Source organism: Pseudomonas sp. B21-047 (assembly GCF_024748775.1).
GTDB classification, from domain to species: Bacteria; Pseudomonadota; Gammaproteobacteria; order Pseudomonadales; family Pseudomonadaceae; genus Aquipseudomonas; species Aquipseudomonas capeferrum.
Window position 1 is genome coordinate 2,675,566 of sequence record NZ_CP087169.1, and the last position, 115,343, is coordinate 2,790,908.

64 protein-coding genes and 2 pseudogenes (2 of these 66 only partly in view) are annotated in these 115,343 nt (G+C 63.7%); 44 read left to right on the plus strand and 22 right to left on the minus strand.

Annotated features, from left to right (window positions below; translation table 11 throughout):
* Positions 1–508: the 5' portion of a glutamine synthetase family protein gene (locus LOY26_RS12195; protein WP_033697674.1), read on the minus strand. It extends 851 nt beyond the left edge of the window; 508 of the gene's 1,359 nt are visible here — the first part of the coding sequence; it begins with the start codon at positions 506–508; its stop codon lies off the left edge, out of view.
* Positions 509–658: 150 nt separating this feature from the next.
* On the opposite strand from LOY26_RS12195, the gene LOY26_RS12200 reads away from it, so the two are divergent.
* Positions 659–1,558: a helix-turn-helix domain-containing protein gene (locus LOY26_RS12200; protein ID WP_033697677.1), complete on the plus strand. Its 900-nt coding sequence runs from the start codon at positions 659–661 to the stop codon at positions 1,556–1,558.
* A 71-nt stretch (positions 1,559–1,629) separates the two neighbouring features.
* Positions 1,630–3,543, plus strand: coding sequence for an AAA family ATPase (locus LOY26_RS12205; protein ID WP_258714813.1), 1,914 nt, complete (start codon positions 1,630–1,632; stop codon positions 3,541–3,543).
* 36 nt (positions 3,544–3,579) lie between these two features.
* On the opposite strand, the gene LOY26_RS12210 is transcribed toward LOY26_RS12205, so the two are convergent.
* Positions 3,580–4,965, minus strand: coding sequence for an aldehyde dehydrogenase family protein (locus LOY26_RS12210; RefSeq protein WP_186658993.1), 1,386 nt, complete (start codon positions 4,963–4,965; stop codon positions 3,580–3,582).
* Positions 4,966–5,071: 106 nt separating this feature from the next.
* On the opposite strand from LOY26_RS12210, the gene ptrR reads away from it, so the two are divergent.
* Positions 5,072–5,938, plus strand: a complete 867-nt coding sequence (gene ptrR / locus LOY26_RS12215) for a putrescine utilization regulator PtrR (protein WP_186659256.1) — start codon at positions 5,072–5,074, stop codon at positions 5,936–5,938.
* A gap of 248 nt (positions 5,939–6,186) precedes the next feature.
* Here the strand turns inward: ptrR and LOY26_RS12220 are convergent, their stop codons facing one another.
* From LOY26_RS12220 to LOY26_RS12255, 8 genes are all read right to left on the minus strand, one after another.
* Positions 6,187–6,369: a PAAR domain-containing protein gene (locus tag LOY26_RS12220; protein WP_186658990.1), complete on the minus strand. Its 183-nt coding sequence runs from the start codon at positions 6,367–6,369 to the stop codon at positions 6,187–6,189.
* Positions 6,370–6,379: 10 nt separating this feature from the next.
* Positions 6,380–7,162, minus strand: a complete 783-nt coding sequence (locus tag LOY26_RS12225; RefSeq protein ID WP_258714814.1) for a DUF3396 domain-containing protein — start codon at positions 7,160–7,162, stop codon at positions 6,380–6,382.
* Between the two features lie 952 nt (positions 7,163–8,114).
* The gene (locus LOY26_RS12230; RefSeq protein ID WP_258714815.1) at positions 8,115–8,696 is read right to left on the minus strand and encodes a hypothetical protein; all 582 of its coding nucleotides are present in this window, start codon (positions 8,694–8,696) and stop codon (positions 8,115–8,117) included.
* A 217-nt stretch (positions 8,697–8,913) separates the two neighbouring features.
* Positions 8,914–10,887 carry an RHS repeat-associated core domain-containing protein gene (locus LOY26_RS12235; protein WP_258714816.1) on the minus strand — a complete coding sequence of 658 codons (1,974 nt, stop codon included), beginning with the start codon at positions 10,885–10,887 and terminating at the stop codon, positions 8,914–8,916.
* A complete protein-coding gene (locus LOY26_RS12240) occupies positions 10,793–11,302 on the minus strand; it encodes a hypothetical protein (protein WP_186661778.1) in 510 nt (169 codons plus the stop codon). The genes LOY26_RS12235 and LOY26_RS12240 overlap by 95 nt, the downstream gene beginning before the upstream one ends.
* Entirely contained in the window at positions 11,292–15,875 is a 4,584-nt protein-coding gene (locus LOY26_RS12245) for an RHS repeat-associated core domain-containing protein (RefSeq protein WP_186661775.1), read from the minus strand. Before LOY26_RS12245 ends, LOY26_RS12240 begins: the two co-directional genes overlap by 11 nt.
* 50 nt (positions 15,876–15,925) lie before the next feature.
* Positions 15,926–16,357 (minus strand): DUF1795 domain-containing protein, encoded by a 432-nt coding sequence (locus LOY26_RS12250; protein WP_258714817.1) that lies wholly within the window; start codon positions 16,355–16,357, stop codon positions 15,926–15,928.
* Between the two features lie 44 nt (positions 16,358–16,401).
* Positions 16,402–18,387: a type VI secretion system Vgr family protein gene (locus LOY26_RS12255; RefSeq protein WP_258714818.1), complete on the minus strand. Its 1,986-nt coding sequence runs from the start codon at positions 18,385–18,387 to the stop codon at positions 16,402–16,404.
* A 445-nt stretch (positions 18,388–18,832) separates the two neighbouring features.
* On the opposite strand from LOY26_RS12255, the gene LOY26_RS12260 reads away from it, so the two are divergent.
* The 3 genes from LOY26_RS12260 to LOY26_RS12270 all read left to right on the plus strand — a co-directional run bounded on the left by LOY26_RS12260 (position 18,833) and on the right by LOY26_RS12270 (position 20,799).
* Complete coding sequence (locus LOY26_RS12260; protein WP_186661617.1) at positions 18,833–19,276, plus strand: carboxypeptidase regulatory-like domain-containing protein; 444 nt, start codon at positions 18,833–18,835, stop codon at positions 19,274–19,276.
* A gap of 57 nt (positions 19,277–19,333) precedes the next feature.
* Complete coding sequence (locus LOY26_RS12265; protein WP_047583319.1) at positions 19,334–20,080, plus strand: phytanoyl-CoA dioxygenase family protein; 747 nt, start codon at positions 19,334–19,336, stop codon at positions 20,078–20,080.
* A 197-nt stretch (positions 20,081–20,277) separates the two neighbouring features.
* Positions 20,278–20,799: an acyloxyacyl hydrolase gene (locus tag LOY26_RS12270; protein WP_033697688.1), complete on the plus strand. Its 522-nt coding sequence runs from the start codon at positions 20,278–20,280 to the stop codon at positions 20,797–20,799.
* Between the two features lie 145 nt (positions 20,800–20,944).
* Here LOY26_RS12270 and LOY26_RS12275 read toward each other — a convergent pair whose 3' ends face one another.
* The 4 genes from LOY26_RS12275 to LOY26_RS12290 all read right to left on the minus strand — a co-directional run bounded on the left by LOY26_RS12275 (position 20,945) and on the right by LOY26_RS12290 (position 26,439).
* Positions 20,945–23,071: a TonB-dependent siderophore receptor gene (locus tag LOY26_RS12275; protein ID WP_186661619.1), complete on the minus strand. Its 2,127-nt coding sequence runs from the start codon at positions 23,069–23,071 to the stop codon at positions 20,945–20,947.
* Positions 23,072–23,244: 173 nt separating this feature from the next.
* Entirely contained in the window at positions 23,245–24,135 is an 891-nt protein-coding gene (locus LOY26_RS12280) for a universal stress protein (protein ID WP_186661621.1), read from the minus strand.
* A 55-nt stretch (positions 24,136–24,190) separates the two neighbouring features.
* A complete protein-coding gene (locus LOY26_RS12285) occupies positions 24,191–25,639 on the minus strand; it encodes an efflux transporter outer membrane subunit (RefSeq protein ID WP_186661623.1) in 1,449 nt (482 codons plus the stop codon).
* 17 nt (positions 25,640–25,656) lie between these two features.
* Positions 25,657–26,439, minus strand: a complete 783-nt coding sequence (locus LOY26_RS12290; protein WP_186664619.1) for a helix-turn-helix transcriptional regulator — start codon at positions 26,437–26,439, stop codon at positions 25,657–25,659.
* Positions 26,440–26,853: 414 nt separating this feature from the next.
* On the opposite strand from LOY26_RS12290, the gene LOY26_RS12295 reads away from it, so the two are divergent.
* The 5 genes from LOY26_RS12295 (at position 26,854) to LOY26_RS12315 (ending at position 70,210) form a co-directional block, all read left to right on the plus strand.
* Positions 26,854–33,213: a non-ribosomal peptide synthetase gene (locus LOY26_RS12295; protein ID WP_258714819.1), complete on the plus strand. Its 6,360-nt coding sequence runs from the start codon at positions 26,854–26,856 to the stop codon at positions 33,211–33,213.
* A 129-nt stretch (positions 33,214–33,342) separates the two neighbouring features.
* Positions 33,343–55,665 carry a non-ribosomal peptide synthase/polyketide synthase gene (locus LOY26_RS12300; RefSeq protein WP_258714820.1) on the plus strand — a complete coding sequence of 7,441 codons (22,323 nt, stop codon included), beginning with the start codon at positions 33,343–33,345 and terminating at the stop codon, positions 55,663–55,665.
* Positions 55,662–66,983 carry a non-ribosomal peptide synthetase gene (locus tag LOY26_RS12305; RefSeq protein WP_258714821.1) on the plus strand — a complete coding sequence of 3,774 codons (11,322 nt, stop codon included), beginning with the start codon at positions 55,662–55,664 and terminating at the stop codon, positions 66,981–66,983. The genes LOY26_RS12300 and LOY26_RS12305 overlap by 4 nt, the downstream gene beginning before the upstream one ends.
* Positions 66,984–67,046: 63 nt before the next feature.
* Positions 67,047–68,204, plus strand: a complete 1,158-nt coding sequence (gene macA, locus LOY26_RS12310) for a macrolide transporter subunit MacA (RefSeq protein WP_047583598.1) — start codon at positions 67,047–67,049, stop codon at positions 68,202–68,204.
* A gap of 2 nt (positions 68,205–68,206) precedes the next feature.
* On the plus strand, positions 68,207–70,210 hold the full coding sequence (locus LOY26_RS12315) for a MacB family efflux pump subunit (protein WP_408980763.1): 2,004 nt from the start codon (positions 68,207–68,209) through the stop codon (positions 70,208–70,210).
* A gap of 127 nt (positions 70,211–70,337) precedes the next feature.
* Here LOY26_RS12315 and LOY26_RS12320 read toward each other — a convergent pair whose 3' ends face one another.
* Positions 70,338–70,982, minus strand: a complete 645-nt coding sequence (locus LOY26_RS12320) for a helix-turn-helix transcriptional regulator (protein WP_186652962.1) — start codon at positions 70,980–70,982, stop codon at positions 70,338–70,340.
* A 219-nt stretch (positions 70,983–71,201) separates the two neighbouring features.
* Between LOY26_RS12320 and hisN the strand changes: the two genes are divergently transcribed.
* On the plus strand, positions 71,202–71,993 hold the full coding sequence (gene hisN / locus LOY26_RS12325; RefSeq protein ID WP_033697704.1) for a histidinol-phosphatase: 792 nt from the start codon (positions 71,202–71,204) through the stop codon (positions 71,991–71,993).
* Between the two features lie 148 nt (positions 71,994–72,141).
* Positions 72,142–72,873 carry a hypothetical protein gene (locus LOY26_RS12330; RefSeq protein WP_033697706.1) on the plus strand — a complete coding sequence of 244 codons (732 nt, stop codon included), beginning with the start codon at positions 72,142–72,144 and terminating at the stop codon, positions 72,871–72,873.
* Between the two features lie 11 nt (positions 72,874–72,884).
* On the opposite strand, the gene LOY26_RS12335 is transcribed toward LOY26_RS12330, so the two are convergent.
* Together LOY26_RS12335 and LOY26_RS12340 are read right to left on the minus strand one after the other, a co-directional pair.
* Positions 72,885–73,769 carry an alpha/beta hydrolase gene (locus LOY26_RS12335; RefSeq protein ID WP_186664587.1) on the minus strand — a complete coding sequence of 295 codons (885 nt, stop codon included), beginning with the start codon at positions 73,767–73,769 and terminating at the stop codon, positions 72,885–72,887.
* Between the two features lie 84 nt (positions 73,770–73,853).
* A complete protein-coding gene (locus LOY26_RS12340) occupies positions 73,854–74,816 on the minus strand; it encodes a LysR family transcriptional regulator (protein WP_047583596.1) in 963 nt (320 codons plus the stop codon).
* 355 nt (positions 74,817–75,171) lie between these two features.
* Between LOY26_RS12340 and LOY26_RS12345 the strand changes: the two genes are divergently transcribed.
* The 16 genes from LOY26_RS12345 to LOY26_RS12420 all read left to right on the plus strand — a co-directional run bounded on the left by LOY26_RS12345 (position 75,172) and on the right by LOY26_RS12420 (position 91,040).
* Positions 75,172–76,050: a glycine betaine/L-proline ABC transporter ATP-binding protein gene (locus tag LOY26_RS12345; RefSeq protein WP_271910504.1), complete on the plus strand. Its 879-nt coding sequence runs from the start codon at positions 75,172–75,174 to the stop codon at positions 76,048–76,050.
* A 19-nt stretch (positions 76,051–76,069) separates the two neighbouring features.
* Entirely contained in the window at positions 76,070–77,023 is a 954-nt protein-coding gene (gene proW, locus LOY26_RS12350; protein ID WP_186652967.1) for a glycine betaine/L-proline ABC transporter permease ProW, read from the plus strand.
* 58 nt (positions 77,024–77,081) lie between these two features.
* On the plus strand, positions 77,082–78,110 hold the full coding sequence (proX, locus tag LOY26_RS12355) for a glycine betaine/L-proline ABC transporter substrate-binding protein ProX (RefSeq protein ID WP_258714822.1): 1,029 nt from the start codon (positions 77,082–77,084) through the stop codon (positions 78,108–78,110).
* A 79-nt stretch (positions 78,111–78,189) separates the two neighbouring features.
* Entirely contained in the window at positions 78,190–79,236 is a 1,047-nt protein-coding gene (locus LOY26_RS12360) for a GlxA family transcriptional regulator (protein WP_258714823.1), read from the plus strand.
* A gap of 237 nt (positions 79,237–79,473) precedes the next feature.
* Positions 79,474–80,430 (plus strand): AraC family transcriptional regulator, encoded by a 957-nt coding sequence (locus LOY26_RS12365; protein WP_186652973.1) that lies wholly within the window; start codon positions 79,474–79,476, stop codon positions 80,428–80,430.
* A 101-nt stretch (positions 80,431–80,531) separates the two neighbouring features.
* Positions 80,532–81,890, plus strand: a complete 1,359-nt coding sequence (benA, locus tag LOY26_RS12370; RefSeq protein ID WP_047583601.1) for a benzoate 1,2-dioxygenase large subunit — start codon at positions 80,532–80,534, stop codon at positions 81,888–81,890.
* Positions 81,887–82,372: a benzoate 1,2-dioxygenase small subunit gene (gene benB, locus LOY26_RS12375; RefSeq protein WP_186652974.1), complete on the plus strand. Its 486-nt coding sequence runs from the start codon at positions 81,887–81,889 to the stop codon at positions 82,370–82,372. The genes benA and benB overlap by 4 nt, the downstream gene beginning before the upstream one ends.
* 70 nt (positions 82,373–82,442) lie before the next feature.
* Positions 82,443–83,456 carry a benzoate 1,2-dioxygenase electron transfer component BenC gene (gene benC, locus LOY26_RS12380; protein ID WP_033697720.1) on the plus strand — a complete coding sequence of 338 codons (1,014 nt, stop codon included), beginning with the start codon at positions 82,443–82,445 and terminating at the stop codon, positions 83,454–83,456.
* A gap of 55 nt (positions 83,457–83,511) precedes the next feature.
* On the plus strand, positions 83,512–84,273 hold the full coding sequence (locus LOY26_RS12385) for a 1,6-dihydroxycyclohexa-2,4-diene-1-carboxylate dehydrogenase (protein WP_033697722.1): 762 nt from the start codon (positions 83,512–83,514) through the stop codon (positions 84,271–84,273).
* Positions 84,274–84,329: 56 nt separating this feature from the next.
* The gene (locus LOY26_RS12390) at positions 84,330–85,658 is read left to right on the plus strand and encodes an aromatic acid/H+ symport family MFS transporter (protein WP_258714824.1); all 1,329 of its coding nucleotides are present in this window, start codon (positions 84,330–84,332) and stop codon (positions 85,656–85,658) included.
* A gap of 64 nt (positions 85,659–85,722) precedes the next feature.
* Positions 85,723–86,922: a benzoate/H(+) symporter BenE family transporter gene (locus tag LOY26_RS12395; protein ID WP_258714825.1), complete on the plus strand. Its 1,200-nt coding sequence runs from the start codon at positions 85,723–85,725 to the stop codon at positions 86,920–86,922.
* 53 nt (positions 86,923–86,975) lie between these two features.
* Positions 86,976–88,226 (plus strand): OprD family porin, encoded by a 1,251-nt coding sequence (locus LOY26_RS12400; protein ID WP_186664577.1) that lies wholly within the window; start codon positions 86,976–86,978, stop codon positions 88,224–88,226.
* 104 nt (positions 88,227–88,330) lie between these two features.
* Positions 88,331–89,407 carry a metal-dependent hydrolase gene (locus tag LOY26_RS12405; protein ID WP_186664575.1) on the plus strand — a complete coding sequence of 359 codons (1,077 nt, stop codon included), beginning with the start codon at positions 88,331–88,333 and terminating at the stop codon, positions 89,405–89,407.
* Between the two features lie 3 nt (positions 89,408–89,410).
* The gene (locus tag LOY26_RS12410; protein WP_258714826.1) at positions 89,411–90,103 is read left to right on the plus strand and encodes a conjugal transfer protein TraX; all 693 of its coding nucleotides are present in this window, start codon (positions 89,411–89,413) and stop codon (positions 90,101–90,103) included.
* A 190-nt stretch (positions 90,104–90,293) separates the two neighbouring features.
* Positions 90,294–90,506: a cold-shock protein gene (locus LOY26_RS12415; RefSeq protein ID WP_003179963.1), complete on the plus strand. Its 213-nt coding sequence runs from the start codon at positions 90,294–90,296 to the stop codon at positions 90,504–90,506.
* A 309-nt stretch (positions 90,507–90,815) separates the two neighbouring features.
* On the plus strand, positions 90,816–91,040 hold the full coding sequence (locus LOY26_RS12420) for a hypothetical protein (protein ID WP_186652983.1): 225 nt from the start codon (positions 90,816–90,818) through the stop codon (positions 91,038–91,040).
* A 54-nt stretch (positions 91,041–91,094) separates the two neighbouring features.
* Here LOY26_RS12420 and LOY26_RS12425 read toward each other — a convergent pair whose 3' ends face one another.
* Positions 91,095–92,105, minus strand: a complete 1,011-nt coding sequence (locus LOY26_RS12425; protein ID WP_258714827.1) for an aldo/keto reductase — start codon at positions 92,103–92,105, stop codon at positions 91,095–91,097.
* A 276-nt stretch (positions 92,106–92,381) separates the two neighbouring features.
* Between LOY26_RS12425 and LOY26_RS12430 the strand changes: the two genes are divergently transcribed.
* The 6 genes and pseudogenes from LOY26_RS12430 to LOY26_RS12455 all read left to right on the plus strand — a co-directional run bounded on the left by LOY26_RS12430 (position 92,382) and on the right by LOY26_RS12455 (position 99,257).
* Positions 92,382–94,562, plus strand: a complete 2,181-nt coding sequence (locus LOY26_RS12430; RefSeq protein WP_186664571.1) for a PQQ-dependent dehydrogenase, methanol/ethanol family — start codon at positions 92,382–92,384, stop codon at positions 94,560–94,562.
* 6 nt (positions 94,563–94,568) lie between these two features.
* Positions 94,569–96,002 carry an aldehyde dehydrogenase gene (gene aldA / locus LOY26_RS12435; RefSeq protein ID WP_258714828.1) on the plus strand — a complete coding sequence of 478 codons (1,434 nt, stop codon included), beginning with the start codon at positions 94,569–94,571 and terminating at the stop codon, positions 96,000–96,002.
* A 318-nt stretch (positions 96,003–96,320) separates the two neighbouring features.
* Positions 96,321–97,718 carry a PAAR domain-containing protein gene (locus LOY26_RS12440; RefSeq protein ID WP_258714829.1) on the plus strand — a complete coding sequence of 466 codons (1,398 nt, stop codon included), beginning with the start codon at positions 96,321–96,323 and terminating at the stop codon, positions 97,716–97,718.
* Entirely contained in the window at positions 97,711–98,109 is a 399-nt protein-coding gene (locus LOY26_RS12445; protein WP_186652991.1) for a hypothetical protein, read from the plus strand. The genes LOY26_RS12440 and LOY26_RS12445 overlap by 8 nt, the downstream gene beginning before the upstream one ends.
* A gap of 602 nt (positions 98,110–98,711) precedes the next feature.
* Positions 98,712–98,980: pseudogene (locus LOY26_RS12450) on the plus strand (hypothetical protein).
* A gap of 4 nt (positions 98,981–98,984) precedes the next feature.
* Positions 98,985–99,257 (plus strand): DUF3077 domain-containing protein, encoded by a 273-nt coding sequence (locus LOY26_RS12455; protein ID WP_186652996.1) that lies wholly within the window; start codon positions 98,985–98,987, stop codon positions 99,255–99,257.
* A 40-nt stretch (positions 99,258–99,297) separates the two neighbouring features.
* Here LOY26_RS12455 and LOY26_RS12460 read toward each other — a convergent pair whose 3' ends face one another.
* The 3 genes and pseudogenes from LOY26_RS12460 to LOY26_RS12470 all read right to left on the minus strand — a co-directional run bounded on the left by LOY26_RS12460 (position 99,298) and on the right by LOY26_RS12470 (position 104,344).
* Complete coding sequence (locus LOY26_RS12460) at positions 99,298–101,205, minus strand: sigma-54-dependent Fis family transcriptional regulator (RefSeq protein WP_258714830.1); 1,908 nt, start codon at positions 101,203–101,205, stop codon at positions 99,298–99,300.
* A 139-nt stretch (positions 101,206–101,344) separates the two neighbouring features.
* Positions 101,345–102,865 (minus strand): FAD-dependent oxidoreductase, encoded by a 1,521-nt coding sequence (locus LOY26_RS12465; RefSeq protein WP_258714831.1) that lies wholly within the window; start codon positions 102,863–102,865, stop codon positions 101,345–101,347.
* A 151-nt stretch (positions 102,866–103,016) separates the two neighbouring features.
* Positions 103,017–104,344 (minus strand): annotated as a pseudogene (locus tag LOY26_RS12470) (MFS transporter).
* Between the two features lie 163 nt (positions 104,345–104,507).
* Between LOY26_RS12470 and LOY26_RS12475 the strand changes: the two are divergent.
* From LOY26_RS12475 to asnB, 9 genes are all read left to right on the plus strand, one after another.
* On the plus strand, positions 104,508–105,605 hold the full coding sequence (locus LOY26_RS12475; protein WP_186664561.1) for a sugar diacid recognition domain-containing protein: 1,098 nt from the start codon (positions 104,508–104,510) through the stop codon (positions 105,603–105,605).
* Positions 105,606–105,717: 112 nt separating this feature from the next.
* Complete coding sequence (locus LOY26_RS12480) at positions 105,718–106,878, plus strand: glycerate kinase (RefSeq protein ID WP_186653006.1); 1,161 nt, start codon at positions 105,718–105,720, stop codon at positions 106,876–106,878.
* Positions 106,879–107,186: 308 nt separating this feature from the next.
* A complete protein-coding gene (locus LOY26_RS12485) occupies positions 107,187–108,398 on the plus strand; it encodes an AMP-binding protein (RefSeq protein ID WP_238338548.1) in 1,212 nt (403 codons plus the stop codon).
* Positions 108,395–110,110, plus strand: coding sequence for a prenyltransferase/squalene oxidase repeat-containing protein (locus tag LOY26_RS12490; protein ID WP_258714832.1), 1,716 nt, complete (start codon positions 108,395–108,397; stop codon positions 110,108–110,110). Before LOY26_RS12485 ends, LOY26_RS12490 begins: the two co-directional genes overlap by 4 nt.
* 9 nt (positions 110,111–110,119) lie before the next feature.
* The gene (locus tag LOY26_RS12495) at positions 110,120–110,527 is read left to right on the plus strand and encodes a hypothetical protein (protein WP_033697759.1); all 408 of its coding nucleotides are present in this window, start codon (positions 110,120–110,122) and stop codon (positions 110,525–110,527) included.
* Positions 110,524–110,808 carry an acyl carrier protein gene (locus LOY26_RS12500; protein ID WP_258714833.1) on the plus strand — a complete coding sequence of 95 codons (285 nt, stop codon included), beginning with the start codon at positions 110,524–110,526 and terminating at the stop codon, positions 110,806–110,808. The genes LOY26_RS12495 and LOY26_RS12500 overlap by 4 nt, the downstream gene beginning before the upstream one ends.
* Positions 110,805–111,800 (plus strand): AMP-binding protein, encoded by a 996-nt coding sequence (locus tag LOY26_RS12505; RefSeq protein WP_258714834.1) that lies wholly within the window; start codon positions 110,805–110,807, stop codon positions 111,798–111,800. The genes LOY26_RS12500 and LOY26_RS12505 overlap by 4 nt, the downstream gene beginning before the upstream one ends.
* Positions 111,787–113,172 carry an amidase gene (locus LOY26_RS12510; RefSeq protein ID WP_258714835.1) on the plus strand — a complete coding sequence of 462 codons (1,386 nt, stop codon included), beginning with the start codon at positions 111,787–111,789 and terminating at the stop codon, positions 113,170–113,172. Before LOY26_RS12505 ends, LOY26_RS12510 begins: the two co-directional genes overlap by 14 nt.
* 10 nt (positions 113,173–113,182) lie before the next feature.
* On the plus strand, positions 113,183–115,018 hold the full coding sequence (asnB, locus tag LOY26_RS12515; RefSeq protein ID WP_258714836.1) for an asparagine synthase (glutamine-hydrolyzing): 1,836 nt from the start codon (positions 113,183–113,185) through the stop codon (positions 115,016–115,018).
* A 2-nt stretch (positions 115,019–115,020) separates the two neighbouring features.
* Here asnB and LOY26_RS12520 read toward each other — a convergent pair whose 3' ends face one another.
* Positions 115,021–115,343, minus strand: the end of a protein-coding gene (locus LOY26_RS12520) for a LysR family transcriptional regulator (RefSeq protein ID WP_033697770.1). It continues 619 nt past the right edge of the window; 323 of the gene's 942 nt are visible here — the last part of the coding sequence; the start codon falls outside the window, past its right edge; its stop codon occupies positions 115,021–115,023.

The window sequence follows — 115,343 nt, forward strand, 5'->3', positions numbered from 1 at the left end:
GACCGCTTTCAGCGCGCCCGGAGCGGCCCAACGGTACCTGCAGTGGCAGGTCCGGGTCTTCGCAGCGCTTGGTCAGGTAGAACTCCATCTCCGGCGCGACGATCGGCTGCCAGCCTTGGTCGGCGTAAAGCTTGAGCACCTTCTTCAACACGTTGCGCGGTGACAGCTCGATGGGGTTGCCTTGCTTGTCGAAGGTGTCGTGAATGACGATCGCGGTCGGCTCGATCGCCCAGGGGATCTGGTACACCGCAGCCGGGTCAGGGCGGCAGATCATGTCGATGTCGGCGGCATCGAGCAGGCTGTAGTAGATGTCGTCGTCAACGTAGTCGCCGGTGACCGTCTGCAGCAGCACGCTTTCGGGTAGGCGCATGCCGCGCTCATGCAGAAACTTGGCGGTCGGCGCGATCTTGCCGCGGGCGATGCCGGTCAGGTCGCTGATCACGCATTCGACTTCGGTGATCCGGTGTTCTTTCAGCCAGGTGGACAGCTGATCGAAGGGGGCGTTCATACAGACCTCTTGGTTGGGTTTTTGTGTGCGCGGCGGGAGCCGGTGGCTTCCCAGGTGACGCGCTGGGGACTATCTTGGTCGCAGCCCCCAGGGCAATCTATCCACTTTCTCCGGCAATCAATGCACCAAAAGAGTGCAACAGGACGATGCGTGACAACGCCCAATGCCTTGCAGGTCCAGGCTTTCCACACCACCGATGTCACCGAGCAGGTGCGTGCCACCCCAGGCTGGCAACAGCAGTACCGGCAAATGTCGCCGGGGCACTTCAGCGGCGAACTGCGCTGCCTGGGGCTGGATGGCGTGGAGGTGTATGAAGAGCGTCTCAACACCCGTGTCGAGCAATTCTTCCGCCCCCCGAGCGGTTCGCTGGCGTTCTGCTTCGACCGTACGGAGAACAGCCTTTACCTGCTCAACGAGCAGAGCCGTAATATCTGGATCACCCCGGAAAACTACGAAGAGGTGGCGGTGGTGTTCGACCAGGCGTTCCTGGCCCGTCATGGTCTCGATACCCAGCGCCTGGACGGGCTGTTCATGGTGCCGTTGGGCAGTGGCCAGAACGCGTTGTTCGGCAGTTGGCTGAGCGCCACCCTGACCCGCCTGGGCCATGCCGATTGCCCGCTGCAGGGGCAGGCGCTGGCCGAGCAACTGCTGGAAGACTGCCTGTTCATTCTCGACAGTGCCTGCCAGCGCCTGGACGGTGGTGCGCTGGGCAGGCGAAGTGAAGCGCGCGAGATCATGCGCCGGGTCAGTGAGTGGGCGGCGGACTGCCCCGAAGAAACGCTCAATTTGATGGCGCTGGCCGACGTGGCCGGTGTTTCCCTGCGCCAGTTGCAACAGGCGTTCAAGGCGTTCACCGGTATGCCGCCGGCGCACTGGCTGCGCTTGCGCCGGCTCAACGGCGCGCGCCGAGACCTGCTGCGCCAGGCCGATGTCACGGTGGCCGAGGTGGCGATGCGCTGGTCGTTCTGGCACCTGGGGCGGTTTTCCGAAAGCTACCGGCAGTTGTTCCGCGAGTTGCCGAGTGAAACGCTGAAGCGGGGCAGGGGCTGAGGGCAACACTGAACCCAGCACACCCCTCGGAAAGTTGTTATCGTGCCGGGCTGTTCCCACCCGAGGTCCCGATGTTCTACCTGCCGTTGCCCAGTGACCTATCCGACCGTCTCGCCAGCGAACCTGCTGCCAGCGACTTTTTCTCAACTGCCAGTGTTGTGCAGGCGGCTGCAGTGCTGTTCGTGCAGAACCTGCCGCGCCAGCTGGCCACCGCAACGGCAGATGCGCAGGAACGGCGCTTTGCCGAAATCGTGCGCATCGCCAGCGAAGTCGAAACCGCCGCACCGGGCCGCTTTCAGGGCCAGGTGGCGCAGCACTTCGACCGCGAGGCGTTCGCCATGGGGCTGGGCATGCTGGGTGAGAATGGCATCGGCCTGCTGGCCAGCGAGGTCGAGTACGACAGCGACGCCTTGCTCGATGCCGAAGGCCAGTGGAATTTCCGCTTTGCCGACAGCTACCGGCAGCAGGTCACGCCGCTGCACCCGGTCTACCTGCCCTCATTGGCCAGTGACCTTTTGTTGAGTGATCAACAAAACCGCCTGCTGCGAGAGTTTCTCTCCGGCGTCGACGAGTCTGTTGCGGTGCAAGGTTTCGCCGGCACCGGCAAGACCTTCCTGATCCACCAGTTCGCCCGCTTGCTCGACCCCCAGCGCACGCTGCTGCTGGCCTTGACCGAGGGCCAACTGCGCGCATTGCAGGCACGCGTCAAGGATGCCCAGGCCTACACCGCGCTGACCTTTGGGCAGTTGGCAGACGAACTCCTCAACCGTGACCTCACCAGTAATGGTTGGCGCCTGCGCGACCCGTATCGCACCAAGCTGTCCTGGCGCCCGCAGGAAGCGCAGGTGGTGAAGTGGTTGAATATCCCCGATATCGGCCCGCTTGACGCCCGCGATGTCGTGGCCTTGTGTATCAAGGCCGTGCGCAGTTTTTGCCGAACCGGCGATGCCCAGTTGCAGTTGCACCATTTGCCCTGGGCTGGGCCCGGCACCTCGCCGCTGGACCAGGAAGTGCTGCTGGAGAAGGCGCGCTTGTACTGGCAGGAGCTGATCCGCCCATCAACGCGGGAAATCCAGCTGCCGGTGCGTGATTACCACCGGGTCAAACTGCTGTCGTTGACGCAGGACGTGATCGACAGCCGTTACACCCACATCATCGTCGACGAGGCCCACGAGCTTTCGGCGCCGATGCTCGCCGTGCTGGACCGCAGCCCGCAATCGGTCATCACCCTGGGCGACGAGCTGCAGAACCTCAACGGCCTGAGCCCGCACCATGGCGGCTTTATCCGTCAGCGCTACATCGACCATTCGCTGCGCGCCGGGCCGGCGATGGACAACGTGCTCAACCCGTTGATCCAGGCGCACCCGGCCAAGATACAGGCCGCTTTCAGTGGCAGTGCCGAACACTACACCCGGGTCAGCTTCTTCGACACCGTCACGGTGCCGGAACAGCCCACGGCGTTGATCGTCGATGATGAATGGGGGCTGTTTGGCTGGTTCCAGCGCCTCACTCACCAAGGCGTGCCCTTCGTGCTGCTGAAGAGCGCACGCAAGGATTTCGAGCTGTTCGTCGAGGACTGCATCGAGCTGTACCGGTTTGGCACCCGGCCGCGCCACCCCATGTTGTTCCGCTATGCCAGCTGGCAGGCGCTGGAGCAGGACAAGGGCGATGACAAGGCCTTCGTGGCGGTGGCCAACATGCTGCGCAAGGGCTATACGCCAGAGCATTTTGCCAAGGCCAAGAGCCGTTATCGCTGGGACAAGGCGCCCAAGCTGTTCCTGGGGCGGGTGAGCGACGTGAAGAACATGGAGTTCGCCCGGGTGATGGTGTCACCGGAGCTGATGGTCACGCCGGTGGTGGCGGGCAATCGCAACGAACGTGCACGGATGCTGGCGGGCCTGTATACCGCCTGTTCGCGGGCACGGCATGAGCTGATCGTGCCAGGTGGGATGCTGGACTGGGTGAAAGACCAGGTCAGGGATTGAAGTGATTGGGGCCGCAAGGCGGCCCCAATGCACCGGTCAGTTACGGTCCAGCCACACCGTTTGTGCGTTGGTGAACTCGCGTACACCAAAGTGCGACAGCTCACGGCCAAAACCACTCTTCTTCACGCCACCAAAGGCGACGCGTGGGTCGGATGCGCAGTAGCCGTTGATGAACACGCCACCGGTATCCAGTGCCGCGGTCATGCGTTCAGCCAGTGCATAGTCAGCCGTGTAGATAGTCGCGGCCAGGCCGAACTCGCTGTCGTTGGCCAATGCCACCGCATGGTCGGCATCTTGCGCCGTGATGATCGCGGCCACGGGCCCGAACAGCTCCTGCTTGAACGCGGTCATCTCAGGGGTGACGTTGGCAAACACGGTCGGTGCGTAGAAGTTGCCCACGCCGTCGACCTTGTTGCCACCCAGCAGCAGGGTAGCGCCTTCGGCAAGGGTCGCCTGGACCTGGCCATCGAGTTCGTCGCGCAGGTCATAGCGGGCCATCGGGCCGATGTAGGTGTCGTCTTCCAGCGGGTTGCCGACTTTCAGCGCGCGCGTCGCTTCAACGAACTTGCGGGTGAAGGCTTCAACGATGCTCTCTTCGACAATAAGGCGCTTGGCCGCGGCGCAGACCTGGCCGGTGTTCTGGTAGCGACCAATGACAGCCGCCTTGACTGCGGCATCCAGGTCGGCGTCGGCCAGCACGATGAACGGGTCGGACCCGCCCAGCTCCAGCACGCACTTCTTCAGCGCGGCCCCGGCTTGTGCACCAATCGCCATGCCAGCGCGCACGCTGCCGGTCAGGGTCACGGCGGCAATGCGTGGGTCGTTGATGGCGCGGGTGACACCGTCCGGCGTCACGTTCAGCACTTCGAAGACGCCCTCCGGCAGGCCGGCATCCTTGAACAGTTCACCCAACAGGTAAGCGCTGCCCATGACGTTCGGGGCATGCTTGAGCACGTAGGTGTTACCGGCGAGGATCGCCGGCACAGCGCCGCGCAGCACCTGCCAGACCGGGAAGTTCCACGGCATCACGGCCAGGATCGGCCCCAGCGGGCGGTACTCGATGCGGGCTTTCTCGATCTGCGTCGGCTCTGCTGCCAGCATGGCTGGGCCGTGCTCGGCATACCAGCGGCACAGCCCCACGCACTTGCTCACTTCGCCACGGGCCTGCGTGATCGGCTTGCCGATTTCACGGCTGATCATCTGCGCAAAGGCTTCGGCCTTGGCTTCGAGGGTGCTGGCCAGGGCAAGCAGGTACTCGCTGCGTTGACCCAGCGACACCAGCCGCCATTGCCCATAGCCCACCTTGGCACGTTGCAGCGCCGCTTCCAGTGCGGCGTCGGTATCGAAGGGGTAGGCGCCAATCTGCTCGCCGCTGTGCGGGTCGAGGGAGATGGCATGGGTCAGGCTGCTGATCGCGCTCATGGCGGACACTCTCGTTGTTGTTAATCAGTGACGCCAGACTAGTGGTGTAGGGTTTTAATGAAAACTGAATAATAATGAGCGAAACATTCACGTTTGGAGAATGACTGTGGACCTGGTGCAACTGGAGATCTTCAAGGCAGTGGCCGAGCAGGGCAGCATCAGCGCTGCCGCGCAGCATATCCATCGGGTGCCCTCGAACCTGACCACGCGCATCAAGCAGTTGGAAGAAGACCTGGGCGTAGAGCTGTTCATCCGCGAGAAAAGCCGCCTGCGCCTGTCGCCGGCGGGTTGGAACTTTCTCGAGTACACCCGGCGCATTCTCGACCTGGTGCACGAGGCGCGGTTGACCGTGGCGGGCGAGGACCCGCAGGGCACCTTTGCCCTGGGCTCGCTGGAAAGCACCGCGGCAGTGCGTATTCCTGCCTTGCTGGCGGCGTACAACCAGCGCTACCCCAAGGTCGACCTCGACCTCTCGACCGGGCCTTCCGGGACCATGCTCGAAGGGGTGTTGTCCGGGCGCCTGGTCGCGGCGTTCGTCGACGGGCCGCTGCTGCATCCAACCCTGGAGGGCATGCCGGTGTTCGAGGAAGAGATGATGGTCATCGCGCCCCTCAACCATGCACCGGTAACCCGTGCCCAGGACGTCAACGGCGAGAGCATCTACGCGTTTCGCGCCAACTGCTCGTACCGCCATCATTTCGAGAACTGGTTTGTGCAGGACCAGGCCGTGCCGGGCAAGATCCATGAGATGGAGTCTTATCACGGGATGCTGGCCTGCGTGAGCGCCGGGGCGGGGCTGGCCATGATGCCGCGCAGCATGCTCGACAACATGCCGGGTTGCAGCACGGTGAGCGCCTGGCCGATGTCGGAGGATTTTCGCTATTTGAAGACGTGGCTGGTGTGGCGGCGGGGCGCGGTTTCGCGGAGTTTGAGCATGTTCGTGAAGTTGCTGAAAGAGCGGCGCCTGAGTTGATGTTTCGGGTGCCATAACGAAGGGGGGTATAGCACACGCCGGGTTCAGGACGCTTGGGAGGCCTCGGGGGTGGGGCTTCGAGAAATACGAGGCCCGTCACGACCCAAAGGCACTCTACTTGGGTTTGATCGATTCAACGATGGACGCTGCCGTGGGAAGCGCTGGCGATCAGGCTGGCGCCACAGGCGGTTTTGCTACGCATTTGGTTAGTTCAGGGTAAGTGTCAAGGGCTTTGGTGGAGGTGATCGTTAAGATATTCTGACTGTCATTGATAATGAGCCACTTATGATCACTGCACCACAGTCAAGACGGTCACCCACGCAAGCAACTGGGCGGCTATTGATAGTGAAAAATTTCGTCCCGCTGCTGACCTTTGTGGGGCCGCAAAGTGGGCAAATGTGCAGGTGACCGACTAAAATTATACCAGGCATATTGGAAGGCTTATTCCCGATGGGGAGGACTGCTGTTGAGTAGGGTATCTAACATCAAACGCTCCTCTTCGATTTTATTCACTTCCGCGGCTGAGTAGCGATAGTACTGTCTTGGTGTCGTCGGCGCACTGCGGCCTGGAGGAAGATCGAAGCGGTGCATCCATAAGTTGCTCGTGCGAACATTAAAACGAATTTCACCTGCAATAGAGCCGTAATGCAAAGAGCCAATATTGGTGGTTCTAAGTGGTTCAATTATTTTATTTACTTTAACATAAAGCTCAGGAAGAGGGTCGATGTCCAGCTTTCCTAAAACAGGCCAGTGTCCAGCTTTAATTATGGTTGTGGATGTTTCTTGTGTAATTGTGATTCGAGTGTCATTGAGGAGTTCTGTTAATGGCTTTTCACTGGTAAGATTTTTGATCCAGTCACTATTGATGTAGGTGTACCAATTGAGCCCGGAGTAACCTGACCGCCAGTGTTCATTAGCGATGAGCAGGCTAAGATCCACGCCTCGATAGTTAGCCAAAATTTCGTACTCGGTATGCTGGTAATTTTGGTGCTCATGGCAGTTCTGAATGCCGAAGCCGGCAGAGCCGTGTAAAGGCTCTAAGAGGTTGCACAAAGATTTTATCAGTTTGTCAAACTCGTTTGTGTTTTCTCTTAGTGCGTCGACGGGCAAGTAGACTCTAATCGTACTCAATGCGTGGTGAATCTGTTCGAACCAGTCGGCCGGAGAGAGTGCTTGAAATAGGTAATCGCCTACGGCATTAAATCCTTTTTCAGATGACCACATGAATGATGCTGGTTCTGATGCGCTCTCAGAGGTAATGTAGGCTATACAGTTTTTTTTGGGTTTGATCGTTTAAGTTGTGTTGGGTTATGTTTTCGCTACCCATGTATCCCCAGTTAAGGTGTTCTTCATAAAGTTGGCAGTAGATTTTAAAGGCCTCTGCAATGGCCTGTCTCCTAGATGGCGTGTACGCCTTGCAAATAAAAAACAGCGACAATTCCTACCTTTATAACGGGCTGGCCATCGTGTGCATCATCCGCGTAGATAAGGTCACAGCGATGTTTTTCGAACGCGTTGAAGAATTCACTTTCAGTCATTGGATTTCTCCGGAAGGTCGTCCCAGCTGACATAGCTCTGCACGGTTGTGGACGGATAGCGTTGATAAGCGTTCCACTCTTCGATATTAACGCTTAACCTTTGGGAGGGCGTTGCAGAGGACGAGTCCTCTGCGGATGTTGCAAACGCGGGCGAAGTCGCGCCCGCTCCGAGTAGGCCTGCAATCATCTCTTTACTTGAAATATTAACGAATGGGGCGAAGCGGACAGATTGTCCTCCTGCGTGAGCAACTAATGCGCTACCTTCGGCAGTTGCTAATACCGGCGAAGCTGCTATTGTCATCATTACGCTCCCTACCGCGACAAATGGGACAGCAAGTGTAAGTTCAATCCCGGCAGTCGCTCGTTGTCTTTCCACGTATGAGTTATCTCTAGCTGTCGCACTCACCTGAGGGCCGGAAGCCGGTGATTGAAAGCCCAATAATCGCCGGGCTAGTGTGGTGTTTCAGAAATACAAATGAAAATTACCTACCCAGGGCCCGTGAGTAATTGAGACCATGCCGGCATAGTTTTTCGCAAACTTGTCGAAGCGTTTCACGATCAGACGGTCTCTGTCTAGCTACGGGCCATATCTCCCCTGGCTATTTTTATACGATAACCCTGCTAAATCGTGGAAGGTTTTACCGATTTTGTTGCTCTACTATGCCAGCGTAAAAAAAACTTTCCTCGTACGAATAGATTATTTTTTGCCTATTGACTATTAAGGCGATACTTGTTTCATCACTGGGGTAAAAAAAATCGCTCCATGATTTAACAAGTAGGTCTGCAGGTACAATGGCGCTCGCTTTTTTCCCCCAGAAGAAAAAAATGGACGAGGTATCTACTAGTTTGTTCTTGAAGAACAAAGACGATTCTTGGTGGTGATCAAAGTCTAGCTTTTTTTCTTCTGTCACAAAGCAAAATGATGAATTCATGTTCATTAAATGGTCAAATGGAAATATCACATTCCATAGGTTTTCAGACTCTTCCGCGCCAAGAAAAACGATTTGTCTTTTTTCTTTAAATGATAGTGAGCAATCCTTGGAGTTAAATCTCCATGCGATAGGGTACTTTTTCTCGTCCAGAATGACTGATTTTCTATTCATAAAATATATGCCCGGCGCCACCAGATTTTTTACCCATACTCCAGTCTTTCCATTTGACATGAGGGATATTATTCTCTGGTGCGTTTGCTGTGTGAGATTCATTGGGGTGGTGTTCATATCCTTTTTTGTACGGTGCTTCAGAATAAGTGGGGTGGTGATCTACTTTTCCTCTGGCATCTTTTAATAATTGGTCGGCAGTGGCTTTATCTTTTACTCTAAAATTGGATTTACCACCTTTCTGGATTGTTTCAGTTGCCTTTTTCCATTCGGAGCTGTCACGCTTAATAATAGGTAAATTAGTAGCATCACCAACTTCGTTGCCGGTTAGGCTACATTACATTAAGCCAAGCGGGTCGATCCAGCTTAGCGGGTTCGGCGCATACGCATATGTATTTAGCCCTCCCTCCACCCCAATCGGATCCGTCTGCGTAAATCGTCCAATATCTGGGTCATAGAACCTGAACATGTTGTAATGCAGTCCCGTTTCCCGGTCAAGATACTGGCCCTGAAACCGTAAATTCTGCTCTCGTGCATGCCGAGGGCTGCGCCACTCACCCCGTGGCTTTCCCCATATCGCATACTCGCTGCACCAGACTGTATCACCCTCGATATTTGTCAGCTGTTCGGGCAGGCCGCCTGGATTGGTCTGGAAGTAGAGTACTTCCTCGTTGTCTGGCTTTCCGTCTATTCTGGCCAGCGGCTCGTAGCTAGCCAAATTGGCATACACATACAAGCTGGCCAAACCGCTCTGCACCTCTTGCAACAAGCGCAGCCCTTGCCAGTGAAACAGTACGCGTCGGCGCGGCTCTGGATAGTCCTTCTGATAAACCTCCTTGCTGATTCGTCTACCCAACGGATCATAGGCAAACACCACTCGCTCACGCTCACCACTGCGGTACTGCTCCACGCAAACCAGCCGATGCTCAGCGTCGTACTCAAAGTACTGCACCCAGTTGCTGCCAATCCGCTTTTCGCACAACCGCCCAAACCGGTCATAGCGGTAGCGTTTGTCCTGATAGACCAGGACGCGGTTGTGCTTGATCAAGCCGTTGAGCTTGGGCCCGTCGAACAGGTTGCCGGCCTTGTCGTACTTGTAGTCTTCGACCTGCGTAGCTTGCCAATTGGGGCGCGACTGCTGGACGGTCTGCAATTGCTCGTTGAGGTCGTAGCCGTAGCGGTTGCGTCCTGAGTAACTCTTGCCGGTGTGGGGCAGGTCATGGAAGCGGCCGATGATTTGTTCGAGGTGCGCGGTGTTATCGTCGTACGCATTGGTCCCGCCTCGGCGCTGAGTCTGGGTCAGCACTTCGGCAACCAGGTTGTCGCTCGCGTCGTAGCAGTAGGCCTTGTCGAGCAGCGGCAGCACTTCCACAGGGGCATCGCGATAGTGGATAGCCTTGCTGGCCAGACGGCCGCAATTGTCGTATCGGGTGCGTGTGACCAGCTGTCCTTGGGTGCGTAGCACTTCGTCGTGCACCGCATCGCGCTCGAAGTCGCTGATGACCCGGCCGTTCAGGTTGATCTGGTGCAGGTGCCCGCTGCCGTAGTACAGGTGGTTGAGTTCACGCTGATCGGGCAGCACCAACGTCTGCAAGTTGCCCAGCTCGTCATAGCGATACTGCAGCAGGCCAGCACTGTTGGTTTCACTGAGCAGTTGCCCGGTAGCGTCATAGGTGTAATCGAGTTGCTGCTTCTCTCCCTGGTTATCCGTGAGGGTGATGGACAGCAGATTGTCGGCAGCGTCGTAGCGGTACTCGGTGGTGCCATCTTCAGTACGCTTGCTGACAAGACGGCCCAGTGCATCCCGCTCGAAGTCATGGCGGATGGCGGTCACTCGTGTTGGCGGAGCGTTGTCGGACAGTGGCGGCAGTTCTTCAGGGGAGGGGAGATGGGTAAGCCGCGTGATCTCATCCAGCACGTTGTAGGTATAGATGCGGTCACTGCCATCGAGATCCCGTTGCGCGACCAGCCGGTCCAGTTCGTCCCAGCCGAAGCGGTAGGACTCGTCGTTCTCGTTGATAAGCCGCAGCAGCCGGCCATAGGCGTCGTAGCGAAATTTCACGCTGTAGCCCATGGCATCAGTGCGTTCGATCAAGCGGCCGCTACGATCGTAGCGAAATTGCAGGGTTTTTTGTGCTGGGTCGATGTAGCGCGGCAGTTGGCCTGCGACATCAATCTCAGAGCGACCGAGGCGACCATCTGGGGCGTTCACTTTATTAAGTAGCGGAGGACTCCCAAAATTTAGCACCTTCTGCATCGGCCATTTTTTCCAGAAATTCTGATAAAGATTCCGCTGCTTTAGTCCATTCATGTCTGTGATCTAGAGGTGTGCAAACCAAAACCCCTCCATCTTTGGTGATTATTAATAACTCAGAATCACCATAGAAGCGACCAAGGACGATATCGGTTGTTAGTATTTCATTTCCTCGAATTTGCTGTTGCCTACTGGTTTCGCTGATAGCCTCCTTAGGTGTTAATAGTTCAAGCCCCCATTGTTCATATAAATTGTCTTTGAATAGCTCGGTTTTTTCACTAAGTCTCCACAGCGCCAGGAGCTCGCAGGGGAAGTTTTGATGGGGTTTAGGTAGCTCTTTTTCGTCGATCCCGCCCGTGAAAATGCAACTTAGAAGAAATGGGCATTTTTCCTTGTGATGATAGGCTGTTTGTGGTGTTGACCATTTGTTTTTGAGCTCATCAATTGTTGTGCTTATGGTTTTAAAATTCATTGTAATTTCGCCAGAATGTGTTGAAGAGTTCTTGGTGCGTTTTACGCTGTACGGGTACTAGGTTCCAGAAGGTATTGTCACCGCCATACTCCCTTGGTTTTATGTGGTGGATATCATATTCTCTCCATCCTCCTCGCGGTGTTGCATATCCTCGATCATACCAGTCTTTAATGAATGCACCACGTTCGGATGCTCCCCAGGGGACACGCGCGGCAGTGGGAATCTTACCACCAATCTGTGCAGGGAATGGTATGCTGCGGCCAGTTCTAGGGTCGATCACTTTTGGATAAATTCTAAGTGTGGCGCGTAGCCGTACGATTAAGTTTGATATCGAAAATCCAAATCTATTGCAAGAGAGACCTAGCGGATCTATCCAGCTTATTGGGTTTGGAGCGTATTTATAGAGATTTGGCCCGCCGAGCAGGCCTAGTGGATCTGTTTGTGTGAAGCTCCCAATGACAGGGTCGTAGAATCTGTAGGTGTTGTAGTGGAGCTTGATTTCACGGTCGAAGTATTGACCTTGGTAGCGTAAGTTCTGCTCTCTTGCTTGTTTTTCGGTGTTCCATTCGTCACGTGACGCACCCCATCCGCGAAAGTTGCTCCACCATACAATATCGCCGCTGTCGTTTGTGAGTTGTGTTGGCAGCCCTGCTTGATTGGTATGGAAGTGTGCGAACTCTTCGTTGCCATGCTTGCCGTCAATTCGAGTTATAGGTTCGTAGCTAATTGAACTGGCATAAATGTACAGACTGGCCAGGCCGTTCTGCACCTCTTGCAGCAAGCGCAACCCTTGCCAATGAAACAGTACCCGCCGTCGTGGTTCAGGATAGTCGCTCTGATAAACTTCCTTGCTGATCCGCCTTCCCAGTGGATCATAGTTGAACACAACACGTTCGCGTTCTCCGTAGCGGTATTGGTCTACGCAGACCAGGCGTTGGTCGGCGTCATATTCGAAATACTGTACCCAATTGCTACCAATACGCTTCTCGCACAGCCGACCAAACCTGTCGTAGCGATAGCGCTTGTCTTGATACACCAGCACGCGGTTATGCTTGATCAAACCGTTGAGCTTGGGTCCGTCGAACAGGTTACCAGCCTTGTCGTACTTGAAATCTTCAACTTGTGTGGTTTGCCAGTTGGGGCGTGATTGATAGACAGTCTGCAATTGCTCGTTGAGGTCGTAACCGTAGCGGTTGGTCCCCGAGTAGCTCTTGCCGGTGTGAGGCGAAGGATGGAAATGGCCAATGATCTGTTCGAGGTGGCCGGAGTCATCGCTCACACCGCTGTCAATGCCACGGCGCTGGGTCTGAGTCAGGACTTCCGCGACCAGGTTGTCATTGGTGTCGTAGCGGTAAGACTTCTCCAGTAACGGCAACACTTCCACAGGAGCATCGCGATAGTAAATGGCCTTGCTGCTCAGCCTGCCGCTCTGGTCATAGCGTGTGCGTGTGATCAGACTCCCCTGAGTGCGCAGCACTTCGTCGTGTAGCGTGTCGCGTTCGAAGTCGTTGATGACACGACCGTTCAGGTTGATCTGATGAAGATGCCCGCTGCCATAGTACAGGTAGTTCAGTTTTCGCTGATCAGGCAAAGTCAACGTCTGCAGGTTGCCCAGTTCGTCATAGCAATATTTCAGCAAGCCGGCGCTGTTGGTCTCGCTGAGCAGTTGCCCGGTAGCGTCATAGGTGTAATCGAGGTGCTGCTTCTCACCCTGGTTATTCGTAAAGGCGATGGATAGCAAATTGTCGGCGGCGTCGTAGTTGTAGTCCGTGATGCCGTCGTCGGTGTGCTTGCGCGTGAGGCGTCCGACGGGATCACGCTCGAAGACATGACGGATCGAGGCCGTTCGTGTCGGCGGTGCGTTATCGGACAGCGGTGGCTGTTCGTATGAAGAGGGAACATGAGTGAGACCCGTGAGATCATCCAGGACGCTGTATTCATAGGTGCGACCACTGCCATCCAGATCCTGTTGCGCGACCAGCCGGTCCAGTTCGTCCCAGCCGAAGCGGTAGGACTCGTCGTTCTCGTTGATAAGCCGCAGCAGCCGGCCATAGGCGTCGTAGCGGAAGTTCACGCTGTAGCCCATGGCATCGGTACGTTCGATCAAGCGGCCGCTTCGATCGTAGCGAAACTGCAGGGCCTTTTGCGCTGGATTGATATAGCGCGTGAGTTGCCCAGCGGCATCGACTTCGTAGCGATCAAGGCGACCATCTGGGCGTTCACTTTCTATCAGGTAGCCGCGGGCGTCATAGCGGAAATAGTGATGCTCGCCACGAGCGTTGATACTCTCGCGCAAGCGGCTGTGTAAGTCATAGTGGTAAAGGGTCTGGGCATTGCTGCAGTCGCGGAAGCTGGTCAACTGCCCGAGTGTGTTCCAGCTCAGGTGTTTGCGTTTTTCCAAGGCATCGGTGACGCAGGTAACGCGACCTTCCGGGCTGTATTGATAGTGTGTTTTGCGGCCCAGCGGGTCTTGTTCCCACAATAGGTTGCCATGAGTGTCGTAACCGTAACGCTGGACGCGTCCGGCGCCATCGGTGACCTGGACGGGCAGTGCCCAGTGGCGCAGGTACTTGACGTGCTCGCTGCGGTCCAGCGGGTCGCGGGTTTCAATCAAACGGCCGATATCGTCATAGCGGTAACGCCACTCACCCCCTTGTGGATCGACACGCTTGATCAGTTGGCCTGCGATGACCTCTGCTTGCCAGCAGTTACCCAGCGCGTCGATGTGCTTGTGGACTTCGTACAGTGGCCCCCAATAGTAATGATCCTGGCGCCCCAGATTGTCGGTTACCCGCGTTTCACCGAGTTCCAGGTCGTAGGCGAATTGGTACTCTTCGCCATCGCTGCCCCAGTGGCGGATCACGCGCCATTCATGGTCGGGTTGAGGTTCGAGCAGCGGCGGCATGCGGTACGGTGTCCCGTCAGCGCGCTTTGGTGTGGGGCGTATTTCAGGGATGGAAAACCGCGCCCATTCGTATTGGCGGACAGCACCGCTGGCCAGTTGATGACTGTTGAGATAGCCCTCGGGCGTGTAAGTGAAGCGGCGAACCCGTTGCCCCGTCGCATCCAATACCTCGTGCAATTGGCCGTTTTCGGTGTAGCGATAGCTGACCAGCAACTCGTCACGTTCAACAGCCGGTGTTCCACCGTTCTTCAGGAAGGCCCGCGATACTTGGCTGACACGCTGTGGATGCTGAGCGCCATAATGAAGCTGCACGAGCGTTTGGCCGTACTTGTCATAGAGGGCTTTCAGGCGCCCTTGCTCGTCGTACAGCATGTCTAGGCAATTGAGATTACGGTCGCCGAGCCTGGTCAGCCGTGAGCGTTTCGGATTCAACGGGTCGGTATCGAAGACCCGATAAAGACCTTCATTGATATCTTCGACAACGGTCTGGCCATCCTCCAGCTGGAAGAAGGCCAAGCCGTCCACGGCACTGACGAAGGCGTCACCAGCACTGAGGCGGCCTAGTTCCAGTCGGTTACCTTCGTTGTCGATGTAGATCCATAGCTCACCGCCCTGAGGGTGCGGGACACGAACCAACTCCACCTCGTAGGGCAAACTCCAGCCCATTCCGAGCAGGCCGTCATTGCGCAAGTCTCTGCTGTCGTAGTGACGCGCCCACTGGATACCCAGCAGACCTGGCAGATTGAAGTCGGTGTCTTCTGGGCCATCTTGCAATTTGCTTCCGCTGGCGACGGCAACCGGATTGCCAACTGTGCACCCTTTGCTACGCCCAAATTTCCGGGCGATGAGGATCCCCGCAATAATCCCCGTAAACATCGCAATCTTGCTCTTGCCATTGCGAATATCGCGCACCGTCGCCGTACCACCGCCAATACGGACATTGGGAGATACGTTTTCATTCACGTCTATTGTGGCGTCGCAGGTTGTCTTGTCCCCTGATCGCGCTGCTGGCTGACTGTTGATCAGCACCTTGTCGGAACCTTGTGCGATGAAGGTTTCCGGCATCGCCGGATGGCGACTACACGTGATCTTGTCCTCATGCTTGGGTTCTGACCCTGCAGCTGCCGGGGTGGTCACCGGTGGATTGAAGATGTCGCGTATCGCCATGCCCAGCCCCACGACTGGGAGCAGATAGGGCACGGCCGCCATGGCCATGGACCCAATGTTTTCGAGGATGGAGGGTTCCGCTTGTTCGTCTGCAGCGCCCCCTCCAGGTGGCTCTGTGATACCAGCCGCACGAGCGGCTGGTTTGCCATTGATGTGGACGTTGCCTGACCCACCTTCGATTTTTCCGTAAATTTGAGGCGGTGCCATGCTGTTGCCAAGCCAGTCGCAAAAGCTGGAAATGACGCCTCCGATAGTCTGGTCTTCGCCGACGGACAGGGTACTGATCGCGCCGACTGCTACGCCGGCGACGGCCGCAATGGCGAATCCGGCGGCACCGCCGGTGAATGCAGTGCCGACAACAGCCAGCCCGATGGCGGCGGACACAGCGGCAGTAGCGGCGGCATAGATCACCGCTTCGGCGACTGCACTGATGATTTCGGCTGCTAGCGATGGATGAAGAATTGCATCGCCCTCCCGGGCGGCTTGGACAATCTGGGCCATTGGCTTGAAGTTCCCGATTATTTGAAGAGTGGGTCTGGAGGGGAGATTGCTCAGGCGAATCGAAACTTCTGTTTGATAGCGCGCCAGTGGCCAATATCGTCGTCGCTCATCGGGCCAGCTTTGCTGTAGTTGAGTACCAGCATGCGTTGCTGCCCAGGTACGAGACAGGCTGCTTGCAGTTGGTAATTGGGCTTGTCACCGACCATGAACTGAATTGTCATCTCGCGGGCATCCACGGGGTGCTCAGCGCTTCCGAGGCGGGTGACTGTCGCAGGTGTGAGGGTCAGTTTCTTGGACTGCTTGCGCAGAATGATCAGTTGGTCATTCAGGGCCTCGTCCAATGTGGTGTTGTGGGCAACAGGGCTGCGGGCAATCACCAGGGTGGTGTTTCTCTCGTGGAAACGCAGCATGTTTAGCGTCATGTCCTGCGGGACTTCGCCGCCCAGATCGAGGATTACATCTTGAGTAAGGTATTTAGCCATCGAGGGGATCCTTCTTGGAATGCATTGCGTGACGGGTACGGGCGTTACTCGAAATGCCCATCCACATCGGCCTTCAGCCCACTGCTGTCACGCCCGCTTGCAGACGCACCCGCTGAGCCGCCATTGGGATTCAGGTCGAGCTTTGCCGCCAAGGTGTTGATCTGCCCGGTTTGCTGCGCGGTGAGGTTGAAGGTTTCGCAGGTGATGTTGAGTGTGCCGTTGGCCTGCATCTCGATAAGGGTCTTGCCGCACTTGAGGCGTAAGGAGCTACCCGCTTCGATTTCGTAGTCACCTGCGATGAGGTCGTTCTTGCCGCCGCCGACTTTCAACGTGTCGTTGGCTTTCACGACCCGCAGGCGATTGCGGCCGATAGCTATGGTTTCGTCCTGGCCAATCTGTTGGGTGCGATCCACGCCAACGGAGAGGGACTGGTTGTTGTTGACCTTCGTGTTCTGGTCCTTCTGGGCATGGATGAACACTTCCTCTTTGCCCAGCTCATCCTCAAACCGCAGCTCGTTGAACCCATCCCCCTTGTGGGTCTGGCTTTTGATGGTCATGCGGGTCTTGTGGTCGGGCAGGTCGTAGGGCGGTAGCTGGTTGCCGCAGTAGGTTCGCCCGGTGATCATCGGTTGGTCGGGGTCGCCGTTGACGTACTGGATGATCACGTCCTGGCCGATGCGCGGGATGGCCATCGCGCCCCAGCTGCCGCCGGCCCAGCCTTGCGACACGCGTACCCAGCAGGAACTGAACTCGTTGTTCTGGCTCTCGCGGTCCCAGGGGAAGCTGACTTTGACCCGGCCCCACTGGTCGCAATAGATTTCTTCGCCAGGCGGGCCGACCACAGTGGCCATGTGTGGCCCATCGACATGGGGTTTGGCCAACGGGGCCGGGCGCCACTCGGTTCTGCCGGGGATGAGTTGCGCGGTTTGCTCGTAGCGTGTGCTCTGGTCAACGCCGGCGGCTTCCTCTTGCAGGCTGGTGAACTGGCTGCCTTCGTGGGTGACCGTGTTCACCCGCCAATGCACGTTGAGGTCATCACGGGGGTGACCCGTCAGGGTGAAGCTCAGGCCCGGCTGCAGGCGCATATCGTCACCCTTGACCTCGGCGATGCGCACGTCGTGGCGCAGTGCGGTGATGCGGTTTTCGGTGAACGGTTTGCCGACGGCATCGCGTTTGTAGCGCCCTGGGTAATCGAAACGTTCGTACGCGCTGGACTGGTGCTCCAGGAAGGGGCCTGCGGCCCGGTGTTCCTGGCGGTAGGCCGGGTGGGTGAAGGTGTAGTCGCGCTGCACCTGCTGGGCGGTACGTACCTGTTCGCTGTAGCGCAGGCGCCGCAGGCAGGGTTTTTCCTGGTCGCCGCCGCTGTTGGCTTGGTACAGCACGGTGTAGGGAACGAGCGGCTTGCCCTCTTCGAAGAAACCCTCGTCTTCCTCCTCGGCCTTGATGGCCCCAAGGCTGATCATACCGAGCGATTGCAGCCGGTCGGTGATGATCAGGTTGTGGCGCTTTGCACTGTGCTCGAAGCGGTAGACGAAGCCTTCCTCAGCGGCCAGGCGGGCAATGAAGTCCAGGTCCGTTTCGCCGGCCTGAACGCAAAACTCGCGCGCTTGATGGTCCATGGAGGCGCGTAGCTCGAACTGCTTGATGCCTTGGCGCTTGAGCATCAGTTCGAGAATTTGCGGGACGCTCTTGTGCTGGAAAATGCGCCAGTTCGAGCGCAGCTTGGCGCGGGCCAGCTGCGGTTCGATCAGCGCGTGGTAGTAGGTGCGGTAGAAGCCACTCTCCGCTTGGCTGAAACGGCTGACCAGGCCATGCACATGACGCACGGGGCGTTCGCGGTCCCAGAGGGTGAACAGCACAGGTTGGTCGAGCAGCTGGCCGAAGTCGATGTCGTCCTGGTAGCTGATCAGTTCCAGCTCGAGCGAGAAGGGTTGGCTGATGCCTTCCTTGAGCGTGAACGACACGACGTCGAATTGAGCATCGCCCACGAGGGGCTGAAAGCTGTAATGCAGATCGGATTGGCGAGGCATGTGAAATCCCTTTTTCCAATAATTATTCCAATGCCTACCGTGGCGTTAGTGCGTTCATTGTTTATAGAGGTCAATTTGCTAAGTAGTTTCTCGGTGTGGCGCGATGCCGAGCCAGATGTTTGTAGGAAATTCCCTACTGTCTCACCCCGCTGTAAACTAAACGTGTGTTAGTTTGTGCGAGCAGAGCAAATAACCATGTACCGATAGTTGGTTTCATGTCGAGCATTTGGATGTAAGCGAATGTGTGATTTGCAAGTTATTTCTGATCCAGGCTGTTTATGAAAAGAGATGTCGTAAACACCGCAAGTAGCAAGCCCGTGAACAATCGCGCTGCAGCACTTCGCGAGGCTGTAGACGTGACTCAACGACCACGCATCAGTGCAAACGCCAGTGCCTTCAAAGGATCGGATAATAGGTAAACCATCCTCAGAAGGAGGGTCATACCATGCGTAATCATCACTATGCCCTTGGCGCGGCGCTGCTGTTCACCCTGGCGTTGCCCTGGACGTTGGCAGCCGCCGCCGACCCCAATGCGCCCATCGACATGCAGGCCGTGCAGTTGCAACCGCAAGAGCAGAACGGCGTGCGTTACCTGCAAGGCGGTATCGGCCAGGATGAAGCCAATGCCCTGCGCAAGACCAAAGGCTATGACTTGCACGTCGAACTCTCGACTGGCGCGCAAGGCAAGTTCCAAAGCGGTGCCTCTGTTGATATTCAAAGTGCGCAAGGGCAGCCCGTGCTCAGCGTTACCGATGTCGGCCCGCTGCTCTTTGTGCAGCTACCACCGGGTCATTACAAGGTCACCGGCAATGCCGAGGGTGAGACTGTCCAGCAACAGGTGGTAGTGGATGGCAAAGCACCTGCCACGGTGAATTTGCACTGGCGTTGACAGATAAAATGCGGGCAGGGGTACATTTGTACTCCTGCTGAAATGGAGCACACCGCCATGAGCTTGGCGCTTCAGCTGGAGATGTTGGACGAGCAGGGTTTCGTGCTGATCCCCGGTGTGCTCGAACCCCTGCGCATCGCGCTGCTGCGCTGCGCTATCGATGACTTGCAGCCGATTCACTGGGACTACCAGGGGCTGCTTGAACACTACAAATGCGTGTTCAACCGCAACCCGCTGTGGTTGCCGTTTCTTGATCTGCCACCGCTGATCAACCTGGCAGAGGCCGCGCTTGGCGAGGACTGCCACGTGATCGGCCAGACTGCCTGGCGTAGCCACCCCGGTTACCCCGGCATGGCGCTGCACCTTGACCATCTGCCCCTGCAACTGCCGGCCTGGATCAGCGAGCGCGGGGCCTTTACCCAGCCGATGCAGATTCTGACTGCGCAGGTGTACCTCAGCGATATCGATCACAGCATCGGGCCGACCTGGATCGTACCGGGCAGCCATCGTGCCGCTCGCCCGCCGCAGGCCGGCGAAGTGCAATGGCAAGGGCGTGAAGCGCTTCCGGTATTGTGCAAGGCGGGGGATGCTTTGCTGTTTCGCAGTGATGTCTGGCACAGCGGCGGCGCCAACTGCACGCAGGCGCGCGAGCGCGACATGCTGCAAGTGCATTACGGCCGGCGCATGGTGGCGCAGAAGTTTTCACCGTACCTGCATTGGCAGTTCAACCCACGTGTGCTGGAGGAAGCCACGCCCAGGCAGCGGCGGCTGTTAGGGGAGCATGAAGAGGGGGAATACGACTGAACCCGCTCGGGCCACGCGGCAGGGCGTTGGCCGTCAGCATTAGCCGATAGTGGCAAAGCTCTTTCAACTTTCTGATTATCTGGACAATAATCGAAAAATTATTACCTCGTGTGACCGGTCTGGATGCGCCGGCCACCGCACAAGATCGAGGGGCTCAAGCCCCCACTTGCCGTGTAGACCATCAGGAGATGTCATTGATGAAAACCCGTCTCGCTGCTTCGCTGGCCGCTGCAGTGCTGGCCTTCGCCGGGGCCAATCTGGCTCAGGCTGCGCAGATTTCCGGTGCCGTTGGTGCCACCGGCCAAGGCGACATGACCTACCGAATCGGCCTGTCGTTCGATTGGGACAAGAAATGGCTGGAAAGCAGTACCGGCTATGTGACCGGTTACTGGGATGCGGCTTACACCTATTGGGAGGGCGGCGATGCCAGCGGCGCGCACTCGCTGTCGTTCAGCCCGGTGTTCACCTACGAGTTCAGCGGCTTCACCTACACCCCCTACATCGAGGCCGGTATTGGCCTGGCGGCGTTTTCCAAGACGGATGTGGGCAACCAGCGGCTGGGTTCTGCGGTCAACTTCGAGGACCGCATCGGCTTTGGCCTGAAGCTGCCTGGGGCGCAGAAGGTAGGCATCCGTGCCATGCACTACTCGAATGCGGGCATCAAGCAGCCGAACGACGGGATCGAGTCGTACTCGCTGTTCTACAGCAAGGCGTTCTGACTGCGGTGCCGGTGCCTTGTAGGAGCGGCCTTGCGTCGCGAAAGGGCTGCGCAGCGGCCCCGGGTTTTCGGGTGCCAGCAAGAACGTAGGGGGCCGCTCCGCGCCCCTTTCGCGACGCAAGGCCGCTCCTACAATTGCGCGGCGGTCAGAACGTGTAGGAAACCCCGGCCTGCACCGTGCGCGGTGCGCCTGGGTAGGCGTAGCTATTGAACGCCCCTTCGTCATACCCCTTGTTGAAGACGTTCTTCACATCCAGGTTTAGCCTCACGTGTTCATTGACCTTGTAGAAGCTGAGCAGGTCGACCACGCTGTAGCGTTCCATGGTGTAGGTCGTCGCGGCTGTCTGGCCGGCGCGATCATCCACGTACTTGACCCCCACCCCAAGCCCCAGGCCTTTGGCCAGGCCATCCTGGAACTCGTAGGTGTTCAGCAGGCTGAAGCTGTTACGCGGGATGTTGGCCAGGCGGGTGCCGGTCGGCACGGTGGTGTCCTTGGTCACTTCGGCATCGACATAGGCATAGCCACCCATCACACGCCACGCAGGGGTGATATTGCCAGCGATGTTGATGTCCAGGCCGCGGCTGCGCACCTCGCCCGTTGCGATGCTGTAAATACCCAAGGGGTAGTTGGGGTCGCGTGCCAGCACGTTTTCCTTGACGATGTGGTACACCGCCGCATCAATGCTCAGCTGGCGATCGAGCGCTTCCCACTTCACGCCCAGCTCGTAGGATTTGCCCTTCTCGGGATCGAAGCCACCGCTGCCAGCGGGCGTGCCACTGTTAGGCTTGAATGAGCGCGCCGTGTTGGCATAGACCGCCACGGTGTCGGTCAGGTCGTAGATCAGGCCAAAGCGCGGGGTCACGCCATTCTCGCCCTTGCTGAAGTCGCGGGTGTTGACCAGCTTGTCGTCGTAGTCGTGCTCGAAGCGTTCGAAGCGCACGCCGGCCAAGGCCTTGAGGCGCTCGGTCAGGGCCACCTGGTCCTGGATGAAGAACGCCCAGGTCTGCAGGTTTTCCTTGTCCCACGTTGTGGTACGCGTCAGCGCGGGCCTTGGCTGGCCGAGCACCGGGTTGTAGATATCGATCGGATAGGCCGCCGAGGAGCGCTGGATGATCGAGTTGTAGTCGTAGTTCTCGTACTCGATGCCCGTCAGCAGCGTGTGGCTGAAACCACCGGTATCGAAGTGGCCGGTGAGGTTCAGTTGCCAGTCACGGTCGGTCCATTCCAGCTTGCGATAGTTGAAGTTGCGCTGCAGGGTGCGCCCGTCAGCGGGCGCGCCATTGGCTTCAACCGCGTTGCCCTTGAGCGAGCCATCGAGAAACTGGAAACCGCCAGCCAGCGTCCAGTTGTCATTGAGCAGGTGCTCGAAGCGCACCTGGGCCATGTTGTTGTCGTTGTGCAGCAAATTGTCGCTGCCTTTCTCCCAGATGTAGGTGTCGCGCGAGGCGCTGCCGGTCTGGGTGGCATAGCGGGTCAGGCCACGGTCGAGCGGGTGGTTGTTGCGCATGAAGTCGCCTTCGAAGACGATCCGGGTGCTGTCGTTGACCTGCCAGCTGAGCACGGGCGCCACGTCGTAGCGCTCGCTCTGCACATCATCGCGAAAGCTTTCGCCGCCTTCACCGAGCACGTTCAGCCGGTAGGCGAGGGTGCCTTCCTCATTTAGCGCGCCGGTGGCGTCGAGGGTGGCGCGGTGCATGCCCTGGTCGTCGATCTGGCTGCCCAGGGTGACCTTGCGTTCAGCCTGCGGTTGCTTGCTGACCACGTTGAAGGTCCCACCGGGGTCGCCGCGGCCGTACAGGCTGGTGGCCGGGCCGCGGATCACTTCCAGGCGCTCGACGGTGTTGGCGTCGGGGGCATTGGGGTAGCCGCGGTTGATCGGGAAGCCATTGCGGTAGAACTCGCCCGTGGTAAAGCCACGTACCGTGAAGGTGGTCAGGCCCTGGCCACCGAAGTTGTTGGCGCGGCCTACACCGCCGGCGTAGTCCAGGCCATCCTGTAGCCGCGTGGCGCCGGTGTCTTCGAGCACGTCCTTGGGTACCACGCTGACCGACTGCGGGGTCTCGTGCAGGGCGGTGTCGGTGCGCGTGGCGCTAGCCGAACGGCTCGCCTTGTAACCAACGACCGGGCCATCGGCACGTTCACTGTCGGCGGTACCGGTGATGTTCAAGGCCTGGAGTTCAATCTGGGCGGAATCGCTGAGCGAGTCGGGTTCAGCCCAGGCCAGCGGGGAGACAGCATGAAGCACACAAAGCGAAACGAACGTGCGACGCATCGACGGTACGATCCTGGAGTAGGGCGCTAGGGGAAGGGGTACAAAGCGGCGTGAAATTACTACGAATCATTATCAAATGCATTCTTTTTAAATGGAGCGCCCGTGCCAGTTCACCTCTCGCCGCCCCGGCAAGGCCGCTCCTACGCCGCGCAACCTGCAGGTAACGAAAACCCTCAGGCCCCCGCCTTGATCGCCAGCACGTTGCACAACGGATGCTCAAGCACATGCGCCGTGGTGCCGCCCAGGAAGGTCTGCATGGCGTCATGCCGATGGCTGCCCATGACGATCACATCGACCCGGCTATGGCTGATGAACTGGGCAATCGCACGAATCGCCGGCCCCTCCACGAAATGCCTGCGCTCCAATGGCACCTGGTGATGGTCACCCAGGCGGTTGAACGACGCCCGTTGCGCGTTGCGCACACTGCCATCGAACCCAGGCATGGTGACCGTGCCAGCGCCGAAGTCGGCGATATGGGTTTTGGCTGCGTCGCACACATGCAACAGGTGCAACTCGGCGTTGCACTGCAAGGCCAAGGCATGGGCGCTGTGGATCACCTGCTCGTCCAGGTGCTCGCCTGCGCCATGGCTGTTGAGGTCTACTGCGGCGGCGATCTGCCGGGGCAGGGGCAGGCGGATGTCGCTGACCAGGTGCACGGCGACTGGGCTGTCCTTGAGCAACTGCCAGTCCAGGGGGGTTACCAGCAAACGCTTGAGCACCGGTTCGTGCTGCACGTCTTTGACCAGCAAGTCGCAGCCCAGGCGTTCGATGCGCTCGATCACACTGGCCAACGGGTCGCGGGTCAGCAGCAATTCGGTGGACACATCCAGGCCGGCATCGGCCAGTTGCTCGGCTTCATCGGCCAGCCATTGGCGGTTGTCGCTGAGCAGCCGTTCACGTTCCCGGCCGTCGCTCATCAAGCCGAACGTGTCGACATCGTCGACGAATACGTTGATATCGAGTAATGCACCGCTAGACTCGGCCAAGGCCGCCGCACGTTGCAGCGCGGGCGTGTGGCGCATCTGCGGGCCGAGCATGACGAACAAACGTTTGAACTGGCTCATCTCACACCTCCGCGTGTGGAAGCCCCCCGGTTCATGCCTGGTGATCTGGCCCTGTTCAGTTTAGACCCACGAACGCGCTGTCGGGCGCCCCATCGCGAGCGTGAGCGTCGGCAGCCTCCTGCCAGCCGCCACCCAACGCCGCATACAGATTCACCTCCGCCACCAGCTGCGCCAAGCGGTCATTGATCAGCCCCTGCTGGGCACTGAACAACGACCGCTGCGCATCGAGAAACGTCAGGCTGCTGTCCACGCCAATGCGGTAACGGTGCTCGGCCAGGTCGTAGTAGCGCTGGTTCGACGCCACCAAATCGCGCTGGGCCTGCAACTGCCGCTGGTAGGTCGCGCGCGCAGCCAAACCGTCCGCCACTTCCTGGAAGGCGCCCTGGATCGCCTTCTGGTACTGCGCCACCTGAATCTCCTTCTGCAGCCGGGCGTAGTCCAGGCTGGCTCGCAGGCTGCCGGCGGTGAAGATCGGCAGGTTGATCTGCGGCTGGAACAGCCAGGTCCCCGAGCCTGCATCGAACAGCCCGCTGAGCGCGGGGCTGGTGCTGCCGGCATTGGCGGTCAGGCTGATACTGGGGAAAAACGCCGCACGTGCTGCGCCAATGTCGGCATTGGCCGCGCGCAGCTGGTACTCGGCCTGGACAATGTCCGGGCGGCGTTGCAGCAGGTCGGAGGGCAGGCCGGCTTGCAAGCCGGCGATCTGTTCATTGGCCAGGGGCAGGGCGCGGAGGTCGTCGGCCACAGGGGCACCCACCAGTAGCGTCAGTTGGTTGAGGTCCTGGGCCACCTGGCGTTTGTAACGGGCCACGGCCGCGCGCGTGCTGTCGACGCTGGTACGTGCCTGGATCTGGTCCAGAGCCGAAACAGTACCCGCGCGGCGCTGGTTGACGGTCAGGCGCAGGCTGCGCTCGTCCGCTACCAGGGTGTCGTTGGCCAGGGCCAGCAGCTCCTGGTCGGCACGCCAGGTCAGGTACACGCTGGCGACGCTGGCCACCAGGCTCAACTGGGTGCTGCGCCGGGCCTGGTCGCTGGCCAGGTAGGTCAGCAGCGCTTGGTCACTGAGGCTGCGCAGGCGGCCGAACAGGTCGAGCTCGTAGGCGCTCACGCCCAAGGTCGCCGCATAGGTGGAGCTGATCATGCCCTGATCGGTGCCGGTCATGCGCCGCGGCAGGTACTGGCGCTGCCCCTGCCCATTGGCGGAGACCTTGGGCAACAGCTCGGCGCGCTGAATGCGGTACTGGGCGCGGTAGGCCTCGACATTCAGCGCTGCACTGCGCAGGTCGCGGTTATTGGCCAAGGCGTTGTCGATCAGTTGGCGCAATACCGGGTCCTGGAACACTTGGCGCCAGTCATCGACGGCCGGGTGCGCCTGCACATCGCCTTGATAGGCAGGCCCTTGTGGGTAGTGCGCGGCCACCGCTGCGCCTGGGCGCTGGTAGTCAGGGGCCAGCGAACAGCCACACAACAGCGCAGCGCACAGGATAAGGCTAGATCGGGGCATCGGTGGGTCTCGCAGAGTCAGGCGCCGGCCATCCATTTGGTCAGGCCATGGCGGCCACTGACCCCCAGCTTGGCGGTGGCGCGCTTGAGGTAAGTTTCGATCGAGCTGTTTTTCACGTTCAGCCGCTGCGCCATTTCCGGCACCGTGCCGCCGGTCAGCAGGCCCAGGCAGACCTCCTGTTCCCGGGTCGACAGCCTCACGGCTTCCTGCACCAGGCGCTCGCCAAACGAATGGCGCAACGAGCCTGCTGGCAAATCGGCCAGCGGCGAGCCGGCATGCCGTGCCCCCCCTTGGCGCAGCAACTGGCCGTGGTGCTCGACCAGCGGCAGCAAGGTGTCAGACAGGCTTTTCAGTTGCGACAGTTCAGCCAGCGAAAAGCCACGCTGGCTGGGCAAGCGATGAAAGCAGATGACCCAGCGCTGCACACCGCTGCAGGACACCAGGTTGCACTGGTGGGCACTCTGGCGAGGCTGCCCTGCGTGTTGTGGGGCTTTGAATTCGATCAGCAGCGGGTCCTTCATCTGCATGATGCTTTGCAGCAGCGGGTGGCGCAGGTTGTTGACGTTGGGCAGTTCAGGGGCAGGGCCGGCACTGCCCAGTACCCTGATGCGGCTGACGCTGGCCTGGCGTGGGTCAAGGGTCCATTCACTGAGGTCGAGCCTGTGGACCGGCACCTGGGCATTGACCAGATGCAACATCTGGTCGGCGAAGCGCTCGGCGCCGGTACTGGCGATCAGTTCGCCCAGTTGCAGATACAACTGCGGGTCGGGGCGGTGTTCGAGGCTGTCGGTCAGCTTCATATCATTGTCTTCCTTGATTCTAAGCTTTGCGGCGGGTGGTCTCGCGGTCGAGTCCTCTGGGGGTAGGTGGGAGTGGCGGTATTCAAGCCCGGCCGGGGTGCTGCGTCTGTAGTGGAAAACGGGGACAGAAAGTGCCACCGATTGCGGATCAGGTGTGCAGGGGCACGGACGCTGTGGGTAGTGGCGAATGAGGGCTTGGCCAGCCAATTGACGCCAGAAGCGTGGCGATCCAGGCCTGTTCCATGCCGATAGTTTCGGGTGTAGGCAATACCGGGTAGATGCTGTAGCAAATCTCCTACATGTTTTTCAGCAGGCTTCTACAGGTCCAGCGTGTGTCCGGGTTTCAGGGGCCATACAGCCTGGGGGCGGGGTGCTTGAATCCGCGGATGATCAATCAGAAGGACCTGCCGACTCATGCCTGCCGCCGAAACCTTTGCCCTGAGCGTTGCCCAGCGCGACATCTGGTTGGACCAGATCAGCCACGGCGACTCGCCGCTGTACAACATCGGCGCCTATGTCGAACTGAACGGCGGGGTGGATGCCGCGCGGCTGCGCCAGGCACTGGCGCACCTGGTTGCCCAGCATGACGGCCTGCGTACGGTGCTGGTGACACAGGGGGGCATGGCGCGGCAGTACTTTGCCCCCACCCTGGAAGTGGAACTGGTGCGGCACGATGTGCGCGATGCAGAGGCGCCGTGGGCGGCCGCCCAGGCCCTGCTGCAAGCCCGGATGCAGACGCCCTATCGCCTGGATGCCAGCTCGCTTTGGGGCACCACACTGATTCGCCTGGGCGAGCAGCGCTACCTGTTTGCCGTACAGGCCCACCACCTGGTCCTCGACGGTTGGGGGGTGGACCAGTGGTTCAAGCAGATCGCCGAATACTACAACCTGCTCGAACAGGGGCTGCCCCTGCCGAGCGGCGCACCGTCCTATCGGGCGTTCATCGAGGACGATGCCCAGTACCAGAGTTCGCCACGGCATGACCGCGACCGCGATTATTGGCTGGCTAGATACCAGCAATTGCCGGACGCCTTGCTGGCGCCGCGCGAGCGTAACGCGGTGCACCTTTCGCCGCCCAGCGCAGTGCTCGAACAGCCATTCGATGTCCGTTTGCTGGCACGTATGCGAGCGCTGGGAAGCACGCTGCAGGCCTCGCCATTTCATGTACTGCTGGCCGCCCTGCATGTGTGCAGCGCACGCACCTGGCAGCGTGACGAGTGGGTGGTCGGTTTGCCGGTGCGCAACCGCGGCAACGCGCAGTTCAAGTCGACCCTGGGGCTGTTTACCCAAGTCAGCGCGTTGCGGATGGACTTTGGCCGCGAGCGCACCTTCGCGGCGCTGGTGCAGGGGATACGCGATGCGCTCAAGCAGGACTTCCGCCACCAGCGTTTCGCCCTCAGCGAACTCAACCGCAGCCTCGGCGCATTGCGTGAAGAGCGGCCGCAGCTGTTCGAACTGATGGTGTCGTTCGAAGAGGATGGCAACGACCTGCGTTTCGGTGACGTGCCTGGCCACACCGTGATGGTTTGCAATGGCCATGAACCCACCCCGTTAAGCATTCACCTGCGCTGCAACAGCCAACGTGACAGCGCCCGTCTGCACCTGGTGCACAACCGCGCCTGGTTCAGTGAACAGGACGCTACGGCGCTGGCCGAGCGCCTGTTGCACGTCCTTGAGCAAGGCCTGGAACAACCGGAGCAAAGTATCGCGTCCTTTGACCTGCTGACCGCCAGCGAGCACGCCCGCCTGCGGCAGTGGAATGCCACGGCGCAACGAGGGCCCGACAATGGCGAGGCGTTGATTCATCGTCGTATCGAGGCCCAGGCCAAGGCCACGCCGCAGGCCTTGGCAGCGCTTCAGGATGGCCAGAGCCTGAGCTACGGCGAGCTCGACCGCCGCGCCGACGCGCTGGCCCAGCACTTGGCGAGCCTGGGTGCCAAGCCTGACCGGCGCGTGGCGGTGGTCGCCCAACGCGGCCTGGACACCCTGGTCGGCCTGTTGGCCGTGCTCAAGGCCGGTGCCGCCTACGTGCCGATCGACCCGGCCCACCCGCAGGAACGCCTGGCCTACCTGCTGGACGACAGCGAGCCAGACGTCGTGTTGACCCAGTCATGGCTGTGTGATCGCCTTCCCGCGCATGGTCTGGCGCAGATCGAGCTGGATCGCTGGGACTGGAATGCGCCGCCCGCCGTCCTGGCCCGGCCTGCGCAGCCGCTGCCCAGCGATCTGGCTTACGTCATCTATACCTCCGGCTCTACAGGGCAGCCTAAAGGCGTGATGGTCGAGCACCACATGCTGGCCAACCTGATCGACTGGCACTGCAGTGCGTTCGAGCTGGGCCCAGGCCGCCATCAGTCGAGCCTGGCCGGCTTCGGCTTCGACGCCATGGCCTGGGAGGTGTGGCCGGCCCTGTGCAGCGGCGCGACCCTGCACCTGGCACCCGTGCGTGACGGTGCCGAGGACATCGATGCCTTGCTCCGCTGGTGGCGCGCCCAGCCGCTGGATGTCAGCTTCCTGCCCACGCCGGTGGCCGAGCATGCCTTCGCCCAAGGTGAGCTACACCCCACCTTGCAGACCCTGCTGATTGGCGGCGACCGCCTGCGGCGCATGGCCCGCGAGCGGCGCTACCGGGTCATCAACAACTACGGCCCCACCGAAGCCACGGTGGTGGCGACCTCGGGCGAGGTGACGGCAGGTGGCCCGCTGCATATCGGCGGGCCGGTGGCCAACACGCAGTTGTACGTGCTCGACGAGCAGCGCCGCCTGTTGCCCATCGGCGCCCCGGGCGAGCTGTATGTGGGCGGCAAGGGGGTTGCCCGGGGTTACCTCAAGCGGCCGCAGATGAGCGCCGAGAGCTTTCTCGACGACCCGTTCAGCACGCTGCCAGGGGCGCGGATGTACCGCACCGGCGACCTCGTGCGCTGGTTGCCCGACGGCACCCTGGAATACCTCGGGCGCAACGACGACCAGGTGAAAATCCGCGGTGTCCGGGTTGAGCTGGCCGAAATCGAGGCCGCCCTGGCCAGCCACGCGGCGGTACGCGAGAGCGTGGTGATGCTGCGCGAAGGCCAACTGCAAGCGTGGTACATCGGCCAGTTGGCGGTAACACCGCGGGCACTGCATGAACACCTGCGCGAACGCCTGCCAGCGGCTTTGCTGCCGGTGGCCTATGTCAACCTGGCGGCCTGGCCGCTGACCGCCAATGGCAAGCTTGACCGCCGCGCCTTGCCGACTGCGGACGAAGCCGCCAAGGTGCGCCGCGAACATGAGGTGCCCATTGGTGAAGTCGAGCAACGCCTGGCCGTGCTTTGGGCTGAATTGCTGCAGGTCGAGCGGGTAGGGCGCCAGGATCACTTTTTCGAGCTGGGCGGCCATTCGCTGCTGGCCGTGCAACTGATCGAGCGCATGCGTCAGCAAGGCCTGCAAGCTGATGTGCAGGTGCTGTTCGGCCAATCGACCCTGGCCAGCCTCGCCGCATCCGTGATGGTCGGGGAAGCCGCTCGCATACCGGCCAACCGGGTAGCGCCGCAGTGCCAGCGCATCACGCCTGACATGCTCACGCTCAGCGTGCTGACGCAAACCGCCATCGACCGCATCGTCGCCTCGGTACCGGGCGGTGCTGGCAACGTGCAGGAAATCTATCCGCTGGCTCCCCTGCAACAGGGCCTGCTGTACCACCATGTCACCGATGTACGCGACCCTTACCAGCAGCAGGCGTTGTTCGCCTTTGCCAGCGCCCAGCAGTTGCAGGCCTTCGGCGAGGCGTTGCAGCAGGTGATCAACCGGCACGACATCCTGCGTACCAGCCTGGCCTGGGAGGGGCTCGAACAGCCCCAGCAGGTGGTCTGGCGCCAGGCGCGCCTGCCGGTCGATAACTGGCTGACGACAGCGCCCGACGGCAACATCGCCGGGCAACTGCGCAGCCACTACGACCCCCAGCATCGGCCCTTGGACCTGCGTCAGGCACCGATGATGGCGCTGGCCTGCACCGAGGATGCCCAGCACGGAAGCTGGCTGGGTTTGCTGCGCTTCCACCACCTGGTCAACGATGCCGTCTCGCTGCAGGTGCTGTTGGGCGAGCTCGAAGCCTTCATGGCCGGGCGTGGCGAACAGCTGCCGGCACCTGTGCCCTATCGCGAGTATGTAGCGCTGAGTGCGGCTGCCGAGCGCCAGGCACGGCACGAGGCGTTCTTCCGCGAGCAACTGGCCGGCATTGAGCCGCCTGCGCCTATTGCCGGGCTCGGCGGCGAGCCGGTGGATGCGTGTGATCTGCACAGCCATAGCCAGGCCGTCGAAGCGCCGCTGGCGGGGTTGTTGCGTACCCAGGCCCGGCATCAGGGGGCGAGCCTCGCCAGCTTGCTGCACCTGGCCTGGGCCCAGGTGCTAGGAACCCTCGGCGGGCGTGATGAAGTCACCCTTGGCACAGTGCTGCTGGGCCGCAGCATGGCGGGCAAAGGCGCTGATCGTGCCTTGGGCATGTTCATCAACAGTTTGCCGTTGCGGGTGCAGCTGGAGCATCGTTCGGTCGAACAGGCGCTGGGCGAGACCCACACGGGCCTGGCCGCATTGCTCGGCCACGAGGACGCACCGCTGATGCTCGCTCAGCGGTGCAGCGGCCTGCCGGCGGGCACCGCGCTGTTCGACAGCCTGATCAACTACCGCCAAGGGGCTGTGCTGCACGGGCAGGTGCTGCCGGGTGTGGAACTGGTCGAGGCCAGTGAAGTCCTGAGCCATGGCCTGGTGTTGACGGTCGACGACCACGCCGACGGGCTGCAGCTTGCCGTGCGTGCGCCGCGAGCGATTGGCGCGCAGCGGGTATTGAACTACTTGCTGATGACCTTGCGCCAGCTAGGCAGCGCCCTTGCCGAACGCCGCAGCGTAAGCCTGACGGCGTTGTGCGCGGTGCCTGAGGGTGAGCTACACCGCTTGCTGCATGGCTTCAACGCCACGCAAGACCTGCAAAGCCCGGTCACGCAGACCTTGCCTGCGCTGTTCCAGGCCCAGGTGCGGCGTACGCCCCAGGCCATCGCGCTGCAGACCGATGACAGTTTCCTCGATTACCAGGCCCTCAACGCCCAGGCCAACCGCCTGGCCCACCACCTGATCGGCCTGGGCGTACGCCCCGATGCGCGGGTGGCGGTGTGCGTCGAGCGCGGCGTCGCACTCATGGTGGCGTTGCTCGGCGTGCTCAAGGCGGGCGGTGCCTACGTACCACTGGACCCTGGCTACCCGGCCGAGCGCCTGCGCTTCATGCTTGATGACAGTACCCCGACGGTGGTGCTGGTACACGGCGCTACCCAGGGCCTGTTCGACCAACTGCCAGGCCCTGTGCTCGACCTCGACCGTGGCGACTGGCACGCCTGCCCGACAACTGACCCGCAGGTATCGGGCCTTGGCCCGTCGCAACTGGCCTATGTGATGTACACCTCGGGCTCAACCGGCACCCCGAAGGGGGTGATGATCGAGCACCGTGGCCTGTGCAACCTGATGCACTGGGGTTCGCTAATCTGCCCGCCCCGCCCGGGCGATGCCCTGCTGCAGCGGGCGCCGTTCAGTTTCGACGGTTCGGTCTGGGAGCTGTTCTGGCCGCTGACCGCCGGCCTGCGCCTGGTCCTGGCACGCCCTGACGGGCACCGTGACCCTGCGTACCTGGTGCAACGGGTCCAGGCCAGCCAGGTGACCACGATCAAGTTCGTGCCGGCGTTGCTGCATCAGTTTCTCGAAGAACCTGGCGTCGAGGGTTGCACCAGCCTGACGGACATCTTCTGCGGCGGCGGCGAACTGACACTGGCGTTGCTGCAGCGTGTGCGCGAGCGCCTGCCCAAGGTGCGCCTACACAACGTCTATGGCCCCACGGAAGCCACGGTAGACAGCACCGCCTGGACCTTGCAGCCCCATGAGCCGCTGCCGCTGCTGGCGCCGCCGATTGGCCGGCCGATCGCCAATACCCGCCTGTATGTGCTCGATGCGCACGACCGGCCGGTGCCGCTGGGTGCGGTGGGCCAGCTGCACATTGGCGGTGTCGGCGTGGCCCGTGGCTACCTTGGGCTCCCGGCGCTGCAGGCCGAGCGTTTCATCGCCAGCCCATTTGTCGAGGGCGACCGGCTGTATCGCACCGGCGACTTGGTGCGCTACCGCCTGGACGGCGAATTGGACTTCGTCGGCCGCAACGACTTCCAGGTCAAGCTGCGCGGTTTGCGGGTGGAGCTTGGCGAGATCGAAGCGTCGCTGACCGCACACCCGGCAATCGGCCACGCCGTGGTGCTGATGCGCGAAGAGCGCCTGGTGGCCTACTTCACCTGCCGCGAGGGCAGCAGCGCCCCGGCGCTTGAAGTACTGCGCAGTCACCTGTTGGCGCGCATGCCCGAGTACATGGTGCCGCAGGCGTTCGTTGCTTTGGCCCAGTTGCCTTTGAGCAACAACGGCAAGGTCGACCGCCAGGCCCTGCCGGCGCCGGGTGCAGAGTCGGTGATCAGCCGCGCCTACCAGGCCCCGCGCGGCGAGCTGGAAACCGCGCTGGCCGAGATCTGGACCGATGTGCTGAAGATCGAGCAAGTCGGGCGGGACGACAACTTCTTCGAGCTGGGTGGCCATTCACTGCTGGCCGTCGGCCTGGTGGCACGCATGCGCCAGGCCGGCCTACATGTGGATGCCCGCACCTTGTTCAGCCAGCCGACCCTGGCGGGGCTTGCGGCCAGCACCCGCCTCGAACAGGTCAAGGTGGTGATACCGCAGACCACCATTCCCAGCCTGGGCAAACGCAGGCGCATCTGAAAGCACCGGGGCCGCATAGCGGCCCCGGTGCTATCCGCAATTGTCCCCGCTTCCCATGTCAGACCGACCGGTCACGATCCTTTAGCGTGTCCACGATCCCTATTTCCAGGCAAAGCAGGATGCTTACCGATGCACTTCAGCGAACTGATGGCTGCTCTTTCCACCCGTGCAATCCGACTCCAGCGTGAAGACCAGGACCTGATCGTCCTCGGCGATGACGACACCTTGGACGATAGCTTGTGGGAGGCGTTGTCACGGCACAAGCCGGCGTTGCTGGAGATGCTCGCCGAACGCGAGGACGACTGGCTGAGCCCAGCCTTTCGCATCACCCCCGACATGTTGCCACTGGTAGCCCTGGAGCAACAGGCCATTGACCGCATCGTCGCCAGCGTGCCCGGCGGCGCCGCCAACGTTCAGGACATCTACCCGCTGGCGCCGCTGCAGCAGGGCATGCTGTACCACCACCTGTCCGCCAGCGACGGCGACCCGTACCTGTCGCAGGTCCAACTGCGCTTTGCCAGCAAAGCCCACCTCGAAGCCTTCGCCGAGGCACTGCAGTGGGTGATCCAGCGCCATGACATCCTGCGCACCGCGCTGCACTGGGAGTACCTTGACCAACCGGTGCAAGTGGTCTGGCAGCAGGCGACGCTGGTTCGCGAAGCCGTCCCGGTTGCCGGTAGCGCGGCGCTGGCCGAGTTGTGCGCGCGCTTCGACCCGCGCCAATACCGCCTCGACCTGCGCCAGGCGCCGCTGATGCAGTTGATGCACGCGCAGGGCGAAGGTGAGACGTGGGTGGCACTGCTGATGTTCCACCATGTGGTCATGGACCATACCGCGCTGGATATCGTGCGCCGGGAAATCCAGGCGCACCTTGCCGGCCAGGCCGAACACTTGGCCGCGCCCATGCCGTTTCGCAACGTGCTGGCCGCCGCCCGCCAGGCACTGGATGAGCAGGCCCATGAAGGGTTCTTCCGCGAGATGCTGGGTGACATCGATGAGCCGACACTGGCCTTCGGCCTGCAAGCCAAAGGCGATGCGCTGCTGGAGCAGGCACGCCTGACTCTGGCCCCGGCGCTCAGCCAGCGCCTGCGCAGCCAGGCCCGGCAACTCGGGGTAAGCCCGGCGAGCGTACTGCACCTGGGCTTCGGCCGGCTGGTGGGGCAACTTTCGGCGCGTCAGCAGGTGGTGTTCGGCAGTGTGCTGCTGGGCCGCATGACTACCGGCGATGGTAGCGAGCAGGCGCTGGGCATGTTCATCAACAGCCTGCCGCTGCGTATTGACCTTGGCGCAACCGGCGTGCGTGATGCGTTGCTGGCCACCCACCGACGGCTCAGCGCCTTGCTTGGCCACGAACAGGCGTCCCTGGCCCTGGCCCAGCGCTGCAGCGGCGTGGCGGCACCGGCGCCGCTGTTCAACACCCTGCTCAATTACCGCCACAGCGATGCGGGCGATGCTGCCGAGGTCATCCCGGTGGCCGACGGCATCGATATCGTCGGCGCCGAGGAACGTACCGATTACCCGTTGACCGTCAGCGTCGATGATTTGGGCGACGATCTGCGCCTGACCGTACAGACCCTGCCCGAATGGGGCGCGGCGCGCTTGTGCGCGCAATTCGAGCAGGTCCTGGCCAGCCTGGTCGAGGCGTTGGAACATGCGCCCACTGCACCCATGCAAGGGCTGCAGGCACTGCCCCTGGCAGAGCGCGAACAGTTGCTGCAACAGTTCAACCACACGGCTCAGGCGTACCCACAGGGGCAGACCGTCCATGCTTTGGTCGAGGCCCGCGCGGCCCGCGCACCGGCTGCAGTGGCGCTGCGGCAGGGTGACCAGGCTTTGAGTTACCACGCACTCAACTGCCACGCCAACCAGCTTGCGCATCAGCTGATCGCGCGTGGCGTCAAGGTGGGCGACCGTGTTGCCCTATGCCTGCCGCGCAACAGCGGGCGCGTGGTCGCGTTGCTGGGCGTGCTCAAGGCGGGCGCGGCCTATGTACCGGTAGACCCCGCCTACCCGGCAGAGCGCATTGCCTATCTGCTGGCCGACAGCGAACCGGCACTGGTGGTGAGCGAGGCTGCTATTACCGGGTTGCCGGCCGGGGTGCCGCGCCTCGACCTGGATCTTGCACAAAGCATCGCCGTGTACGACAGCAACCCTCAGTTGCCTGAGTTGCACGCGCAGCACCTGGCGTATCTGGTCTACACCTCCGGCTCCACCGGCCAGCCGAAGGGTGTGATGATCGAGCATCACACCCTCGCCAACCTGGTGCACTGGCACTGCCAGGCCTTCGCGCTGGACGCCACTGCACACGCGTCCAGCGTGGCCGGTTTCGGCTTCGACGCCATGGCCTGGGAAGTCTGGCCCGCCCTGTGCGCCGGGGCCACGTTGCACCTGCCGCCTGCGCACATCGCCAACGAGCATGTCGATGAACTGCTCGACTGGTGGCTGGCGCAGCCGTTGACGGTCAGTTTCCTGCCTACACCGGTGGCCGAGCAGGCCCTGCGCCGCGAACGTCAGCACCCGACACTGCGCACCTTGCTGGTAGGCGGCGACCGCCTGCGCCAGTTCGAGCGTGACCCAGGGTTTGCCTTGGTCAACAACTACGGGCCGACCGAAACCACCGTCGTCGCTACCTCCGGGCAGGTGGTGCCTGGCGGGCCTCTGCACATCGGCCGGCCGATCGCCAATACCCGCGTCTATGTGCTGGACGAAGGCCTGCAGCCGGTACCGGTCGGCGTCACTGGTGAGTTGTTCATCGGCGGGGCGCAAGTGGCGCGTGGCTACTTCAACCGCCCAGCGTTGACCGAGCAGGCGTTTCTCGTCGACCCGTTCAGCGCGCAGCCCAACGCACGGATGTACCGCAGCGGTGACCGGGTGCGCTGGAATGCCGATGGCACCCTCGATTACCTTGGCCGCAACGACGACCAGGTGAAGATTCGCGGCGTGCGGGTAGAGCTGGGCGAAATCGAAGCCACCCTCGCAGCGCAGCCCGGCATCGACGCGGCCGTGGTGCTGGTGCGGGGCGAGCGTCTGCTGGCCTGGTTCACCGAGACCGCCCCGGTGGATGTCGAAGCCTTGCGCCAGGCCTTGCAGGCCCGCTTGCCGGCGCACATGGTACCGCTGGCGTTGCTGCGCCTGGCTGAGCTGCCGCTGACCAGCCACGGCAAGCTGGACCGCCGCGCACTGCCCGACCCGGCTACCTCGCAGTTGTTCGGCCAGGCATTCGAGGCGCCTGAAGGTGAGACCGAAGCCACGATGGCGGCCATCTGGGCCGACGTGCTGGGCGTGGAACGGGTAGGGCGGCACGACAACTTCTTCGAACTGGGCGGCCACTCGCTGCTGGCGGTGACGCTGGTCGAGCGCCTGCGCAAGGCTGGCCTGCTGATCGATGTGCGGGTGCTGTTCGCTCAGCCGACCCTGGCCGCGCTGGCCAGCGCAGCGGCTATCGGCCGCGAAGTGACAGTGCCCGCCAACCGGGTGCCGCTGCACGCTGAACGGATTACCCCGCAGATGTTGAGCCTGGTCACCCTGGAGCAGGCGACCCTCGACGACATCGTCGCCAGCGTGCCGGGTGGCGCTGCCAACGTGCAGGAAATCTACCCGCTGGCCCCCCTGCAGGAGGGCATTCTCTACCATCACCTGAGCGCCGAGCAGGGCGACCCCTACCTGCTGCAGACCCGCCTGGCCTTCGACAGTGTCGAGCGCCTGCTGGCCTGGGCCGGTGCCCTGCAACAGGTTATCGACCGCCATGACATCCTGCGCACCGCAGTGCTCTGGCAAGGGCTGGCGCAGCCGCTGCAGGTGGTCTGGCGCAAGGCCGAGTTGGTGGTCAGTGAAATCGATGACCTGGCTGATGAGGATGGCAGTCCTCGGATCGAGCAGTTGCATGCGCGTTTCGATGCACGGCACCACCGGCTGGACCTGACCCAGGCGCCGCTGACCCGCCTGTACTACAGCCTGGACCCCGCCAACCACCAGGTGGTGGCGATTCTGCTGTTCCACCACCTCACCCTCGACCACACGGCCATGGACGTGGTCGCCCGCGAAATGCGCGCATTGCTGTTTGGCCAGGGGCACACGCTGCCGGCCGCGGTGCCGTACCGCAACTATGTGGCCCAGGCCCGCCTGGGTGATCAGGCCGGCCACGAGGCGTTCTTCCGCGAGATGCTGGCCGATGTCGATGAGCCGACCTTGCCGCTGGGCTTCGCCGACGTGCAGGGCGATGGCCGGGGTATCGAAACGGCCTTCCAGGCCCTGGACGGCGAGGTTGCCCTCGGTTTGCGCGCCCAGGCCCGGCAACTGGGTGTCAGCGCCGCGAGCCTGATGCACCTGGCCTGGGCGCGGGTGCTGGGGGTGCTTGCCAACCGCCATGACGTGGTCTTCGGTACCGTGCTGATGGGCCGCTTGCAAGGGGGTGAGGGCGCCGATCGGGCGCTGGGCATGTTCATCAACACCCTGCCGCTGCGGGTGGACACCACGCTGGCCGTGCGTGCCGCCGTGCGCGCCACCCACCGTAGCCTGTCGGCCTTGCTCGGCCATGAGCACGCGCCGTTGGCCCTGGCCCAGCGCTGCAGTGGCGTGGCGGCCGCTGCGCCGCTGTTTAGCGCCTTGCTCAACTATCGGCACAGCGCCGACGATGCAACGCGTGACGGCGAGGGCATCTGGGAGGGCGTGCGCCTGCTCGGGGGCGAGGAGCGCAGCAACTACCCGCTGACCCTCAGTGTCAACGACCTGGGTGATGGCTTCACGTTCAGTGTGCTGGCCATCGAGGGCATTGGTGCGGCGCGGGTTGCCACGTGGATGGCCAATGCCGTCACCCAGCTGCTGCAAGCACTGGAGCAGGGGCAGGAGGCGCCGGTCGACAGCCTATCGATCTTGAACGATGAAGCTCGCCAGCAACTGCTGGGCAGCTTCAATGCCACCGCGCAGCACTATCCGCAAGGGCTGACGGTGCATGCTCTGGTCGAGGCCCGGGCAGCCGCGACCCCGGATGCCACGGCAGTCAGTCAGCCGGGCATGGCGCTCAGCTATGGTGACCTGAACCTTCGGGCCAACCGCCTGGCGCACCAGCTGATCGCACGCGGCGTGCGCTGCGGTGACCGGGTGGCGTTGTGCCTGGGCCGTAGCGCCGAGCGGGTGATCGGCCTGCTGGCCGTGCTCAAGGCCGGGGCCGCCTATGTACCGGTGGACCCAAGCTATCCCGCCGAACGCATCGCCTACCTGTTGGCCGACAGCGCGCCCGCCCTGCTGTTGAGCGAAGCGGCCATCGACGGCTTGCCTGCTGGCATACCGCGCCTGAACCTCGACCAGGCCGCCAGCGATGGCGCCCTCGACAGCAACCCGCACGTGCCCGGGCTGGATGCTCACCAGTTGGCCTACCTGGTCTACACCTCTGGCTCCACCGGCCAGCCCAAAGGGGTGATGGTCGAACACCATACCCTGGCCAACCTGGTGCACTGGCACTGCCAGGCCTTTGCGCTGGAGACCGGCACACGTACTTCAAGCGTCGCGGGCTTCGGTTTCGACGCAATGGCCTGGGAGCTCTGGCCGGCATTGTGTGCCGGTGCCACGCTGCACCTGCCACCTGCGCACATCGGCAATGAACATGTCGAAGCGCTGCTTGACTGGTGGCTCGAACAGCCACTGACCGTCAGCTTCCTGCCCACGCCCGTGGCCGAGCTGGCGCTGCGCCGCGTACGCCAGCACCCGACCTTGCGCACCTTGCTGATAGGTGGCGACCGCCTGCGTCAGTTCGAGCGTGACCCAGGCTTTGCCCTGGTCAACAACTACGGGCCGACCGAGACCACGGTGGTCGCCACCTCTGGGCAGGTGCAGCCCGGCGCTGCGTTGCACATCGGCAAGCCCATCGCCAATACCCGCGTCTACGTGCTCGACGCGCATCGCCAAGCGGTGCCGGTGGGCGTTGTGGGCGAGCTGTACATCGGCGGTGCGCAGGTGGCGCGGGGGTACTTCAATCGCCCTGAACTGACCGAGCAGCGCTTTTTCGCCGACCCGTTCAGCCGCAAGCCTGGCGCGCGCATGTACCGCAGCGGCGACCTGGTGCGCTGGAACGCCGATGGCACCCTCGATTACCTCGGCCGCAACGACGACCAAGTGAAGATTCGCGGCATGCGCGTGGAGTTGGGTGAAATCGAAGCCGCCCTGGCCGCGCAGACGGGTATTGCCGATGCCGTGGTGCTGGTGCGGGGTGAGCGCTTGCTGGCCTGGTTCACCGAGTCCGCACCGGTGGTGATCGACGCTGTGCGTCAAGCGCTGCAGGCCAGCTTGCCAGGGCACATGCTGCCGCAAGCGTTTATCCGTGTGGAGGAGTGGCCGCTGACCAGCCACGGCAAGCTGGACCGCCGTGCCCTGCCCGAACCGGATACCGCCGATTGGGTCAGCCGGGGTTACGAGGCGCCCGTCGGCGAGACCGAAGCGGCCATGGCCAGCGTCTGGGCCGAGGTGCTGGGCGTGGAGCGGGTAGGGCGGCATGACAATTTCTTCGAACTGGGCGGCCACTCGTTGCTGGCAGTGGCCCTGATCGAACGCCTGCGCCAACAAGGCCTGCCGACCGACGTGCGGGTGCTGTTCGGCCAACCGACCGTGGCCGCACTGGCGGCCGCACTGGGCAATGGCCGCCAGGTAAGCGTGCCGGACTACTGCATTGCAGAGGGCTGCACCCACATCACCCCGGCCATGCTGCCGTTGCTGGCCCTGGACGCCGCCGCCATCGAGCGCATTGTCGCCACGGTGCCGGGTGGCGCCGCCAACGTGCAGGACATCTACCCGCTGGCACCGCTGCAAGAAGGCATTCTCTACCATCACCTGAGCGCCGCCGACCAAGACCCGTACCTGCTGCAATGGCGCGTGGCATTCGACAGCCAGGCCCGCCTGCACGCGTTCGCCGCTGCCCTGGACCAGGTCATCGCCCGCCACGATATCCTGCGCACCGCCGTGCTGTGGGACGGCCTGGCGCAGCCAGCCCAGGTGGTCTGGCGCAGCGTGCCAGGGTCGGTGCTGGTTGAGCGCACCGAACAGGCTGGCCGAATTGACCTCAGCCAGGCCCCATTGATGCGCCTGCTGGCGAACCCGCAGCCGGGCGCCGAACGCATCGAGGCCACCCTGCAATTCCACCACATCGCCCTTGACCATACGGCCATGAAAGTGGTGCTTGCGGAGATCCGCGATCACCTGCGCGGGCAACAGCCCGGCCAGCCGGCCGTGCCCTACCGCAACTATGTGGCCCAGGCCCGGCTGGCCATCAGCGAGGCCGAACACGAAGCGTTCTTCCGCGCCGAACTGGCCGACATCGACGCGCCGACCTTGCCCTATGGCCTGCTCGACCTGCAGGGCCAGGCCAGTGCCTTCGAACTGGCCACCGTGCAGCTGCACAGCGAGCAATACCGGCGCCTGCGCCGCCAGGCGCAGCAGCTGGGCGTAAGCGCCGCCAGCGTGCTACACCTGGCCTGGGCGCGGTTGGTGGCCGCCACCAGTGGCCAGGACCGCGTGGTATTCGGCACCGTGCTGCTCGGCCGCCTGCAAGGCGGTGCGGGGGCCGACCGCGGCCTGGGCATGTTCATCAATACCCTGCCGCTGCGCCTGGACCTGCAGGGGCTGGGTGTGCAAGCCGGTGTGCGCCTGGCCCACCAGCGCCTGAGTGCGCTGCTGGTGCACGAGCATGCCTCGCTGGCCCTGGCCCAGCGCTGCAGCGGTGTGGCCGCGCCGACACCTTTGTTCAGTGCCATGCTCAACTACCGCCACGGCGCCAGCCAGCCCGAACAGCAAGCGCAGCGCGAAGCCCTGGACGGCATCGAGGCCCTGCCCAGCGGCGGGCACGGCAACTACCCGCTGAGTGTCAACGTCGACGACCTGGGCGACGGCCTGCGCCTGACCGCCCAGGTCAGCGCCCAGGTGGGCGCGCAGCGCGTCTGCGAGCAACTGTTGCAGGTGCTGGTCGGCTTGCTGGATGCCCTTGAGCATGCGCCCCAGATGCTAGTGCAGCAGCTGCCAGTATTGACACCGAATGAACGCCAGCAACTGCTGGCCAACGCCACGCAGCGGCCCGACGCTGCGGAGCAACCGTTGCACGCGCTGTTCGAGGCGCAGGTGAGGCGCACGCCGAATGCCATTGCCCTGGCCGCCGAGGAGGGCGAACTGAGCTATCGCCAGCTCGACGAGCAGGCCAATCGCCTGGCCCATCACCTGATCGGCCTGGGGGTAAAACCCGATGACCGTGTGGCGATCTGCGTCGAGCGTGGTTTGTCGATGGTGGTCGGCTTACTGGCCATCCTCAAGGCGGGCGGTGCCTATGTGCCGGTCGACCCGGGTTACCCGGCCGAACGCATTCGCCACATGCTGGTGGACAGTGCGCCGCTGGCGGTGCTGGTGCACAGCGCCACCCGCGAGGCCGCGCACGGCGCCCAAGCGCCCCTGGTCGACCTCGACCAGCCTTGCTGGCACGCCCAGCCGATCAGCAACCCACGCGTGCCTGCGCTGAACGCTCGGCATCTGGCTTATGTGATCTACACCTCCGGCTCCACGGGCCTGCCCAAAGGGGTCATGGTCGAGCACCGCAACGTGGTCAACCTGGTGCGCTGGAGCCAGCGCCTTTGCCAGCCGGCGGGTGACGGCGCGGTGCTGCACAAAACCCCGGTCAGCTTCGATGCCTCGGTGTGGGAGCTGTTCTGGCCACTGTGCAGCGGCCTGCGCCTGGTGCTGGCACGCCCGGACGGCCAGCGCGACCCGCAGTACCTCGCGCAACTGATCGAAGCGCAGCAGGTCAGCGTGGTGCAATTTGTGCCGGCGTTGCTGCAGCAGTTCCTTGAAACCCCCGCCAGCAGCCGCTGTACCCGCCTCAGCGATATCGTCTGCGGTGGCGGCGAGTTGACCGAAGCCCTGGCCGCCCTGGTGCGTCAGCGCCTGCCGGGTGTGCGCCTGCATAACGTCTATGGCCCAACCGAGACCACCGTCGATTGCAGCGCCTGGACGCTGGAACCGGGCGCCGAGCTGCCGCAAGGGGCATTGCCGATTGGCGTCGCCATCGACAATACCCGCCTGTATGTACTCGACCCCTACGACCAACCGGTGCCCTGGGGCGTGGTCGGCCACCTGCACATCGGTGGCGCCGGCGTGGCCCGTGGTTACCTGGGCTTGCCAGCGCAACAGGCCGAGCGTTTCATTGCCAGCCCCTTCGTCGACGGCGAGCGCCTGTACCGCAGCGGTGACTTGGTGCGCCAGTGCCAGGACGGTAACCTGGTCTTCCTAGGCCGCAACGATCACCAGGTGAAGATTCGCGGCCTGCGCATCGAACCGGGTGAGATCGAAGCCTGCCTGGTGCGTATTCCCGGCGTACGCGAGGCAGTGGTGATGGCCTTCGATGCCCCGGTCAGTGGCGCGCGCCTGGTGGCCTACCTCACCGGTGAGCCGCAGGCGGCAGACGGCCTGCGCAAAGCGTTGCTGATGCATCTACCGGAATACATGCTGCCGGCGCAGTACATCCACCTCGACCACCTGCCTTTGACGCCGAATGGCAAACTCGACCGCAACGCGCTGCCTGCCCCGGACGGTGCATTGCATGAGCGCCTGTACGAGGCCCCGCTCGGTGAAACCGAAGCCCTGCTGGCTCGATTGTGGGCCGAACTGCTCGGCGTGCAGCAGGTAGGCCGGCACGACAACTTCTTCGAACTCGGTGGCCATTCGCTGCTGGCGGTCAGCCTGACTGCACGGCTGCGGCTGGAGGGCCTGCAAGTCGATGTGCGCACCCTGTTCGGTCAACCAACGGTTGCGGCCTTGGCCGCGACACTGGGGCGTAATCAGCAAGTAGTGGTGCCTGCAAACCGTATCCCTGCCGACTGCCCGCGTATCACCCCAGACCTGCTCAGCCTGATCGAACTCGACCAAGCGGCGCTCGACCGCATCGTTGCGAGCGTGCCGGGCGGTGCCGCCAATGTGCAGGATATCTACCCCCTGGCGCCCCTGCAGGAAGGCATTCTCTACCATCACCTGAGCGCCGAGCACGATCCTTACGTGCTGTATTCACGGCTGCGCTTTGCCAGCCTGGAGCGCTTGCAAGCCTTCGCCAGCGCGCTGGACCAGGTCATCGCCCGCCATGATGTGCTGCGTACCGCCGTGCTCTGGGATGGCCTGCCACAAGCCGTGCAGGTGGTCTGGCGCCATGCGCCGCTGCAGCTGTTGCACCTCGATGCAGGCGCGAGCGGCCTGGACCTGAGCCAGGCGCCGCTGATCCGTCTGCTGCACCGTCAAGTGCCTGGCACCGAGCAGATCGAAGCCACCTTGCAGTTCCACCACATCGTCCTCGACCACACGGCCCTGGAGGTGGTCGGCGAAGAGCTGATCGGCTTCCTGCACGGCACGCCGCCGGTGGCCAACCCCGTGCCGTATCGCAACTATGTGGCCCAGGCGCGCCTGGGCATCAGCCCGGCCGAGCATGAGCGGTTCTTCCGCGAACAACTTGCCGATATCGATGAGCCGACCTTGCCGTTCGACCTCAGCGATGTGCAAGGCGATGGCCGCGACATGCACGAGGCCAAGCTGGCGCTGTCGGCCGAGCTGGCCGCAGGGCTGCGACGCCAGGCGCGGCAGCTTGGCATCAGTGTCGCCAGCCTGTTCCACCTGGCATGGGCACGCCTGCTGGCGGCTGCCAGTGGCAAGGACTGCGTGGTGTTCGGTACCGTGCTGCTTGGCCGTTTACAAGGTGGCGAAGGCGCCGAGCGGGCGCTGGGCATGTTCATCAATACCCTGCCGCTGCGCGTCGACCTTAACGAGGTGAGCGTGCGCGAGGGCGCGCAGGCCGTGCACCAGCGCCTCAGCGCACTGCTGGCCCACGAGCACGCGTCCTTGGCGTTGGCCCAGCGTTGCAGCGGTGTGGCTGCGCCATTGCCACTGTTCAGCGCCATGCTCAACTACCGCCATGGCGCTGAAACCAGCGCCGAGCAGCGTCAGGCATGGCAAGGCATCGAGGTGTTGGAAGGCCAGGAGCGTACCAACTACCCGCTGAGCCTGAACGTGGATGACCTGGGTGAAGGCTTCCGCCTGGTTGCCACGACCCTGGCAGAAGTGGGCGCGGCACGTATTTGCGGGCAGATGAACCAGGTGCTGGAGGCGATGGTCGAGGCCCTGGAACAGACGCCGGAGTTGGCATTGCAGCGCTTGCCGGTGCTGGCGCCAGAGGAACGCCAGCGGGTGTTGGTGGGCTTCAATGACACCGCGGTGGCTTACGACCTTGAGCAGACCTTGCACGGGCTGATCGAGGCGCAGGTGGTGCGCACACCGGATGCGGTTGCAGTGCGGGCCGAGGAAGGTTCGCTCAGTTATCGCGAGTTGAATGAACAGGCCAACCGCCTGGCACATCACCTGATCGCGTTGGGCGTGAAGCCTGATGATCGGGTGGCGATCTGCGTCGAACGTGGGCTGTCGATGGTGGTTGGCCTGTTGGCCATCCTCAAGGCGGGCGGCGCCTATGTGCCGGTGGACCCGGATTACCCGACCGAACGCGTGCGCCACATGCTGAGCGACAGCGCGCCAGTGGCGGTGCTGGTGCACAGCGCTACGCGCCACGTACCGGAGGCGGCCCAGCTTATTGATCTGGACCAGCCAACCTGGAATGCGCAGCCTTCCAGCAACCCGGTAGTTCCTACGTTGACCCCGCGTCATCTGGCCTACGTGATCTACACCTCTGGCTCCACCGGCTTGCCGAAGGGTGTGATGAACGAGCACGCCGGTGTGGTCAACCGTCTGCAGTGGATGCAGGACGCCTACAACCTCGGCGCAGAAGACGTTGTCTTGCAGAAGACCCCATTCAGCTTCGACGTGTCGGTGTGGGAGTTCCTCTGGCCGCTGCAAACCGGCGCACGCCTGGTCATGGCTCGTCCCGGTGGCCATCGCGATCCGGAGTACCTGCGTCAGGTGATCCGCAGCGAAGGCGTCACCACCTTGCACTTCGTGCCATCGATGCTGGATGTGTTCCTGGCCCACGGCGACGCTTCGGCAGATGCTCTCAAGCGCGTGCTGTGCAGCGGTGAAGCCTTGCCGGGTAGCCTGGTACGGCGTTTCCACGCGCAGTTGCCAACGGTCGAGCTGCATAACCTGTATGGCCCGACAGAAGCGGCGGTGGACGTCAGCGCCTGGCATTGCATGACGGCGCCGGACAACACCCCGATCGGCAAGCCCATCGCCAACACCACGCTGTACGTGCTCGATACGCTGGGCCAGCCAGTACCGCAAGGCGTCGCTGGCGAGCTGTTCATCGGCGGCGTGCAAGTCGCCCGTGGCTACCTCAACCGCGCCGAACTGACCGCCGAACGCTTCATCGACGACCCGTTCAGCACTCGCCCCGGCGCACGCCTGTACCGCACCGGCGACCTGGCGCGGCACCTGAGCGATGGCAATATCGAGTACCTGGGCCGCAACGACGACCAGGTGAAGATCCATGGCCTGCGCATCGAGCTGGGTGAAATCCAGGCCGGGCTCACCGCCATCGACGGCGTCAAGGAAGCGGTCGTTATCGCCCGCGACCAGCGTCTGGTGGCGTACTACACCGGCGAGCAGCAGGCCGTGGAAGCCCTGCGCAGTGCACTGCTGGCTCATCTGCCAGCGTTCATGGTACCCGCGCTGTTCATGCACCTGCCGGCGCTACCGCTGAGCCCCAATGGCAAGCTCGAACGCAAGGCCTTGCCGCTGCCGGACGCCGAAGCCCTGCAACACCGCGAATACCAAGCCCCCGAAGGCGACACCGAGACCCTGCTGGCCACGATCTGGGCCGAACTGCTGGGCGTGGAGCGGGTAGGGCGCCACGACAACTTCTTCGAACTGGGCGGCCATTCGCTGCTGGCAGTCAGCCTCACCTCGCGCCTGCGTCAGCAAGGCCTGCATGCCGATATCCGCGTGCTGTTCGGCGAGCCGACCCTGGCTGCGTTGGCCGCCGCCATCGGCGGTGAAACCGGCGTGAGCGTGCCGGCCAACCGCATCCCGATAGATGGCACCCGCATAACCCCGGACATGCTGCCGCTCGCCGAGCTGTCCCAGGCGGCCATCGACACCCTGGTCGGGCAGATCCCAGGGGGCGTGGCCAATGTCCAGGACATCTACGGCCTGGCCCCGCTGCAACAAGGTATCCTCTACCACCACCTCGCCAGCGAGGGCGCCGACCCCTATGTGCTGCAAGCGCGCTTTGCGTTCCCGGGGCAGGCCGAACTCGATGCCTTCGCCGCGGCGTTGGATCAGGTCATTGCCCGCCACGATATCCTGCGCACCAGCATCCACTGGCAGGGCCTGGACGAACCCGTGCAGGTCGTCTGGCGCAGCACGCCTGCAGTGGCTGGCCAGGCTGGCACCACCACCCTCGACCTGAACCAGGCCCCCTTGATCCGCCTGGTGCCAAGCCCAGGCGAAGGTCGCGTGGAGGCGACCCTGCTGATTCACCACATCATTCTCGACCATGCGGCTGTCGAGCAACTGGTGGCCGAGATCACTGCGGTGCTGCAAGGCCAGGCCCTGTCGCACGCCAGCGTGCCTTACCGCAACTACGTGGCCCAGGCGCGCCTGGGCGCCGATGCCCAGGCCGACCAAGCCATGTTCGGCGAGCTGCTGGGCGACATCGACGAACCCACCACCGTGTTCGGCCTGCGCGATGCGCACAGTGATGCCAGCCGGGTGCTGGACAGCCGCCTGGCACTAGACAGCGCCCTGGCCGGCCGCCTGCGTGAGCAGGCCCGTGTGCTGGGTATCAGCGTCGCCAGCCTGGTGCACCAGGCCTGGGGGCAGGTGCTGGCGCAATTGTCCGGGCGCGAAGAGGTAGTGTTCGGCACCGTGCTGCTCGGCCGCCTGCAAGGCGGCGAGGGGGCCGAACGGGCGCTGGGCATGTTCATCAATACCTTGCCGCTGCGGGTGAGCGTGGGCGCGATGGCGGTGGCCGAGGGCGTGCGCCTGACCCACCAGCGTCTGGCGCGTTTGCTGGCCCACGAGCAAGCCTCGCTGGCCCTGGCCCAGCGTTGCAGCGCAGTGCCCGCGTCCCAGGCGCTGTTCACCAGCCTGCTCAACTTCCGCCACAGTGCCCCGGCCAAGGCCGAGCTGCGCCAGGCCTGGCAGGGTATCGAACAACTGGCCGCGCATGAGCGCAGCAACTACCCACTGGTGGTCAATGTCGACGACCTGGGCGACGCCTTTGTGCTGACCGTGCAAGCGGTGCCAGAGGTCGATGGCGCGCAAGTCTGCCAGTTGCTGAGCACCGCCCTCGAACAATTGGCCGAGGCCCTTGCACAGGCACCGTCCATGGCCTTGCACCAGGTGAGCAGCCTGGCGCCGGCCGAGCGCGAGCGGGTGCTTCAAGGCTTCAACGCCACCCGCCGCAATTACCCACGCGAACAGGCGCTGCATACCCTGTTCGACACCTATGCCGCGCTCAGCCCCACTGCGCCGGCGGTGTTGCACGGTGACCGGCAATGGAGCTACGCGCAGCTCGAACAGCACGCCAACCGCCTGGCTCATCACCTGTTGGGCCTGGGCGTACGCCCTGGTGACCGGGTTGCGCTGTTGTTGCCACGCAGCATCGAACTGCTGGCGGCGCAACTGGCGGCCAGCAAGTGCGCGGCGGTGTTCGTACCGCTGGACAGCAATGCGCCGGTCGAACGCCAGGCCTTCATGCTCGATGACAGCCAGGCGCGGGTGTTGCTCACCCTCAGCAGTGAACACGTGGTGGGCCACGCCCTGCGCGTCGAGCTGGACCGCCTTGACCTTGCCGGCTACCCGCAGCAGTCTCCGGGCCTGGTGGTGGATGCCGAAAGCGCCGCCTACATCATGTATACCTCCGGCTCTACCGGCACCCCCAAGGGCGTGCAGGTACCGCACCGGGCCATCGTGCGCCTGGTGATCAACAACGGCTTCGCCGACTTCACCTGCCAGGACCGCGTCGCGTTCGCCTCCAACCCGGCGTTCGACGCCAGCACCTTGGAAGTCTGGGCGCCGCTGCTCAACGGCGGCGCAGTGGTGGTCATCGACCAGCACCAGGTGCTGTCGCGTCAGGCCCTGCGTGAGGTGTTGCTGGAGCAGGGCGTGACGGTGCTGTGGCTGACTGCCGGCTTGTTCCACCAGTTTGCCGACGACTTGCTGCCGGCCTTCGCCAAGCTGCGTTACCTGATGGTTGGCGGCGATGTACTGGACCCGGCCGTGGTCAACCGGGTATTGCGCCATGGCGCCCCGGCGCACCTGCTCAATGGCTATGGCCCGACCGAAGCCACGACGTTCAGTACCACCTACGCCATCCGTGCGGTCGATGCGGGCAGCATTCCCATCGGCAAACCGATCGGCAATGGCCGCTGCTATGTGCTCGATGCGCGTCAGCAGCCGTTGCCAGTCGGCGCGGTCGGTGAGCTGTACATCGGTGGCGACGGCGTCGCCCTGGGTTACCTCGGCCAGCCCGCGCTGACCGCCGAACGCTTCCTCGACGACCCGTTCAGCCGCGAGCCGGGTGCGCGCATGTACCGCAGTGGCGACCTGGCCTGCTGGCAGGCCGACGGTACCTTGCGCTACCTGGGCCGTGCCGACCAGCAGATCAAGCTGCGCGGCTTCCGTGTCGAACTGGGCGAGATCGAAGCGCGCCTGGGGGCGTGCGCCGGTATCCGCGAGACGGCGGTGGTGGTGCGCGAAGATGTGCCGGGCGACAAGCGCCTGGTGGCTTATTTCACCGCCAGTGAGCCTGCCCCAGGCATTGCCGAACTGCACCAGCAGTTGCAAGGCCAGTTGCCGGACTACATGCTGCCGGCCGCCTATGTCTGCCTGGGTGGGCTGCCGCTGACCGCCAACGGCAAGCTTGACCGCCGTGCCTTGCCGCAGCCAGGCAGTGATGCCGTGCTGAACCGTGCGTTCGAGGCTCCGCAGGGTGAGGTCGAAACCACCTTGGCAGCGATCTGGGCCGAGCTGCTCAAGGTCGCGCAGGTCGGCCGCCACGACCATTTCTTCGAACTGGGCGGCCACTCGCTGCTGGCCGTGACCCTGGTCGAGCGCATGCGCAAGGCCGGCCTTGGCGCCGATGTGCGTGTGCTGTTTGCCCAACCGACGCTGGCAGCTTTGGCTGCTGCGGTGGGCAGCGGGCGCGAAGTGCAGGTGCCGGCCAACCGTGTGCCGCAAGGTGCCCGCCACATTACCCCGGACATGCTCAGCCTGATCACGCTCGACCAGGCCAGTATCGACCGTATCGTCGCCACCGTACCCGGCGGCGCGGCCAATGTGCAGGAGATCTACCCGCTGGCGCCGTTGCAGGAGGGCATCCTGTACCACCACCTGAGCGCCGCACAGGGCGACCCGTATCTGCTGCAATCGCGCCTGGCGTTCGACAACCTGGCGCAGTTGCAGCGCTGGGCGGGTGCCTTGCAGCAGGTCATCGACCGGCACGACATCCTGCGTACTGCGGTGGTCAGTGAAGGCTTGGAGCACGCCGTGCAGGTGGTATGGCGTGAAGCGCGGATGCAGGTGTGCGCAATCGACGGCTTGGCCGCCGGCTCGGTGATCGACGCCTTGCAGGCACGCTTCGACGCCCGCCACCAGCGCCTGGACTTGTCGCGTGCACCGCTGTTGCGCCTGCTGCATGCCGACGACCCGGCCAACCAGCGTGTGGTGGCGATGTTGCAGTTCCACCACCTGGCCCTGGACCACACCGCCATGGAAGTCATCGCCAGCGAGATGCAGGCGGTGCTGGCGGGCCATGGCGAGCGTTTGCCGGCGCCAGTGCCTTACCGCACCTATGTCGCCCAGGCGCGCCTGGGGGCCAACGATGCCGGCCACGAGGCGTTCTTCCGCGACATGCTGGGCGACCTCGACGCGCCAACCTTGCCGTTCGGCCTGGCCGATGTGCAGGGGGATGGCCGCGCCATCGAAGAAGCCCGCCTGGCCATCGATGCCAGCTTGGCACGCGGCCTGCGCGAGCAGGCGCGACGGCTGGGGGTGAGCGCCGCCAGCCTGGCGCACCTGGCCTGGGCACGGGTGCTCGGGGTGCTCGCCAACCGCACCGATGTGGTGTTCGGCACGGTACTGATGGGGCGCTTGCAGGGCGGCGAAGGGGCCGACCGGGCGTTGGGCGTGTTCATCAATACCCTGCCGCTGCGCATCGACCTCTGCGCACCCGTGGCGCAAGCGGTGCGCATCACCCACCAGCGGCTCTCGGCGTTACTGGCGCACGAGCACGCGTCCTTGGCATTGGCCCAGCGTTGCAGTGGCGTGGCGGCCTCCACGCCGTTGTTCAGCGCCTTGTTCAACTACCGGCACAGCACGGCAGGGGCACCTGCCGAGGCCGATACCGGCACCCCGGGCGTGCGCCTGCTGGGCGGCGAGGAGCGCAGCAATTACCCGCTGACCCTGAGTGTCGACGACCTGGGTGAAGGGTTTGCCCTGAGCGTGCTGGCCCAGGAGGGCATCGGCGCCGAACGGGTCGCCGGCTGGATGAACCAGGCCCTGATCGAGCTGTTGCAGGCCTTGACCCAAACGCCGGACAAACCGGTGGATACGTTGTCGATCCTCGACCCGGCAGCGCGCCGACAGGTGCTGGAAGCCTTTAATACCACCGCACGCGACTACCCGAAAGGGTTCACCGTGCACGCCCTGGTCGAAGCCCAGGCGGCCCGCACGCCGCAAGCGGCGGCGTTGGTGCAGGATGGCCAGGTGCTGAGCTATGGCGAGCTGAACCGCAGCGCCAACCGCCTCGCCCACCACCTGATCGAGCGTGGGGTAAAGGTCGGCGACCGGGTTGCGTTGTGCTTGCCGCGTACCCTGGAGCGCGTGCTGGCACTGCTGGCCGTGCTCAAGGCCGGTGCAGCCTACGTGCCGATCGACCCGGCGTACCCGGCCGAGCGCATCGCCTACCTGCTCGAAGACAGCGCACCGGCACTGGTGCTGGTCGAGTCCGCCACCCTGGCGCTGGTCGGCGAGACCCCTTGCGTCCAGTTGCACCGCGATGCCTGGCAGGGCGCAGCCGACAGCAACCCGCGTGTGGCTGGCCTGGATGATCGCCAACTGGCGTACGTGATCTACACCTCCGGCTCTACCGGCCAGCCCAAAGGGGTGATGGTCGAGCACGCCACACTGGCCAACCTGGTGCATTGGCACGGTGAGGCCTTTGCCCTGAACGCCGGTAGCCATACCAGCACGGTGGCCGGTTTCGGCTTCGATGCGGTGGCCTGGGAGGTGTGGCCGGCGTTGTGTACCGGGGCCGTGCTGCACCTGCCGCCTGCGCGTATCGCCGCTGAGCACGTCGATGAACTGCTCGACTGGTGGCTTGCGCAACCGCTGGCGGTCAGCTTCCTGCCAACGCCGGTGGCCGAGCAAGCGCTGCGCCGCGAGCGCCAGCACCCGACCTTGCGCACGTTGCTGGTCGGGGGGGATCGCCTGCGCCAGTTCGAGCGTGACCCAGGCTTTGCCCTGGTCAACAACTATGGGCCCACCGAGGCCACGGTGGTTGCCACCTCCGGGCAGTTGGCGGCGGCCGGTGCGCTGCATATCGGCATGCCGATCGCCAACACCCGGGTGTATGTGCTCGACGAACGCCAGCAACCGCTGCCAGTGGGCGCCGTGGGCGAGTTGTACATTGGCGGGGCGGGGGTCGCCCGCGGTTACTTCAACCGCCCGCAACTGACCGCAGAGCGCTTTGTCGCCGACCCGTTCAGCGGGCAACCCGAGGCGCGGCTGTACCGCACGGGTGACCTGGTGCGCTGGAACGCTGACGGCACCCTCGACTACCTGGGCCGTAACGACGACCAGGTGAAGATCCGTGGTGTACGCGTGGAGCTTGGCGAGATCGAAAGCGTGTTGGCCGCCCAGCCCGGTATTGGCGATGCGGTGGTGCTGGTGCGCGGCGAGCGGTTGCTGGCCTGGTTCACCGAAACCGCACCGGTGGCCGTGGACACACTGCGCCAGGCGTTGCAGGCAAGCCTGCCCGCGCACCTGGTGCCGATGGCCTTCATGCACCTGCCGGCATTGCCGTTGACCAGCCATGGCAAGCTTGACCGCAACGCGTTGCCCGACCCCGACCCGAACCTGCTCGCAGGCCAGGCCCACGTTGCCCCGCAAGGTGAGGTGGAAACCGCCCTCGCGGCAGTATGGGCCGACATGCTGGGCGTCGAACGCGTGGGCCGGCACGACAACTTCTTCGAGCTGGGTGGCCATTCGCTGCTGGCCGTGAACCTGACCGCGCGCCTGCGCCGGGAAGGCTTGCAGGTCGATGTGCGCACGCTGTTCGGCCAACCGACCGTGGCGGCGCTGGCAGCAACCCTGGGCCAGGGAGGCCAGGTGCAGGTGCCGGCCAACCTGATCCCGGCTGGCTGCCAGCACATCACCCCGGGCATGCTGCCCCTGATCGCGCTGGAGCAGGCGGCCATCGAGCGCATCGTTGCCCAGGTGCCGGGCGGCGCCAGCAATGTGCAGGACATCTACCCGTTGGCGCCGTTGCAGGAGGGCATTCTCTATCACCACCTCAGCGCACAGGCCCATGACCCTTATGTGTTGCAGTCACGCTTCGCCTTTGCCAGCCGCGAGCACCTGGACCACTTTGCCACAGCGCTGGGCAAGGTCATCGCCAGGCATGACGTGCTGCGCACTGCTGTGCTTTGGCAGGGCCTGCCGCAAGCCGTGCAGGTGGTCTGGCGGCATGCGCCGTTGTCGGTCATGCCGGGCGGCGATGAGCGCGATGCAACGCTCGACCTGGGCCAGGCACCGCTGATCCGCCTGCGCTACACCCAGCAGCCGGGTACGGAACGTATCGAAGCGACCCTGCAGTTCCACCACATCGTGCTCGACCACACCGCCATGGAAGTGGTCGGCGAGGAACTGATCGGTTACCTGCAGGGCGCTGGCGAGCCGGCGCAGGCGCCGGTGCCATATCGCAACTATGTAGCCCAGGCGCGCCTGGGTATCAGCCAGGCCGAGCACGAAGCGTTCTTCCGCGAGCAGTTGGCGGATATCGACGAACCGACCCTGCCGTTCGGCCTCAGCGATGTACAAGGCGATGGCCGCGACATCGAAGAGGCCCAGCTGTGGCTGCGGGACGACCTGGCACAACGTCTGCGTCAGCACGGCCGGCAGCTGGGGATCAGCGTTGCCAGCCTATTCCACCTGGCGTGGGCACGCCTGCTGGCGGCTGCCAGCGGCAAGGACCAGGTGGTGTTCGGCACGGTGCTGCTTGGCCGTTTGCAAGGCGGCGAAGGCGCCGAGCGGGCGCTGGGCATGTTCATCAACACCTTGCCGCTGCGGGTCGACCTGAACGAAGTGAGCCTGCGCGAGGGTGCGCAGGCCGTGCATCAGCGCCTCAGCGCCTTGCTGGCCCATGAGCACGCATCCTTGGCATTGGCCCAGCGTTGCAGTGGCGTGGCTGCACCCTTGCCTTTGTTCAGCGCCATGCTCAACTACCGGCACAGTACGCAGGTCACTGACAGCCAGCGTCAGGCTACCCAGGGTATGGAGAACCTCGAGAGCCAGGAGCGCAGCAACTACCCGTTGGGCCTGAACGTGGACGACCTGGGTGAAGGCTTCCGCCTGGTTGCCATGACCCCGGCCGAAGTGGGTGCGGCTCGTATTTGCGGGCAGATGAACCAGGTGCTGGAGGCCATGGCCGAGGCCCTGGAGCAGACGCCTGAGTTGGCGTTGCAGCGCTTGCCGGTGCTGGAGCCAGAGGAGCGCCAGCGGGTGTTGGTGGGCTTCAATGATACGGCGGCGGCGTACGACCTTGAGCAGACCCTGCATGGGCTGATCGAGGCGCAGGTGGTGCGCACGCCAGATGCGGTTGCAGTGCGGGTCGAGGAAGGTTCGCTCAACTATCGCGAGCTGAATGAACAGGCCAACCGCCTGGCGCATCACTTGATCGCGTTGGGCGTGAAGCCTGATGATCGGGTGGCGATCTGCGTCGAACGGGGGCTGTCGATGGTGGTTGGCCTGTTGGCCATCCTCAAGGCGGGCGGCGCTTATGTGCCAGTTGATCCGGACTATCCGACCGAGCGCGTGCGCCACATGCTGAGCGACAGCGCGCCAGTGGCGGTGCTGGTGCACAGCGCTACGCGCCACGTACCGGAGGCGGCCCAGCTTATTGATCTGGACCAGCCAACCTGGAATGCGCAGCCTTCCAGCAACCCGGTACTCGCCGCACTGACCCCGCGTCATCTGGCCTACGTGATCTACACCTCAGGCTCTACAGGCTTGCCGAAAGGTGTGATGAACGAGCACGCCGGTGTGGTCAACCGCCTGCTGTGGATGCAGGACGCCTACAACCTCGGCGCAGAAGACGTTGTCTTGCAGAAGACCCCATTCAGCTTCGACGTGTCGGTGTGGGAGTTCCTCTGGCCGCTGCAAACCGGCGCACGCCTGGTCATGGCTCGTCCCGGTGGCCATCGCGATCCGGAGTACCTGCGCCAAGTGATCCGCAGCGAAGGCGTCACCACCTTGCACTTCGTGCCATCGATGCTGGATGTGTTCCTGGCCCACGGCGATGCTTCGGCAGATGCTCTCAAGCGCGTGCTGTGCAGCGGTGAAGCCCTGCCGGGCAGCCTGGTACGGCGTTTCCACGCGCAGTTGCCAACGGTCGAGCTGCATAACCTGTATGGCCCGACAGAAGCGGCGGTGGACGTCAGCGCCTGGCATTGCATGACGGCGCCGGACAACACCCCGATCGGCAAGCCCATCGCCAACACCACGCTGTACGTGCTCGATACGCTGGGCCAGCCGGTACCGCAAGGCGTCGCTGGCGAGCTGTTCATCGGCGGCGTGCAAGTCGCCCGTGGCTACCTCAACCGCGCCGAACTGACCGCCGAACGCTTCATCGACGACCCGTTCAGCACCCGCCCCGGCGCACGCCTGTACCGCACCGGCGACCTGGCGCGGCACCTCGTTGATGGCAACATCGAGTACCTGGGCCGCAACGATGATCAGGTGAAGATCCATGGCCTGCGCATCGAGCTGGGTGAAATCCAGGCCGGCCTGACCGCCATCGAGGGTGTGAAGGAAGCGGTTGTAATCGCTCGCGATCAGCGTCTGGTGGCGTACTACACCGGCGAGCAGCAGGCCGTGGAAGCCCTGCGCAGTGCACTGCTGGCTCATCTGCCAGCGTTCATGGTACCCGCGCTGTTCATGCACCTGCCGGCGCTACCGCTGAGCCCCAATGGCAAGCTCGAACGCAAGGCCTTGCCGCTGCCGGACGCCGAAGCCCTGCAACACCGCGAATACCAAGCCCCCGAAGGCGACACCGAGACCCTGCTGGCCGCGATCTGGGCCGAACTGCTGGGCGTGGAGCGGGTAGGGCGCCACGACAACTTCTTCGAACTGGGCGGCCACTCACTGCTGGCAGTGACCCTGACCTCCCGCCTGCGCGACCAAGGCCTGGAAGCCGATGTGCGCGTCCTGTTCGACCAACCGACATTGGCAGGCTACGCAGCCATCACAGACAGAATGGAGATCGTCCTGTGAGCATCAACCAACTACTGGCAACACTGACGGCCAAAAACGTGCAGCTGGCGCTGAAGGACGGCCAGCTGGCCGTCCAGGGCAATCGCCAGGCCTTGACCGACGCCACACTGGTGGCGCAACTGCGCGAGCACAAGCCGGCGCTGGTGGCGATGATCGAGCGCGGCGAGTACGTGGCCGTGAGACAGGGCGCGGTGCAGGTGCCGGCAAACCTGATCGCGCCTGGCTGCACACGCATCACCCCGCAAATGCTCAACCTGATCGACCTCGACCAGGACACCCTCGATGGCATCGTTGCCTGCATCCCCGGCGGCGCGGCCAATGTGCAGGACATCTACCCGCTGGCACCCTTGCAGCAGGGCATGTTGTTCCACCATGCCAGCGCCACCGACAGCGACCCTTACGTGATGCAGGCGCGTTTCGTGTTCGCCAGCGAAGCACGCCTGCAGGCGTTCGCCGAGGCCCTGCGCGGGGTGATCGCCCGCCACGATATCCTGCGCACCTCGGTGCACTGGGAAGGGCTGGAAACACCGGTACAGGTGGTGTGGCGCCGTGCCGACCTGCAAGTGGCGACACTGCCCGCCAGCGACCCCCAGCGCGGCACGCTCGACTTGACCCAGGCGCCGCTGATCCGCCTGCTACGTGACGCCCCAGAGGCCGATGGCGCATTGAGTGCCACCCTGCAGTTTCATCACATCGCCATGGACCACAGTGCCCTGGAGGTGGTGCGCCACGAACTGATCGCGTTTCTGGCGGGCGAGGGCGAGCGCCTGGGCACGCCGGTGCCGTTTCGCAACTACGTGGCGCAGGCCGTGCTGGGGATCAGCGAGGCCGAGCACGAGGCGTTCTTCCGCGACATGCTGGAGGGCATTGATGAATCGACTCTGGCGTATGGCATCCAGGATGTGCAAGGCGTTGGCGAAGTGCACAACGAGCACTCGCTCGACCTGCCGCTCGCCCTGTGCCAGCAACTGCGCACCCTGGCGCGCAGCCTGGGGGTGAGCGTCGCCAGCGTGTTCCACCTGGCCTGGGGGCGTGTGCTGGGGGGGCTGACCGGCCGTGAGCAGGTGGTGTTCGGCACGGTACTGATGGGGCGCCTGCAAGGGGCCGAAGCCACTGACCGGGCGTTGGGGATTTTCATCAACACCCTGCCAGTACGTGTGGACCTGGGCAGCGAGGACCTGGCAACGGCCATTCGCGCCACCCACCAGCGGCTGAGTGCATTGATGCGCCACGAACACGCGCCCCTGGCGCTGGCCCAGCGTTGCAGCGGTGTGGCAGCGCCGGCGCCGCTGTTCAATGCCTTGCTCAACTACCGTCACAGCGCGGTGGACACTGCCCAGCCTCGCCGCGCAGCCCTGGCGGGTATCGACATCGTCGAGTCCGCCGAGGCCACCAACTACCCGTTGACCCTGAGCGTCGATGACCTGGGCGAGGGCTTTCGCCTGACCTTGCTGGCCAGTGCCGAGGTCCCGGCGCAGCGCGTCTGCGGGTATTTGCAGCAGGTCCTTGAAGGCCTGTTGCAGGCGCCTCAGGCAGCGGTCATGGCGCTTGCCATGCTGCCTGACAGCGAGCGCCAGCAACTGCTGGAAACGTTCAACGATTACCCGGCCAGCTACGAACGGCAGCTGGCGCTGCACCAGCGCATCGCACAACTGGCCGAGCAGTACCCTGACCACGTTGCCGCCACCTGCGCCGGCGCGTGCCTGACTTACGCCGCGCTCAACCGCCAGGCCAATGCCCTTGCGCAGCACCTGATCAGCCTGGGGGTGCGGCCCGATGACCGTGTCGCCGTGGTCGCCCGGCGCAGCCTGGAGACGCTGGTTGGCTTGTTGGCTGTGCTCAAGGCAGGGGCGGGCTACGTGCCGGTAGACCCGGCCCACCCGGATGAGCGCGTGCACTACCTGCTCAGCGACAGCGGCCCGCTGGTGGTACTGACGCAACAGGCATTGCAGGCGCGCCTGGGGCCCGTCGAGGTGCCGGTGCTGCTGCTGGACCAGCCGGGCTGGCCCGCCTGCGACAGTAACCCCCTTGTGCCCGGCCTGGATGCAAGCAACCTGGCCTATGTGATCTACACCTCGGGCTCGACCGGTCAGCCCAAGGGGGTGATGGTTGAGCACCGCACGGTCAACAACCTGGTCGACTGGCATTGCCGCGCCTTCGACCTGTGCCCTGGCCGGCACACGTCGAGCCTGGCCGGCTTTGGTTTCGATGCCATGGCCTGGGAAGTCTGGCCGGCGTTGTGTGCCGGGGCCACGTTGCACCTGGCGCCAGCATCCCAGGGCAACGAAGACCTCGACGCCATGCTCGCCTGGTGGCAGGCACAGCCGCTGGACGTCAGTTTCCTGCCCACACCGGTGGCCGAATACGCCTTCAATCACCAGCTCGAACACCCGACTTTGCGCACTCTGTTGATCGGCGGCGACCGCCTGCGCCAGTTCAACCGCACCCAGCGCTTTGCCGTGGTCAACAACTACGGCCCCACTGAAACCACCGTGGTGGCCAGCTCTGGCGTGTTGGAGCCCGGCGCGGCGCTGCACATCGGCCGGCCGGTCGACAACGCGCGCCTGTATGTCCTCGACGCCCATCAGCAACCTGTCGCGCTGGGCGTGCCAGGGGAGCTGTACATTGGCGGTGCCGGGGTTGCCCGGGGCTACCTGAACCGCCCGGCATTGACCGCCGAGCGCTTCCTTGACGACCCCTTCGTCGCCACGGCCGGTGGGCGTATGTACCGCACGGGCGACCTGGTGCGCTGGTTGCCCGACGGCACCCTGGACTACCTGGGGCGCAACGACGACCAGGTCAAGATCCGCGGCGTACGCATCGAACTGGGCGAAATCGAAAGCCGCCTGAGCGCCTTGGCCGGCATCGATGAGGCGGTGGTGCTGGCCCGCGAGGACCAGCCCGGCCAGCCACGGCTGGTGGCTTACTTCACCGCCCAGGCTGACGTCGAGCCGCTCACCCCCGAAGGCCTGCGTGCCCAGTTGCAGGCGCACTTGCCCGAATACATGGTGCCGGTGGCGTTCGTCGCGCTGCAGGCATTGCCGCTGACCGCCAATGGCAAACTCGACCGCCGGGCATTGCCGCAGCCTGACCGCTCGGCATTGTTCGAGCAAGGTTACGAGGCCCCCGAGGGCGAGCTGGAGCAGGCCCTGGCGCACGTGTGGGCCGAGCTGCTGCAGGTCGAACGCGTCGGCCGTCGCGACCATTTCTTCAGCCTTGGCGGCCATTCCTTGCTGGCCATGCGCATGGTCTCCCAAGTGCGCGTGCGCCTGGGCGTCGAGCTGAGCCTGAGCGAACTGTTCGCCAACCCGGAGCTGGCTGCGGTGGCCGACGTGCTGGCCAAGGCCGAGCGCAGCGAGCTGCCGGCGATATGCCCGGTGCCACGCGATGCGCCGCTGCCAATGTCGTTTGCCCAGCAGCGGTTGTGGTTTCTGGCGCAGATGGACGGCGGCAACCAGGCTTACAACGTGCCGATGGCCCTGGGCCTGCGCGGGCCACTGGACGCGGATGCCCTCGAGACTGCATTGCTGCGGATCATCGAGCGCCACGAAACCTTGCGCAGCCGCTTCGTGCCGCGTGATGCCAGTGCCGAGGTGGTGTTTGCCGCCACAGCGGGTGGCGAGTGGTTCCAGCGCGAAGACATTGGCGCCGATGCCCTGCCAGCCCGCTTGCATGAAGCGGCCAGTGCGCCGTTCGACCTGGCCCACGGGCCGTTGCTGCGGGCGTGTCTGCTGCGCCTGGGCGCCGAGCATCATGTGCTGGCCTTGACCGTGCACCATATCGTCGCCGACGGCTGGTCGCTGGGTGTGCTCACCCACGAGTTGAGCGCGCTGTACACCGCCATCTGCCAAGGCAGGGATGAACCACTGCCGGCGTTGGCCATTCAGTATGGCGATTACGCCGTTTGGCAGCGCCGCTGGCTATCCGGCGCCCAGTTGCAGCGCCAGGCCGATTACTGGCGCAAGGCCCTGGACGGCGCGCCTAGCCTGCTCAAGCTACCCAGCGACCGCCCACGCCCCGAGCGCCAGGACTTTGCCGGGGCAAGCCTGCCACTGCAGCTGGAGCCACGCCTGGCGGCGGGCCTGCGCACCCTGGCCCAGCGTCATGGGGTGACGCTGTACATGGCCGTGCTCAGCGCCTGGGCTGGCGTGCTGTCGCGGTTGTCCGGCCAAGCTGAGGTGGTGATCGGTTGCCCTGTGGCGGGCCGCGGCCGTGCCGAGCTGGAGCCCTTGGTGGGCGTGTTCGTCAATACCCTGGCCGTGCGCATCGACACTGCAACAGCACCGACAGCGCACGCCCTGCTAGAGCAGGTGCGCGCGCGTGTACTGGACGCCCAGGCGCACCAGGACTTGCCGTTCGAACAGGTGGTGGAAATCGTCCGCCCGCTGCGCAGCCTGGGCCATACGCCGTTGTTCCAGGCCACCCTGAACTGGCAGGCCACCGAGGGTGCCGCCTTGCAGTTGCCGGGCCTGCAACTGGAAGCCGTGGCCCAGGCTGGCCAGGTGGCCAAGTTCGACCTGACGCTGAACCTTGGCGAGCATGGCGACAACTTGCGTGGCAGCCTCGACTACGCCACTTCGCTGTTCGACGAAGCCACCGTGCGGCGCTATGTGGGCTACTTCGAGACGTTGATGTGGGCCATGATCGATAACGATCAACAGCCCCTGGCGCAGGTGCAGCTGGTTGGCGACGCAGAACGCCAGGCCTTGCTGAATGGCTTCAATGCCACCCAGCGCGACTACCCCCGCGAATGTGCGGTGCAGCGCCTGTTCGAACAGCGCGTGGCCCGCCACCCGCTGGCACTGGCGGCGGCGCATGGCGACCAGTCCGTGGACTACGCCACGCTTAACGAACGCGCCAACCGCCTGGCGCATTACCTGATGGGCACCGGTGTGGCGCCGGGCGCCTGCGTTGCGGTGTTGTTGCCGCGCTCGTTGCAACTGCTGGTGGCGCAACTGGCAGTGCTCAAGTGTGGTGCGGTCTATGTACCGTTGGACATCCATGCCCCCGCCGATCGCCAGGCGTTCATGGTCGAGGACTGCCTGGCCGCCGCAGTGCTGACGCTTGCCGCTACGCCAGTCGATCTTGCGGTGCGGCGTGTGAACCTCGACCAACTGTCACTCGACGACCAGCCCGGCCACAACCCTGGGCTGGCCCAGGACGCTGGGAGCACGGCCTATGTGATGTACACCTCCGGCACCACCGGCAAACCCAAGGGCGTTTGCGTCACGCACCGGGGCATCGCGCGGCTGGTGCTGAACGACAGCTTTGCCGAACTGACGGCGGGCGACCGTATCGCCTTCGCCTCCAACCCGGCATTCGATGCCAGCACCCTGGAGGTCTGGGGCGCACTGCTCAACGGCGGGCAGGTGCGGGTGATCGATCACCACACGCTGGTCGACCCGCAGCGTTTCGCGGCGGCGCTGGTGGACCAAGGCATCACCGTGCTGTTCCTGACCACGGCGCTGTTCAACCAGTACGTGCAACTGATCCCCGATGCCCTGGCGCTGCTGCGCGTGCTGATCAGCGGCGGTGAGCGTGCAGAGCCCGCGGCCTTCCGTACGCTGCTGCAGAAGGCGCCTGGGTTGCGCCTGGTCAATGGCTACGGGCCGACCGAAACCACCACCTTCGCGGTCACTTTCGAAGTGCATGAACTGGCGCCGAACGCGCCTCAGGTGCCGATTGGCCGGCCTATCGGCAACACACAGGTGTATGTGCTGGACGCCTGGCAGCAACCCGTGCCGCAGGGTGTGGTCGGTGAGCTGTACATCGGCGGTGACGGTGTAGCCCTGGGCTACCTGAATCGCCCGGAGCTGACGGCGCAGCGTTTCATCGATGACCCGTTCAGCCAGCAACCCGGTGCCAGGCTGTACCGCACCGGCGACTTGGTGCGCTGGCAGCCTGACGGCCTACTGGAGTGCCTGGGGCGCAATGACGACCAGGTCAAGATCCGCGGCTACCGGATCGAGCTGGGTGAAATCGAGCAGCAGTTGGCCTTGGCACCGGGGGTTGGCGAGGTGGTGGTGATGGCCGTGCCTGGCGAACAGGGGCCGCTGCGGCTGGTGGCCTGGTTCACCCCGCTCGAGGCAGCGCTGCAGGCCACAGAGCTGCGCGCGTTCCTGCGTGGCCGCTTGCCGGAGTACATGGTGCCGAGCGCCTTTGTCGCGTTGCCACGGATGCCCCTGAACAACAACGGCAAGGTCGATCGCCAGGCCTTGCCGGCACCGGGGCCCCAGGACCTTGCGCTGACGGCTTACGAAGCGCCCGAAGGCGAGCGCGAGCAGGCACTGGCCACGCTGTGGGGCGAACTGCTGCAACTGCAGAGCGTCGGGCGCCAGGACCGCTTCTTCGAACTGGGGGGCCATTCGTTGCTGGCGATGCGCATGGTGGCCCAGGTTCGCCAACGCCTGGGCCTTGAGCTGGCCCTGGGCGATCTGTTCGCCGATGACAGCCTGGCGGCGGTGGCGGCGCGCCTGGCCCATGACGGCAATGCGTTGCCGGCTATCCAGCCGGGCCCACGCCAGGGCGCCTTGCCGTTGTCGTTCGCCCAGCAGCGGCTGTGGTTTCTGGCGCAGATGGAAGAGGCCAGTGCGGCCTATCACATTCCGCTGGCCCTGCGCTTGCAGGGCCGCCTGGACCGCGCGGCGCTGGAGCGGGCCTTGCGGCGCCTGGTCGAGCGCCATGAGATTTTGCGCAGCCATTTTGTGGAGCGGGACGGCGAGCCGCAGGTGGTACTGGCCAGCGGCAGCGATGGCTTCCAGCTTGGCTGGGAAATCTGCAGTGGGCTGGATGAGCTAGCGCTGGCGGCGCTGATTCGCGAGGAGGCCGGCCGACCCTTCGCCCTGGCCAGGGACTTGCCGGTGCGGGCGCGCATGCTGCAGCTCGCCCCGGACCACCATGTGCTGTTGCTGACCTTGCATCACCTGGTGGCCGATGGCTGGTCGCTGGCGGTGTTGGTACGCGAGCTTGGCGCGCTGTACCAGGCCTTCGGCAGCGGTGGCGACGACCCGTTGCCAGCCTTGCCTGTGCAGTACATCGACTATGCCCTGTGGCAGCGGCGCTGGCTGAGCGGCGATGCGCTGCGCCAGCAGGCCGATTACTGGGTCGGCCAGTTGGCCGGGGCACCGGCGCTGATCAGCCTGCCCTGGGACCACCCACGGCCCGAGCGCCAGCAATATGCCGGTGACAGCGTCGCGGTGTGCCTGGAGCCGCGCTTGAGCCGCGACTTGAAAGCGCTGTGCCGGCGCCATGGCGTGACGCCTTACATGCTGTTCATGGCGGCCTGGGCGGTGCTGTTGAGCCGGCTGGCTGGCCAGGACGAAGTGGTGATCGGCTCGCCCGTGGCCAACCGCAGGCAAGCGGAAGTGGATGGCCTGGTCGGCATGTTCGTGAACGCCATGGCGTTGCGCGTGCAGACTTCGGATGCACCGGATGTCGCCACGTTGCTGGCCAGGGTCAAGGCCGTGGTGCTGGCCGGGCAGGCGCACCAGGACCTGCCGTTCGAGCAGGTGGTCGAGCTGCTGCGCCCACGCCGCAGCCTGGCGCATACGCCGCTCTACCAGGCCACCCTGGACTGGGAGGCCAGCCCGGAGCGGCAGGCGCTGCAGTTGGCCGACCTGACGGTGAGCGCAGTGGGTGGGCCGGCATGCATTGCCAAGTTTGACCTGAGCCTGAGCCTGGGCGAGTCTGGCGATGGCTTTGCTGGCGGTATCGTCTACGCGACAGCCCTGTTCGAGCGGGCCACCATCGAGCGTTATGCGGGGTATTTCGAACAGTTACTGTGGACCTTCGCTGAAAGTGATCGGGCCATCCCTGCCCATACCGGGTTGCCCGATGCCGATGAGCGCAAGCGGTTGCTGCAGGGCTTCAACGATACTGCGGTGGCTTACGACCTTGAGCAGACCCTGCATGGGCTGATCGAGGCGCAGGTGGTGCGCACACCGGATGCGGTTGCAGTGCGGGCCGAGGAAGGTTCGCTCAGTTATCGCGAGTTGAATGAACAGGCCAACCGCTTGGCACATCACCTGATCGCGTTGGGCGTGAAGCCTGATGATCGGGTGGCGATCTGCGTCGAACGTGGGCTGTCGATGGTGGTTGGCCTGTTGGCCATCCTCAAGGCGGGCGGCGCTTATGTGCCAGTTGATCCGGACTATCCGACCGAGCGCGTGCGCCACATGCTGAGCGACAGCGCGCCAGTGGCGGTGCTGGTGCACAGCGCTACGCGCCACGTACCGGAGGCGGCCCAGCTTATTGATCTGGACCAGCCAACCTGGAATGCGCAGCCTTCCAGCAAGCCGGTAGTTCCTACGTTGACCCCGCGTCATCTGGCCTACGTGATCTACACCTCTGGCTCCACCGGCTTGCCGAAGGGTGTGATGAACGAGCACGCCAGTGTGGTCAACCGCCTGCTGTGGATGCAGGACGCCTACAACCTCGGCGCAGACGATGTGGTCTTGCAAAAGACCCCATTCAGCTTCGACGTGTCGGTGTGGGAGTTCCTCTGGCCGCTGCAAACCGGCGCACGCCTGGTCATGGCTCGCCCCGGTGGCCATCGTGACCCTGAGTACCTGCGCCAAGTGATCCGCAGCGAAGGCGTCACCACCTTGCACTTCGTGCCATCGATGCTGGATGTGTTCCTGGCCCACGGCGATGCTTCGGCAGATGCTCTCAAGCGCGTGCTGTGCAGCGGTGAAGCCCTGCCGGGCAGCCTGGTACGGCGCTTCCACGCGCAGTTGCCAACGGTCGAACTGCATAACCTGTATGGCCCGACAGAAGCGGCGGTGGACGTCAGCGCCTGGCATTGCATGACGGCGCCGGACAACACCCCAATCGGCAAGCCCATCGCCAACACCACGCTGTACGTGCTCGATACGCTGGGCCAGCCGGTACCGCAAGGCGTCGCTGGCGAGCTGTTCATCGGCGGCGTGCAAGTCGCCCGTGGTTATCTGAACCGCGCCGAACTGACCGCCGAACGCTTCATCGACGACCCGTTCAGCACCCGCCCCGGCGCACGCCTGTATCGCACCGGCGACCTGGCGCGGCACCTGAGCGATGGCAATATCGAGTACCTGGGCCGCAACGACGACCAGGTGAAAATCCATGGCTTGCGCATCGAGCTGGGTGAAATCCAGGCCGGCCTGACGCGGATAGTGGGGATCAAGGAAGCCGTGGTGATCGCCCGCGAACAGCAGCTGCTCGCGTACTACACAGGCCAATTCCATCCGGTGGAGGCGCTGCGCTCGTCGTTGCTCGGGCACCTGCCGACGTTCATGGTGCCCGCGCTGTTCATACACCTGGAGGCGCTGCCGCTAAGCCCCAACGGCAAGCTCGACCGCAAGGCCTTGCCGCTGCCAGACGCCGAAGCCCTGCAACACCGTGAATACCAAGCCCCCGAAGGCGACACCGAGACCCTGCTGGCCACGATCTGGGCCGAACTGCTGGGCGTGGAGCGGGTAGGGCGCCACGACAACTTCTTCGAACTCGGCGGCCATTCCCTGGCCGCGATCCGGCTGGTCGACAAGATCACCAAGGCAGGTTTGCAAGTGGCCATCAACGATGTGTTCCAGCAGCCCAGCGTCGCCTTGCTGGCGGCGCGGCTGGGCAACCGGGATGCCGCGCCGCGTGGTGTGATCACGGTGCGGGCCAGCGGTACGCAGACGCCGCTGTTCCTGGTTCACGAATTCACCGGCCTGGACTTCTACTTCCCGGTGCTGGCCCAGCACCTGCCCGGTGACTTCGCTATCTACGGACTGCCCGGCGTACCGGGTGACCGCCCACAACCGCGCACCCTGGAGTGCCTGGCCCGCTACCACATCGAGCAGATGCGCAGCGTACAGCCGCAGGGGCCTTACCGCCTGGCCGGCTGGTCGTTCGGTGGGGTACTGGCCTTCGAGATCGCCAACCAGTTGCTGGGTGCGGACGAGCCAGTCGAGTTCCTGGGCTTGATCGACACTTATGTGCCGCGCCTGGCCGACCAGGGCAAGGCGCGCTGGGAGGGGCCGCGTGCACTGGAGCGGCAGTTGCTGGCCAACTGCAGCCTGTTCTGGCGCACGCAGGGCCCGGCAGGCGCCGACAAGCTGGCGCGGTTGCAGCACCTGGAAGCCGGGGAGACGGATTTTACCGCCCTGGTGGCCAGTTGCCGCGAACATCAGCTGCTGTATGGGCTGTGGGCGAGCATGACGGATGCGCAACTGCAGCACTACTTCACCCGCGAACTGGCGCACGGCCGAGCATTGGCGCATTACCGCCCTGCGCCGCTGAGTGTACCGGTGCACTTGCTGCGCGCCGAGCAGGGCAGCGATAGACTGTCGGCCCTGGGCTGGGGCGAGACGCTGCCGACTCAGGCGCTGGTCGCCCTGGGCGTGCCGGGCGACCACCGCAGCGTGATGCAGGCGCCCCATGTGGCCGCGCTGGGGCAGGTGCTCGGGCAGGCGTTGGGCGCGGTGCCTAACGTCGAGGTGGCGGCTTATCAGCCGTTGGTAGCGATCCAGACCGGTCAGGCTGGGCAAGCGCCGGTGTTCTGCGTGCCGGGGGCCGGCGACAGCGTCACCAGCTTCATTGGCCTGGCCGACGCGCTGGGGCCGGACTGGCCGCTGTATGGCTTGCAGGCCCGCGGGCTGGATGGCTGCTCGGTGCCGCACAGCACGGTGGAAGCCGCTGCCGATTGCCATGTGCTGGCGATCGAGGCGCTGCACCCGCAGGGGCCGTTGAACCTGGTCGGGCATTCGTTCGGGGGCTGGGTGGCACATGCCATCGCCGCCAGGTTGCAAGCCAAGGGGCGGCAGGTGCGCTCATTGACGCTGATCGACAGCGAGGCCCCGGGCGAGGGTGGCACCTGTGGCCAGCCCTACACCTTCGGCGAAGCGTTGCAGCGGCTGATCGACGCGCTGCAGCTTTCCACTGGCAAAGCGCTGGGCATCGACCCAGGTGCATTTGCTGACGCCAGCGACGATCAACAGTTGAGCCAACTGCATGCGGCCATGGTCCGGGTCGGCTTGATGCCGGCACGGTCGCAGCCCGCTGCGCTGCACGGCACCGTGCGCACCTTCGCCACGGCATTGCGCACGGCCTACCGGCCAACGCTGGCCTACAGCGGCCCGGTCGGGCTGGTATTGGTGGACGACCCGGGCCTGGATGCCTTGGGCAATGCGCGCGAGCATGCCGCCATGCAGGCCGGCTGGCAGCAACTGATGCCGAAGCTGGCGCTGTGGCAGGGGCCGGGTGACCACTTCAGCATCCTCAAGGTGCCGGACGTGTTCAGCCTGGCAGCCTGGTGGCACGACGGGCAGGCGCTGCAGCACGGCAAAGTTACCCCGTAATGATCGGCCTCCCCGACCCCGCTGGGGTCGGGTTATGCGAATCCCGAGAGAAAGTGAGTGTTCATGGAAAAGTCCAGATTCCGCAAATTCGGCCTCGGCATCGCCGTGGCCCTGGTGGCCGGCATCACGCTGTATGCCATCCAGGCCCCGGCCAAGCCGCCGCAGTACATCACCGCCACGGTCGAGCGTGGCGATATCGAGAACGCCGTGCTGGCCACCGGCACGTTGGAGGGCATCAAGCAGGTGGACGTCGGTGCCCAGGTTTCGGGCCAGCTCAGGTCGCTGAAGGTCAAGCTGGGCGACAAGGTCAGCGAGGGCCAGTGGCTGGCCGAGATCGACCCGCTGGTGCTGCGCAACACCTTGCGCCAGGCCGAAGTCGACGAGGACAAGCTGCAGGCCGAACGGCGTTCGACCCTGGCCCAGCTCAAGCAGGCCCGGCGGGTGTATGAGCGTTATCGCGAACTGCAGGCCGACGAGTCGGTGTCGCGCCAGGACTTCGAGAATGCCGAGTCGGAGTACGAAGTGCAGCAGGCCGCCGTGCGCTCGCTCGATGCGCAGATCCAAAGTGCCCGGGTCGAAATCGACACCGCCAAGGTCAACCTGGGTTACACCCGTATCAATGCGCCGATCAACGGCCATGTGGTGGGCATCGTCACCCAGGAAGGGCAGACCGTGATCGCCAACCAACTGGCCCCGGTGCTGCTCAAGCTGGCCGACCTCGACACCATGACCGTGAAGGCGCAGGTGTCCGAAGCCGATGTGATCCACATCAGCCCCGGCCAGCAGGTGTACTTCACTATCCTGGGCGAAGACAAACGCTACTACGCCAAGCTGCGCGGCACCGAGCCTGCCCCGCAGAACTACGCGCAAAGCGCCGACAACAGCGATGGCAGCGCCGCCAAACCCAATGGTGCGGTGTTCTACAACGCGCTGTTCGAAGTGCCGAACCCCGAGCATCGCCTGCGCATCTCGATGACGGCCCAGGTGCATATCGTCCTCGACACCGCCCAAGGGGTGCTGACCGTGCCGGTGGCAGCGCTGGGCGCACGCAATGGCGACGGCAGCTTCCCGGTGCGGGTGCTCGATGCCAAGGGCTTTGCCCAGGTGCGCAACGTGCAGGCGGGGATCAACAACAACGTCAAGGTGCAGGTGAAGGACGGCCTGGCCGAAGGTGATCGGGTGGTGATTGGTGAGCCGGTGTCCGGCGAAGCAGGGGCGTGAGCATGAACATGAATGTCGAGCTGAGCGCGCCCCTGGCCGTGGCCAACGGCAACGGCGAACCGTTATTGCGCCTGCAGGGCGTCAGCCGCAGCTTCCTGGCGGGCGACCGCGAGTTCCTGGCACTCAAGGGCATCGACCTGCAGATTCACAGTGGCGAGCTGGTGGCGATCATCGGCGCATCAGGCTCGGGCAAGTCGACCTTGATGAACATCCTCGGCTGCCTGGACAACGCCAGCAGCGGCAGCTACCAGGTTGGCGGGCAGGAGACCCGCACGCTGGGCGATGACGCCCTGGCAGCGCTGCGCCGCGACCACTTCGGTTTCATCTTCCAGCGCTACCACCTGCTGCCGCACCTGGATGCCCTGCACAACGTCGAGATCCCTGCGGTGTATGCCGGCACCCCACAAGGGCAGCGCCACGCGCGGGCACGTGAGTTGCTCACGCGTCTGGGCCTTGTAGGGCACCTGGGGCACCGCCCCAGCCAGCTTTCCGGGGGGCAGCAGCAGCGGGTAAGTATCTGCCGGGCGCTGATGAACGGCGGCCAGGTGATCCTCGCCGATGAGCCGACCGGTGCGCTGGACACTGCCAGCGGTAAAGAGGTGATGAACATCCTGCTGGAGCTGCATGCGGCCGGGCACACGGTGATCCTGGTCACCCACGACCCCAAGGTCGCCGCCCATGCCGAACGGATCATCGAGGTCAGCGACGGGCAGATTGTCAGCGACCGGCGCACCGGCACGGCGGCCTTGCCCACCCCGGCCGCGGAGTCGCCCCGGGCCGTCGAACCTGCCCGGCGCCTGGTGGCCAGCCTGGGGATGTTCCGCGAGGCCTTCAAGATGGCCTGGATCGCCTTGATCTCGCACCGCATGCGCACCTTGCTGACCATGCTCGGGATCGTCATCGGCATCACTTCGGTGGTGTCCATCTCGGCCATCGGCGAGGGCGCCAAGGGCTATGTGCTCAAGGACATCCAGGCGATCGGCAGCAACACCATCGATATTTATTCGGGCAGCAACTTCGGTGATAGCCGGGCCAAGACCATCGAGACCCTGGTGCCGGCCGACGTGACCGCGCTCAACGCGCTGTACTACGTTGACAGTGCCACCCCGGTGATCGGCCAGAGCACCTTGGTGCGCTACCGCAACCTGGACGTCGACGTGCAGCTCAATGGCGTCAGCGAACACTACTTCCAGGTGCGCAACATACCTCTGGCTGCAGGCATCGTGTTCAGTGCCGACGACGCCCGGCGCCAGGCCCAGGTGGTGGTGATCGACCACAACACCCGCAAGCGGCTGTTCGGCCCCCATGTCGACCCGCTCGGGCAGGTGATCCTGGTAGGCAACCTGCCGTGCACGGTGATCGGCGTCACGGCCGAGAACAAAAACCTGTTCGTCGCCAGCAACCAGCTGAACATCTGGGTGCCCTACGAGACCGCCGCTGGCCGCGTACTCGGCCAGCGCCATCTGGACAGCATCAGCGTGCGTATCAAGGACGGCGTGCCGAGCAAGCGGGTGGAGGAGGAGGTGACCAAGCTGATGCTGCAACGGCACGGCACCAAGGACTTCTTTACCAACAACCTCGACAGCATCATGCAGACGGTGCAGAAGACCAGCCGCTCGCTGACCTTGCTGCTGTCGCTGATTGCCGTGATCTCGCTGGTGGTCGGGGGTATCGGGGTGATGAACATCATGCTGGTGTCGGTGACCGAACGCACCCGGGAAATCGGTATTCGCATGGCGGTGGGGGCGCGGCAGTCGGATATCCGCCAGCAGTTTCTGGTAGAGGCGGTGATGGTCTGCCTGTTTGGCGGGGTGGTTGGCATTGGTTTGTCGTACGGGATCGGCTATCTGTTCGAGTTGTTCGTCAAGCAGTGGGAGATGGTGTTCTCGCCAGCCTCGATCGTGATGGCGTTTGCCTGTTCGACCTTGATTGGCGTGTTGTTCGGGTTTGTGCCGGCGCGCAATGCTGCGCGGCTTGATCCGATCGAGGCGTTGGCGCGGGATTGAGTTTTGCCTTGTCCGGCCTCTTCACGGGGCAAGCCCGCTCCCACAGAGACTGCACTCCCACAGAGACTGTGCTTACTCTGTGGGAGCGGGCTTGCCCCGCGAAGAGGCCGTGACAGGCAACACATGATCAATCGGCGGTATACATCCAGCGCATCAACGAATGCCGCCCGCTGATCCCCAGCTTGATCGCCGCCCGGCGCAAATAGCTCTCGACGGTATTCACCTTCAAGGCCAACCGCTCGGCCTGCTCCGGGGCGGTATGCCCGGCCAGCAGGCCAAGGCACACCTGGCACTCACGTTCTGACAACTTCAGCCCCGATTGCCCCAGGCGGTCGGTAAAGCGCTGCTCCAGGCTCTCCTGGGGGGGGCGCTCTGGGGCGGGTTGCAAGGCATTGATGTGTTTCTCCAGCATCGGCAACAGCAGCGGCGAGATATCGTCCAGGCGGTTGCGTTCGAAGGCCGAAAACCCGTAGGTCGAGTCGGCGCGCAGCACATGGATCTCATAGCGCGAATCGCCTTTGCGGCGGATCATGTGCAAGCGCGAAGGGTCGCTGAAATCCCTGGCCGGCGGCTCGTCCGAGGAAAACACCGTCTCGTCGATCAGGGTGGCGTGGCTGTTATAGCCGGCCGGTGCCATTGGCAACAGGCGTATGTGCGTGGCATCGATGGTCAGGTGGGCCTGGATCAGGTCGTGCAGCATGCGCGGGAACTGGCGGCTGCCGGTGCTGGCAATCACTTTGCCAATTTGCGGGTAGAGCAGGTGCGAATTCATCGTGTCATCCATGAGGTTCGGTGGTGCAAATCCCCGTCTGCCTGCTGGCCCGCATCCTGGGCCGCATTCGGGAGGTGATGGGTATCCTAGTACAACGATTGGGTGACGGTTAAATGAAGTGGCGATAATGTCATAATAGTGGCCATGTTGCTGGGCGGCTGGTGCGGCGCGGCTTGTCGGGTATGATGCTGGCCCCACTATCTTCAAGAGGCCTGCCCCATGTCCCTGAGTGCTGAACAGATCGTCGAATACCGCGCCTTTGCCGAGCAGCTGGCTGATGCCGCCGCGCTGGCGATCAAGCCGTATTTTCGCGCCAGCCTGGACGTCGAGGACAAGGGCGGGCGCTTGTATGACCCGGTGACGGTGGCCGACAAGGCGGCCGAAGACGCCATGCGCGAACTGATCCAGGCCCGCTACCCCGAGCACGGCATTCTGGGTGAAGAGCAGGGCGTGGCGGTGGGGACCAGCCCGTTGACCTGGGTGCTCGACCCCATCGACGGCACCCGCGCCTTCATCACCGGCTTGCCGCTGTGGGGCACGTTGATTGCCCTGAACGACGGTGTACGCCCGGTCGTAGGCGTGATGAACCAGCCCTTCACCGGCGAACGCTTCGTCGGCACCCCGCAAGGTGCCTGGAGCAGCGGCACCCCGCTGAAGACCCGTGCCTGCGCCGACCTGGCCTCGGCCACGCTGATGTGCACCACGCCGGACATGTTCGACACCGCCGAACGCAAGGCGGCCTTCGAGGCGGTTGCCGGCAAGGCCCGGCTGATGCGTTATGGTGGTGACTGCTATGCGTACTGCATGCTGGCTTCGGGCTTTGTCGATGTGATCGTCGAAGCCAGCCTGCAGCCGTATGACGTGCAGGCATTGATGCCGATCATCGAAGGGGCGGGCGGGCTGATCACGGCTTGGGACGGCAGCTCGGCGCAGCATGGCGGCTGTGTGGTGGCGTGTGGTGACCCGGTATTGCATGCGCAGATGGTGGAGATGCTGCGCCACGCCCTGTAAGTGCTGTGTTGTCGATGGCGGCCTCTTCGCGGGGCCAGTCCTGATACCCAGTTACCGCAACCATCGCACTTTTTCCGGTTTGTGCGCTCTATGCTTGGCCAGGCCGCGCTGATCCCCGGTGCGGCCGCCGAATATCGACCCGGTGCCGATGGTTGCAAGCCCTTTCAAAACCCTCCCCGGCCTGCTGCTGGCAGGCGCCTTGACCTGCCTGTGTGCCTGCACCCAGGAGCAAGGCCGTGACATCGTCAGCCAGTTTGGCAACGGCAAGCCCAGCGAGCTGTTCCAGACCAGTGTCGACCGCCTGGCGACGCTGTCCATGCGCGACAACCTGCAGAGCCTGTACCTGCTGATGAACAAGCTGTACCTGCGCAACCCGAACCAGTGGAAGATGTCCGGCTACGTCGATGCCGCCACGGCCGAGCGGCAGATCCGCATCGCCATCGAGCAGCGCCAACCCTTGGCGCAGTTGGGCAATCGGCGCGACCTTGCGGCCCTGAGTTACGCCCTGAGCCCGGAGTTTCGTGGCGATCGGGTCGGTGCGTTCATCTACGCCATCGGCAGCATGTTGATCACCGCCCATGGCGGGCGCTCCGAGTTCTACATGACCGACACCATCGACCCGCTGTTCGTCAACAACGCGGCGCGTAATATCGAGAAGGCCACCTGGATGCTCAGCCAGCGCCAGGATGCCAATGGCGTGCTGTTGCTGTTCTCCAACGAGATTTCGGAGGAGGGCAGCAACCTGAGTTTCGCCGTTGAGTTCGGCAAGATCGTCGCGCGCCTGGATTTGCTCGCAGAGCTGCTGGATGAGCGCTATCGGCGGATCGGGCTCAACTATGCGCAAAGCCTGTTGCTGATGAATTTTTTGCCGGTGCAGTGAATACCCTGCCTTCACAACAACGCCTGAATCGCCCGCCGATACCGTTGCCCTGCCAGGCTCATGCTGTTGTTGTGGGTAGCCCCCGGCACCAGCAACAAGGTCTTCGGCTCTTGCGCTGCGTCGAACAGCTGTCGGCTGAACCGCGAGGGTACAAAGCGATCGTCCAGCCCGTGCACCAGCAGCAACGGCAGGCCTACGTCCTTGATCTTGTCCAGCGAATCGAATTTTTGCGACATCAGCCAACGCACGGGCAGGGTGGTATCGGCAACAGCCGCAGCGACGTCGCCCAGGGAGGTGAAGGTGGATTCGAGTATCAAACCCCGAGCGGGGGGCGGGCTGCCGTCCTTGTGGGCTTGCCGTGCAAGCGCCGTGGCCAGCTCGACCGCGACCGCGCCCCCCAGGGAGTGGCCGAAGATCAACCGCTTGTTGGCATCAGGTTGCAGCTGGGCGAAGCGTGCCCAGGCGATCTGCGCATCTTCGTACACCGTCGCCTCGGAGGGCAGGCCGCCACGGCTCTGGCCAAAGCCGCGGTAATCCACGGCCAGCACCGAATAGCCCATGGCATGCAACTGCTCGATGCGGAACAATTGCCCGGTAAGGTTCCAGCGCACGCCGTGCAGGTACAGGATTGCAGGCGCATCGGCGCGTTTAGCCGGCCACCACCAGGCGTGCAGGCTCTGGTTGTCGGTGAAGCTGTGCGGGCGCAGGTCAAGTTCCTGCACCCCGCTGGGCAGGCCGCGGAACCAGCTGGCCTGGCCCGGCTCGATGCGGAACACCAGCTCGCGCTCTTTGTGCTGCAGAACGGCGCAGCCGGTGGGGAGGCCGATGACCAGCAGGGTGGCGCACAGCCAGGTGAGCCAACGGCGGCGCAGGTGGGTAAGGAAGAAGGTCGGCATGGCGCGGTTGTACCAGATGCATGGGGTTGGATGTCGGGAAAAACGCCGAGCGGTAGCTGCGCCCTTGCGCGACGCAAGGCCGCTCTACAACAGCGGCTGGAACGCTGACAGCAGCCAATCGCGCAGGCGTCGGCAGCTGGGCTCATGTTCCTTGTCTTCGTTGAAGGCCAGGAAGTGGAAGGTGTCCTTGAGCTCCAACTGCTGCGCCACCGGCCGCACCAGCAACCCTTGGGCAACGAGCGGGGCCACCAGATGGTGCCAGCCCAACGCCACGCCCTGGCTGCCCAAGGCAAGCTGCACCAGCAGGTTGTAGTCATTGGCATTGAAGAAATGCGGCGCCGTGCTGGAGCGGCTTTTCAGGTCGACATCATGGAACGCCAACCAAACGTTCCAGTCCACGTGTTCGGCCACCTGCGAGCGGCCATAAGGGCTGAGGTTGAGCAGCGAGCCATCGCGAATGCCTTCCAGGGTGGCCAGCTGCGGGTGCTGGGCCAGGTAGTGCGGGCTGCACACCGGGTAGATCAGGTCATGGTTGAGCGGGTGGCAGCTATAGCCCGCCTGGATCTTGCCCAGCTTGGTGATGTAGATGTCCGGCCGCACCCCAGGCTCCATCGACAAAAAGTTCTGGGTGGTCACCAGGTTGATGTCGATATCCGGGTTCTCGTCGAAGAACTTCGGCATCCGTGGCCCCAGCCACAAGGCGGCAAACGCCGGTGAGCAGCACAGGGTGACCACGTGCTTGGTGTTGGTATTGCTGCGGATTCGCTCGGCCGCCTGGGAGATGTTGACGAACGATAACTGCACCGCATCGAAGAAGATCGACCCGGCCACGGTCAGCTCCACCGCGCGGCCGACCCGGGTGAAGAGTTCGGCACCCAGGTAGGTCTCCAGCTCGCGGATCTGCCGGCTTACCGCCGCTTGGGTCACGCACAGCGCTTCGGCGGCACGGGTGAAGTTCTGGTATTTGGCGGCCGCGACGAACACTTTGACCGCGCGCAGCGAAGGCATCTTGAGCAGGGTCTGATCGGGTTCGGAGTGTCTGACCATGGTGCTGGGGTGGGGTCCTTCGTCTAGCCAAGGCCCTCACTCTAGCCTTTGCGCACCCTACGGTAAATGCACAAGCGCTCTGCCACCGGGGCTGCCGCCCAATTGATAACCTCAGGTAATGGTTAGCGCCCTGCAAATGTCGTTGGACCCGCTCTGGAGCTAGGCATAACGTGAAATACCGGCGCGACATTGAGACATCGATGTCGAATAATTTTTTGAAGCAGGACTTTCTGCGTGCCGGTTTTGACTCACGTTCGATTTTGAACGGACTGCCAAGCGTACTCGCACTGATCTACCCGCCTTATTGAAAGTGCGAAGTTAATAGATTGGTTATAAGCATAATAAAGAGGGTCGTATGAGCCATGCCGATGAGATTCTTTCGGTAAACAACATCTTCAAAGTGTTCGGCCCCAACCCGAACATGGCCATGGAGATGCTCCGCAAGGGCGCCGACAAGAACGAAATCTTCAGCAAGACCGGCCACGTCGTCGGCGTGTTCGATGCAAGTTTTTCCGTCAAGCGTGGCGAAATCTTCGTCATCATGGGCCTGTCAGGCTCGGGCAAGTCGACCATGGTGCGGCTGTTCAACCGCCTGATCGAACCCACCTCTGGCAGCATCCACCTCAACGGCCGTGAAATCACCGGGCTGTCCGATAAAGCCTTGCTTGATGTGCGCCGCAAGGAAATGGGCATGGTGTTCCAGTCCTTTGCCCTGATGCCGCACATGAGCGTGCTGCAGAACACGGCCTTTGGCCTGGAAATCGCCGGCGTCGGCGAAGCCGAGCGCCACAGCCGTGCCCGCGAAGCGCTGAGCCAGGTTGGCCTGGCCGGCCACGAGCACAGCTACCCGCACCAGCTTTCCGGTGGCATGCAACAACGGGTAGGGCTGGCCCGCGCGCTGGCCAACGACCCGACCATCCTGCTGATGGACGAAGCGTTCTCGGCCCTCGACCCGCTGATCCGCAGCGAGATGCAGGGCGAACTGATGCGCCTGCAGGCCGAACAGCAACGCACCATCATCTTCATTTCCCACGACATCGAGGAGGCTATCCGCATTGGCCACCGCATCGCGATCATGGAGGGCGGCCGGGTGGTGCAGATCGGCACGCCGCAAGCGCTGATCAACCAGCCGGCCAACGACTATGTACGCGCGTTCTTCAAGACCTTCAATAGCCGCTGCCAGTGCGCCAGCCTGGCAAACAGCGCGCCGTTGCAGTCCCTGAGCCGCCACTGAACCTACGCGAGGTTGTCCCATGCCCGAATTCAGCCTGCTCGACCCGTTCCAGGCGGCCACCATCCCCCTGGGTGACTGGGTCACCGCCACCCTCAACTTCCTCGTGCACAACTTCCGCGAGGTGTTCCGCGCCATTCGCTGGCCGATCGACCAGGTGCTCAATGGCATCGAGTTCACCCTGCAGAGCATTCCACCCACCATTGGCATCCTGCTGTCGTCGTTGCTCGGCTGGCAGCTGGCCGGCAAGCGCATGGCGCTGTTGTGCTTCGTCACCCTGACCCTGCTCGGTTTGATTGGCGTCTGGTCGGAGTCGATGACCACTCTGGCGCTGGTGCTCACCTCGGTGTTCTTCTGCGCGGTGATCGGTATTCCGCTGGGCATCGTCTGCGCCCGCAGCAACCGCCTGGAAAGTATCATTCGCCCGCTGCTCGATGCCATGCAGACGCTGCCGGCGTTCGTCTACCTGGTGCCGGTGGTGATGCTGTTCGGTATCGGCAACGTGCCGGGCGTGCTGGTGACCATCGTCTTCGCCTTGCCACCGCTAGTACGCCTGACCAACCTGGGCATCCGCCAGGTGCCGGAAGACAAGATCGAAGCCGCCCGCGCCTTTGGCTGCACGCCGCGGCAGATGTTGACCCGGGTGCAACTGCCGCTGGCCACCTCGACCATCATGGCCGGGCTCAACCAGACCCTGATGCTGTCGCTGTCGATGGTGGTGATCGCCTCGATGATCTCGGTCGGCGGCCTGGGCCAGATGGTGCTGCGCGGCATCGGCCGGCTGGACATGGGCCTGGCCACGGTCGGTGGCGTCGGGCTGGTGCTGCTGGCGATCTTCCTCGACCGCCTGACCCAGGCCATGGGCGCGCGCAGCAGCGCCGACCCGAGCCTGCGCTGGTACCACACCGGGCCGGTGGGCGTGGTGCTGCGCCTGTGCGGTGCAGGGCAAGCTGCAGGGCGGCGCAAGACCGCCTGACACAACCCCATTTCGAACTGCCGCACACGCTATAAAAACCACAAGAAGGTACGCGACGATGTTGGAATCCATGTTTTCCCGCAGCATCCTGCAAGGCGCCAGTGCCTTGGCCCTGGTTGTCGCCTCGCTGTGCGCCAACGCTTCGGCCGACCAGCCGGGCGAAGGCGTGAAGGTGACGCCGATCTTCCCCTCCATTGCCGAGGAGCGCTTCCGTGGCGAGGTGGCCATGGAGGGCCTGCGCGAGCTGGGCTACAAGGTCCAGGAACCCAAGGAAACCGAATACGGCGTAATGATGGTGGCGCTGGCCAACGGCGATGCCGACTTCACCGTGCACCTGTGGGACAAGCTGCACGACAAGTTCTACCAGCAGGCCGGTGGCAATGACGTGATGGTCAAGGCCGGCGACATCATGCCGGGCGTGCTGCAGGGCTACCTGATCGACAAGAAGACCGCTGAGCAGTACCACATCAAGTACATCACCGACCTGAAAAGGCCAGAGATCGCCAAGTTGTTCGACACCGACGGCGACGGCAAGGCCAACCTCACCGGCTGCAACCCCGGCTGGGGCTGCGAGCTGGTCATCGCCCACCACATGAAGGCCTACGACCTGGGCGATAGCGTGCACGTGGACCAGGGCTCGTACTTTGCGCTGATGGCCGACACCATCACCCGCTACAAGGAAGGCAAGCCGATCCTGTACTTCACCTGGGTGCCACAGTGGATTTCCACCGTGCTGGTCGAGGACAAGGATGTGGTCTGGCTGGAAGTGCCGAAGACCGACCTGCCCGATGGCAACAACGCGGTCGACACGATGTACAAGGGCAAGAACCTGGGCTTTGCGGTCGACAAGGTCGAGGCTGTGATGAACAAGGAGTTTGCCGAAGAGAACCCGGCGGCCATCAAGTTCCTGTCACTGATGCAGATCACCACGGCTGACGAGAGCGCGCAGAACCTGAAGATGCAGCAGGGCGAGAAGAAGCCTGCCGACATCACCCGGCATGCCAAGGAGTGGGTGGCGGCGCACCGCCAGCAGTTCGATGAATGGCTGCAGGCGTCGCGCGCAGCGGCGACCCAGGCCAGCAAGTAACCTGGTCCATCGATGTTGGCTTCATCGCGGGTTCACCTGCGATGAAGGGCACCGCGATTTTCGCAGTAGAGTTGAAACCATGAGCCATTTCGAAAGCACCCTCAAGAACGCCAACCTGGCCCACCTGGACGCGGCTTGCCGCACCGCGCTGTCGATGCCGTGCCAACGCGTCGCCTTCGTGCTGCGCGAGCACTTCTCCATGATGGCCTTCACCGCCGCCATGGACACCTTGGTCACCGCCAACCTGATGAGCGCCACGCCACTGTTTCAGATCCAGGTGGTAGGGGATGGGGCGCAGGTCATGAGCGACCTGGGCATCGCCTTGCCGGTCAACACGCCACTGGCTGAGCTGGATGTGCAGGCCCTGGACAGCCTATTGGTGTGCGGTGGGTTTCGGGTGCGCCTGGAAAGCGCGCCGCTGCTGCGCGCCAAGTTGCGCCAGGCCGACCTGCATGGCTGCCAGCTCGGCGGTTTGTGGAACGGCGCCTACTTCCTGGCCGAGGCGGGCCTGCTCAATGATCACGACTGCGCCTTCCACCCCGATGGCCGGGCGATGATGAGCGAGCTGTACCCCAAGGTACGGGTCAGCCGCCAGGCCCATGTACTGGACCGCCGGCGTTTGAGCTGCGCGGGCGCCAGCAGTGCCTTGGACATGATGCTGGCGTTGCTTGAACACAGCGGCGGCCCGGTATTGCGCCGGGCAGTGGAGCAGATGCTGGCGTGCGACCGCGCGCGGGTGATGAGTGATGCGCCGGCCAGCGCAGCGGAAATAGACCCGAGCCTGCCCAAGGGTTTACGTTTGGCCCTTGAGCTGATGCATGCCAATATCGAAGACCCGATCGGCATCGACGAAATCGCCGAGCATGCGGGGTTGTCGCGTCGTCACCTGGAGCGTTTGTTCCGCCGCCATGTGCAGGCGACACCGCCGCGCTATTACCTGGAGCTGCGCCTGACCCATGCACGCCAGCTGCTGCAACACACCAGCAAGTCACTGACCGAGGTGGCGGTAGCCAGTGGGTTTGTGAGTTTTCCGCATTTCTACCGGCGTTTTCGCGAGCTGTTCGCCATCGCCCCGCGCCAGTTCCGGGCGCGCAGCCAAGGTTGGGCGGTGCAGCAGAGCGCATAATTGTGTTCGGTAATCGAACATTGGGCATTGGCGCCTTGTCCGCTATCCGCCCGCCCATTCCAATCGTCGCATTGCCCAACCCCCGCCTTTTTGCTTAAGTGTGGCCATTCACCGGCTGTCGCCTGCCCCAATTCCCTGCGCCCAGCCCGATAGAATGACCGTGAACGACCGCAACCACCGGCCACAAGCCCGTAGGGAGCGGCGCCCAGAACAATAACGAAACCGAGTGCCTTGCCTATGGAAAGCCGCCTGCTGAGCGAGCGCAGTAGCGTGTTTCATCATGCCGACCCCTATGCTGTGTCCGACTATGTGAACCAGCACGTGGGCCAGCATTGCATCGGCTTGTCCCGCACCACCCATCCCCAGGCCAGCCTCAGCCACCGTAAGTTCGCCGAACTCGACCTGTGCCGCATCAGTTACGGCGGTAGCGTGCGCGTCACCTCGCCAGCACTGGAAACCATCTACCACCTGCAGGTGCTGCTCAACGGCAACTGCCTGTGGCGCGGGCACCAGCGCGAGCATCACCTGGTGCCCGGCGAGCTGCTGCTGATCAACCCCGACGACCCGGTTGACCTGACCTACTCGGAAGACTGCGAGAAATTCATCCTCAAGGTGCCGACCCGGTTGCTCGATTCGATCTGTGACGAGCACCGCTGGCAGCGGCCTGATGGCGGCGTGCGGTTCTTGCGCAACCACTACCGGCTGGAGGAGCTGGACGGGTTCGTGAACCTGCTGGCCATGGTCTGCCATGAAGCCGAGGTGAATGAGCCGTTGCCCCGCGTGCAAGGGCACTACAGCCAGATTGTCGCGAGCAAACTGCTGACCTTGATGAGCACCAACATTCGGCGCGAAAGCCTGAATGCGCCGGCGGCGAGCCTGGAGCGGATACTGGATTACATCGAGCGCAACCTGAAGCTTGAACTGTCAGCCGAGGTGCTCGCAGAGCAGGCCTGCATGAGCTTGCGGTCGCTGTATGCGCTGTTTGATCGGCACCTAGGTACCACGCCCAAACATTATGTACGGCTGCGCAAGCTGGAGCGGGTGCATGCATGCCTGAGCGATGCCAGTTGCAGCGTGAGGAGTGTGACCGAGCTTGCCATGGACTATGGCTTCCTGCACTTGGGACGCTTTTCGGAAACCTACCGCCAGCGCTATGGGGTATTGCCCTCGGTGACGCTGCGCAACCGCGGTTGATGTGCACAAAGCGGATAGCACTCTGCACGAAAAGGATATTGCCACCACGCCTTGATCCCTAACCTGACATGGTCTGAACAATAACAATGGAGACCCTGGCCATGTCCCTGGGATTCGACTACCTCAATGCCATGCTCGAGGACGACCGTGAACAGGGCATCTACCGCTGCAAGCGCGAGATGTTCACCGACCCACGGCTGTTCGACCTGGAGATGAAACACATCTTCGAGGGCAACTGGATCTACCTGGCCCATGAAAGCCAGATCCCCGAAAAGAACGATTTCCTCACCCTGACCATGGGGCGCCAACCGATCTTCATCGCGCGCAACAAGGACGGGGTGCTCAATGCCTTCCTCAATGCCTGCAGCCACCGTGGTGCCATGCTGTGCCGGCACAAACGCGGCAACCGCGCCAGCTACACCTGCCCGTTCCACGGCTGGACCTTCAACAACAGCGGCAAACTGCTCAAGGTCAAAGACCCGAGCAACGCCGGCTACCCCGACAGCTTCAATTGCGATGGCTCCCACGACCTGACCAAGGTCGCGCGTTTCGAATCGTACCGGGGCTTCCTGTTCGGCAGCCTGAAGGCCGATGTCAAACCGCTGGTGGAGCACCTGGGCGAGTCGGCCAAGATCATCGACATGATCGTCGACCAGTCGCCTGAAGGCCTGGAAGTGCTGCGCGGCGCCAGTTCGTACATCTACGAAGGCAACTGGAAGCTCACTGCCGAGAACGGCGCCGACGGCTACCACGTCAGCTCCGTGCACTGGAACTACGCCGCCACCCAGAACCAGCGCAAACAGCGCGAGTCGGGTGACGAGATCAAGACCATGAGCGCCGGTGCCTGGGCCAAGCAAGGCGGGGGCTTCTATTCCTTCGACCACGGGCACCTGCTGCTGTGGACCCGTTGGGCCAACCCCGAGGACCGCCCGGCATTCGAGCGCCGTGATGAGCTGGTTGCCGACTTCGGCCAGGCACGCGCCGACTGGATGATCGAAAACTCGCGCAACCTGTGCCTGTATCCCAACGTGTACCTGATGGACCAGTTCAGTTCGCAGATCCGCATTGCCCGGCCGATTTCGGTGAACAAGACCGAAATCACCATCTACTGCATTGCGCCCAAAGGCGAAAGCACCGATGCCCGCGCCAAGCGCATCCGCCAGTACGAGGACTTCTTCAACGTCAGTGGCATGGCCACCCCGGACGACCTGGAAGAGTTCCGCTCGTGCCAGACCGGCTACGGCGGCGGTACCGGCTGGAACGACATGTCCCGCGGCGCTGCGCACTGGGTCGAAGGCGCCGACGAGGCAGCCCGCGAAATCGAGCTCAAACCGCTGCTGTCGGGTGTGCGCACCGAGGACGAAGGCCTGTTCGTGCTGCAGCACAAGTACTGGCAGGACACCATGATCCAGGCGCTCAAGGATGACCAGCAACTGATCCCCGTGGAGGCCGTGCAATGAGCCTCTACGAAACCGTGCGCGACTTCCTCTACCGCGAAGCGCGCTACCTGGACGATGCCCAGTGGGACCAGTGGCTGGAGCTGTATGCCGCCGACGCCAGCTTCTGGATGCCGGCCTGGGACGATGACGACCGCCTCACCACCGACCCGCAAAGCGAGATATCGCTGATCTGGTACGGCAACCGTGGCGGCCTCGAGGACCGGGTGTTCCGCATCAAGACCGAGCGCTCCAGTGCGACCGTGCCGGATACCCGCACCTCGCACAACATCAGCAACATCGAGATCGTCGAGCAAAGCGAGGGCTACTGCCAGGTGCGCTTCAACTGGCACACCCTGAGCTTTCGCTACAAGACCACCGACAGCTACTTCGGCAGCAGCTTCTACACCCTTGACCTGCGCGGCGAGCAACCGCTGATCCAGGCCAAGAAGGTGGTGCTGAAGAACGACTACGTGCGTCAGGTCATCGACATCTACCACATCTGATCCGAGGTAACGCGAGCCGCTCGGTGTGCCGCTTGGCGCGCCGTGGCGACGCTCGCCCGCGAGGTGCTACATGAGCTTCCAGATCGCACTGAATTTCGAAGACGGGGTGACCCGCTTCATCGAGGCCGATGGCCATGAAACCGTGGCCGATGCGGCCTATCGCCAGGGCATCAACATCCCGCTGGACTGCCGCGACGGCGCCTGCGGCACCTGCAAGTGCAAGGCCGAAGCCGGGCGTTACGACCTGGGCGATAACTTCATCGAAGACGCCCTGAACGAGGACGAAATCGCCGAAGGCTATGTGCTGACCTGCCAGATGCGCGCCGAAGCCGACTGCGTGCTACGCATCCCGGCGTCTTCGCAACTGTGCAAGACCGAGCAGGCCAGCTTCGAGGCCGCCATCAGCGATGTGCGCCAGTTGTCGGCAAGCACCATTGCCCTGTCGATCAAGGGCGAGGCGTTGAGCCGGCTGGCGTTTCTGCCGGGGCAGTACGTCAACCTCAAGGTGCCGGGCAGCGAGCAGAGCCGTGCCTACTCGTTCAGCTCGCTGCAGAAGGACGGCGAAGTCAGCTTCCTGATCCGTAACGTACCCGGCGGGCTGATGAGCAGTTTCCTCACCAGCCTGGCCAAGGCCGGCGACAGCATGAGCCTGGCAGGGCCGCTGGGCAGCTTCTACCTGCGGCCGATTCAGCGGCCGCTGTTGCTGCTGGCCGGTGGTACCGGGCTGGCACCGTTCACCGCGATGCTGGAGAAGATCGCCGAGCAGGGCAGCGAACACCCGTTGCACCTGATCTACGGGGTGACCAACGACTTCGACCTGGTCGAACTGGACCGCCTGCAGGCCTTGGCGGCGCGCATCCCCAACTTCACCTTCAGTGCCTGCGTGGCCAACCCTGACAGCCAGCATCCGCAGAAGGGTTACGTCACCCAGCACATCGAGCCGCGCCACCTCAACGACGGCGATGTGGATGTGTACCTGTGCGGGCCGCCGCCGATGGTCGAGGCGGTCAGCCAGTACGTGCGTGAGCAGGGGATTACGCCGGTGAACTTCTACTACGAGAAGTTCGCGGCGGCTGCGGCCTGAGCGTTCGTGGGGGCTGCCGCTCCCACCCAGACAGCATCAATATGGAGCGTTTCAGATGACGACAAGATTTCACGATAAAGTCGCCCTGGTCACCGGTGCTGCCCAGGGCATTGGCCGAGGGGTGTGCTGGCGGCTGAAGGCCGAAGGCGCGCAAGTGGTGGCGGTGGACCGTTCCGAGCTGGTGCACGAACTGGCCGGGGAGGGCATGCTGACCCTCACCGCCGACCTCGAGCAGCACAGCGATTGTGCCCGGGTCATGGCCGCTGCAGTCGAGGCCTTCGGGCGCCTCGACATCCTGGTCAACAACGTCGGCGGGACCATTTGGGCCAAGCCCTTCGAACACTATGAAGTGGAACAGATCGAGGCCGAAGTGCGCCGCTCACTGTTCCCGACCTTATGGTGCTGCCACGCCGCGTTGCCCTACATGCTCGAACGTGGGGCAGGGGCCATCGTCAACGTTTCGTCCATCGCCACCCGTGGCGTCAACCGCGTGCCCTACGGCGCGGCCAAAGGCGGCGTGAACGCACTGACCGCCTGCCTGGCCTTCGAAACCGCCGGCCGCGGTATCCGCGTCAATGCCACCGCCCCTGGCGGCACCGAGGCGCCGCCGCGGCGGGTGCCACGCAACAGCGCCGAGCAGAGCGAGCAGGAAAAGGCCTGGTACCAGCAAATCGTCGACCAGACCCTCGACAGCAGCCTGATGCACCGCTACGGCAGCATCGACGAGCAGGTTGGCGCCATCCTCTTCCTGGCCTCCGACGAGGCCTCCTACATCACCGGTGTGACCTTGCCGGTAGGGGGCGGCGACCTCGGCTGAGCCACACCCTAAGGCAAAGGTTTTCTTCCACAACAAAAACAATAGAGACAGCTGCCATGCGAACCCTTGACGTACACCCGATCATCGATAACGCGCGCTTCACACCCTTCCACTGGATGGTCATGGCCTGGTGCGGCCTGTTGCTGATCTTCGACGGTTATGACTTGTTCATCTACGGCGTGGTGTTGCCGGTGATCATGAAGGAGTGGGGGCTGACGCCACTGCAGGCCGGGGCCCTGGGCAGCTACGCGTTGTTCGGGATGATGTTCGGCGCCCTGGTATTCGGCAGCCTGGCCGACCGGATCGGGCGCAAGAAGGGCATCGCCCTGTGCTTTGCCCTGTTTTCCACGGCAACCATCCTCAACGGCTTCGCCAGCAGCCCCAGCGAGTTTGGCATCTATCGCTTTATCGCCGGCCTGGGCTGCGGCGGGTTGATGCCCAACGCCGTGGCTCTGATGAACGAATATGCGCCAAAACGCCTGCGCAGCACGCTGGTGGCGATCATGTTCAGTGGCTACTCGTTGGGCGGCATGCTTTCGGCAGGCGTCGGTATCTTCATGCTGCCGCGCTTCGGCTGGGAGTCGATGTTCTTCGTCGCAGCCGTACCCCTGTTGCTGTTGCCGGTGATTCTCTACTACCTGCCGGAATCCATTGGTTTTCTGGTACGCCAAGGGCGCACTGATGAAGCCCGCGCACTGCTCAAGAAGCTCGACCCCGCTTGCGACATACAGCCTGGCGACAGGTTGCAGGCAACGGACCGCAAGGGCGGCAGCAACGCTGTCGTGGAGCTGTTTCGCAACGGCCTGGCCGTGCGCACCCTGGCCCTGTGGCTGGCGTTTTTCTGCTGCCTGCTGATGGTCTACGCACTCAGTTCGTGGCTGCCAAAACTGATGGCCAACGCAGGTTACAGCTTGGGTTCGAGCCTGTCGTTCTTGCTGGTGCTGAACTTCGGCGGCATGGCCGGGGCGATTCTGGGGGGCTGGTTGGGCGACCGCTACAACCTGGTCAAGGTCAAGGTCAGCTTCTTCATCGCCGCAGCACTGTCGATCAGCCTGCTGGGCGTCAACAGCCCGATGCCGGTGCTGTACCTGCTGATCTTCATCGCCGGCGCCACCACCATCGGCACGCAAATACTGCTGTATGCCGGCGCGGCGCAGATGTACGGCCTGTCGGTGCGCTCCACCGGCCTTGGCTGGGCCTCGGGGATCGGCCGCAACGGCGCCATCGTCGGCCCGCTGCTGGGGGGCGCACTGATGGGCATCAACCTGCCGCTGCAACTCAATTTCATCGCGTTCGCCATCCCTGGCGCAATTGCTGCGCTGGCCATGGCCGTGCACCTGGTCAGTGGCCGGCGGCATGGCCTGGCTACGGCTGCGCAGGCCTAGCAAGACCACAGGCCTTGCAAGAGGCCTGATCCACACACCCGCCCCAAGCCTTGCGAGAGGTGCCATGAAAACCCTGTTCAAGGACAGCTCGCTGTCCGCCATCGTCGCCGGTTGCCTGGCGACGATGATTTCCTACGCCGGCCCGCTGGTGATCATCTTCCACGCCGCCGAGGCCGCGCACATGCCTCACGGCCAGCTGTCGTCCTGGGTGTGGGCCGTTTCCATGGGCAGCGGTGTGCTCGGCGCATTGCTGAGCCTGCGCTATCGGGTGCCGGTGGTGATCGCCTGGTCGATCCCGGGTTCGGCCCTGTTGGTGACTGCCTTGCCGGCACTAGGGCTGGAGCAGGCCGTGGGGGCCTACCTGGTGGCGAACCTGATCCTGCTGCTGATTGGCCTCAGCGGGGCCTTCGACCGCATCATCACGCGCCTGCCCGGGTCCATCGCTGCTGGCATGCAGGCGGGCATCCTGTTCAGTTTCGGCACCGAGGTGTTCCGCGCCTTGCCCGTGCAACCGCTGCTGGTACTGGCGATGTTCGTTACCTATGTGCTGATGCGCAGGGTTCAGCCGCGTTATGCGGTGGCCGCCGTATTGTGCATAGGGGCCGTCGTCACCGTGGCCAGCGGCGCGTTCCGCAGTGAGGCCCTGGTGCTGCAACTGGCCTCGCCCCAGTGGGTTACCCCGCAGTTCAGCCTGGCGGCAGTGTTCAGCCTGGCGCTGCCACTGGTGCTGGTGGCCCTGACCGGGCAGTTCATGCCAGGGATGGCGGTGCTGCGTAACGCCGGCTACGCCACACCGGCCAGCCCTTTGATCGGTGCCAGCGCCATCGGCGGCGCCTTGCTGGCACCTTTCGGTTGCCACGGCCTGAACTTGGCAGCCGTCACCGCCAGCCTGTGCACCGGCCATGAGGCCCATGAAAACCCGCGCCGGCGTTATGTCGCGGCCGTCGCCGGCAGCGTGTTGTACCTGCTGTTGGGGGTTGCCGGTGCCACGTTGATGTCGCTGTTTGCTGCCTTCCCTGCGGCATTGATCGCAGCCCTTGCTGGGCTTGCCCTGTACGGGGCGATCAGCGAAGCCCTGGCGCGCAGCCTGGCCGAACCTATGGAGCGCGATGCCGGCCTGTTCACCTTCCTGGTCACCGCCTCGGGGGTGTCTTTCCTTGGCCTGTCGGCGGCGTTCTGGGGGCTGCTGTTCGGCCTGCTGGCGCATGCGCTGCTCAGGCTGCGTCGGCCGCAAGCGAGCGAGGCATTGCGCCGTACCCCATGAGCCCCGTGTTCCCAGCGCTTTATCCATAACAACAAGATCAAGAGAGCTTCGGAATGAACCACACCCCTTGCGTTGCCATCGGCCTGACCTTGCTCAGCCAACCTGCGCTGGCCGCTGATGGCGGCTTCTTCGAGGATTCGAAAGCCAGCCTCAGCGCCCGTAATTACTACTTCAGCCGTGACTTCTCGGACATCGTCGGGGCCAATCAGCAGTCCAAGGCCGAGGAGTGGGCCCAGGGCTTCATTCTCGACTTCAAGTCGGGGTACACCCCCGGCACGGTCGGCTTTGGCGTGGATGCCCTGGGCCTGTTGGGCATCAAGCTCGACAGCAGCCCTGACCGGGTCAATACCGGCCTGCTGCCGGTGCATGGCGATGGCCGTGCCGCAGACGAGTACAGCCGCCTGGCTCCGACGTTCAAGGCCAGGCTGTCGAAGACCGAGCTGCGTGTTGGCGAGCTGCAACCCAACTTGCCGGTGCTGACCTTCAGCGATATCCGCCTGTTACCTCCGACTTACCAGGGGGTGAGCCTGAGCACGTCCGAGCTGCAAGGCCTGACCCTGCAGGGCGGGCATTTGCGGTCAACGCACCTGCGCAACGAAGGCGGCGACGGCAAGATGAACGCCATGCTCGGCCATGTGCCGATGCGCCAGGCACAAAGCGATGCGTTCAACTATGTCGGCGGCGACTACGCGTTCAATGCGAACCAGAGCAGTGTCAGCCTGTGGTACGGGCAACTGGAAGACATCTACGAACAAGGTTTTGTCGGCTTCAAGCACAGCAAACCCGTGGGGGACTGGGTGCTGAGTGCCAACCTGGGGTACTTCACCGCCCGCGAAGACGGCGACGCACTGCTCGGCACCATCGACAACCAGGCCTTCTTCTCGCTGTTCACCGCCCGGCAGGGTGGGCACAGCGTGCATGTGGGGTACCAGGGCATCTACGGCGACAGCCCGTTCCCCCGGGTATTCGCCAACATCTCACCGTTGGGCAACGAGGTCCCTACCTACGAGTTCGCGTATACCGACGAGCGCTCCTATCAGCTGCGCTACGACTACAATTTCGCCGCCATGGGCGTACCCGGGTTGACGGCAGGGGTGCGTTATATCACCGGCAACAATGTCGATACCGGGCTGGGCTACGAGGGCCGTGACCGCGAGCGGGACCTGGATATCGGCTATGCGGTGCAGAGCGGGCTGCTGAAAGGGTTGGGGATCCGGCTGCGCAATGCCATGGCCCGCTCCAACTACCGCAGTGATATCGATGAGAACCGCCTGATCCTGGTGTACACCTGGCAGTTGCTGTGAATACCCATCGCCCGGCTGTTGCCACCTTTTGTCACTGAACCGCATTTGCACCGCAGGGCTTGAGGGGGGTAGTTTTCCTGGGTCATCCACACAGGAACTCCCCCTTGGACTCATTGACCCAAGCCGTACTCGGCGCCGCCCTGCAGGGCACTGTGCTCGGCCGCATCCAGGGCCGCCGTTCGCTGCTGTATGGCGCCGCGCTGGGCACCCTGCCTGACCTGGACGTGATCATCCGCTACGCCGACCCGGTCTCGCAGATGACCTACCACCGGGGCTTCTCCCACTCCCTGTTCGTCCTCACCGCTCTGGCGCTGTTGCTGGCCTGGTGCGTCAACAGGTACTGGCCGGGCAAGGGCTACACATTGCCGCGGCTGTTCCTGGCGTTCTGGCTGGTGCTGGTCACCCACCCGGTGCTCGATGCCTTTACCGTGTATGGCACGCAACTGTTCTGGCCGCTGTCGGTTACCCCGCAAAGCTGGGCGGCGGTATTCATCATCGACCCGGTCTATACCGTGCCGCTGCTGGCCGCAGTTGTCTACACCCTTGCCAAGGGGGTGACGGGCAAGGCCGTGAGGCTGATGACCTTGGCACTGGTCTTCAGTACCGCCTACCTGGGCTTTGGCCTGGCCGGGCGGATGCAGGCGGAGCAGCGTTTTCAGGCAGCCCTGGACCACCAAGGCATCACGGCCAGTGACGTACGCGCCGTGCCTATCGCCTTCAACAGCCTGATCTGGCGCGTGCTGGCCAAGACCCCGGAGGGCGCGTACTACGAAGGTGTCAGCAGTTGGCTCGATCAACATCCGCCGGAAATGCAGCGCCTGCCCCGCAACCTTGAACTGGCTTCGGCGCTTGCCGCTGCGCCACTGCATCAACGCCTGCGCTGGTTCACCGATGACTGGCTGCGTTACGACGAGGTCGACGGCGCGCTGGTGGTGACCGACCTGCGCATGGGGATCCCAGGCAACTACACCTTCCGTTTCAACATGGCCCACCGCGACAGCCAGGGGCACTGGGTTGCCGATACCCCCACGGCATGGCAGGGGGCAGGGGTAGCGTCGATGTTCAACAGCCATGACCTGGCCTTGATCTGGCGGCGCATCGTCGACCAGCAACCGCCCCTGCCGCTGGCTGCCTGGACCTCCCGCTACCTGGCGCCGACGGCGGCACAGCGCGGGCACTAGGGGATGCGCTCGGCAGGGCTGGACCTGGTCAAGTGGGTGGCGATCGTGACCATGGTCGCCGACCACCTGCGCTTCATATGGCCGCGTGCCGAAGGTTTGTTCATCCTTGGCAGGTTGGCCTTCCCGCTGTTTTGCCTGGCTATCGCCGTCAATCTCGGGCGCCGGCACGGGGGGGCGCCGTCAACCGGCGTCAACCTGCGTTACCTGGGCGCGATGCTGGTGTTTTCAGTAGTGTCCGAATGGCCCTACCGTTGGCTGGACAGCGGTTCGCAGACGTTCAGTGTGATGCCGACGCTGGCCCTTGGGCTCCTGGTAGCTTTGGGCGTGCAGCAGCATCAGGTGGCAGCACGGGTACTTGGCCTGGTAGCCCTGGCGGCTGCGGCCCTGTTCAGTGAACGCCTGATGTACGGCCTGGCCGGCGTGCTGTTGCCGGCCGCCTGGCTCATGGCCCGCCGCCTGGGCGCGCTGACGTGGCTGCTGCCGTGCCTGCTGGCGATGGCGGGCAACCTGACCAACGGCTGGTTGCGCGAACATCCGCTCGCGCCGTTCACCCTGCTGACCTTGGCCGCCGCTGCCCTGGCGGTGCCGTTCGGCTGTTTGCTATTACGTCGTGATGAGTGGCGCGTGCCTGCGGTGGGGCGCTGGGGGTACCTGTTCTACCCGGTGCATTTGCTGGTGATCAACGCGCTTATTTGAAGGGGTACACGGGCATTTTGCCGGTGAATTCGGGTACAGGATTCAGCTATTTTCGATACTGGTAAAATTGTTAGTAGCTTCTCGCCGACAAAGCGCTCAGTATGTGGCTTGCAGGGGCTTGTTGTTTGACATGGCCCTCGTTGTAAATTTCACGGAAAACGCATCAAAACAGCCATCGAGGGCTCAGAGCATGTCCAACAGACAAACCGGTACAGTTAAATGGTTCAACGATGAAAAAGGCTTCGGCTTCATCACCCCACAGGGCGGTGGCGACGATCTCTTCGTTCATTTCAAAGCCATTGAATCGGACGGCTTCAAGTCGCTGAAAGAAGGCCAGACTGTCAGCTTCGTTGCCGAAAAAGGGCAAAAAGGCATGCAGGCCGCCCAAGTGCGTCCTGAGTAAGACACGTACCAGCCGGCTCAACGTTCGAACAGGCACCCGCAACCTTGCGGGTTGACCGAGGTACTTGATCGAACGATGTGAAGCCTGGCAATTGTGTAACGTGTAAAAAAAGCTCCGTATCGAAAGATATGGGGCTTTTTTCGTTTTGGCTGGACAGTAGCAGTGGTCGCCCGATCAACAGAGATTACCTGGTAATAATGCTAGTAGCCGTCTGCTTGCCGATGGGCGATTATTTACAGTGATCGGTGAATAGTTTGCTCCAGGCTGCTGATAACAGTGACCATTCAAACACAACAGGAGGTGCTGTTCATGCCCCAAAAAGCGCAGTCGCTGACCGCAATGTCGTTAGCACAGGTTGATCCCCAGTTTGTAGCACCGGGGGTTGGCGAGGTTGTGTTTCTGATGGGGGACGGCGGCCAAGGTGCCCCGATCATCCGCGAGGGTCAGCACGTCAGTTATGAAATCGAGCAGCGGGAAGATGGGCTGTTCTATGCGGTGAACATCGTCATCGAAGACGAGCCACCCTTGAACTAGATTAACTGCTCGATGGCTGGCCAAGGGGCTTCATAGCCCCTTGCCGATCTGCCTTCAACTGCGCGCCAGTCGCCCGCTGACAAAGTGCGCCACATCATTGAAACCTGGGGTAGATGCATGCCCCGGCGTCACCAGCGAATCGATGAACGCTTCATCCTCTCCCGTGATCTTCATCTCCAGTGCCCCGGCATAGGTGTCCCATTGCGCTTCGGTGCGGGGCCCGACAATCGCCGAACTGACCTGTTGGTTGTTGAGCACCCAGGCAATCGCAAATTCCACGATACCCACGCCCTTGGCCTCGACGTATGCCTGGATCTGGCGAGCAATGGCCAGTGACTCCTGGCGCCACTCCACTTCCATGATGCGCTTGTCCTGGCGCCCTGCACGGCTACCGGCATCCGGTACCGAGCCAGGTGCGTACTTGCCGCTGAGCACGCCGCGGGCCAAGGGGCTGAACGGCACCACGCCCAGGCCATGGTAGGCCGCTGCGGTCAGTTGCTCGGGCTCTGCCTGGCGGTTGACGATGTTGTACAGCGGCTGGCTCACCACCGGCTTGGCCACGCCCAGGCGCTCGGCCAGGTTGCAGATTTCGGCAATACGCCAGCCGCGGAAGTTGGACACGCCCCAGTAGCGGATCTTGCCCTGGCGCAGCAGGTCGCCGATGGCCTGCACGGTCTCCTCCAGCGGCACCTTGTGGTCCTCGCGGTGCAGGTAGTAGATGTCCAGGTAGTCCAGGTCCATGCGCGTCAACGTGGCATCGATGGCATTGAACACATGTTTACGCGACAACCCGCTGCGGTTGGGCAGGCCGTCGGCGGGGCCAAAACCAACCTTGGAGGCGACGATCCAGTCCTGGCGATGACGTGCCACGGCTTCGCCGACAATTTCTTCCGAGCGCCCGGCGTTGTAGACATCGGCGGTGTCGATGAAGTTGATGCCCTGATCCCAGGCTTTTTCGATGATCCGCAGGGCGTCTTCGGTGCTGGTCTGCTCGCCGAACATCATGCTGCCCAAGGTAAGGGCGGAAACCTGCAGGCCACTTTGGCCGAGGGGACGGTAGATCATGCGGGTAAGTCCTTTGCAGTGGGCTGATGTGCCTGTTTTACACAGAACCAGGCGGCATTGAAAGCCAGCAGCAAGGGCTGACACACCTGTGCCATGGCTGCATCAGCTGTGCCATGGCTGCTGCAGCCACAGCCTGTGGTCAGGCGCTGGCCCTTTGTGCTCAAACCCCTCTGGCATGGCTGTTTCGAAGCTGCCGGGCGGCGCTGGCACAACCGTTGCTCTATCTGTTGCAGGCGCCTGCCATGGCGTCGCCATAACAAGAACGGAGAAGCCACCATGAACCGAACAGGCCCGCACCGCCGGCCCTTCCCGCACGCCTTGGGCTGCCTGGCCCTAGCCTTGGCCTGCTGCGCACCTGCCTATGCCGCCGACGTCGATGGCAAACGCATCATCGCCGCCGACCAGGAACCCGGCAACTGGATGAGCCACGGCCGCACCTATGATGAACAACGCTTCAGCCCCCTCAAAGCCATCAACCAGGACAACGTCAATCAGCTAGGCCTGGCCTGGAGCTACAAACTCGACCTGGACCGTGGCGTGGAGGCCACGCCCATTGTGGTCGATGGGGTGATGTACACCACGGGCCCGTTTTCGGTGGTGTACGCGCTGGATGCCCGCAACGGCAAACTGCTCTGGAAATACGACCCGCAGTCGGATCGAAACCGTGCCGGAGAGGCCTGCTGCGATGCGGTAAACCGAGGCGTGGCGGTGTGGCAGGGCAAGGTTTACGTCGGCGTACTGGACGGGCGCCTGGAGGCGATCGATGCCAAGACCGGCAAGCGGGTCTGGTCGGTGGACACCCGCAGCGACCATAAACGCAGCTACACCATCACCGGCGCGCCGCGGGTGGTCAACGGCAAGGTCATCATCGGCAATGGTGGGGCGGAGTATGGCGTGCGCGGCTATGTAACGGCCTATGACGCCGAAACCGGCAAGCAGGCCTGGCGCTTCTTCACCGTGCCAGGTGACCCCAAGCTGCCGCCGGAAGACAAGGCCATGGAAATCGCCAGCAAGACCTGGCACGGCGATGCCTTCGTCGAGTGGGGCGGTGGCGGCACGGCCTGGGACTCGTTCGCCTACGACCCGGAGTTGAACCTGCTGTACATCGGCGTCGGCAATGGCTCGATGTGGGACCCGAAATGGCGCAGCCAGGCCAAAGGCGACAACCTGTTCCTGTCGTCGATCGTCGCGGTCAATGCCGACACGGGCGAATACGCCTGGCACTACCAGACCACCCCGGGCGATGCCTGGGACTTCACCGCCACCCAGCACATGATCCTTGCCGAGCTGCCGATCAACGGCAAGCAACGCAAGGTGCTGATGCAGGCACCCAAGAATGGCTTTTTCTATGTGCTGGACCGCGCCACTGGCGAGCTGCTGTCGGCCAAGAACATCGTGCCGGTGAACTGGGCCAAGGGCATCGACATGAAGACCGGGCGGCCCATCCTCGACGACGAGGCGGCGGCCTACTGGAAGGACGGCAAGCGCAAGCTGGTGACCCCGGCATTCTGGGGCGCTCATGATTGGCACCCGATGTCGTACAACCCGAACACGGGGCTGGTGTACATCCCGGCGCATATCATGTCGGCCTACTACGAGCACATTCCCGACGCACCCAAGCGCAACCCGTTCAAAAGCGTGTACCAGCTGGGTCTACGCACCGGCATGATGCCCGAGGGTGCCGAAGGCCTGCTGGAGATGGCCAAGACCTGGTCCGGCAAGCTGATCGCCTGGGACCCGGTTAAACAGGCGCCCGCCTGGGAAGTGCCCTACATCACTATCTTCAACGGTGGCACCTTGAGCACCGCCGGCAACCTGGTGTTCGAAGGCAGCGCCGATGGCCGGGTGATCGCCTACGCCGCCGACACCGGCAAGAAACTCTGGGAGTCACCGGCCGCCAGTGGCGTGATGGCGGCACCGATCAGCTATTCGGTCGATGGCGAGCAGTACGTCACCTTCATGGCCGGTTGGGGCGGGGCATTCTCGACGTTTGCCGGGGCACTGTCGCTGCGCGCCGGGGTACAGCCTTTCTCCCAGGTGCTGACCTACAAGCTTGGCGGTAATGCCACGTTGCGTGAGCCGGCACCGCCCGCCAACGCGCCCGAACCGCCACCCCTGACCGCTGATGCCAACGCAGTGGCCGCCGGTGCTGCCCTGTACGACGGCAACTGTTCGCAGTGCCATGGCATTCATGCCGTCAGCGGCGGCGTACTGCCTGACCTGCGCAAGCTCAGCGCGGAAAAACACCAGATGTTCCTCGGCATCCTCTATGGCGGCCGCGTGCCCGATGGCATGCCGTCGTTTGCCGACAACCTCAAGCCCGAGCAGGTGGAACAGGTGCACCAGTACCTCATCAAGCGTGCCCATGACCTCAAGCGCGAGGGCAGTACCTGGCAGCAGTTCAGCGCCAAGCCGGCTGCCCAGTCGCCACTGGCCGACAACCACCCACAGGAGTGAATGACCATGACTGCAACGATCTACCAGAACTACATCGACAATGCCTTCCTGCCCTGCGAGCAACTGATCGAGGTGTACAACCCGGCCAACGCACAGCTGCTGGGGCGTGTCCCGGAGTCGCCGGTGGAGCACGTGGAGCGGGCCATTGCCGCAGCGCGTCAAGCGCAAAAAGGCTGGGCGGCCAAGCCTGCCATCGAGCGCGCCGGGTATCTGCGCCAGATCGCGACAAAGGTACGCGCCAATGCCGAACGCCTGGCGCGCATCATCACCCTGGAAGGCGGCAAGGTGCAGGGGCTGGCGCAGGTCGAGGTCAACTTCACGGCCGACTACCTCGACTACATGGCTGAATGGGCGCGACGCCTGGAAGGCGAGGTGCTGACCAGCGACCGCGCCAATGAGCACATCTTCCTGATGCGCAAACCCTTGGGTGTGGTGGCTGGGATCTTGCCGTGGAACTTCCCGTTCTTTTTGATCGCCCGCAAGATGGCCCCGGCGTTGTTGGCGGGGAACACCATCGTAATCAAACCCAGTGAGGAAACGCCGATCAATTGCTATGAGTTCGCGAAGTTGGTGGCCGAGGCCGACCTGCCAGCGGGTGTGTTCAACGTGGTCGGCGGCAAGGGGGCGAGCGTCGGCCATGGGCTGTCCAGCCATGCCGGTATCGACCTTGTAAGCTTTACCGGTAGCGTCGCCACCGGCGCACGGATCATGGCTGCGGCGGCGCCGAACATCACCAAGCTCAACCTTGAACTGGGCGGCAAGGCCCCGGCGATCGTGCTGGCGGACGCCGACTTGGACCTGGCGGTGAATGCCATCGTCGCCTCGCGGGTGATCAATACAGGCCAAGTGTGCAACTGCGCCGAGCGGGTGTACGTGGAGCGCCAGGTGGCCGACGCCTTCGTCGACAAGGTGGCCCAGGCCATGGCGGCCACCCGTTATGGCGACCCGTCGAGCCGTGCCGACCTGGACATGGGGCCGCTGATCAACCAGGCCGGGCTCGACAAGGTGGCGCAGATGGTGCGTACGGCGGTCGGGCAGGGCGCCCAACTGGTAACCGGCGGGCAGGTGGCCGACCTGGGTGCCGGGTTCCATTACCAGCCGACTGTGCTTGCGGGCTGTGCGTCGGACATGGAGATCATGCGCAAGGAAATCTTCGGGCCGGTGTTGCCGATCCAGGTGGTCGATGACCTGGACGAGGCGATTGCCTTGGCCAACGACAGCGAATACGGGTTGACGTCTTCGCTTTACACCCGCGACCTGAATGCGGCGCTGAAGGCCTGCCGCGAGATCGACTTTGGCGAGACCTACATCAACCGCGAGAACTTCGAGGCCATGCAGGGCTTCCACGCCGGGGCGCGCAAGTCCGGGGTCGGCGGGGCGGATGGCAAGCACGGCTTGTATGAGTACATGCGCACGCAGGTGGTGTACATCCAAGGGTAGAGGGTGGCTTTGCTGGCCTCTTCGCGGGGCAAGCCCGCTCCCACTGAACAACTGCTAACTCATCGATTTAGCGAGACGCTGTGGGAGCGGGCTTGCCCCGCGAACACCGGCGAAGCCGGTGCCAGGCACCGTGCACGGCCATTCGCGGAACAGGTGTTTTACCTGTGTGCGTGCTTTCCTGCTCAGTAGCAGATTGATCAATGGCGTATGGGGCAGTACCTGCACGCTGCTTGTAGGGTAATTCTGATTTTCGCAGGCCCAGGCTTTTGCATGTTTTTCCAGTGTTAGCTTCCAGCTTTCTACGGCCGGAGGCTATTCATGACGCGCATATCGATACATGGAAAAGGGCAAGCGCTGGATGGCGATATCACCACCACAGGCGCAGTCTGCATTGCCAGCAGTACGAACTACCGGGGGGACAACCGACGTGCGCTGCGCCTGGGCGATGCCACGACCGAGTGCCCGAACTGCAAGAAGGTCGGTGTCATTGTAGAAGGGGTGAATGCTTTCGTCATCGGAGGTAAACCGGCTGTTGTCGATGGGGCGCTGGTCAAGTGTGATTGCCCAAACGGCAGCAACCGGGTCATCGCGCAGTCAGCCATGCACCGGGCTAGCAGCCGTCCTGCTCAGGCTGCATCGCCTGCCTCTGCCGTCAGCCATTCGGCGCCTTCATCAGGGCAGAGTCCTGCTCAAGTGTACAACGCATCTCCCGTCGGCTCATTATCGATACTTGAGCCTGGCTTCCATATTGTGCAAAGCAGCATGTCGTTCGAGCAGGTGCTTCAGAGCCTTGGCGCGACGCACAGCCCTTTGCCAGTGGCGTTATTGCAGCGCTTGAATCCTACCTTCCCAGATGGTTTCAAGGCGGGCGAGATATTTGTGCTGGGCAGCCCAAGCAGTGGGCATGCCTGCAGCGCGCTGGAAAACGAACTGATCATGGTGGCCGAAAAGACGAGGGAGTCCCTGTCGATTCTCTCCCGTGAAGAAGCTAACTTCATGATGAAGCACATCGGTGAGATTGCCGGGGTGCTCAATGGCGCCAGCCAGTCGATGGGGGTGGGCAAGGACATGCTTGAGCGTGGACTGGGGCAGGTCAAGGACACGTTGAAGGGCATTGAGGCTTTGCACCAACAGCAGTTTGTTTTGCATGGCCACTTGAACAGTGCGGAGTTCTTCGCCAAGCGCAGGGGGCTTTATGAGCAACTGAGCGCCCAGTTGCGCGTAGGTTTTCTGAACAAGACATTGAACCTCGGCAGTTACGACACGCTCCGCCGCGACCTGGGTATCTCCACCAAAAGCCTGGTGCATCATTGGACCAAGGCAGGCGTGCCGGGCCAGATACCCGGATATGCGACCCACTTGGACGAGGTGGCCAAGATGTCGAATTATTTGAAGTATGGTGGGTTTGCGGCGATTGGGCTTGGTGCGGGGGCATCTTACTTGAACGTTCAAGCAGCATGTCGGGCTGGCGAAACCGAAGCGTGTAAGAAAATTCGATTTACTGAAACGGGGAGTTTTGCAGGGGGATTACTCGGTGGAGCGGCAGGTGGTAAGGTTGGTTCTGTCGCAGCGGCGGCTGTCTGTTCCTTTGGTGTATATGGAAAGGCTGTTTGCGGTATTGTGGCGATCGGAAGTGGCTCTTACTTAGGTAGTAAAACAGGAGAAAAAATAGGTGAGGGGATGATCGAATGGACCTATGAGGTACTTCATGATTGACCTCTCAAGCCTTCCCGCTGGTGTAAAAATCGTGTTAGGACTAGTGCCTTTAATCTTGAGTGTCGTGGGCGTTGGCATTGGCCTTTACATTGCAGGTTCTCGTCATTTCAAAATACTTTGCTCTACGTTCAAGAATAGTAAGGGGTTGGTTGAGGATCTTAAATACTGGAGCACCCTCTCTATAAGAACAAGATCGATGGTGGTCAATCGTTTTACGTTGGCAGTTGTATGGCCCAATCTGGGTATTCGCCAAGGGTGGTTGAATGCCGACGATTATCGACGTTGCCCAGCCTATCTGAAGCGGCGCTTACAGATCTCGTTCTGGTGTACTCTTGCCGGCTGGGCTGGGATCGTTACGGGTGGAACCTTGATTGAACTTGGTAGATTGTAATGCCCCCTCAATCGCCCGCGCTGCGCCTGCTTCCGCAAGTGGATGCTAAGCGACGGTACTTTCGACCCGAGCGAAGCACTGGCCGGCCATGACTGCGATTGTTGACGGACTCTGAGGTTATCAAGTTGACCGGGATTGGGGAGAGGTTCGGGGAACTGGCGTACGAGGATTACTATGATTGTTTTTTTAACGGTGCCCCTTGGTTTGAAAATGGCTTTTGGCTTGCGCCTTTCATTATCGGGGGGCTGTTCATTTGGCCGGTAGCCAATGCCATGGGGCTGTACGACATTTCTGAACTTGAATCTAAATACTTCAGGATTGGCCTGCTTGGGAATTATCCTACGCGGGCTGCTGAAGTATCGCTGTTGTCGGGGAAACCTCTCAGGGATAACGTTTTCGGGCCGCCTTAACCGGGTGGCCGGGTGTGAGAACCCGCTTCGAATTTCATGCAGCAGCACTGCTATGGCAGCTGTGCGCGGGCAGGCCTCGGCCTGGCCGGGCTTTGCATGGTTCACCGGTTTCTCACCCCGCGTACCGCTGCCACCCTCACCCCGTGAGAAGGTTGAGATGGTAGATCTCGATAACGAACTGTGAGATCGATCATGAAAAAAATTGTCCCTGACCCACCCCGCCGCAAACCGATCAACACCCATTCTTCACCGTCCAAGCCGACATGTACCCACCCGACGCCTTGGCCCACGCGAGTGAGCTGCTACGCGGTGTCATCGAAACCATCGACGAGCACTGCCGCGGCCACGTCGGCGAACCTGGCCTGAACATGCTGAGCAATGCCATGCATGCCAGCGAGATCGCCCACTCGCTGGTGGAGCATGTCCACAGCCGTCTCTATGGCCAGCAGGCCGAGGAGTGAGACCATGGCTGACGAACCCAAGCCCCTCACCACCGCTGGCCTGGCAACCTTCCTTGATGTGGGCAACCCAGCGTTGAATTTGCTGCGTGTGCAGCCTGGCATCCCGATCGATGTTGCCTACGAGCAGGTGTCGGTGCTGCTGGGCTACATCAAGCACCTGGTGCGCGAAGGCGATATGGACGATGACCACAAGCTACTAGGCGCAGCTGACTATCTGAGTGTCCTGGCCAAGGCGTTGATGGATGATATCGAGCTAGCCAAGAACCGGTTGCATTGATCTTGCTGGCCTCTTCGCGGCTGCACCCGCGAAGGGGCAGCTACAGGCAGCCCAACTGGTTGGGCTGGACGATGCCGTATCGCTTCATCTTGCGATACAGCGTTGACCGCGAAACCCCCGCGGCCTCTGCCGCTGCGCTCATGTTCCAGCGCTCTCGCTTCAACACCTCCAGCAAATGCCGCGCCTCGGCAGCCTCGACTTGCTGCTCTAGCACCTTTGGCCGCGCAGGCGCTGCAGGGTCGGCCACTACCTCCGGCAGGTCAGCCACTTCGATCAGCCCACCTTCGGCCAGCGCGACGGCCTGACGCAACGCATTGAGCAACTGCCGCACGTTCCCCGGCCAGGCGTGCCCGAGCAAGCAGCGCCACGCTTCATCGCTCAGGCGCATGCCAGCGCCCCCCGGCAGCCCTGCCAACAACCCTTCGATCAATGCGCGCCGGTCACTGCGTTCACGCAGTGCCGGCAACGTCATGCGCATCCCGCACAACCGGTAGTAGAGGTCTTCGCGAAAGCGCCTGTCGCCGATCATTGCCTGCAGGTCCTGGTGGGTTGCCGAAATCACCTGGAGGTCCAGTGCTACCGGCGCTTCGGCACCCAGCGGCACCAGCTCGCGCTCGGCAAGCACCCGCAGCAGGCGCGTTTGCAGGTGCGCCGGCATGTCGCCGATCTCGTCGAGGAACAGCGTGCCGCCATTGGCCTGCTCCAGCTTGCCCTTCATGCCTTTGCGATTGGCCCCGGTGAAGCTGCCGGCGCGGTAGCCAAACAGTTCGCTTTCGATCAGTGATTCGGGTATCGCCGCACAGTTGAGCGCCACGAACGGTTTGGCATGGCGCTGGCTAGCCTGGTGCAAGGCACGGGCGAACGCCTCTTTGCCGGTGCCGGTTTCGCCGTTCAGAAGAATCGCGATGTCTCGGTCCAGCACCTTGCGCAGGCGTTTCACGCCTTGTTGCAGCTGTGTGTCCTGGCCTGCCAGTTGCTCGAGCGTGGGGTGTGCAGTGTGGGTGGGCGCGGGCCGCGCAGAAGGCGCTTGGCGGTAACCGGCCGGTACGCGCAGGCCCACATCCAGCAGGTGCGCTTGTTCATGACCGCGCAGTTGAGTGCCACGTGCACCGCCGCGCGTCAGGTCCAGCAACTGGTCGATGGTGGCAGGCAGCAGTTGCTCGATGGCCACGCCCAACAGCTTGCCGGTATGCGCCAGGAACGCTGCCCGATTGGCGCCGATTACCCGGCCGCTTTCGTCCAGTGCCAGCAGTTGCTCTGCGGCCAGGTCGCAGAAGTCGTCGCGTGGTTTGATGGCCAAGGTCAGGCGGTCGCGGTAGCGCTGGCGGAAATGGCTGTTCTCGATCAACCGGGCGTACAGGGTCACCAGCTGCAAGGTCAGGTGCTGGGCTTGCTTGGGGCCGTCGTTGTACAGGCAGGTCGCGTTGAGGCAGCCGAGCAGTTGGTTGTGGGCATCGAAGATCGGTGATACCGAGCAACTGAGCCGCGCATTGGCCGCAAGGAAGTGCTCCTGACGATGGATGGTCAGTGCCTGCTCAGAGGCCAAGGCGGTGCCGATGCCGTTGGTGCCAGCAATCGACTCGTCCCACCGCGCGCCGACGATCAGCCCGGAACGGGTGTAGCGCTGTGGGTCGGCGGGCAGGCGCGCAGCCAGCGTGATGCCGTCGGCGTCACTGAGCAGCACGGCGAAACCGGCGTCCACCACGCGCTTGGCCAGGCCACTGACGCCCTGGCTGGCGATGGCCAGGTAGGCCTCGTGCTGGGCTTGGTGCTGGCGGATTTCAGCGGCGCTGAGGATGTTGTCGACGTGGCGCAGGGCGGGGTCCAGGTGGTGCTGATTGATGCTGCGGTACCAGGATTCAGCGATCACCGGTTCTGGCGTCAGGCCACGTTCGGCAAAGTGGCAGTCGACGAAGGCGGCCAGTTCACTGGCGCGGGGTTTGGCCATGGGCGCTCTACCAAGTTCTTGTTATTTGAGTTGGGGAAACCATAGCTGATTTTGGGTTTGGGAGTTGCTTGTCTTTAGCTTTGCAGGGGGCGGATATCGAGCGCCCCCCGAAGAACCCAAGCAAAAAAGCAGGCGTGTTTCAGCCGATCAGCTTGAGTGCCTCATCCAGACCCAGCGGCCGCTTCATCCGCTGCGACAGCTGCGCCATGGCATCCGAATACCCCTTGGCCACCACCGCTTCAACCTGCTCCCCGACACACTGCAAGGCAATGAAGTCACCTTTCTCCGGCTCGCCGACGAACTCGATTCGGTCCCAGTCCCGAGCATGCCCCAGCACTTCATAGGTGCGCCCATGCTGATAGGTCCAGAAAAACGGCACATCCGCGTAACGACGCTGCTCGCCCAGCATGTTGGCTGCGGCAATTACCCCATGCTGCTGGGCCAGGCGCCAGTGTTCGATGCGCACCGGGCGGCCAGCGAGGGGGAAGGTGGCGATGTCGCCGGCGGCCCATAGGCGGTCGGCGGCATGCAGCTCGGCGTCGACCCGCAACGAACGATCCTCGGCCAGTTCCACGCCCTGCACGAACGCAGTGGCCGGTGCGACGCCGGTACCCAGCAACACCAACGACGTCATCAGCTTCTCGCCATTGGCCAGCAGCACGGCGTCGACCCGTTCTTCACCGAGAAAGCGCTCGACCTCGGTCGGGCCGTGGAACACCACGCCCTTGCGCTCATGCAGCGCGCGTATGCTGCGCCCGATACGCTCCCCTAACTGTTTGCTCAAGGGCACCGCGTGGCGGCTGACCACATGCACCTGCGCGCCATACTTGCGCAAGGCCGAGGCCGCCTCCAGGCCAATGAACCCGTCGCCGACGATCACTACAGGCTGCCCCGGCTCGGCGGCATCCAGCAGGCGTGCTGCATCTTCGCGTGAACGCAGGGTCATGACCCCTGCCAGATCGACACCGGGCAGGTCGGGGCGTTGCGGTTTGCCGCCAGTGGCCAGCAAGGCGGCGTCATAGTCGATGCGGTGGCCGTCGCTGAGGGTGATTTGGCGCTTTTTCACGTCCAGTGTGCGCACCTTGCCCAAGCACCGCTCCAACTGGCCCGCGCGCAACTGGCCAGCCTCCAGTAGCGCCGGGACTTCATCGGGCGGCATCTCCCCAGCGATGACGAATTTGCTCAGCGCAGTGCGGTCGTAGGCGGGCTGGCGTTCATGGTCAAGCCAGACCAGACGCCCGCCGAAGCCATGGGCCAGCAGCGTGGCCACCGCCGCCGAGCCTGCGGCCCCGGCACCGATGACGACGAAGCAGCGCGCGTCACTGTGGCGTGGTGGCTCGGCCTTTGGCAGCGGCTGGTCATCGACCCAGACTTCACCGTCCTTGACCCACGCCCGGTAGCGGCGCAGGTCGGCCAGTGCCGGCGGTTCGCACACCGCGCCTTCGTCCACGGCAAACGCCGCTTTGTGCCACGGGCAGACCAGCAAGCCTGCGCAGATCACGCCTTCTTCCAGCGGGGCGCCGGCATGGGGGCAGTTGGCCTGGTAGGCCTGCACCAGATCGCCCTGGCGGATGAGGATGAGTTCTTCGTTGCCGGCCTGCACACGCAGAGGGCGGTGGGGGTCGAGCTGATCGAGGCGGGCCACGGTGTGCTGGGTCATGAGGCTTCTCCAAAGGGGGCCTTTGGAACCATTTGACGCCTGTGCCGTTGAGATGCTGACCTGAGCCGACGATCGGGGCATTATTATTCTGAAGCACCGTGTGGGGCGGGTTTGCCGGCTCCCACACGGGCTGTGGCGCATTGCAGGTGTTTTAGGTGGACTTTACCGTGGCCAGCGCGCCAGCGCGCGTTACCCGCAAGGCCACCAGGCTACCCACCACGATCAATGCCGCCAACGAATACAGCGCGGCATCGGTCGACCCGGTCTGGTCCTTGATGAAACCGACCAGGTACGGGCTGAGGAAGCCCGCCATCTGCCCCACCGAGTTGATCACCGCCAGCCCGGCCACGGCCGCACCGGCGCTGAGCAGCGCGGTGGGCATTGGCCAGAACATTGGCAGGCCGGTGAGCGCGCCCATGGTGGCGATCGACAGGCCGAGGATGGCAATCGGCGGGTTGCCGGCGAAGTTCACGGCGATCAGCAAGCCGATGGCGCCCATCAGCATGGGCACTACAAGGTGCCAGCGGCGCTCGTTGCGCAGGTCGGCCGAGCGCCCGCAGACAATCATGAACACCCCGGCCAGCAAGTACGGAATGGCGCTCAGCCAGCCAATCAGCAAGGGTTGTCGAAGCCCATGCTCTTGATGATCGACGGTAGCCAGAAGTTGATCGCGTACACACCGCTCTGGATACAGAAGTAAACGAAACCGAATGTCCAGATCAGCGGGTTGGTCAGCACTGCGAGCACGCTGTCACCGCTGGTGGCGGGTTTGCTGGCGGCGTCGGCCTTGAGGTCGGCCTCGATCAGTTGGCGCTCGGCCGGGCTCAGCCACGTGGCTTTCTGGTAGCCGTCGCTGAGCAGGCGGATGGCCAGGAAACCCAGGATGACGGTGGGCACGCCCTGGATCAGGAACATCCATTGCCAGCCGGCAAGGCCATGCTGGCCGGCGGCGAAATGTTCGAGGATCCAGCCGGAGAACGGCCCGCCCAGCAGCCCCGACACCGGGATCGCCGACATGAACAGGGCCATGATCCGGCCACGACGGTCGGCCGGGAACCAGCGCGAGAGGTACAGCACCACGCCTGGGAAGAAGCCGGCTTCGGCGGCGCCAGTCAGCAGGCGCAACGTGTAGAACTCGGTGGGTGTGGTGACGAACAGCAGGCAGGTCGAGAGGCTGCCCCAGGCGATCATCATCAACGCGATCCAGCGCCGTGGGCCGAAGCGGTTGAGTGCCAGGTTACTTGGCAGGCCGCAGAGCACGTAGCCGATGAAAAAGATACCGGCGCCGAGGCCGTAAACGGTTTCGCTGAAGTTCAGGGCGTCGAGCATCTGCAGCTTGGCGAAGCCGACGTTGACGCGGTCCAGGTAGTTGAACAGGTAGCAGATGAAAATGAACGGAATCAGCCGCAGGGTGATGCGCCGGTACAGCGCGTTACGGGTGGTGTCCGTGCCTTGGTCAGGGGCGGGGCTGTGTGCCATGATCGGGTTCTCTGTTGTTATGGTTGTCACCGCGTCGCCTGTTCCGGCGCTCGCCCTGACGAGTCTGGCGGGCCTGCGGTGTGCCTGTCTTTGTGCTTTTGCACAGCGCTTGGCCAGGGCTGCTGTGCCCGCGACCAAAGCCTACCACCCCAAGGACCGTTGAATGTTCGAACTCGACCATGACCTGGCGCAGGATATCGTTGATCGGGCGATGGCCATCCTGCCCTGCAACGTCAATGTCATGGACAGCCAGGGGCTGATCCTTGGCAGTGGCGAGCCGGAGCGTATCAACACCCGCCACGAAGGCGCGCAACTGGTGCTGGCCAACGGCCGCATCGTCGAGCTGGATGTGGACGCGGCAAAGTGCCTGAAGGGCGTGCAGCCAGGGGTGAACCTGCCGCTGATGCTCGATGGGCGGCTGATGGGGGTGCTGGGCCTGACCGGCGACCCACAACAGTTGCGCACCTATGGAGAGCTGGTGCGCATGACCGCCGAGATGCTCCTGGCCCAGCGCCATCTGCAGGTCGAGCAGCAATGGCGGCGGCAGCGTTGTGACGATTTGCTGGCCTTGTTGCTGGGTGGCAGCGGCGATTCACCCAGGTTGCTCGACGAAGCCCGGCAGTTGGGCCTGAAACCCCAGCTGCCCAGGGTGCCCTGCCTGTTCGAGCTGGAGTCGGGGCCACCGGCCGAAGCCTTGTCGGCCTGGCTGACCAGCCGCTACCCGGACAGCTGGTGCGTCAGCCCCGCACGCCAGTCGTTATTGTGGTGCCGCCCGGCAGCCTTGGTGCTGGACGAAGCGCGGCTGCTCGAGCGCCTGCAGCGCCACGGCTGGCAGGTCGAGCGCCTGGCCCTTGGTTGCGTGGCGCAGAGCCTGGAGCAGTTGCGCCGAGGCTATCGCCGGGTGCGCGACCTGCTGGCCTATGGGCAGGAGGTGCTGCCCGCCGAACGCCTGCTCAGCCTTGAGCGCTATCGGTTACCGGCCTTGCTGTGGCGCCATCGCAATGACGATGCCCTGGATGAACTGCTCGAACCGCTGCAACGCATCCGGGCCAAGGACGCGAGTGGTCAGCTGATTGCGACCTTGCGGGCCTGGTGCGCCCATGATGGCCAGAGCCAGGCCTGTGCCGATGCCTTGGGCATTCACCGCAACAGCCTTCGCTACCGGCTGGAACGGGTCGCCGAGCTGGGCGAAGTCGACCCGCTGCGGATGGAAGGCATGCTCAGTTTGTACCTGGGGTTGCAACTGCTGCCGGCCGGTTGAGGGGGGGCGAAGGCATTTGCCCAAACAACGCCTCTGCTGTCTTGTGCATTTGACCGAGGCCAGCTTGCCAGGCAACTGTCAGCATGCCGCTCATCTGGACAGGAGAATCCCCATGAAGATCGTCATCGCCCCCGACTCGTTCAAGGACAGCCTCGACGCTGCCGGTGTCACCCGCGCCATTGCCCTGGGCCTGGCCGAGGTGTGGCCGGATGCCGAGCTGGTCGAATGCCCCATGGCCGATGGCGGTGAAGGCACCATGGAGGCCATTCTTGCCGCCAGCCAGGGCGAACTTCGCCGCCTGGCCGTGCGTGGGCCTTTGGGGCAAACCGTCGAGGCCGGTTGGGGGTGGCTGGCGCAGAGCCGCACCGCAATCATCGAGATGGCCCAGGCCAGTGGCCTGCAATGGGTGCCGACCGAGCAGCGTGATGCGTGCCGCAGCAGCACCTGGGGTACTGGCGAGCTGATCGCTGCCGCGTTGGCCGCTGGTGCCCGGCGTATCGTCCTGGCAATTGGCGGCAGTGCTACCAATGACGGTGGCAGCGGCATGTTGCGCGCCCTGGGCTTGCGCCTCCTGGATACCGATGGCAAAGCGCTGGAAGAAGGGGGCCTGGCCCTGGCAAGGCTGGCGCACATCGATACCAGCGACCTGGACCCACGGCTGGCCGAAGTGCAGGTCGAGGTGGCTGCTGACGTTGACAACCCGCTGTGTGGGCCCAATGGCGCCTCGGCGATCTTCGGCCCGCAGAAAGGCGCAAGCCCGCAACAGGTGCAGGCGCTGGACCAGGCGCTGGGGCATTTTGCCGATCACTGTGCGCGGTTGCGCGGTGAGGATGTGCGCGACTTCCCTGGCTGTGGCGCCGCAGGCGGCATGGGGTTCGCGGCCAAGGCGTTCATGGGCGCGCAATTCCGCCCTGGGGTGGAGGTGGTGGCTGAGCTGGCCGGGCTCGATGCGCTGGTGCAGGGTGCTGACCTGGTGGTGACCGGCGAAGGACGCTTCGACGCCCAGACCCTGCGTGGCAAGACGCCGTTGGGCGTGGCCCGGGTCGCCAAGCGCCACGGTGTGCCGGTGGTTGTACTGGCCGGCACGCTGGGGGAGGGCTACCAGCAGTTGTATGCCCATGGGATTGACGCCGCTTTTGCCTTGGTCAACGGGCCGATGAGCCTGGAGCAGGCATGCGCCAACGCGCCAACGCTACTGCAGGCGCGCGCGGGTGATATCGCCCGGCTGTGGCGCTGCGCTTCTGCAGCCCCCAAAAAGCATGTGAAATATTAAAAACATCTTAGTCTGATACCTCGCCCAAAACACAAGCCGAATCGGGTGCTTTTGCCAGAAAAGTACTACATACAGCGAGCGTAAAAGCCCCTATTTAGGCCGATTAATACCTGGCAACTCTCACCGTCGCCGAGAAATAAGTATTTTACTAACCCCCTGTCGCTCGCCAATTCTCTGCGCTGCACATTTGAGAGGGCGAGTCGATGTTGGTTCATGGCGATAAGGATTTCGAAGTATTGAAGAACGCCGAGCGCGAACTTCAACAGCATGTCGGGCATCTCCCCGATGCCGCGTTTTATGAACGAAAGTTGCAAGCAGCCTGGAGGCGAGCACAGCACAGCGCCCACTACGCAGAGATAGGCCCCTACCGTTTTTCGGCGTTTCAGCAATTACCGCTGACGGCCAAGGCCTTGCTTAAACGTCAGCCATTGGCGTTCTGTACCGTGGCCCTGGGCGATGCGGCCAAGTACTACGCCACTACCGGCACCACGGGCGAGCCGACCCCGACCCCGCGCCTGAAACAAGACATCATCTGGAATGCTGTCAGCGTCGCCGCCCACTGGCGCTCGGTGCTGCGCCCGGGAGCACGGGTGGCCAACCTGATGCCATCGGACATCGTCCCGGTCGGCGACCTGATCGCCAATGTCTGCGAATACCTGGATGTTTCCCATGTGCGGCTGTATCCGTTCACCACCGGCATCACCGACTGGGAGCGGGTGTGCAACACCTTCGACACCTACCGGCCAACGGTGCTGTTCATTGCCCCCGGCGTGCTGGTACAGCTGACCCGCTACCTCAAGCAGCGGGACCTATTGCACACCTTCGCCCAGTCGGTGCGCTCGATCATGCTGCTGGGCGAGGTCAACACTCAGCCGTTTCGTGAACGTCTGGCCCGTGGCTGGCAGTGCGAGGTGTTCGACGCCAGTTATGGCAGCACCGAAACCGGCACCTTGGCCGCCGTGGGCGAAGACCAGCAGATGCGCCTGGCCACAGCCACCCACTACTTCGAACTGCTGTTGCCCGACGGCAGGCTGGTGACGCCCGCCGAGGGCCTTACCGGGCGCCTCGTGGTCACCCCACTGAACCTGTATGCCCGCCCGTTGCTGCGGCTGGACACCGGCGACAGCGTGACCATCACCGCGCCGTGGCAGCCCGGGCAGCTCAGCCCCAGCCTGCTGATCAATGGCCGCGACAGTGACAGCATCATGGTGGCGGGTGTCAGCCTTGAGATTCGCGCGGTCGAAGAGGTGGTCTACGGCACCTGTGACGCTACCGGCTACGTGATCGAGATCGACCGCCAGAACGACAGCGCCGCCTTGATCCTGGAGCGCGACGTGCACTGGGACAACGCGCAGGAAAGCCAACTGCAAGCGCAACTGCTGGAGCGCTCCCAACAGCTGATGGGCCTGCGCTGGAGCCGCGTGCTGTTCGTCAACAACCTGTCGGCCATCAACAAAAGTGGTGGCTCGCAAAAAAGCTGGAAGAAGACCAACCTGCGCTTCGTGGGGGGCAAGCAATGACCGCACCACGCTTTGCGCAAGGGCGCGGCCTGGGCAATGGCCAGCCTGACCTGTGGTGCACCTACGCCGCCGTGCGCAGCCTGGCCTGGGTCGAGCGCCTCGACAGCGTCGATACGGCCAGCCTGCACACCTACATTCAGTCCCGCCGTAACCGTGACGCAGGCTTCGCCTGGAGCAAAGGCATGCCGTCCGACGCCTGGGCCACGTTCTATTGCTGCGAAACGCTCAAAGACTTGGGCATTGCCATCGAGCAGGGCACCCAGACCGCCGAATGGCTGCATACCCTGTTCGACGGTGACGCCTACGCCATGTGCCCGGGGCAGACCGCAGACGTCTGGGCCACCCACTATGCGGTGCGCACCTTGGTCGAGGTTTGCGATGGCCGCGTGGCCGACCCCGATGCCTTGTATGCCTGGCTTGAAGGGCTGCAGTGCAGCAATGGCGGCCTGAGCTGGTCGGCGGACTTTGCCCGGCGCAACCTGGCCGATACCCGTGCCTGCTTCTATGGCGTGATGGCTGCGCGCGCGCTGGCTCGGCAAGGGCTGCCAGCGCCGGCCTGGGACGTGCCGCGGTTGATCGACTGGTTGCAGGCGCAACAGATGGACGACGGTGGCTTTCGCTTCAGCGAAGCCGCCGAGCGGCCGTGCCTGTGGGCGACCTACCGCGCCACGGCCAGCCTCGCAGCATTACAGGCGCAGCCGCTGGGGCCCGGCCAGTGCGTCGCCTGGATCGAGGCGCTGCGTGGCCCGAGCGGCGCCTTCGTGCGCTGGCAGGGTTATGACGTCGAAGATGTCTGGGCCGCCTTTTGTGCGGTGGGCTCACTCAAGGCGCTCGGTGAGCCGGTGGCACACTTGGCAGATGCCATCGCAAGCTTCATCGCGACCCTGGCGTTGCCGCAGGGTGGTTACACCTATCGGCAGGTCGACGCTGCGGCTGATGTGCTGACCACCGCGGCCGCAGTGATCGGTGGGCAGATGACGGATGCACAGCGGGCGGATGCGCTGCGCTGGATCGAGGGCTGCCAGATGCCGAACGAGCCCGGGATCATGTACATGCCGGGGCGTGGGGCCGAAGTGCGTTGCACCAATTGGGGCCTGGCCGCCGGTGCCTTCGCTGACCGCCCCGACGCACGCAAGGCAGTCGGACACTGGCTGGCCTCGCTGCAGAACCCCGACGGTGGCTTCGGTTTCTGGGAGGGGCGTGGTTCTGACCTGGTGTCCACTGCATCGGCGGTGGCGATTCTGCAGCAACTGGGTAACAACGCCGGTGTCGACCTTGTCGAGCTCGAAGCCTTTGTCGCCAGCTGCTGCCAGCAGGGCCGGCATGCCGCGTACCCGCGTGGGCAGGTCTCTTTGCGCGCCAGCCTGCAGGCATTGATCTGCCTGCGCCATGTTGGCCGGGATGTTCGCGCGCAGGCAAGCGACCTGCTGGCCGCGCACAAGGTGCGCCAGGGCGGCTTCGCCAACCAGGGGCAGCGCATCCCTGATCTGCTCAGCACCTACCAGGCCGTGGCGTTGGCCGCAGCGCTGGGGTTGCCGGTCGACCTGGCGCACCTGCGCTTCTTCCTCGACAAGGTGCGCAGCGGCCTGGGGTATGCCTGGTCGCCGCTCTACCTGCAGGGGCACGACGCGTTGTCGGGCTGCCTGGGGCGCCTGTTGCAGGCGTTTGCCGACGGCAAGTGCCTGCACCTGCCCAACTTGCAGCTGTCGTGAGGAGCAGGCATGCCGACCATCACTGTTACCTGCGCGCCGCTGCAGGCCATTGAACGCAAGCGCCTGGCCCTGGCCTTCACGCGCCAGCTCAAGGCGCTGGGTGCCGAGCCTGCGCACTGCATGGTGTTTTTCAACCCGCTGACGCCTGGCTGCGTGTTCGGCGCGGGCATGCCGTTGCCTACCGTGGACGGTGACGGCGCCGCCTTGCAGTTCTACCTGCGCATCACCTTGTCGGTGGCGCGCGATGCAATAGCCCACGCGGTATTGGCTGAGGGCCTGCACCGCTGCCTAGCCACGCACTACCCGGATGCTTTTGTCTATCTGCAGTTCGACCCGATCCTGCCGGAACAGGTGTTCTACAGCACGGGAGCGGAACTAATCAATGCCGGCAACCCACAAGGAACAACAGGCCCGTGAGCAACTTATCTATTGAGCAGCGTATTCGTCAGGCATTGGCGCAGTTACTGGGAGAGGAGGTCCACGCCATCGATAAACAGGACAGTTTTCGCGACTTCATTGGCGAGCGTTTCGACAGCCTGATGGCCGTCGAAGTCATCACCGCTATTGAAGGCTGTTTTGACATCGAAGTGGATTACCTGAGTGACGATGTCCGCTACTGGTTTGAAACCTTGGAGAAGATGGAAGCGTTCGTCGCCCAGAAGCTTGAAGATCAATTGACCCTGCAGGCCGCTGAATGAGCAGCGACCATTTGTTCACCACATCGGGCTCTACCGGTGTGCCCCGCCAGTGGCTGCGCAGCCACGCGCAGATGACCCAGGAGGCGGCCTTGATACTCGGCCACTGGGCGGCTGGCGCGACCGAGGTCCTGTCATTTGCGCCGAGCACGCACAGCTACGGCATGATCCTGGGCGAGGTCGGCGCGCAATGGCTGAACGCGCGGCTGCAAGCCTGCTCCCTGGAGCAGCAGGTGTTGCCGCAACTCGATGGCGACGGGCCTTGTGTGATCCTCGCCATTGCCAGTACCTGGCGGCTGTTGCCCACCCTGTTGGCGCGCCTGTCGGCACGGCGTTCGGTGCTGGTGGTGCACAGCGCTTCGCTGCTGCCCCCCGACGCTTTGGCCACCGTGCAGCGCCATGCCGGGCCGCAGGTGCGCTTCATCGAGCTGCTGGGCGCCACCGAAACCGGCGCCATGGCCGTTCGCGAGCTGGATGCGCAAAGCAACGCGGAGCAACCCTGGACGCTGTTGGGTGACGTCACGTTGCTCAGCCCGATCGGCGCGCCGAGCCCGCTGGAAGTCAGCAGCCCGCGTATCGCCCGGGAGCAGGGGGCTGCGGTACCGGCCAGCCGTCACCGTTGCGATGACCTGGTGCTGGCGTTGGACGCCCGACGCTTTCAATGGCTGGGCCGTGCCAGCAGCCTGATCAAGGTCAACGGGGTACGGCTTGACCTGGCACGTGTGGCCAGCGAGCTGAGCCAGCAACTGCACTGCCCGACCCTGGCCTGCGTGGCGGTGCGCGATGCGCTGCGCGCCGAGGCGTTTGAAGTGCTGTTCAGCTCGGCAACGTTGACCGAGCGGGCAGTGCGTGAAGCGTTCACGCACTGGCCAGCGCACCACCCGCGACCGGTCGCCGTGCGCCGGGTCGCCCATCTGCCCCTGTCTGCCACCGGCAAGCCCCAGCCGTGGGCGGCCGCAACTTCTGTCAAGGAATACACCCATGAGCCACGCTGATACCCAGAGCACCATCGCCCATTACCTGAACCACTGCGGTGCGCCGCTGGCCAGTGGCCGCGAGCAGCCCGAATACCTTGGCCTCAGCCTGCGCAAACGCCTCGAACTGCTGCAGCGCAGCCCCGCGCTGGCGGCTGACTGGGCCGCGCAGTACGACGCCTGGCGCGACCATGCCGACAGCCACTATCGGTGCCTGACCAGCACCCGCCCGGCCGAGGCACCGTGGTTTCGGCTGGGGGTCAAGGACACCGTGGATGTCGCCGGCCTGCCGACCCGTCTGGGGCTGCGCAGCTACCGTCACTACCCGCAGCGCAGCGCCAAGGCGCTGACCTGCCTCGATTCGCGCATCGTGCTGACCAGCAAGGTGGCGACCACCGAGTTGAACATTGCGTTCGGCGCAGGCTGCCGCAACCCGCACTTCCCGGGCATCGACCCGTCAGGGTCCAGTACAGGGTCTGCGGTCTCCGTGGCGGCGGGCCTGTGCGATATTTCGTTGGGTACCGATGTACTCGGTTCGGTGCGCTGGCCGGCATCGCACTGCGGCATGGTCGGCTTGCGCATGACCCATAAGGCCGCCAGCCTAGCCGGCGTATTCCCACTGTCGCCACGCATGGACGCCCTCGGTTGGGTCACCCGCAGTGCCGACGACCTCGACATGCTAATGCCGTTGCTGGGCCTGGCACCGCTGCTGGGGGATCAGCAACCGCTCAAGCCGCACTACCGGGTTGGCGTGTTGGCGCACGCCCTGGACCCGGCACTGACCAGCGCGCCCATGCTCGACATGCTGGGCCAGGCCCGAACCGCCTTTGCCGACCTGGGCATGGCGCCGCATGAAGTCGCCATGCCTGAACTGTGGGCCTGCCGTGGCGATGCCTGGCAGCTGTGTGCGCGTGACGCCTGGCTGGCCTCGGCCGCCTGGGCACGCCGCTTCGACAGCGAACTGCACTGGTCGACCCTCAGTGCGCTCAAGGTCGGTGAAGGGGTGAGCGACAGCGATTATCAGCGCATTCATGGGCGCATGGACGCCGTGCGCGCGGGCATCGCTGCCTGGTTCGACAGCGCCCAGGTGGACTTCGTGGTCTTTCCGATGGACCCGAACCGGCCATTCGACCGGCGCAACCCGCAACCGGGTGACTCGACTATTCCGTCACCCGACGATCATGATTACTCGCAGAAGATCGGCTTTACCCCACTGGCCAGTTTCAGCGGCCTGCCAGCCATCACCGTGCCGGTTGCCCTCAGTGCCGACGGCAAGGCGCCGTTGGCCATCCAGATCATGGGCCGGCGCGACAGCGAACAGCAGCTGCTGGACATCGCCAAACGGCTGCAGGCGTTGATCGGCCTGCTGCCTACCCGCCGTCTTCAGGTGTAAGGAGCGAGCCATGTGCGGAATTACCGGCTGGGTGGACTACACCCGCGACCTGAGCCAACAGCGCCAGGTGCTCGGCGCCATGACCGACACCCTGGCCCTGCGCGGGCCAGATGCCAGCGGCGGCTGGCAGCACCGGCACGCCTTGCTCGGCCACCGGCGCCTGGCGATCATCGACCTGAGCGGTGGCGTGCAGCCGATGACCTACCGCTTCGCCAGTGGTGAGGAAGTGGCGCTGGTGTACACCGGCGAGGTCTATAACCACAATGCCTTGCGCGAGCGCCTGCGCCAGGCCGGGCACACGTTTCAGACGCGCAGCGACACCGAAGTGGTGCTGCATGCTTACCTGGAGTGGGGCGAGCAGTGCTGCGACTACCTCAATGGCATGTTCGCCTTCGCCGTGTTCGACGCGCGCGATGGCCACTTCCTGCTGGTGCGTGATCGCCTGGGGGTCAAGCCGCTGTACTACGCCCGTCACCAGCAGGGGCTGCTGTTCGGCTCGGAGATCAAGGCGGTGCTGGCGCACCCCGACTTCGCCAGTGCCCTTGACGCGGTCGGCCTGGTGGATGCCCTGAGCCTGAGCCGCGGTACCACCCGCACGGCGTTGCGCGGGGTCAGCGAACTGCCGCCCGGGCATCGGTTGTCCTGGCGGCCCCAGGGGCAGGTCAGCATCAGCCGCTATTGGCAACTGCAACGCCGAGCGCACGAGGACGATCTGGCGACCACCGTCGAGCGCACCCGCGAGCTGCTCGACAACGCGCTGGGCGAGCAGCTGCACGCCGATGTGCCGGTCTGCTCGCTGCTGTCCGGTGGCCTGGACTCGACCCTGCTCACCGCCATGGCGCAACAACGGCTGCAGGCGGAGCAGGGCGGGGCGGTGAACTCGTTCTCGGTGGATTTCGTCGGCCAGGCCGAACAGTTTCAGAGCGACGCGTTTCGCCCGGAGCGCGATCAACCTTACGCCCTGGCTGCCGCGCAGTATATCGGCAGCCAGCACCAGACCATCCTGATCGACAACCGCGAGCTGGTGGCGGACGCGGCGCGCCTGGCGGTGTACCGCGCCAATGACAGCGCGGCAACCTTCGGTGACGTGGATACCTCGCTGTACCTGCTGTTCAAGGCCATCCGCGCGCACTCTACGGTGGCTATATCCGGTGAAGCGGCAGACGAGGTATTTGGCGGCTATGCCTGGTTCCGCGATCCGCAGGCCGTGGCGGCAGCGCGCTTCCCTTGGTTGTCGCGCATGCAACTGCTGCAGCCTGGGCTGATCAACCCGGAGTTCAACCGTGTCTGCGACTTTGCCGGCTATCAGGACAGCTGCTATCACCAGGCCCTGGACAGCGTCGAACACCTGCCGGCTGACAGCCCGCTGGAGCGGCGCATGCGCGAGATCTGCCACATGCACCTGCAGCGTTGGCTGCCGATTCTGCTCGACCGCAAGGACCGCCTGAGCATGGCCGCCAGCCTCGAAGTGCGGGTGCCGTTCACGGACCACACTTTGGTGGAGTACGTGTACAACGTGCCGTGGTCGATCAAGGGCAAGGATGGCGAGGAAAAATGGTTGCTCAAGCAAGCCAGCGCCGGCCTGGTGCCGCCTGCGGTGTTGCAGCGGCGCAAGAGCCCGTACCCGACGTCGGCCAACCTGGCCTATGAACGCTTCCTGCGGGGGCGCATCGGGCAGTTGCTGAATGCGCCAGGCCAGCCGGTGTTTCAGGTCATCGACCGTGGCCGGCTGGCCGCCGAGTTGCGCCAGCCCGAGGGCTACTTCAACTCGCAGCTGCGGCGCAACAACCTGGAGACCGCCTTGGCGCTGGATACCTGGCTGCAGGAGTATCGCCTGACGCTGTAGGGCTACAGGATCAAAGGGCTCTGCAGGGTGTCGCTGAAGCGCTTCGGCGCGCCCTGGTCGAGCATGGCGATGAAGCTGCCCAAGGCAGGCGAGGCGTTCTGAGTGTTCCAGTTCATGTACAGGCCCATGGTCGGGGTTGGCTGGTCCTTGATCGGGCGGATCGGCCGGAACTGCACGCGGTCGCGCAGCGTGGAGTAGGCGATCGACTCGGGCACCAGGGCCACGCCGAAACCACAGGCCACCAGGCCGATCAAGGTATGGATCTGCGCCGCTTCCTGGACAACCTTGGGGTAGAAACCGGCCGACTCGCACAGGGCGATCAACT

Excerpts from the sequence above, each read along its gene's own strand:
- LOY26_RS12445 (WP_186652991.1), top strand. The coding sequence starts at position 97,711 with ATGATTGACCTCTCAAGCCTTCCCGCTGGTGTAAAAATCGTGTTAGGA.
- asnB (WP_258714836.1), top strand. The coding sequence starts at position 113,183 with ATGTGCGGAATTACCGGCTGGGTGGACTACACCCGCGACCTGAGCCAA.
- LOY26_RS12415 (WP_003179963.1), top strand. The coding sequence starts at position 90,294 with ATGTCCAACAGACAAACCGGTACAGTTAAATGGTTCAACGATGAAAAA.
- LOY26_RS12385 (WP_033697722.1), top strand. The coding sequence starts at position 83,512 with ATGACGACAAGATTTCACGATAAAGTCGCCCTGGTCACCGGTGCTGCC.
- LOY26_RS12240 (WP_186661778.1), bottom strand. The coding sequence starts at position 11,302 with ATGAATTTTAAAACCATAAGCACAACAATTGATGAGCTCAAAAACAAA.
- benC (WP_033697720.1), top strand. The coding sequence starts at position 82,443 with ATGAGCTTCCAGATCGCACTGAATTTCGAAGACGGGGTGACCCGCTTC.
- LOY26_RS12300 (WP_258714820.1), top strand. The coding sequence starts at position 33,343 with ATGCACTTCAGCGAACTGATGGCTGCTCTTTCCACCCGTGCAATCCGA.
- LOY26_RS12395 (WP_258714825.1), top strand. The coding sequence starts at position 85,723 with ATGAAAACCCTGTTCAAGGACAGCTCGCTGTCCGCCATCGTCGCCGGT.
- LOY26_RS12225 (WP_258714814.1), bottom strand. The coding sequence starts at position 7,162 with ATGTGGTCATCTGAAAAAGGATTTAATGCCGTAGGCGATTACCTATTT.
- LOY26_RS12210 (WP_186658993.1), bottom strand. The coding sequence starts at position 4,965 with ATGAGCGCGATCAGCAGCCTGACCCATGCCATCTCCCTCGACCCGCAC.
- LOY26_RS12340 (WP_047583596.1), bottom strand. The coding sequence starts at position 74,816 with ATGGTCAGACACTCCGAACCCGATCAGACCCTGCTCAAGATGCCTTCG.
- LOY26_RS12260 (WP_186661617.1), top strand. The coding sequence starts at position 18,833 with ATGCGTAATCATCACTATGCCCTTGGCGCGGCGCTGCTGTTCACCCTG.
- benB (WP_186652974.1), top strand. The coding sequence starts at position 81,887 with ATGAGCCTCTACGAAACCGTGCGCGACTTCCTCTACCGCGAAGCGCGC.
- LOY26_RS12440 (WP_258714829.1), top strand. The coding sequence starts at position 96,321 with ATGACGCGCATATCGATACATGGAAAAGGGCAAGCGCTGGATGGCGAT.
- LOY26_RS12205 (WP_258714813.1), top strand. The coding sequence starts at position 1,630 with ATGTTCTACCTGCCGTTGCCCAGTGACCTATCCGACCGTCTCGCCAGC.
- LOY26_RS12400 (WP_186664577.1), top strand. The coding sequence starts at position 86,976 with ATGAACCACACCCCTTGCGTTGCCATCGGCCTGACCTTGCTCAGCCAA.
- LOY26_RS12480 (WP_186653006.1), top strand. The coding sequence starts at position 105,718 with ATGAAGATCGTCATCGCCCCCGACTCGTTCAAGGACAGCCTCGACGCT.
- LOY26_RS12475 (WP_186664561.1), top strand. The coding sequence starts at position 104,508 with ATGTTCGAACTCGACCATGACCTGGCGCAGGATATCGTTGATCGGGCG.
- LOY26_RS12315 (WP_408980763.1), top strand. The coding sequence starts at position 68,207 with ATGAACATGAATGTCGAGCTGAGCGCGCCCCTGGCCGTGGCCAACGGC.
- LOY26_RS12505 (WP_258714834.1), top strand. The coding sequence starts at position 110,805 with ATGAGCAGCGACCATTTGTTCACCACATCGGGCTCTACCGGTGTGCCC.
- LOY26_RS12330 (WP_033697706.1), top strand. The coding sequence starts at position 72,142 with ATGGTTGCAAGCCCTTTCAAAACCCTCCCCGGCCTGCTGCTGGCAGGC.
- LOY26_RS12425 (WP_258714827.1), bottom strand. The coding sequence starts at position 92,105 with ATGATCTACCGTCCCCTCGGCCAAAGTGGCCTGCAGGTTTCCGCCCTT.
- LOY26_RS12430 (WP_186664571.1), top strand. The coding sequence starts at position 92,382 with ATGAACCGAACAGGCCCGCACCGCCGGCCCTTCCCGCACGCCTTGGGC.
- LOY26_RS12295 (WP_258714819.1), top strand. The coding sequence starts at position 26,854 with ATGCCTGCCGCCGAAACCTTTGCCCTGAGCGTTGCCCAGCGCGACATC.
- LOY26_RS12420 (WP_186652983.1), top strand. The coding sequence starts at position 90,816 with ATGCCCCAAAAAGCGCAGTCGCTGACCGCAATGTCGTTAGCACAGGTT.
- hisN (WP_033697704.1), top strand. The coding sequence starts at position 71,202 with ATGTCCCTGAGTGCTGAACAGATCGTCGAATACCGCGCCTTTGCCGAG.
- LOY26_RS12360 (WP_258714823.1), top strand. The coding sequence starts at position 78,190 with ATGAGCCATTTCGAAAGCACCCTCAAGAACGCCAACCTGGCCCACCTG.
- LOY26_RS12285 (WP_186661623.1), bottom strand. The coding sequence starts at position 25,639 with ATGCCCCGATCTAGCCTTATCCTGTGCGCTGCGCTGTTGTGTGGCTGT.
- LOY26_RS12410 (WP_258714826.1), top strand. The coding sequence starts at position 89,411 with ATGCGCTCGGCAGGGCTGGACCTGGTCAAGTGGGTGGCGATCGTGACC.
- LOY26_RS12345 (WP_271910504.1), top strand. The coding sequence starts at position 75,172 with ATGAGCCATGCCGATGAGATTCTTTCGGTAAACAACATCTTCAAAGTG.
- LOY26_RS12220 (WP_186658990.1), bottom strand. The coding sequence starts at position 6,369 with ATGCCTGGTATAATTTTAGTCGGTCACCTGCACATTTGCCCACTTTGC.
- benA (WP_047583601.1), top strand. The coding sequence starts at position 80,532 with ATGTCCCTGGGATTCGACTACCTCAATGCCATGCTCGAGGACGACCGT.
- proW (WP_186652967.1), top strand. The coding sequence starts at position 76,070 with ATGCCCGAATTCAGCCTGCTCGACCCGTTCCAGGCGGCCACCATCCCC.
- LOY26_RS12335 (WP_186664587.1), bottom strand. The coding sequence starts at position 73,769 with ATGCCGACCTTCTTCCTTACCCACCTGCGCCGCCGTTGGCTCACCTGG.
- LOY26_RS12365 (WP_186652973.1), top strand. The coding sequence starts at position 79,474 with ATGGAAAGCCGCCTGCTGAGCGAGCGCAGTAGCGTGTTTCATCATGCC.
- aldA (WP_258714828.1), top strand. The coding sequence starts at position 94,569 with ATGACTGCAACGATCTACCAGAACTACATCGACAATGCCTTCCTGCCC.
- LOY26_RS12250 (WP_258714817.1), bottom strand. The coding sequence starts at position 16,357 with ATGGCTAAATACCTTACTCAAGATGTAATCCTCGATCTGGGCGGCGAA.
- LOY26_RS12290 (WP_186664619.1), bottom strand. The coding sequence starts at position 26,439 with ATGAAGCTGACCGACAGCCTCGAACACCGCCCCGACCCGCAGTTGTAT.
- LOY26_RS12460 (WP_258714830.1), bottom strand. The coding sequence starts at position 101,205 with ATGGCCAAACCCCGCGCCAGTGAACTGGCCGCCTTCGTCGACTGCCAC.
- LOY26_RS12390 (WP_258714824.1), top strand. The coding sequence starts at position 84,330 with ATGCGAACCCTTGACGTACACCCGATCATCGATAACGCGCGCTTCACA.
- proX (WP_258714822.1), top strand. The coding sequence starts at position 77,082 with ATGTTGGAATCCATGTTTTCCCGCAGCATCCTGCAAGGCGCCAGTGCC.
- LOY26_RS12490 (WP_258714832.1), top strand. The coding sequence starts at position 108,395 with ATGACCGCACCACGCTTTGCGCAAGGGCGCGGCCTGGGCAATGGCCAG.
- LOY26_RS12270 (WP_033697688.1), top strand. The coding sequence starts at position 20,278 with ATGAAAACCCGTCTCGCTGCTTCGCTGGCCGCTGCAGTGCTGGCCTTC.
- macA (WP_047583598.1), top strand. The coding sequence starts at position 67,047 with ATGGAAAAGTCCAGATTCCGCAAATTCGGCCTCGGCATCGCCGTGGCC.
- LOY26_RS12455 (WP_186652996.1), top strand. The coding sequence starts at position 98,985 with ATGGCTGACGAACCCAAGCCCCTCACCACCGCTGGCCTGGCAACCTTC.
- LOY26_RS12465 (WP_258714831.1), bottom strand. The coding sequence starts at position 102,865 with ATGACCCAGCACACCGTGGCCCGCCTCGATCAGCTCGACCCCCACCGC.
- LOY26_RS12255 (WP_258714818.1), bottom strand. The coding sequence starts at position 18,387 with ATGCCTCGCCAATCCGATCTGCATTACAGCTTTCAGCCCCTCGTGGGC.
- LOY26_RS12320 (WP_186652962.1), bottom strand. The coding sequence starts at position 70,982 with ATGAATTCGCACCTGCTCTACCCGCAAATTGGCAAAGTGATTGCCAGC.
- LOY26_RS12245 (WP_186661775.1), bottom strand. The coding sequence starts at position 15,875 with ATGGCCCAGATTGTCCAAGCCGCCCGGGAGGGCGATGCAATTCTTCAT.
- LOY26_RS12265 (WP_047583319.1), top strand. The coding sequence starts at position 19,334 with ATGAGCTTGGCGCTTCAGCTGGAGATGTTGGACGAGCAGGGTTTCGTG.
- LOY26_RS12230 (WP_258714815.1), bottom strand. The coding sequence starts at position 8,696 with ATGAACACCACCCCAATGAATCTCACACAGCAAACGCACCAGAGAATA.
- LOY26_RS12235 (WP_258714816.1), bottom strand. The coding sequence starts at position 10,887 with ATGAATGGACTAAAGCAGCGGAATCTTTATCAGAATTTCTGGAAAAAA.
- LOY26_RS12280 (WP_186661621.1), bottom strand. The coding sequence starts at position 24,135 with ATGAGCCAGTTCAAACGTTTGTTCGTCATGCTCGGCCCGCAGATGCGC.
- LOY26_RS12510 (WP_258714835.1), top strand. The coding sequence starts at position 111,787 with ATGAGCCACGCTGATACCCAGAGCACCATCGCCCATTACCTGAACCAC.
- LOY26_RS12275 (WP_186661619.1), bottom strand. The coding sequence starts at position 23,071 with ATGCGTCGCACGTTCGTTTCGCTTTGTGTGCTTCATGCTGTCTCCCCG.
- LOY26_RS12495 (WP_033697759.1), top strand. The coding sequence starts at position 110,120 with ATGCCGACCATCACTGTTACCTGCGCGCCGCTGCAGGCCATTGAACGC.